Annotated in this window: 92 protein-coding genes, 4 pseudogenes and 1 CRISPR repeat array (2 of these 97 running past the window's edge); of the genes and pseudogenes, 42 read left to right on the top strand and 54 right to left on the bottom strand. The window is 64.9% G+C overall.

From position 1 onward, the window contains the following. On the bottom strand, positions 1–142 hold the start of the coding sequence (locus tag H9K76_RS21305; RefSeq protein ID WP_187597258.1) for a TauD/TfdA dioxygenase family protein. The gene continues 704 nt to the left of window position 1, outside the view; the window shows 142 of its 846 coding nt (coding positions 1–142); the start codon lies at positions 140–142; its stop codon lies beyond the left edge, outside the window. 171 nt (positions 143–313) lie between these two features. Between H9K76_RS21305 and H9K76_RS21300 the strand changes: the two genes are divergently transcribed. After that, complete coding sequence (locus H9K76_RS21300) at positions 314–1,117, top strand: IclR family transcriptional regulator domain-containing protein (protein ID WP_187597257.1); 804 nt, start codon at positions 314–316, stop codon at positions 1,115–1,117. A 118-nt stretch (positions 1,118–1,235) separates the two neighbouring features. Here H9K76_RS21300 and H9K76_RS21295 read toward each other — a convergent pair whose 3' ends face one another. Together H9K76_RS21295 and mnmA are read right to left on the bottom strand one after the other, a co-directional pair. Beyond that, complete coding sequence (locus tag H9K76_RS21295) at positions 1,236–2,897, bottom strand: L-lactate permease (protein ID WP_187597256.1); 1,662 nt, start codon at positions 2,895–2,897, stop codon at positions 1,236–1,238. A gap of 394 nt (positions 2,898–3,291) precedes the next feature. Next, positions 3,292–4,410 carry a tRNA 2-thiouridine(34) synthase MnmA gene (gene mnmA / locus H9K76_RS21290; RefSeq protein ID WP_187597255.1) on the bottom strand — a complete coding sequence of 373 codons (1,119 nt, stop codon included), beginning with the start codon at positions 4,408–4,410 and terminating at the stop codon, positions 3,292–3,294. A gap of 271 nt (positions 4,411–4,681) precedes the next feature. Here mnmA and H9K76_RS21285 point away from each other — a divergent pair, with 271 nt between their 5' ends. Both H9K76_RS21285 and H9K76_RS21280 read left to right on the top strand, forming a co-directional pair. After that, the gene (locus H9K76_RS21285) at positions 4,682–5,758 is read left to right on the top strand and encodes a porin (protein ID WP_246475186.1); all 1,077 of its coding nucleotides are present in this window, start codon (positions 4,682–4,684) and stop codon (positions 5,756–5,758) included. Between the two features lie 3 nt (positions 5,759–5,761). Then, positions 5,762–6,709 carry a LysR family transcriptional regulator gene (locus H9K76_RS21280; RefSeq protein ID WP_187597253.1) on the top strand — a complete coding sequence of 316 codons (948 nt, stop codon included), beginning with the start codon at positions 5,762–5,764 and terminating at the stop codon, positions 6,707–6,709. 2 nt (positions 6,710–6,711) lie between these two features. Here H9K76_RS21280 and H9K76_RS21275 read toward each other — a convergent pair whose 3' ends face one another. Then, positions 6,712–8,547, bottom strand: a complete 1,836-nt coding sequence (locus H9K76_RS21275; protein ID WP_187597252.1) for a CocE/NonD family hydrolase — start codon at positions 8,545–8,547, stop codon at positions 6,712–6,714. Between the two features lie 8 nt (positions 8,548–8,555). Then, positions 8,556–9,491 carry a Bug family tripartite tricarboxylate transporter substrate binding protein gene (locus H9K76_RS21270; protein ID WP_246475185.1) on the bottom strand — a complete coding sequence of 312 codons (936 nt, stop codon included), beginning with the start codon at positions 9,489–9,491 and terminating at the stop codon, positions 8,556–8,558. Positions 9,492–9,745: 254 nt separating this feature from the next. On the opposite strand from H9K76_RS21270, the gene H9K76_RS21265 reads away from it, so the two are divergent. The 3 genes from H9K76_RS21265 (at position 9,746) to tcuB (ending at position 13,565) form a co-directional block, all read left to right on the top strand. Beyond that, positions 9,746–10,711 carry a LysR family transcriptional regulator gene (locus H9K76_RS21265; RefSeq protein ID WP_187597250.1) on the top strand — a complete coding sequence of 322 codons (966 nt, stop codon included), beginning with the start codon at positions 9,746–9,748 and terminating at the stop codon, positions 10,709–10,711. Between the two features lie 204 nt (positions 10,712–10,915). Continuing rightward, positions 10,916–12,379 (top strand): FAD-dependent tricarballylate dehydrogenase TcuA, encoded by a 1,464-nt coding sequence (gene tcuA, locus H9K76_RS21260; protein ID WP_187597249.1) that lies wholly within the window; start codon positions 10,916–10,918, stop codon positions 12,377–12,379. A gap of 1 nt (position 12,380) precedes the next feature. Next, entirely contained in the window at positions 12,381–13,565 is a 1,185-nt protein-coding gene (tcuB, locus tag H9K76_RS21255) for a tricarballylate utilization 4Fe-4S protein TcuB (protein WP_187597248.1), read from the top strand. Between the two features lie 189 nt (positions 13,566–13,754). Here tcuB and H9K76_RS21250 read toward each other — a convergent pair whose 3' ends face one another. Beyond that, the gene (locus H9K76_RS21250) at positions 13,755–14,381 is read right to left on the bottom strand and encodes a LysE family translocator (protein WP_187597247.1); all 627 of its coding nucleotides are present in this window, start codon (positions 14,379–14,381) and stop codon (positions 13,755–13,757) included. A 66-nt stretch (positions 14,382–14,447) separates the two neighbouring features. Here H9K76_RS21250 and H9K76_RS21245 point away from each other — a divergent pair, with 66 nt between their 5' ends. Next, complete coding sequence (locus H9K76_RS21245; protein WP_187597246.1) at positions 14,448–15,428, top strand: LysR family transcriptional regulator; 981 nt, start codon at positions 14,448–14,450, stop codon at positions 15,426–15,428. Here the strand turns inward: H9K76_RS21245 and H9K76_RS21240 are convergent. The 9 genes from H9K76_RS21240 to H9K76_RS21200 form a co-directional block, all read right to left on the bottom strand. Then, complete coding sequence (locus H9K76_RS21240) at positions 15,412–15,897, bottom strand: NUDIX hydrolase (RefSeq protein ID WP_187597245.1); 486 nt, start codon at positions 15,895–15,897, stop codon at positions 15,412–15,414. The genes H9K76_RS21245 and H9K76_RS21240 overlap by 17 nt on opposite strands. A 145-nt stretch (positions 15,898–16,042) precedes the next feature. Next, positions 16,043–16,546, bottom strand: coding sequence for a GNAT family N-acetyltransferase (locus tag H9K76_RS21235; RefSeq protein WP_187600779.1), 504 nt, complete (start codon positions 16,544–16,546; stop codon positions 16,043–16,045). Positions 16,547–16,589: 43 nt separating this feature from the next. Beyond that, positions 16,590–17,294, bottom strand: coding sequence for a riboflavin synthase subunit alpha (locus tag H9K76_RS21230; protein ID WP_187600778.1), 705 nt, complete (start codon positions 17,292–17,294; stop codon positions 16,590–16,592). Positions 17,295–17,511: 217 nt separating this feature from the next. Continuing rightward, the gene (locus tag H9K76_RS21225) at positions 17,512–18,876 is read right to left on the bottom strand and encodes an esterase-like activity of phytase family protein (RefSeq protein WP_187597244.1); all 1,365 of its coding nucleotides are present in this window, start codon (positions 18,874–18,876) and stop codon (positions 17,512–17,514) included. 94 nt (positions 18,877–18,970) lie between these two features. Then, positions 18,971–20,683 carry an FAD-dependent oxidoreductase gene (locus tag H9K76_RS21220; protein WP_187597243.1) on the bottom strand — a complete coding sequence of 571 codons (1,713 nt, stop codon included), beginning with the start codon at positions 20,681–20,683 and terminating at the stop codon, positions 18,971–18,973. Then, positions 20,683–22,248, bottom strand: a complete 1,566-nt coding sequence (locus H9K76_RS21215) for a polyamine aminopropyltransferase (RefSeq protein WP_187597242.1) — start codon at positions 22,246–22,248, stop codon at positions 20,683–20,685. The genes H9K76_RS21220 and H9K76_RS21215 overlap by 1 nt, the downstream gene beginning before the upstream one ends. A gap of 157 nt (positions 22,249–22,405) precedes the next feature. Then, complete coding sequence (locus H9K76_RS21210) at positions 22,406–22,627, bottom strand: DUF350 domain-containing protein (protein WP_187597241.1); 222 nt, start codon at positions 22,625–22,627, stop codon at positions 22,406–22,408. 52 nt (positions 22,628–22,679) lie between these two features. After that, positions 22,680–24,182, bottom strand: coding sequence for a DUF4178 domain-containing protein (locus H9K76_RS21205; RefSeq protein ID WP_187597240.1), 1,503 nt, complete (start codon positions 24,180–24,182; stop codon positions 22,680–22,682). A 96-nt stretch (positions 24,183–24,278) separates the two neighbouring features. Continuing rightward, a complete protein-coding gene (locus H9K76_RS21200) occupies positions 24,279–25,337 on the bottom strand; it encodes an SPFH domain-containing protein (RefSeq protein WP_187597239.1) in 1,059 nt (352 codons plus the stop codon). A gap of 214 nt (positions 25,338–25,551) precedes the next feature. On the opposite strand from H9K76_RS21200, the gene H9K76_RS21195 reads away from it, so the two are divergent. Next, positions 25,552–25,797, top strand: coding sequence for a DUF2061 domain-containing protein (locus H9K76_RS21195; protein WP_187597238.1), 246 nt, complete (start codon positions 25,552–25,554; stop codon positions 25,795–25,797). 679 nt (positions 25,798–26,476) lie between these two features. Here the strand turns inward: H9K76_RS21195 and H9K76_RS21190 are convergent. From H9K76_RS21190 to H9K76_RS21180, 3 genes are all read right to left on the bottom strand, one after another. Then, complete coding sequence (locus H9K76_RS21190) at positions 26,477–27,070, bottom strand: TlpA family protein disulfide reductase (RefSeq protein WP_187597237.1); 594 nt, start codon at positions 27,068–27,070, stop codon at positions 26,477–26,479. 5 nt (positions 27,071–27,075) lie between these two features. Then, entirely contained in the window at positions 27,076–28,209 is a 1,134-nt protein-coding gene (locus H9K76_RS21185) for a transglutaminase-like domain-containing protein (protein ID WP_246475184.1), read from the bottom strand. 326 nt (positions 28,210–28,535) lie between these two features. Beyond that, entirely contained in the window at positions 28,536–29,516 is a 981-nt protein-coding gene (locus H9K76_RS21180; protein WP_187597236.1) for a LysR family transcriptional regulator, read from the bottom strand. A gap of 137 nt (positions 29,517–29,653) precedes the next feature. On the opposite strand from H9K76_RS21180, the gene aptA reads away from it, so the two are divergent. Then, positions 29,654–31,018: an omega-aminotransferase AptA gene (gene aptA, locus H9K76_RS21175; RefSeq protein WP_187597235.1), complete on the top strand. Its 1,365-nt coding sequence runs from the start codon at positions 29,654–29,656 to the stop codon at positions 31,016–31,018. Between the two features lie 230 nt (positions 31,019–31,248). Then, positions 31,249–32,766, top strand: coding sequence for a CoA-acylating methylmalonate-semialdehyde dehydrogenase (locus H9K76_RS21170; protein WP_187597234.1), 1,518 nt, complete (start codon positions 31,249–31,251; stop codon positions 32,764–32,766). 517 nt (positions 32,767–33,283) lie between these two features. Here H9K76_RS21170 and H9K76_RS21165 read toward each other — a convergent pair. Together H9K76_RS21165 and H9K76_RS21160 are read right to left on the bottom strand one after the other, a co-directional pair. Further along, on the bottom strand, positions 33,284–34,312 hold the full coding sequence (locus H9K76_RS21165) for a Bug family tripartite tricarboxylate transporter substrate binding protein (protein WP_187597233.1): 1,029 nt from the start codon (positions 34,310–34,312) through the stop codon (positions 33,284–33,286). 217 nt (positions 34,313–34,529) lie between these two features. Next, positions 34,530–35,444 (bottom strand): FadR/GntR family transcriptional regulator, encoded by a 915-nt coding sequence (locus tag H9K76_RS21160; protein ID WP_187597232.1) that lies wholly within the window; start codon positions 35,442–35,444, stop codon positions 34,530–34,532. Between the two features lie 241 nt (positions 35,445–35,685). Between H9K76_RS21160 and H9K76_RS21155 the strand changes: the two genes are divergently transcribed. From H9K76_RS21155 to H9K76_RS21105, 11 genes are all read left to right on the top strand, one after another. Then, positions 35,686–36,888 carry an ABC transporter substrate-binding protein gene (locus H9K76_RS21155; RefSeq protein WP_187597231.1) on the top strand — a complete coding sequence of 401 codons (1,203 nt, stop codon included), beginning with the start codon at positions 35,686–35,688 and terminating at the stop codon, positions 36,886–36,888. Between the two features lie 203 nt (positions 36,889–37,091). Next, positions 37,092–37,952 carry a branched-chain amino acid ABC transporter permease gene (locus tag H9K76_RS21150; RefSeq protein ID WP_187597230.1) on the top strand — a complete coding sequence of 287 codons (861 nt, stop codon included), beginning with the start codon at positions 37,092–37,094 and terminating at the stop codon, positions 37,950–37,952. 23 nt (positions 37,953–37,975) lie between these two features. After that, positions 37,976–39,007, top strand: coding sequence for a branched-chain amino acid ABC transporter permease (locus H9K76_RS21145; protein WP_187597229.1), 1,032 nt, complete (start codon positions 37,976–37,978; stop codon positions 39,005–39,007). Continuing rightward, a complete protein-coding gene (locus H9K76_RS21140) occupies positions 39,004–39,810 on the top strand; it encodes an ABC transporter ATP-binding protein (RefSeq protein WP_187597228.1) in 807 nt (268 codons plus the stop codon). Before H9K76_RS21145 ends, H9K76_RS21140 begins: the two co-directional genes overlap by 4 nt. After that, the gene (locus tag H9K76_RS21135) at positions 39,807–40,520 is read left to right on the top strand and encodes an ABC transporter ATP-binding protein (RefSeq protein WP_187597227.1); all 714 of its coding nucleotides are present in this window, start codon (positions 39,807–39,809) and stop codon (positions 40,518–40,520) included. The genes H9K76_RS21140 and H9K76_RS21135 overlap by 4 nt, the downstream gene beginning before the upstream one ends. A 29-nt stretch (positions 40,521–40,549) precedes the next feature. Beyond that, a complete protein-coding gene (locus H9K76_RS21130; RefSeq protein ID WP_187597226.1) occupies positions 40,550–42,040 on the top strand; it encodes a M81 family metallopeptidase in 1,491 nt (496 codons plus the stop codon). Between the two features lie 134 nt (positions 42,041–42,174). Next, a complete protein-coding gene (locus tag H9K76_RS21125; RefSeq protein ID WP_187597225.1) occupies positions 42,175–43,167 on the top strand; it encodes a BMP family protein in 993 nt (330 codons plus the stop codon). Further along, entirely contained in the window at positions 43,167–44,741 is a 1,575-nt protein-coding gene (locus H9K76_RS21120) for an ABC transporter ATP-binding protein (RefSeq protein ID WP_187597224.1), read from the top strand. The genes H9K76_RS21125 and H9K76_RS21120 overlap by 1 nt, the downstream gene beginning before the upstream one ends. Beyond that, positions 44,738–45,805, top strand: a complete 1,068-nt coding sequence (locus tag H9K76_RS21115; RefSeq protein ID WP_187597223.1) for an ABC transporter permease — start codon at positions 44,738–44,740, stop codon at positions 45,803–45,805. Before H9K76_RS21120 ends, H9K76_RS21115 begins: the two co-directional genes overlap by 4 nt. Beyond that, complete coding sequence (locus H9K76_RS21110) at positions 45,805–46,731, top strand: ABC transporter permease (protein ID WP_187597222.1); 927 nt, start codon at positions 45,805–45,807, stop codon at positions 46,729–46,731. The genes H9K76_RS21115 and H9K76_RS21110 overlap by 1 nt, the downstream gene beginning before the upstream one ends. 1 nt (position 46,732) lies before the next feature. Then, positions 46,733–48,010: an amidohydrolase family protein gene (locus tag H9K76_RS21105; protein WP_187597221.1), complete on the top strand. Its 1,278-nt coding sequence runs from the start codon at positions 46,733–46,735 to the stop codon at positions 48,008–48,010. 70 nt (positions 48,011–48,080) lie between these two features. Here H9K76_RS21105 and H9K76_RS21100 read toward each other — a convergent pair whose 3' ends face one another. The 4 genes from H9K76_RS21100 to H9K76_RS21085 all read right to left on the bottom strand — a co-directional run bounded on the left by H9K76_RS21100 (position 48,081) and on the right by H9K76_RS21085 (position 52,375). Then, entirely contained in the window at positions 48,081–48,860 is a 780-nt protein-coding gene (locus tag H9K76_RS21100) for an IclR family transcriptional regulator (protein ID WP_187597220.1), read from the bottom strand. Between the two features lie 94 nt (positions 48,861–48,954). Beyond that, positions 48,955–50,310, bottom strand: a complete 1,356-nt coding sequence (locus H9K76_RS21095; protein WP_187597219.1) for an MFS transporter — start codon at positions 50,308–50,310, stop codon at positions 48,955–48,957. A 133-nt stretch (positions 50,311–50,443) separates the two neighbouring features. Continuing rightward, positions 50,444–51,463 carry a 4-hydroxy-2-oxovalerate aldolase gene (gene dmpG / locus H9K76_RS21090; RefSeq protein ID WP_187597218.1) on the bottom strand — a complete coding sequence of 340 codons (1,020 nt, stop codon included), beginning with the start codon at positions 51,461–51,463 and terminating at the stop codon, positions 50,444–50,446. Positions 51,464–51,481: 18 nt separating this feature from the next. Next, a complete protein-coding gene (locus H9K76_RS21085) occupies positions 51,482–52,375 on the bottom strand; it encodes an acetaldehyde dehydrogenase (acetylating) (RefSeq protein ID WP_246475570.1) in 894 nt (297 codons plus the stop codon). A gap of 451 nt (positions 52,376–52,826) precedes the next feature. On the opposite strand from H9K76_RS21085, the gene H9K76_RS21080 reads away from it, so the two are divergent. The 3 genes and pseudogenes from H9K76_RS21080 (at position 52,827) to H9K76_RS21070 (ending at position 56,328) form a co-directional block, all read left to right on the top strand. After that, positions 52,827–55,136, top strand: a complete 2,310-nt coding sequence (locus H9K76_RS21080; RefSeq protein ID WP_187597216.1) for an NADP-dependent malic enzyme — start codon at positions 52,827–52,829, stop codon at positions 55,134–55,136. A gap of 253 nt (positions 55,137–55,389) precedes the next feature. Further along, positions 55,390–55,743, top strand: coding sequence for a guanyl-specific ribonuclease (locus H9K76_RS21075; protein WP_187600776.1), 354 nt, complete (start codon positions 55,390–55,392; stop codon positions 55,741–55,743). Between the two features lie 151 nt (positions 55,744–55,894). Then, positions 55,895–56,328 (top strand): annotated as a pseudogene (locus H9K76_RS21070) (barstar family protein). Between the two features lie 278 nt (positions 56,329–56,606). On the opposite strand, the gene rsmA reads toward H9K76_RS21070, so the two are convergent. The 3 genes and pseudogenes from rsmA to H9K76_RS21055 all read right to left on the bottom strand — a co-directional run bounded on the left by rsmA (position 56,607) and on the right by H9K76_RS21055 (position 61,348). Continuing rightward, on the bottom strand, positions 56,607–57,383 hold the full coding sequence (gene rsmA / locus H9K76_RS21065) for a 16S rRNA (adenine(1518)-N(6)/adenine(1519)-N(6))-dimethyltransferase RsmA (RefSeq protein WP_187597215.1): 777 nt from the start codon (positions 57,381–57,383) through the stop codon (positions 56,607–56,609). 36 nt (positions 57,384–57,419) lie between these two features. Beyond that, positions 57,420–58,847: a peptidylprolyl isomerase gene (locus H9K76_RS21060; RefSeq protein WP_187597214.1), complete on the bottom strand. Its 1,428-nt coding sequence runs from the start codon at positions 58,845–58,847 to the stop codon at positions 57,420–57,422. A 99-nt stretch (positions 58,848–58,946) separates the two neighbouring features. Continuing rightward, positions 58,947–61,348 (bottom strand): annotated as a pseudogene (locus H9K76_RS21055) (LPS-assembly protein LptD). A gap of 466 nt (positions 61,349–61,814) precedes the next feature. Here H9K76_RS21055 and H9K76_RS21050 point away from each other — a divergent pair. The 6 genes and pseudogenes from H9K76_RS21050 to H9K76_RS21025 all read left to right on the top strand — a co-directional run bounded on the left by H9K76_RS21050 (position 61,815) and on the right by H9K76_RS21025 (position 69,607). Further along, on the top strand, positions 61,815–62,930 hold the full coding sequence (locus H9K76_RS21050; RefSeq protein ID WP_187597213.1) for an aminoglycoside phosphotransferase family protein: 1,116 nt from the start codon (positions 61,815–61,817) through the stop codon (positions 62,928–62,930). A 13-nt stretch (positions 62,931–62,943) separates the two neighbouring features. Further along, positions 62,944–63,672, top strand: coding sequence for a 16S rRNA (uracil(1498)-N(3))-methyltransferase (locus H9K76_RS21045; RefSeq protein ID WP_187597212.1), 729 nt, complete (start codon positions 62,944–62,946; stop codon positions 63,670–63,672). Next, complete coding sequence (locus H9K76_RS21040) at positions 63,672–65,087, top strand: hypothetical protein (RefSeq protein WP_246475183.1); 1,416 nt, start codon at positions 63,672–63,674, stop codon at positions 65,085–65,087. Before H9K76_RS21045 ends, H9K76_RS21040 begins: the two co-directional genes overlap by 1 nt. Further along, positions 65,080–65,751 (top strand): annotated as a pseudogene (locus H9K76_RS21035) (hypothetical protein); the annotation flags it as partial. The gene H9K76_RS21040 and the pseudogene H9K76_RS21035, both read left to right, overlap by 8 nt. Before the next feature lie 251 nt (positions 65,752–66,002). Further along, a complete protein-coding gene (locus H9K76_RS21030; RefSeq protein WP_187597211.1) occupies positions 66,003–68,837 on the top strand; it encodes an ATP-binding protein in 2,835 nt (944 codons plus the stop codon). After that, positions 68,834–69,607: an SOS response-associated peptidase gene (locus H9K76_RS21025; protein WP_187597210.1), complete on the top strand. Its 774-nt coding sequence runs from the start codon at positions 68,834–68,836 to the stop codon at positions 69,605–69,607. The genes H9K76_RS21030 and H9K76_RS21025 overlap by 4 nt, the downstream gene beginning before the upstream one ends. Positions 69,608–69,623: 16 nt before the next feature. On the opposite strand, the gene H9K76_RS21020 is transcribed toward H9K76_RS21025, so the two are convergent. The 6 genes from H9K76_RS21020 to H9K76_RS20995 form a co-directional block, all read right to left on the bottom strand. Next, a complete protein-coding gene (locus H9K76_RS21020) occupies positions 69,624–70,091 on the bottom strand; it encodes a hypothetical protein (protein WP_187597209.1) in 468 nt (155 codons plus the stop codon). A gap of 157 nt (positions 70,092–70,248) precedes the next feature. Beyond that, positions 70,249–71,145 carry an alpha/beta hydrolase gene (locus tag H9K76_RS21015; protein WP_187597208.1) on the bottom strand — a complete coding sequence of 299 codons (897 nt, stop codon included), beginning with the start codon at positions 71,143–71,145 and terminating at the stop codon, positions 70,249–70,251. Positions 71,146–71,173: 28 nt separating this feature from the next. Beyond that, positions 71,174–72,685 carry a M20 family metallopeptidase gene (locus tag H9K76_RS21010; protein ID WP_187597207.1) on the bottom strand — a complete coding sequence of 504 codons (1,512 nt, stop codon included), beginning with the start codon at positions 72,683–72,685 and terminating at the stop codon, positions 71,174–71,176. A 181-nt stretch (positions 72,686–72,866) separates the two neighbouring features. Continuing rightward, a complete protein-coding gene (gene metW / locus H9K76_RS21005) occupies positions 72,867–73,454 on the bottom strand; it encodes a methionine biosynthesis protein MetW (protein ID WP_187597206.1) in 588 nt (195 codons plus the stop codon). Continuing rightward, entirely contained in the window at positions 73,451–74,581 is a 1,131-nt protein-coding gene (gene metX / locus H9K76_RS21000) for a homoserine O-succinyltransferase MetX (RefSeq protein WP_187597205.1), read from the bottom strand. The genes metW and metX overlap by 4 nt, the downstream gene beginning before the upstream one ends. Before the next feature lie 124 nt (positions 74,582–74,705). Further along, the gene (locus tag H9K76_RS20995; RefSeq protein WP_187597204.1) at positions 74,706–75,287 is read right to left on the bottom strand and encodes a TMEM165/GDT1 family protein; all 582 of its coding nucleotides are present in this window, start codon (positions 75,285–75,287) and stop codon (positions 74,706–74,708) included. 642 nt (positions 75,288–75,929) lie between these two features. Between H9K76_RS20995 and H9K76_RS20990 the strand changes: the two genes are divergently transcribed. Next, the gene (locus H9K76_RS20990; RefSeq protein ID WP_187597203.1) at positions 75,930–76,274 is read left to right on the top strand and encodes an RNA recognition motif domain-containing protein; all 345 of its coding nucleotides are present in this window, start codon (positions 75,930–75,932) and stop codon (positions 76,272–76,274) included. Positions 76,275–76,551: 277 nt separating this feature from the next. Continuing rightward, positions 76,552–77,019 (top strand): RNA recognition motif domain-containing protein, encoded by a 468-nt coding sequence (locus H9K76_RS20985; RefSeq protein ID WP_187597202.1) that lies wholly within the window; start codon positions 76,552–76,554, stop codon positions 77,017–77,019. Positions 77,020–77,158: 139 nt separating this feature from the next. Here H9K76_RS20985 and H9K76_RS20980 read toward each other — a convergent pair whose 3' ends face one another. The 4 genes from H9K76_RS20980 to H9K76_RS20965 are packed head-to-tail and all read right to left on the bottom strand — an operon-like array spanning position 77,159 to position 80,177. Next, positions 77,159–77,947 carry an SDR family oxidoreductase gene (locus H9K76_RS20980; RefSeq protein WP_187597201.1) on the bottom strand — a complete coding sequence of 263 codons (789 nt, stop codon included), beginning with the start codon at positions 77,945–77,947 and terminating at the stop codon, positions 77,159–77,161. 15 nt (positions 77,948–77,962) lie between these two features. Further along, positions 77,963–78,598 carry an LPS export ABC transporter periplasmic protein LptC gene (gene lptC, locus H9K76_RS20975; protein ID WP_187600774.1) on the bottom strand — a complete coding sequence of 212 codons (636 nt, stop codon included), beginning with the start codon at positions 78,596–78,598 and terminating at the stop codon, positions 77,963–77,965. Positions 78,599–78,600: 2 nt separating this feature from the next. After that, the gene (locus tag H9K76_RS20970; protein ID WP_187597200.1) at positions 78,601–79,173 is read right to left on the bottom strand and encodes a KdsC family phosphatase; all 573 of its coding nucleotides are present in this window, start codon (positions 79,171–79,173) and stop codon (positions 78,601–78,603) included. After that, positions 79,173–80,177, bottom strand: a complete 1,005-nt coding sequence (locus H9K76_RS20965; RefSeq protein WP_187597199.1) for a KpsF/GutQ family sugar-phosphate isomerase — start codon at positions 80,175–80,177, stop codon at positions 79,173–79,175. Before H9K76_RS20965 ends, H9K76_RS20970 begins: the two co-directional genes overlap by 1 nt. Positions 80,178–80,226: 49 nt before the next feature. Here H9K76_RS20965 and H9K76_RS20960 point away from each other — a divergent pair, with 49 nt between their 5' ends. Then, positions 80,227–82,218 (top strand): monovalent cation:proton antiporter family protein, encoded by a 1,992-nt coding sequence (locus tag H9K76_RS20960; RefSeq protein WP_187597198.1) that lies wholly within the window; start codon positions 80,227–80,229, stop codon positions 82,216–82,218. A 52-nt stretch (positions 82,219–82,270) separates the two neighbouring features. After that, on the top strand, positions 82,271–82,834 hold the full coding sequence (locus tag H9K76_RS20955) for an adenine phosphoribosyltransferase (protein WP_187597197.1): 564 nt from the start codon (positions 82,271–82,273) through the stop codon (positions 82,832–82,834). A 49-nt stretch (positions 82,835–82,883) separates the two neighbouring features. Here H9K76_RS20955 and H9K76_RS20950 read toward each other — a convergent pair whose 3' ends face one another. From H9K76_RS20950 to H9K76_RS20895, 12 genes and pseudogenes are all read right to left on the bottom strand, one after another. Beyond that, entirely contained in the window at positions 82,884–83,825 is a 942-nt protein-coding gene (locus H9K76_RS20950) for a hypothetical protein (RefSeq protein ID WP_187597196.1), read from the bottom strand. 135 nt (positions 83,826–83,960) lie between these two features. Further along, the gene (locus H9K76_RS20945; RefSeq protein WP_187597195.1) at positions 83,961–84,455 is read right to left on the bottom strand and encodes a Crp/Fnr family transcriptional regulator; all 495 of its coding nucleotides are present in this window, start codon (positions 84,453–84,455) and stop codon (positions 83,961–83,963) included. A gap of 334 nt (positions 84,456–84,789) precedes the next feature. After that, a complete protein-coding gene (gene mnmE / locus H9K76_RS20940) occupies positions 84,790–86,202 on the bottom strand; it encodes a tRNA uridine-5-carboxymethylaminomethyl(34) synthesis GTPase MnmE (protein ID WP_187597194.1) in 1,413 nt (470 codons plus the stop codon). Between the two features lie 99 nt (positions 86,203–86,301). Next, on the bottom strand, positions 86,302–87,039 hold the full coding sequence (locus tag H9K76_RS20935) for an aspartate/glutamate racemase family protein (RefSeq protein ID WP_187597193.1): 738 nt from the start codon (positions 87,037–87,039) through the stop codon (positions 86,302–86,304). 5 nt (positions 87,040–87,044) lie between these two features. Beyond that, on the bottom strand, positions 87,045–87,863 hold the full coding sequence (locus H9K76_RS20930; RefSeq protein ID WP_187597192.1) for a M55 family metallopeptidase: 819 nt from the start codon (positions 87,861–87,863) through the stop codon (positions 87,045–87,047). 26 nt (positions 87,864–87,889) lie between these two features. Beyond that, positions 87,890–88,941 (bottom strand): annotated as a pseudogene (locus H9K76_RS20925) (P1 family peptidase). Continuing rightward, positions 88,938–89,852, bottom strand: a complete 915-nt coding sequence (gsiD, locus tag H9K76_RS20920; protein WP_187597191.1) for a glutathione ABC transporter permease GsiD — start codon at positions 89,850–89,852, stop codon at positions 88,938–88,940. The pseudogene H9K76_RS20925 and the gene gsiD overlap by 4 nt, the downstream one beginning before the upstream one ends. A gap of 34 nt (positions 89,853–89,886) precedes the next feature. Continuing rightward, a complete protein-coding gene (gsiC, locus tag H9K76_RS20915) occupies positions 89,887–90,807 on the bottom strand; it encodes a glutathione ABC transporter permease GsiC (protein ID WP_187597190.1) in 921 nt (306 codons plus the stop codon). A 119-nt stretch (positions 90,808–90,926) separates the two neighbouring features. Further along, on the bottom strand, positions 90,927–92,480 hold the full coding sequence (gsiB, locus tag H9K76_RS20910) for a glutathione ABC transporter substrate-binding protein GsiB (RefSeq protein WP_187597189.1): 1,554 nt from the start codon (positions 92,478–92,480) through the stop codon (positions 90,927–90,929). A gap of 78 nt (positions 92,481–92,558) precedes the next feature. After that, positions 92,559–94,433 (bottom strand): dipeptide ABC transporter ATP-binding protein, encoded by a 1,875-nt coding sequence (locus H9K76_RS20905; protein WP_187597188.1) that lies wholly within the window; start codon positions 94,431–94,433, stop codon positions 92,559–92,561. 35 nt (positions 94,434–94,468) lie between these two features. After that, entirely contained in the window at positions 94,469–95,464 is a 996-nt protein-coding gene (locus H9K76_RS20900) for an isoaspartyl peptidase/L-asparaginase family protein (RefSeq protein ID WP_187597187.1), read from the bottom strand. Between the two features lie 10 nt (positions 95,465–95,474). Next, the gene (locus tag H9K76_RS20895) at positions 95,475–96,482 is read right to left on the bottom strand and encodes a MurR/RpiR family transcriptional regulator (RefSeq protein WP_187597186.1); all 1,008 of its coding nucleotides are present in this window, start codon (positions 96,480–96,482) and stop codon (positions 95,475–95,477) included. 322 nt (positions 96,483–96,804) lie between these two features. Here H9K76_RS20895 and cas1f point away from each other — a divergent pair, with 322 nt between their 5' ends. The 6 genes from cas1f (at position 96,805) to cas6f (ending at position 105,579) form a co-directional block, all read left to right on the top strand. After that, positions 96,805–97,806, top strand: a complete 1,002-nt coding sequence (cas1f, locus tag H9K76_RS20890; RefSeq protein ID WP_187597185.1) for a type I-F CRISPR-associated endonuclease Cas1f — start codon at positions 96,805–96,807, stop codon at positions 97,804–97,806. After that, the gene (cas3f, locus tag H9K76_RS20885; RefSeq protein ID WP_187597184.1) at positions 97,803–101,333 is read left to right on the top strand and encodes a type I-F CRISPR-associated helicase Cas3f; all 3,531 of its coding nucleotides are present in this window, start codon (positions 97,803–97,805) and stop codon (positions 101,331–101,333) included. Before cas1f ends, cas3f begins: the two co-directional genes overlap by 4 nt. Before the next feature lie 114 nt (positions 101,334–101,447). Then, positions 101,448–102,782, top strand: a complete 1,335-nt coding sequence (gene csy1 / locus H9K76_RS20880; protein ID WP_246475182.1) for a type I-F CRISPR-associated protein Csy1 — start codon at positions 101,448–101,450, stop codon at positions 102,780–102,782. Next, positions 102,779–103,864, top strand: coding sequence for a type I-F CRISPR-associated protein Csy2 (gene csy2, locus H9K76_RS20875; RefSeq protein WP_187597182.1), 1,086 nt, complete (start codon positions 102,779–102,781; stop codon positions 103,862–103,864). The genes csy1 and csy2 overlap by 4 nt, the downstream gene beginning before the upstream one ends. A gap of 84 nt (positions 103,865–103,948) precedes the next feature. Beyond that, entirely contained in the window at positions 103,949–104,986 is a 1,038-nt protein-coding gene (gene csy3 / locus H9K76_RS20870) for a type I-F CRISPR-associated protein Csy3 (protein ID WP_187597181.1), read from the top strand. Positions 104,987–105,003: 17 nt separating this feature from the next. Next, entirely contained in the window at positions 105,004–105,579 is a 576-nt protein-coding gene (gene cas6f, locus H9K76_RS20865; RefSeq protein ID WP_187597180.1) for a type I-F CRISPR-associated endoribonuclease Cas6/Csy4, read from the top strand. Between the two features lie 130 nt (positions 105,580–105,709). Next, positions 105,710–108,197: direct repeats of the CRISPR family, unit length 28 nt; unit sequence GTTTGCTGCCGCATAGGCAGCTCAGAAA. Positions 108,198–108,394: 197 nt separating this feature from the next. Here cas6f and H9K76_RS20860 read toward each other — a convergent pair. The 5 genes from H9K76_RS20860 to rpmH form a co-directional block, all read right to left on the bottom strand. Then, positions 108,395–109,981, bottom strand: a complete 1,587-nt coding sequence (locus tag H9K76_RS20860; RefSeq protein WP_187597179.1) for an ABC transporter substrate-binding protein — start codon at positions 109,979–109,981, stop codon at positions 108,395–108,397. Between the two features lie 189 nt (positions 109,982–110,170). After that, positions 110,171–111,874: a membrane protein insertase YidC gene (gene yidC / locus H9K76_RS20855; protein WP_187597178.1), complete on the bottom strand. Its 1,704-nt coding sequence runs from the start codon at positions 111,872–111,874 to the stop codon at positions 110,171–110,173. Then, positions 111,871–112,167 carry a membrane protein insertion efficiency factor YidD gene (gene yidD, locus H9K76_RS20850; RefSeq protein WP_187600773.1) on the bottom strand — a complete coding sequence of 99 codons (297 nt, stop codon included), beginning with the start codon at positions 112,165–112,167 and terminating at the stop codon, positions 111,871–111,873. The genes yidC and yidD overlap by 4 nt, the downstream gene beginning before the upstream one ends. After that, complete coding sequence (locus H9K76_RS20845) at positions 112,167–112,682, bottom strand: ribonuclease P protein component (protein ID WP_187597177.1); 516 nt, start codon at positions 112,680–112,682, stop codon at positions 112,167–112,169. The genes yidD and H9K76_RS20845 overlap by 1 nt, the downstream gene beginning before the upstream one ends. A 110-nt stretch (positions 112,683–112,792) precedes the next feature. Continuing rightward, positions 112,793–112,927 carry a 50S ribosomal protein L34 gene (rpmH, locus tag H9K76_RS20840; protein ID WP_005798102.1) on the bottom strand — a complete coding sequence of 45 codons (135 nt, stop codon included), beginning with the start codon at positions 112,925–112,927 and terminating at the stop codon, positions 112,793–112,795. Between the two features lie 330 nt (positions 112,928–113,257). On the opposite strand from rpmH, the gene dnaA reads away from it, so the two are divergent. Together dnaA and dnaN are read left to right on the top strand one after the other, a co-directional pair. After that, the gene (gene dnaA, locus H9K76_RS20835; RefSeq protein ID WP_187597176.1) at positions 113,258–114,682 is read left to right on the top strand and encodes a chromosomal replication initiator protein DnaA; all 1,425 of its coding nucleotides are present in this window, start codon (positions 113,258–113,260) and stop codon (positions 114,680–114,682) included. A gap of 154 nt (positions 114,683–114,836) precedes the next feature. After that, positions 114,837–115,038 carry the beginning of a DNA polymerase III subunit beta gene (gene dnaN / locus H9K76_RS20830; protein ID WP_187597175.1) on the top strand. 905 nt of this gene lie beyond the right edge of the window, so 202 of the gene's 1,107 nt are visible here — the first part of the coding sequence; its start codon is at positions 114,837–114,839; the stop codon falls past the right edge of the window.

Here is a 115,038-nt window from a genome sequence, read left to right as displayed (position 1 = left end):
GCGACTGGTTCTTGAAGCAGACGAGCTTGTTGTCCACGAAGACCTTGTGGATCTCGGCGAATTCGTCGTCGGTGAAGGCGCGCGCCAGGTCGATGTCGCTGACCGCAGCGCCGAAGCGCTCCGAGAGGGGGGAAATCTGCATGTCTCTTGCTCCTTGTTTAATTAGCGAACAGTTGTTCGCTAATTAATCTATATCAAAGTTTCGCTTCTGTCGAGCCCTTCACGATTTATCCTTGGAGCCCGCAGCCCCAAGCCGCCGGGGTCGCCTCGCCGCTTTCAGGATTCACAGGCCACACATTTCCGGATCAATCCAATGCAGAAGAAGAACGCACCGCCCGTGGCGGCAGAGCCCGAGGGGAAACGGGAGTTTCTGGACGCGCTGGCCAATGGGCTCCAGCTCATGGAGGCTTTCAACGAGGAGATGCGCAGTGTCACGATCCAGTCTGCCGCCGAGCTGCTCGGGGTCACGCGCCCGGCGTCCCGGCGCATCCTGCTCACGCTGGTCGAGCTTGGGTACATGCAGCAGAACGACCGCCAGTTCTCGCTGGCCCCCCGCTGCATCGAACTGGGATACCGCTATTTCCGCTCCCTGGGGCTGGCCGGTGCCGTGCGCCCCCACCTGCGCAGGCTCTCGCGCGAGCTGGGCGTGGGCGCGGCCCTGGGGATCCTGTCCGATGCCGACGTGCTGTTCGTCGAGCGGGTGGAGGCCGACCGCCCGATCAAGCTCGACCTGCGTGCGGGCGACCGCCTGCCCGCCTACGCGCACTCGCTCGGACGGGTGCTGCTCGCCCAGCTCCCGCCGGACCAGCTGGCCGCGCATCTGCCGCAGGGAACAATGCACCAGCTCGCGCAGCGCACCGTCACGGAACGCCAGGAGCTCGGCCAGGAACTCGAGCGCATCCGCGAGCGCGGCTGGAGCTTCGTGAACTCCGAGCTGGTCAACGGCCTGTTCGGCGTGGCGATCGCACTGCCCGGCTCGGGGGGGCAGAGCACCATCGGCCTCAATGTCACCTCGATCGGCGAGCCCTGGTCCGTCCGGGAAATCGAGGAGCGCATCGTGCCGGCCCTGCAGGAATGCGCGCAGGCCATGCGGCCGATCACCGACTCGCTGGCCTGAGCAGCGGGCAGAGGACTGCGCGCCGCAAACGACAAGGCCCGCTTGCGCGGGCCTTGTCGCCTCTGGATCGTCTCCAGGTCGTCACCGGGCCATCAGCCCGGCGCGGATCACTGCCGCGTCACTTCACCACCATCAGGGTGAACGGCCAGACATAGGCCTGCATCGTCACGTACAGGCCCACCAGGCAGGCCAGCGCGATGGAGTGGAAGAACACGTAGCGCAGGATGTCGCCTTCGCGGTTGAACCAGCGCGTGGCGGTGGAGGCCACCACGATCGACTGCGCGTCGATCATCTTGCCCATCACGCCGCCGGAGCTGTTGGCCGCGCCCATCAGGTTGGGCGACAGGCCCAGCTGGTCGGCCGCCACCTTCTGCATGCCGCCGAACAGCACGTTCGATGCCGTGTCGGAGCCGGTCAGCGCCACGCCCAGCCAGCCCATCAGCGTGCCGAAGAAGGGATAGAGCACGCCGGTGTTGGCAAACGCCAGGCCCAGGGTCGTGTCGGTGCCGGAGTAGCGCGTGAGCGTGCCCAGCGCGAGCATCAGCACGATGGTCAGCAGCGAGTAGCGCACCAGCCACATCGTCTTGAAGAAGGTGCGCACGATGGCGACCGGGTTGTACTTCATCAGGAAACCGCTGAGCACGGCGGACAGCAGGATGGCCGTGCCGGTGGCCGACAGCAGGTTCAGCACGTAGACGGCGCCTTCCTTGGTCGGCTGGGTCACGACGGGCGGCACCTTCTCGATCATGTTGTGCAGGCCCGTCATCGGGAACGATGGAGCAAACAGGCTGTTCAGCCAGGCCTTCACGGACGGCAGGCCCCAGATGAACACGAACACCGACAGGATCACCCACGGCATCCATGCGGCGATCAGCGCCTGCCTGCTGTGCTTGACCACGGGCTGGGGCGGCTTCACCTCGGAGGCGCTGACATCCTTGCCGCGCAGCGAGGCCGATGTCCAGATTTTCTTGGGCTGCCACACGCGCAGGAAGCCCACCAGGCAGATCATCGAGACGATGGCCGCGATGATGTCCACCAGCTCGGGGCCGATGTAGTTGGACACCAGGAACTGCGGAACCGCGAAGCTCACGCCCGCCACCAGGATGGCCGGCCAGATCTCCATCATGCCCTTGCGGCCCGCGAAGGCCCAGATCAGCCAGAACGGAACAAGCACCGAGAAGAACGGCAGCTGGCGGCCGATCATCGCGGTCACTTCCATCAGGTCGTAGCCGTGCACCTTGGCCAGTGTGATCACCGGCGTGCCCAGAGCGCCAAAGGCCACCGGGGCGGTATTGGCGATCAGCGACAGGCCCGAGGCGGCCAAGGGCGAGAAGCCCAGGCCGATCAGGATCGCGGCCGTCACGGCCACCGGCGTGCCGAAGCCCGCCGCGCCCTCGAAGAACGCACCGAAGCAGAACGCGATCAGCAGCAGCTGGATACGGCGGTCCTCGGTGATGCCCGAGAGCGAATCCTGCAGCACCTTGAAGCTGCCGTTCTGCTCGGTCAGCTGGTGCAGGAAGATGATGTTGAGCACGATCCAGCCGATCGGCAGCAACCCGGTGAAGCCACCGAACAGTGCGGCGCGGCCGGCCATGTCGGCCGGCATGCCATACGCGAAGACCGCCACGAGCAGCGCGGCGATCAGCCCCATGCCCGCTGCGATGTGCGCCTTGATGTGAAAGAAACCCAGTGCCGCCAGCATCACCACCACGGGTATTGCCGCGAGCAGGGTGGAAACCACCATGTTCCCGATCGGATCATAGACCTGCTGCCAAATCATCTGACATGCCCCTTATCTGCTGTGTTAATTAGCCTGCTGTTGTGAATCAACTGCCCGGAACCGCCAGCCCCGATGGAGGCCGCAATGAGTTTCGGACAACTTTTTTGACATGCGTGAGCGGGCAAACCCGCTCAAGAACTATCGGCATGGCATCAGCGATGCGCCCAAGTCCTATCCGCAAAACGGGCGCGAGTGTATTGGCGAGTCAAGCGCCGCAGCATCAGAGGGAACACCAAGAAGGCGCGAAAGCAACGCGCGCCCAGAGGGGCGCGCGTTGTTCGAAATCTTTTCAATTGACTTCAGATTTTTTCAAATCCACCATTCACCCACCTTGGCGCCCATGGCACAAAGGGGGAGTGAACGGGCTGCCGGCCGGTGACCGGATCAGTGCGGATCAGTGATCTGCCGTGATGATGCCGCCCCCCAGGCACACGTCGCCGTCATAGAGAACGGCGGACTGCCCGGGCGTCACGGCCCATTGCGCCTCGGGAAAGTGCAGGCTGAACGCCTGCCCGTCGGCCTTCACGACGTTGCAGTTCGCATCCGCCTGGCGATAGCGGGTCTTGGCCGCACAGGCGCCTGTGGCGGGCGCATGGCCGGCAATCCAGCTTGCATCCTGGGCCTTCAGATCATGCGACAGCAGCCACGGGTGGTCATGGCCCTGAACCACGCGCAGGGTGTTCTTCTCAAGGTCCTTGCGCGCCACGAACCAGGGCGCGTGGTCGCCGGCGCCGCGCTGCGCGCCCTTTTCCTTCACCCCGCCGATGCCCAGCCCCTGGCGCTGGCCCAGCGTGTAGAACGACAGGCCCACATGCCTGCCGAGCTTGCGGCCCCGGTCGTCGAGGATCAGGCCGGGCTCGTGCTGGATGTAGCGGTTCAGGAAATCGCGGAACGGGCGCTCGCCGATGAAGCAGATGCCGGTCGAATCCTTCTTCCTCGCGTTGGGCAGGCCGATCTCCTCGGCGATGCGGCGCACCTCGGTCTTGTGCAGCTCGCCCACCGGGAACATGGCCTTCGAGAGCTGCGCCTGGTTCAGGCGGTGCAGGAAATAGCTCTGGTCCTTGGACGGATCCAGGCCCTTGAGCAGCTCGAACAGCTGCGTTTCGCTGTTCTGGCGCACGCGCGCATAGTGGCCCGTGGCGATCTTCTCGGCCCCGAGACGCATGGCGTGGTCCAGGAACGCCTTGAACTTGATCTCCGCATTGCACAGCACGTCGGGGTTGGGCGTGCGGCCTGCCTGGTACTCGCGCAGGAATTCGGCGAACACGCGGTCCTTGTACTCGGCCGCGAAGTTCACATGCTCGATCTCGATGCCGATCACATCGGCCACGGCGGCCGCGTCGACGAAATCGATGTTGGACGAGCAGTATTCGCTGTCGTCGTCATCTTCCCAGTTCTTCATGAAGATTCCGACCACCTCATGCCCCTGCTTTTTCAGCAGATGGGCGGTGACGGCGGAATCCACGCCGCCCGACAGGCCGACGACGACACGATGTTTGGAAGAAGCGCTCATTGGGTGGATTGTATTTTTTTGCCATCCCGCCTGCCCCGCTCGTGGACGCAAACCCCTTCGCACGAGACGTTTCCCAGATCGTGAAAAGCACGGCCCCTGCCCTCATGAGAGGGGCTTGTGGCTGGCATCCTCCGCATCCGCGCGGTAAACTTGTCCCGGTCCGACAAGGACTTGCGCGTGAATGCTGATGATTTCGCTCAGGTGAGCGGCATCCATGCAAGGCCCGTGCTCCGTCCCGCGGCGCGGCCGCCCACCTCCATCGGAGTCGATTTTGAAGAAAGAACTTGGCGCGCTCTGTGCGTTGCTCTCCGCCGCGATGGCGCTGCCCGCATCGGCGCAACCCAAGGATTTCACGGTCTACGGCACCATGGACCTTGGCGTGCGCCACGCGTCGGGGCTCACGGACCGGCACATGCCCGCCAGCGGATCGCAGAACAGCCTCTCCAGCGGCCTCAACGATGCCAGCCGCTGGGGCGTGCGCGGCACCACGCCCCTCGGGGGCGGGCTGAATGCGGTGTTCGAGCTGGAGTCCGGCCTCAACGCCGACACCGGCATGCCGGCGCAGGGCACGCCGTTCTTCGACCGGGGCAGTTGGATCGGACTGCAGGACACATCGGGCAACACGCTCAAGGTGGGCCGCCAGGCATCGCTGCTCGCCGATGCGCTCGTCACCATCGACCCATTGCAGCGGCGCTTTCCCGATTTCAACCCCAACATGACGGTGGGCGCGCTCGCCCGGCATGGGCTGGGCACCCCATATGGCAACACCGGCATCGACGGCAACGCCTACTGGCTCAACAATGCGCTCAAGCTCACCAACCGCACCGGCCCGTACCAGTTCAGCGCGATGTACAGCGCCGGCGAACAGGCAGGCGACCACAAGCCGCTGTCCTCCGGCGGCCTGGGCCTCGCCTGGGAAGAAAACGGCACGGCTGCGGCCGGTGCGTACCAGACCTTCAGGGACGCCAGCGGCCGACAGCTCAAGGCCTGGAACCTGGGACTGTCCCACCGCGCGGGCAATGTCCGCCTCGCCGCAAGCGCGGCGCGCAGCCAGACCGGCGACGGCGAGGCCGCACGCACGCGGCAGCGCGTGGTTTCCGTGGGTGCCACGCTGTCCACCACCCAGCAAAGCGACTGGACGCTCGCCTACTACAAGGTCGACCGCGAACGCGCCTCGCTCGCCAACGACGGCTACGGCCGCTTCGTGGCGTTCTATGAGTACCGGCTGTCGATGCGCACCAGGCTGTACGCAGAATTCGACCTGACGAACTGGGACGACGGATACCAGGGCGCGGGCAACAAGAGCCGCGCGACCGGCTTCGGGCTGGGCATGCAATACCGGTTCTGACCCATGGAGCTGCGCCAACTCCGCTACTTCGTCCGTATCGTCGAGCTCGGCTCCATGGGGCGGGCAGCGCTCGACCTGGGCATGGTGCAGTCGGCGCTGAGCCAGCAGATCAGCCGCCTCGAGGGCGAACTGTCCACGCGCCTGCTGCAGCGCACGAGCAAGGGCACGGTACCCACCGAGGCCGGCCTGGCGTTCTTCCACGAGGCGCAACTCACGCTGCGCCATGCCGATCAGGCCATCCTCGCGGCGCAGCAGGCACGGCTGTCCGGCGCGGTCAGCGTCGGCCTGTCACCGACCAATGCATCGGTGCTCGGCCTGCCGTTGATGCGCGCCATGCGCGAGCGCTACCCCGACGTGCGGCTGCACATGGTCTCCGCACTGTCGGGCCACCTCTCGAGCCTGCTCAACGCACGCCAGCTCGACCTGGCCATCCTGTTCGACACCCAGGCCGCGCGCCGCTGGAGCGTGACGCCGCTGCTCGAGGAGCGCCTGTTCCTGATCCAGTCGCGCCGCAGGCCGCTCTGGCCCCTGGCCGAGCGGATCACGCTGCAGCAGCTGCAGGAAAAGCCGCTGATCCTGCCCTCGGGCAGCCACGGCCTGCGCAGCTCGATCGTCACGGCCTGCGCACAGGCCGGCTTCCAGCCCCAGCTGGCCATGGAGATCGATTCGCTCACCATGCTGATGGAAGCCGTGGACGCGGGCCTCGGCGCAACGGTGCAGCCCTGGTCGGCCGTGAACTCCTACGAGGACGCGGCCGAGCGCTTCTGGTGGTCCGAAATCGATGATGAGCACGTGCGCCGCCAGGCGCTGCTGTGCAGCCTGTCGGACGACGAGCTCTCCCCGGCCGCGCTGGCCGCACGCGTGGTGCTGACCGACTGCGCACGGCAACTGGTGCAGTCGGGCAAGTGGATGGGCGCCCGGCTGGTCGAGCGGGGCCCCGCCCCCGCCTGAACTCAATCGCCGCGCGAAACCACGGGCAATCGCAGCACGCAGCCCCGAGGCCCTCCCAGCTCGAACGAGAACCTGGGGGGGCGACCGTGCGGCACCTGCTGGAAATGCTCCGCGTCGGCCCCGCTCAGTGACAGCTTGAGACGGCTTCCGGCCTTCAACCGCCACCCCACGGGCAGCAGCGCGATCTGCACCTGCTCCATGACGAGCGGCGTCATCCGCCGGGCATGGCTGCGCGAGTACTCGCGGTAGGGCCACACCGCCTGATAGCGCGGCGGCGGCGCACTGGTCTGCCGATGGGCCAGGCGCAGGCAGCCATCGGTGATGAAACGCAGCTGGCCATCGCTTTCGAGCTCCGAGAGATACGCGAAGATCGCGCCATCGCTTTCACTGCTGCTGAGCGTCAGGTCGAGCCGGACGTGGCCACCCAGCTCGAGATCGTCGGGCAGCGGATCCGACACGAAGGACAGCATGTGCGCCTCGTTCCGCGCCCAGTCGCTGTAGTAGTCCACCGTCGCCTGCGCCGCAAGACGCTCGAAGCGCGTGTGCGTGCCGGTGGAGACCGTGAATTTCGTCTGGTGCTCGACCGTGGCGACGCGCTCCTGCGCCGTGAGATCGAGCCTGCCCGGACGAAGATGCCAGAGCCCGGGAGACGATACGGGCGGCCATTGCGGAGCGCTTCGCCATTCCTCCGCATGCGTGCAGAAATAGTGCACGGGGTCCTCGTTCTCGATGCCGGTCGGTCGGCCCGCCAGATGATGGTCGAAGAAGCGGAGCACCTCGGCAAGAATAGGAAAGTCCGGAGCGCTCCGGCCCGGCGTGCGCCAGGGCGAGCCGTTCGCCCTCGCTCCGTGATCCCAGGGTCCGAGCAGCAGGCGGTCAGACGCCCCCTTGAGGGTCAGGAAGCGCGAGATGGAGCCATGCACGAAGGCGCTGCCGTCATACCAGCCGGAGACCGAGTAGACCGCCACCTTTCCGGCCACCTCGTGCAGGTACCAGTAGGGGCTGCATGCCCCGCTGTGCAGCTCCGGATCGTGCAGGCAGCCTTCCTCGCGGAATGCCATCTCGGCGGCCATGTCGCGCAGCATGAAGCTGTCCTTGTGCTCTTCGATCGCCTCCTGGACAAGCACGCCCTGCGGATCGTCGTCCACCGGCGCGGGACCACAGTAGCGCGGATCGCTGAAATACGCGTAGGCCTTGAGTTCATCGCGCAAGTCCCAATCCAGAGCGCGAATGAGATCGTCATAGTTCGAGGTGACCGTCTTGCACATGATCCCGCCGGGAAACACATGGTCGGAATACGTGTCGGACACCGCGAAGAGCGGTGCCACAGCCTTGACCGCCGGGTGCCCCGTGCTCCCGAGAAAGCAGGATGCCGCACCCAGGTAGGAGATGCCGGTCGCGCCGATGGAGCCATTGCACCAGGGTTGCGACGCGATCCATTCGGCCAGCTCAAGGTAGTCGCCGCGCTCCTTGGGAGAGCGGAAGGCGTCCCGCCGCCCGAAGCTCGCGCCGCTGCCCCGCACGTCAAGCACCACAAGCGCATAGCCACGCGGCACGAAGAAGTCGCGATAGATGGCGATGTTGGGTGCGGGCTCCGCACCCTCGCTGCTCACCTTGAAGCGGCGGTAGTACGGAGTCATCACGGCGATCACCGGGAAGCGGTCGCCCGGAGCATCGCCATCCATGGGCAGGTACACATCCACCGCGAGCCTGCACCCGTCGCGCATCCGCAGATATTGCGAGCGCGGTGCGCCTACCGACCATTGCGCCTCGCGGCCCCTGCTGTATTCACCGGGAGATACGGCCCACGCCGCCCCGTTCGTATCCAGATCCGACATGTCTTCCCTCAGTCCAGCGTGATATTCAGCGTCTTGATCAGATCGCCCCAGATCTTCGACTCCTGCGTGGCGCGCAACTTGATCTGCTCGCTGCTTCCGGGGATGGGGAACAGGAACTGCTCGTTCAGCTTTTTCTTGTTCTGCTCGTCATCGAGGAAGGCCGACACGGCCAAGGCCAGCTTGCCGACCACGTCGGGCGGCATCCCCGCCGGACCCACAAGGGCATACCAGCCCGGAAGCGCCGGCATGCCCGGGGCCAGCTCCTTGATCAGTGGAATGCCGGACATCCGGCTCGCGCGCCGCTCCCCCGACTGCGCCAGCGCAAGGACGGTGCCCGCCTCATACTGAGGCAGGGCGGTGACGGTCGTCACGCACATCAGGTCCGTTTCCCCCGACACCACGGACAGCAGGGCGGGGCCCGAGCCCTTGTAGGGAATATGGCGCAGATCCAGCTTCAGGTCCCGCGCGATCTTCTCCATGTAGAGGTGCGTGGAGTTGCCGAGGCCACCGCTGGCAAAGGTGAGCTTGCCGGGCTCGCGCCGCGCCCTGTCGACAAAGTCCGCCCAATTGCCGATGCCGCTGCGCTTGCTGGCAATCACCATGAAGCTGGCGTCCGCCACGGGTGCAATGTAGGTAAAGTCGTTCAACGCGTCATACGGCACCTTCTTGTAGAGGTGCTGGTTGAAGCTTGCGATGGAGACACTGGTGAGAAAGACCGTATATCCGTCCGGCCGCTCCTTGGCCACGCTGGACGAAGCAAGGATGCCGTTGGCGCCGGGCTTGTTGTCCACGACCACCGCGCCATGGAGATGCCTGGCGAGAAACTCGCCGAGCTGTCGCCCCGTGGCATCCGCTCCGGAGCCCGGGCCCTGCGGGATGACCAATTTGATCGGCCGCGTGGGAAACTCCTGCGCAAAGACCGCCTTCGCAGGAATTCCTGCCATCGCCGCCAACGCAAGAACGCTGCGCCGCTGAATACCACCGTGATGCATAGGCTCCTCGTCAATCCTTGTTGACACAACAAAATGTCGAATGGGCATTCGGGCACCCGGAATCCAGCGGGACACCATGGACGAAATGCCTGTGGTGGGCCGGGTTCCGGGGCCGGGGGGTCAGCTGCAGCAGATGCTTTCATTATTTGCAGGATCGCTCGGCGTGGGCTACTGAAATTAATCGATACACACATTAGGAATCGCTCATGCGTGACTTGGCTGACGGCTTCTCCTGGGCCAGAAAACTCAAGGTCCGGCACCTCGAATCCCTGTTGATGCTCGAGAAGGCAGGCACCCTCACCGAGGCGGCGGCCCGGCTGCACCTGACCCAGTCGGCCATGTCGCATTGGCTGGCGGAAATGGAAAGCCTGGTGGGCGCGCCCATCGTGGTTCGCGGCCGGCAGCTGGAACTCACCCCCGCGGGACAGTTGATGAAGCGCCTGGCGATCAGTGTTCTGGGCGACGTCTCGCGCATCGGCCAGGAACTTCACGCCGCCGCGCAGGGCAAGGCCTCCCACCTGCACGTGGGCAGCGTATGGGCCGGCATGGCGACGCTCCTGCCATCGACCATTACCGAATTCCAGTTGCAGCACGAGGGGGTCTCGGTAACGGTCACCGAGGAGCCCTTCAACACGCTCCTGGAACGCCTCACCCGCCGGGAGCTGGACGTCGTCGTGGGCACCATCGATGCGCGTGCGCAGCACCTGCGGATCGATCACGCCGTGCTCTTCGAGGACGAGGTCTGCGTCGTGGCCGGGCGCGGCAGCCGGTTGTGGGGCCGGTCGGAGCCCCTGCGGCTCAGCGCATTGATCGACGAGAACTGGGTCGTGCCGCCCCATGGCACCTCCATGCGCAGCCAGCTCGACTCCGCCCTGGTCGATGCGGGGGTGCCCTGGTTGCAGCCCAAGGTCGAGACGGCCGCCATCACGACGCTTCTGGCCATGCTCAACCGTGGCAACTACATCGGTATCTGCTCGGAGGAAATGACACGCTACCAGGTCGCCCGGGGGACGCTTCAGCGCATCGAGATCGACCGCGTGATCAAGTTTGGCGCCGTAGGAGTGCTCTGGAACCGCGACGTCCACTCCGCCACGGTCAATGACTTCGTACAGATCGCCAAGGCCACCTGCACCGCCGAGCGGACCGGCTCATACCGCCATCACGAATCGTGATAAGCCCATGCCGCCTTCACCGTAGGCAGGCGGCGCGGATCTTTCTACAGTTGCTTCAAGCATCCCCGCTGCGCGGTCCGGAACGACAGGACCGCCCGCTGCGGAATCAAGACGAAGACACGATATATCCACGAGGTCCGCTGTGCCCACAGATCACACCGCCCTGCTTTCAAGCCTGCGGGTTCGCCCATGCGGACAACCATCATGACGACAGAATCCTTTGACACCGACGTGCTCGTCATCGGCGGCGGCAACGCCGCGCTGTGCGCGGCCATCATGGCCCGTGAAGGCGGTGCGCGCGTGCTGCTGCTCGAATCCGCGCCGCGCGAATGGCGGGGTGGCAACTCCGGCCACACGCGCAATCTGCGTTGCATGCATGACGCGCCGCAGGACGTGCTCGTGGAAGCCTATCCCGAAGAGGAGTTCTGGCAGGACCTGCTCAAGGTGACCGGAGGCCTTACCAACGAACATCTCGCGCGCATGGTGATCCGTGCATCGTCCACCTGCCGCACCTGGATGCGCAGGCATGGCGTGATCTTCCAGCCGCCGCTCTCCGGTGCGCTGCATGTCGCACGCACCAATGCGTTCTTCATGGGCGGCGGCAAGGCCCTCGTGAATGCCTACTACCGCAGCGCCGAGAACCTGGGCGTGGAAGTGCGCTACGACGCCCCCGTGGACAGGCTGGAGATCGAGGACGGCATCTTCAAGGCCGCGTGGGTGAAGGGCCGGCGCATTGCCGCCAGAAGCTGCGTGCTGGCCGCGGGGGGCTTCGAATCGAACCGCGAATGGCTGCGGGAGGCCTGGGGCCGGAATGAGCGTGGGGAGTTTCCCGCTGACAACTTCCTGATCCGCGGCACGGCGTTCAACCAGGGCGTGCTGCTCAGGCACATGCTCGAGGACCACCATGCCGACCGCATCGGCGACCCCACGCAGGCACACATGGTGGCCATCGACGCGCGTGCGCCGCTCTACGACGGCGGCATCTGCACACGCATCGACTGCGTCTCGCTCGGCGTGGTGGTCAACCGCGAGGCCCGGCGCTTCTATGACGAGGGAGAGGATTTCTGGCCCAAGCGCTATGCGATCTGGGGCCGCCTCGTGGCGATGCAGCCGCAGCAGATCGGCTACTCCATCATCGACTCCAAGGCCATCGGCCGCTTCATGCCGCCGGTGTTTCCGGGAGTACGCGCCAACACGCTGGAAGAGCTCGCCACCAGGCTGGAGCTCGACGTTCCCACCTTCATGCAGACCATGAACGAATACAACGCCGCCTGCCGGGTGGGGCGCTTCGACCACACCGCGCTCGACGATTGCCACACGGAAGGCGTCACGCCTGCGAAGACGCACTGGGCGCGCCCCATCGACACGGCGCCGTTCTACGGCTATGCGCTGCGCCCCGGCGTGACCTTCACCTACCTCGGCCTCAAGGTGGACGACACCGCCGCGGTGCGCTTCAACGACGAGCCCAGCCGCAACCTGTTCGTGGCGGGAGAGATGATGGCCGGCAACGTGCTCGGCAAGGGCTATACCGCGGGAGTCGGCATGTCGATCGGCACCGCATTCGGGCGCATCGCCGGGCGCAATGCCGCCTTGGCCGCGCAAGGCAAGCCCGCGGCGCGGGGCGCCGTGGCCGACGACACCACACAGCACATGAAAGAGGCAGCCTGAGATGCAAACGCTGCAAGCCCTGACCCGAGACGCCGCCGAGCTGGCACAAGGCCGACCCGTTGCCATGACGCCCGCAGAAGAAGAAGTGGCGCGCGCCATGCAGATCTGCAATGCCTGCCGCTACTGCGAAGGCTTTTGCGCGGTGTTTCCCGCCATGACGCGCCGCCTGGAGTTTCCCAAGGCGGACGTGAACTTCCTGGCCAACCTGTGCCACAACTGCGGCGCCTGCCTGCATGCCTGCCAGTACGCGCCGCCGCATGAGTTCGCCATCAACATCCCCAAAGCCATGGCCGAGGTGCGCGGCGACACCTATGCGGAGTACGCGTGGCCGCCATCGTTCGGAAAGCTCTACAGGAACAACGGACTCACGCTCGCTGCCGCGCTGGCGATCGGCCTGGCGCTGTTCCTTGTCACGGCCGTGGCCCTGCACGGCGGCATGGGAGCGCTCTGGAGCCACGACACCGCGGGCAATTTCTACAACCTGTTCCCGCACAACCTGCTGGTGGGCATGTTCGCGCCGGTATTCCTGTTCGTGGTGTTCGCCCTGTCCATGGCCACGCGAAATTTCTGGAAGCAGATCAAGCCTGCCACCAGCGGCATGGATGTGAGCGCCCCTGCCGCTGCCGAGGCCACGCACGATGTGCTTCGCATGAAGTACCTCGACGGCGGTGCGGGCCAGGGCTGCCCGAACGAGGACGATGCCTATACGCTGGCGCGCCGCCGCATGCACCACTTCACGTTCTACGGCTTCATGCTGTGCTTTGCGGCGACGGCGCTCGGCACGGTCTACCACTATGTCTTCGGCATGGCGGCGCCGTATGACCTGCCGAGCCTGCCCAAGGTTCTGGGCGCGGTCGGCGGTGCCAGCCTGATGCTGGGTACCGCGGGCCTGTGGCGGCTGAACCTCCGGCGCGCACCAGACCATGGCGACCTGAAGCAAAAGCCCATGGACCTGGGCTTCATCGCACTGCTGTTCTTCGTGGCAGCCAGCGGCATCGCTCTCTGGCTGGGCCGCAGCACGCCGGCCATGGCCCTGCTGCTGTGCCTGCACCTGGGTGCCGTGATGGCGCTGTTCCTCACGCTGCCCTATGGCAAGTTTGCGCACGGCGTTTTCCGCACCGCCGCGCTGCTGCGCCACGCAACGGAAAAGCGCCAGCCCCATCCGATCGGCCTGGGCTCCGACTGATCCGAGCGCATCGTGGTTGCGCCATCGCCATCGCCCTCAGTCGCGTGACGCGGCCAGAGCCAGGGATCCTCTGCACGAGTCGATCGACAAGCAGCTAGTGCGGATCGGGATGGGCTGCAAGGCGAAAACCGCAGGGATAGCCGTAGCTATCGCGAGGATTTTCAACGCCGCAGACCGCCCGAGACCGCGCTAGCATGCGTCGATCTGAATCGTGCAGAGGGTCCCGACCCCCAGGCTCACGAGCACCGCCCCGAACACCCGGTCGATCCAGTGGCGTACGGCCAGGAGCCGGGTGCGGATCGCGGGTGCGGAGAAGCAGCAGGCCACGATGGCAAACCACACCAGGTGCACGGCCGAGATGAACACGCCGTACGACAGTTGCTGCGCAAGCATCGTGCCGGGCTTCACCACCTGCATGAACAGGCTCACCACGAACACCGTGGTCTTGGGGTTGAGCGCATTGGTGAAAAAGCCCATGCGCCAGGCAGCCCAGCCGGACAGCGGCGTTGCGGGCGTCTCTGCCTGCGTAACCGTGGCCGGTTTGCTGCGCAGCATCTGAACGCCCAGGTAGATCAGGTAGAGCGCGCCCAGCAGCTTCACACCATTGAAGAGCAGCAACGACTGCTGCATCAGCAGGCCCACGCCCAGCAGCGTGTAGCCCACATGCACCCATACGCCCATGGCGATGCCCAGCGCGGTGAGCAGGCCGGCCCGGCGCGAAAGCAGCAGCGCGTTGCGGGTCACCATGGCGAAGTCCGGACCAGGACTCAGCACAGCGAGTAGGGTGATGGTGATCACAGCAAACCATTCGTTCATGACGCAATTTCCAGGGTATCAAAGCGAAAACTGGATGTTAGAAAGCCGAAGGCGCACAATCAAACGATGATTTCTGACGATATTGGTGAACTGAACTCACAGATTGCCTCACAGCGCCTGCCATCCCTGAACGCCCTGCGCTGCTTCGAGGCAGCTGCCAGGCTCGAGCATTTCGGACAGGCCGCCACGGAGCTGCACCTGACCCACGGCGCGATCAGCCGCGCCGTGCGCTCGCTGGAAGACGACCTGGGCATCGCGCTGTTCGAGCGCCGCAGCCGCCGCGTGTTTCTCACCGATGCGGGCCGCGAGCTCGCACAGGCCGTGCAGGAGGGGCTGGAGCGCATGCGCGGCGCATGCCATCGCCTGCGCATGCGCGCTGCCAATGAACAGCGCCTCACGCTGTCCTGCGAACCCACGCTGCTGATGCGCTGGCTGCTGCCGCGCTGGCCCGCGTTCCATCGCAGGCTGGCCAGGAGCCATCCCCGCGCGCACATTCACCTGGTCGCCGGTGGCGGACCCTTCTCGTTCGGCGACGGCATCGATCTCGCGATCCGCCGAGACGATTTCAGCTGGCCGGCCAGCACCCATTCGGACAGGCTCTTCGCGGAGCGGATCGGCCCCGTGTGTCGCGCCGACCAGGTCCGGCGCTGGTTCGGACCCCAACTGGAGTTGCGTGCCAGCACGCCGCTGCTGCACACGCGCACACGGCCTTCGGCATGGCGCACCTGGGCGCAGATCAGCGGGCGGGAGGTCCCTTCGGCGGCACGGCCCCAGATGTACGAGCATTTCTATTTCAGCCTGCAGGCAGCGATCGCAGGCCTGGGCGTGGCCATCGGCACGCAGGAACTGACCGCCGAGGACGTGCGCAGCGGGGTGCTGGCCGCGCCGCTGGGCTTCATCGAGGACGGATCGAGCTACTGCCTGCTCGCACCCGCGCCCCCTGCACCCGGCAGCGTGCATGAGCAGTTGCTGAAATGGTTGCAGGGCGTGTCCGCAGCCGCGGGCAAGGCGACGGGAGGCCGCCGCCCCGTCAAAGCGGGGACTTGAACACGCTGTCGTGGGTGAAGACCATGTCGAGCGGGTAACGCTTGCCGCTCAGGTAGTCCTCGATGTTGCGCACGACGAAGGGACTGCGGTGGCGCTCGGCCGTGGCCTTGATTTCGTCGAACGTCATCCATACGGCGCGCACGATGCCATCGTCCAGCGCACGCCATCCATGGTGCGCGGCAGCCTTGCCGCAGAACGTGAAACGCATGTAAGTGATGTCGTCACCTGTACGCGTGCGCACAAAGCGGTTCATGTAGACGCCTACCAGGGCCTCGGGAACGAAGTCGTAGCCTGTCTCCTCCAGCACCTCGCGCACGCAGGCCTGGACAGGCGATTCGCCAGGGTCCAGGTGGCCGGCGGGATTGTTCAGGCGCAGGCCATCGGCCGTGTCCTCTTCAATCAACAGGAAATGACCGTCTCGTTCGATGACGGCTGCTGCGGTGACGTTGGGCTTCCAGCGATTTGGCATGCGGCATTATGGCAAGTGTGTTTTACATAGCTTGATTGCATGTATGGAATCACACACTTGATAACAATAAATGCTTGCAAAACGCGGGAAATTGCGAGCAAACAATGAAGTCCGTGGGTGCAGTTTCGGCATGCGCACGGAAGGCTCAATCCCATCGTGCCAGCATGTAGACGGCATCGTCGCCGTAGGTGGCAAGGCGCGCGCGCTGTGTCGCATCGGCCAGCGCGTGCAGGGCATAGCCCTGCCGTTCCCAGTAGGCCTGCGAGCCTTGCACCGAGACCAATCCCGAATACGGCAGCCGCCCCGCCAGCGAAGACCGCGCCATCGCGCGCATCTCCTGAAGCAGGGTGTGTGCCAGGCCCTGACCCGCGTACCCGGGGTGCACCGCCATGTCGTGGAGATAGAGTGTGTCGGGAGCGAGCACCGGCTCGAAATCGCCATGCAGCGGAGTGACCTTGGCCGCCATGCTGCGATAGGCCGCAAGATAGGCGCAGACGCTACCCTCGTGCTCGATCACCAGCGAACAGTTCGCAGCGCTGCGCAGGCGGCGTGCAAACACCTCCGTGCTTTCGGCAAATCCTTCGCCATAGCAGGCGATCTGCACCTCCATCAGCCCCGGCAGGTCGGACGGCTGCAGGGCGCGGGTCATCCAGCGGGACACGACGCTTGATCTCCGTATCGCCTGGAGGGCGTCAGTGCGGAAGCCTCGGCGCCTGGACGAAATCCTCCAGCGACAGGCCCTTTTCCTTGAGCAACGCCTCCAGCACCGGCTGCAGGCGCCCCAGGCTCTCCTGCACGGTCTCGCGCACCGTGTCGACCACCACCTGCGTGCCGCGTTCGATCTCCACGTTGAGCCTGTCGCCCGCCTTCTTGTCGCCGAACACGGTGGCACGCAGCGTCTCGGGAATCAGCCAGACTTCGAACCAGCCCTCCTGGCGGTTCACCTCGGCCACCGTCAGGCTCGCGCCGTGGATGGCGATGTAGCCCTTGGCGAACACGTAGCGGCGAAAGCCCTCGGGCACGGCCACGCGCCACACGACGTTGTTCTCGAGGTGCCTCACTTCGGCCAGCGTGGCGGAAAAATCGATATGCCCCGACAGCGGATGCCCGCCGATCTCGGCACCATCCTTCGCCGCGCGCTCGACGTTCACGCGGTCTCCCACGCCGTAGCTGCCCAATGTGGTGACGTTCAGGCTCTGCAGCATCACGTCGAAATTCGCGCGCGTGGGAGAAACCAGCTCGGTCACCGTGAGGCATACGCCGTCGGTGGAGACGCTCGCGCCGATCTCCAGGTCCTTGCAGAAGCCGCCTGGGAACTCCAGCGTGAAAGTGCGCAGCCCTGCGCGATCTTCGATGGCGGCGATGCCCGCCGTGGCTTGAACGATGCCGGTGAACATGGATTGCTGTGCCGAGGCGCTGGCCGTCGTGCCGGCCCCACGCCCCGTATTTCGTGGAAACATTCAATTCTGCCATCCACGAATAAAGAACCGCGCGAGTATGGCTACTCGCGCGGCAAGGCTTGCACCACTCTACCTTTTGCGCGCGCCTCGCAGGCCGATCCGTTGCCGGCTCCCGAACGCGCGCTTCTCGTTGTTCAGCACGCAGGCCGCGCGATCACTTCGCGCGCAGGAAATCGCCCACTTCAAGCAGCACCAGTTCGTTGTCGTCCTGCTTGTTGGGGTCGCGGCTGGAACTGAACGGCAGGTTGTTGTCGTTGCCGACCACGATGTGGCTGGCATCGACCACATCCACGTTCTCGATCGTGAAGAACGGGAACTTGAGCACGCCGTCATGCAGCGGCTTCTTCGCGAGCTTGCCTGGGTCCTGGATGTTCAGCAGGTCGATGTGACCGATCTTGCGCAGTTCGCCGCCGGCGTTCGCATCCGTCAGCTCCACCTTGTAGACGCGCTTGAACTTCGCGATGTCGTCGAAGCAGTCCTTGCGCTTCTCGCCGGCCGGGCAGGCCTTGTCGGCCATGCCTTCGCCGTTGTCGCGCTCGATGATGAGGCCCGTGGTCTCGTCGATCATGTTGAAATCGCCGATGGCATGGTGATTGGCCTCGAGCACATACTTCCAGCTGCGGCCGGTCCATTGCTCGGCCTTCACGTCGAACTCGAGCACGCGCAGGAACTGCTTGCCGCCATCGACGCTTTCATAGGCCTTGGCCTCGTCGTTCCACATCGGCCCTTCGAGCAGCGCGTACAGCTTGCTGCCGTCGCGGGAGGATGCCATGCCTTCGAAGCCCTTGGAGCGCTTGACCTGGAAGGCGGCCATCTTCGCGTCGGGTGCACCGGGCGTCACGATGCCGGGCGCATCGGGCGAGCGCACCACCTTGCCGTCGACCTTGGTGTCGAACACCGCCTGCACCTTGCCATTCAGGTCGGCCTTGATCAGGTAAGGGCCGAACTCCTCGCCGATCCACAGCGATCCGCCCGCGAACTGGAAGCTCTCGGGGTCGAAGTCGGAGCCCGTCAGATAGCGTTGCTTCGTGCCTTCCTGCACGATGCGGAACGGCACCTTGTTGTCGGGGTCATGCAGGAAGACGGTCTTCAGGCGATCGAACTTTCCGCTCTTGAAATCCACCTTGTAGTGGTTCAGGTAGAGCATGAAGTCGGGCGAATTGGCCTTGGCGCCCGCACCGTTGTCCGTGAGCACCCAGAACGTGCCGTCGGCCATGCGCTTGATGCCGGAATGGCCCTGCAGCGGCTGGCCCTTGAAGGGCAGCGAGACCCCGGTCGGGCGGCCATTGGACAGGCCCTCGATGCTGCCCGCCTGGTCGACACGCTTCGCCGTCGTGAACTTGCCGCTCATCTGCAGATCGGCGGGTGCGTCCTTGGGCGCCGCAACGAACGACTGCGCTGGCAGCACGGCATGGCCCGCCAGCGTGGCGGAAAACGCCTGGTCGGCACGGGCCTGCGCCGCGATGGCTGCGCCCGCGAGAACGATGACGGCGGTAGCGATTTTCTGGAGTTGGTGCATTTTCGAAGGCTTCTCGATACGAAAACCCGCAACCATGCCGTGCCGGTGTGACAGGGGCATGAATCCGCCCCCGTCCCGGATGGCGATCCGCCAGTCAGCCCGCCGCGGCCAGTGCGCCGGCGGCAAAGCCGCGCGTGAAGGCTTCCTCGAAGACCGAGTAGCCCGACCAGTCCGCGTGTGCGAACAACAGACGCCCCTCTGACGGCGTGGGCGTGAGGGCCACGCGCTCGCCATTCAGCAGCGCGGCCTTGCGCCCTTCGCCATGCGCATGCGCCCCCAAGCGGCCAAGGAAAGCCTGGTCGCCGGGCACCGGGATCGACATGGCGTGGCCGTAACGCGTGATCTCGATGCGCGTGGCGCGCTGCGCCAAGTCGGGATGGGCACCCGAGAGCGAAGCGAGGATCGGGTCTGCCCAGTAGCGCCACGGCTGCTCGGACAGCAGCCGTCGGCCGTCCCGCAGGTCGCCAAGCGCCTGGTAGTAGCTCAGCACCGTGGGTGCCGGGCGTGGATCCAGGCGCTGGTGGCCCGCGTCGACATAGCCCAGGCCGCCTGTCACCGCATCGCCGAACAGCACGTTGTCCCAGGCGGGCGCCGCGCCTTCACGATCGGCCAGCGGTGCATCGATATGGATGTTCGCGACCAGCCAGGGTGCCCACTGCAGCCGCCCGGCGGCATCGCGCAGGAACTGCGGCGCATCCCGCACCACGCGGGCCGCCACGAACACCGGCAGAGCCACCACGCAGCGCTCCGCGATCCAGCGCTCGATGCGGTCCGACGCCGCGTTGTGCACATCCACCTCCACGCCATGGCGGGCCTGCGCGATGCGCAGCACGCTCCCGCCCACGCGCAACTGGCCGCCCCTGGCGAGCGGCACGGCCAACTGCCTGCTGAGCCAGCCGTTGCCCTCGGGCCAGGTCAGCACGGCATCGCGGTCCGCGTCATCGCCGCCGCCGTCCTCGCCCGGCGCGTGAAAGCCATGCCGGCTCGCAAAGTACGCAATCGCAGCCCACGCGGAGACACGGGAAAGGCCCGCGCCGTAGTCGTCGCGGCACGAATAGTCGAGATACCAGCGCAGTTGCGGATCGTCGAGCCCGTTGGCGGCAAGCCAGGCATCCATCGTCTGCGCGTCGAGCGCAAGATGCGACGCGGGCAGGCCGCGTCCATGCATCCACGTCTTCATCGCCGGCATGGTGAAGGGCGCGTCGCGCGAGGCCCGGGCCACCAGGGCGGAGAACTGCCGGTACTGCTGCAGCGTGCGCTGCGACACCCCCTGCAGCGGCAGCAGCCCCTCCTGCCAGTGACCGTTGAAGAACAGGCGCTCCTGCGGGCTATGGCAGAGGGCCATCTCGTCGTACTGCCAGCGTCCGGCCGCGCGCCTGCGCAGGCCGAGCTCCTCCAGGAAATCCTGCACCTCGCGCGCATCATCGCCGGGTACGGGCAGGTAGTGCGCTCCCATCGGGCAGGCAATGCCGTTCACGGCCGTCCCGCGGCTGTTGCCGCCTGCCTGGTCCTCGAGTTCGATCAGCGCGAAATCCTCCACGCCCGCGAGCCGCAGCGCACGCGCGGCGGAAAGTCCCGCAATGCCGCCGCCGGCGATCACCACCCGGGTACGACGCTCCACTGCGGGCGCAAGCGCCGACGCGTCGCCACGTTTGAGTCGATCACGCAGCGCGTGCCCACGGTCCATGCCGATGCCGGTGAAGCCGCCCTGCAGCTCCCGCGCGGAGGGCTCGCAGGCCGCAAGCAGGCCCGTGCCCGCGAGCGCCGCTGCGGCCTGAAGGATCTGGCGGCGGGAGACGCCCGGCATCAGTGCGCCACCTCGCCCCATTCCTGCTCATAGGTGTGCACCAGCACCTGGTTCGACAGGCGGTTCACCTGCGTGGGCACACGCGCCATGTCGACCGGGAAATCGAACATCAGCGGCAGCGATGCAGGAGACAGGAACCGGAGCCCCTCGGGAAGCTTCTCGGGCAGGCGCCACGGCCTGCGGCTCGCGATCACGAAGCCCCACTCCCCGAAACTCGGCACGTGCGCGTGGTAGGGCCTGGCGGAGAGGCCCACCGATTCGATGGTCTCCACCACGGTCCAGAAGCTCTTGCGCGCGATCAGCGGCGACGTGGTCTGGATGACCGCATAGCCGCTCGCCGCAAGGCGCTGATCGAGCAGCGCGTAGAAGCTGTTGGTGAACAGCTTGCCGATCGCAAAATTCGTCGGATCGGGAAAGTCCACGATGATCACGTCGAAGGTATCCGTTCCCTGCTGCAGCCACTGGAACGCATCGGTGTTGATGATCTTCACGCGCGGGTCTTCGAGCGCGTGCCGGTTCAGCCTGGTGAGCATCGGATGCTGGCTGAACAGGTCGGTCATCGCAGGATCGAGTTCCACGAGCGTGACCGATTCGACACCCGGGTACTTCAGGACTTCGCGCACCGCCATGCCGTCGCCGCCGCCGAGCACCGCCACGCGCCGGGGCGCACCGTGCGCGGCCATCACGGGATGCACCAGCGCCTCGTGATAGCGGTATTCATCACGCTCGGCAAACTGCAGGTTGCCGTTCAGGTACAGCCGGTATCCGGGTTTGCCGTGCGTGACCACGATGCGCTGATAGGACGTAGCGCTGGAGAGCACGATGCGGTCCTGGTAGAACTTGTCCTCGGCGAAGCGCGTGATGTGGTCGGCACCCAGCAGCCCCGCGAACAGTGCCAGCAGCACCAGCGCACACGCCACGGCATGGGACTTGAAGCGCCGCAATTCCTTGCGGAACAGCCACAGCGCCCACACTGCCACGGCCGCGTTCATGAAGCCGAACAACAGCCCCGTGCGCACCAGCCCGAGCTGCGGCACCAGCAGCAGCGGGAACGCCATCGACACCGCGAGCGCGCCCAGGTAATCGAACGTGAGCACCTGGGACACCAGGTCCTTGAGCTGCACATTGCGCTTGAGAATCCGCATCACCAGCGGAATCTCGAGACCGACGAGCGTGCCCACCAGCAGCACCATGCCATACAGGAGCACCCGGAACGCGCCCGGCGCATAAGCGTTGGACAGGAACAGGATCGCCGGCAGCGAGCCGCCGACGAGCGCCACCATCAGCTCGATGCGCAGAAAATGCGCGGGTAACTGGCGTTCAAAATAGCGCGACAGCCACGAGCCCACACCCATCGCGAACAGATAGGTGCCGATGATGGTGGAGAACTGCAGCACCGAATCGCCGAGCACATACGATGCCAGCGCACCCGCGGCCAGCTCGTACAGCAGCCCGCAGGCGGCAATGACGAACACGCTGGCAAGCAACGCGATGTCGATGGGGCGCGCGGTGCCCGCGGGAGCCTCGGGCTCGGGGATGATGAGGGGGTCGCTGTGGGAATTCATGGAGGTGGTGCCGTCACGCACGCTTTCTGGCCCCCTCGGCCTCTTGGCGGAGAGGGTGAGTGTGAGGGAACGGCTGAACGCGCCCGGCGCTTCACGCGGATGCGGTCATCGTCCTCACCCTGCCCTCCCCAGCCTGCGGGAGAGGGAGTGGACGCAGTCAATGAATCGCGGCGGCGACGATGATGCTGATGCCCAGGCACATGGCAGCGACGACCATAGCAAGCGCCTTGTTGTGCTTCTCGACGATCTCCGCCCACAGGTCATAGGGCGTGATCTTGTCAACGATCACGAAGCTCACCCAGAAGATCACCACGCCAATCAGTGCGTACAAGATCGAGCCCAGCAGTGCCGCCGGCTTCAGCCATTCCATAGCGTTCATTTCAAAATCTCCCTGAATTCAAACCAATCACACGCCCGCCACGTCGGCAGGCTCACTTGTGTCCACCACCCGAAGAGTACCCGCCATACGATCCGCCCGAGCTGCGATACCCGCTGCCGCCGGATGAGCTGGTGCAGGTGCTCAGGATAATGAGGATCACGAATATCACCACCAGGATCAGGATGACCGTGCCGCAGCCTATGCCCTTGGCGGACAGCACGGGCGCAGCGTCCTCGCGCTTGAACCGCGCGAGCTTGTCGGTCATCTTGAACGCGTTGGCGACGACGACGGCATCGATGCGCTCACCGTGGGACCAGGTCACCTCGCCCTTGGACTCCTCGCGGGAAAGCACGGCCTTGCCGCTCGAGCTCTCGAAGTCGCTGTTGAAGGTGGTCTGTCCGCGCACCACGGGCCAATAGAACTCGCCCACGACGTAGCTGGTCTCGGCCTTGTAGCTGTATTGCAGCTCGTAGTTCGTGCCGAGGTACTTGGTGCTGTTCGCCCCCCGGTTGTACTTCGGTGCCCCCGTGGTCGGGCGCACCAGGCTCCAGCCGTCGGTGGAATCCACGAGGAAGATGAAGCCGCGCTTGCGGTGGTAGAGCAGGTATTCGTCCCAGCCGAACCACTCGTCGTCGCCGGGCTCCACACCCATGCGGTGCTGGAAGCCCACCACCTGCCACTTCGCGCCCTCGAATTCGCCGATGCGGCCCAGCGCGATCATCGGCTCCACGGGCTCGTCCTGTGCCGCAAAGCGCATCTCGCCGCCCACACCCTGGCTCAGGTCGATGATGCTCTTGCAGGAGGGGCAGGTGCATGACTGCGTGCTGTCCAGCGCCACCGTGACCGGTGCGCCGCAATTGGGGCAGTTGAACTGGCGCGCGCGCTCGTCCTTGACGGAGGCTCCATCCTTGAGCCCCTTCATGTTCAGGGCTTCGAGCCGCACGGCGTAGCCGCGCTGGATCTGCGGCGGCGTGGTGCCATAGTCGATCGACAGCACCTCGCCATCGTCGCTGCGCAGCTCCACCACAGTGAACGGCTGGCCCAGTGGCGCCAGCCTGGGCAACTCGCCCTGCGCCGCCACGAGCGACGCCTGCAGGTTCGTGCTGACGCTGAACTGTTTGCCGCCCACGGCCGTGGTCATGCCCACACGGAAGCGATCCGCGGCGGGAACGTCGCGGCCGAGCGGCGCGCCACGGGTGAAGACGAAGTTGCCGTTGTCCTCGCTCAGCGTGGCCAGGCTGCCGTCGGGCAGGAATGCGTTCCACTCGTTCCAGCTGCCCTGCTCGCCCTTGTACTGCGCGCGCCCCACCAGCATGAAGGGGACGCTCTTGCCGTCGATCGGCATCGTGCCGGACGCACCGAGCTGCAGCGGCGAATAGTCGTCGAACACCTCGGCCATCTTGCCGATGCGCTTGAGCACCTCGCCATCGCGCACCACGGTGCTCTGGCAGTAGGGACAGACCGCGTAGATCGACTGCGCGCTCCTGAACTCCACAGGCGCGCCGCAACCCGGGCAGGGCGCGGAATAGGAACGCTGGGTCGCGCTATCTGCCATAGATCAGTTCATCTTGTTGGTACACGGCGCCGCTGCAGGCCTCCTCTCCAGAGCCTGCGGCGGTCGCCCTCGCGGAAGACACGGGCACGCGGAAGATCACACCAGCTTCTTGAGCAGCTCGGTCTTCTTCGCGTCGAATTCTTCCTGCGTGAGGATGCCCTTGGACTTGAGCTCGCCCAGCTTCTCGAGCGTGGCCATCACCTCCTCGGGCTTCATCGCGGCAGCCGCCGGTGCGCCCTGGGGTGCAGCAGCCTGGGGCGCTGCGGCAGCACCACCGCCTTGCAAGCCCTGCTGCAGGTTCTGCGCGAGCACCTGGCCCAGCGCCACGCCGGCGCCCAGGCCCATCGCATCGCCCGCGATACCGCCGCCCTGGCCCGCGCTCTCCGCGAACTTCGGGATCGATTGCGCGGTCTGGTACTGCATGAACTTGCCCATGTCGTTGCCGACCATGCCCATGCCGATCTTCTGGTCGAGGATCTTCTGCAGTTCCTCGGGCAGCGACACGTTCTGCACGGTCATGCCTTCGAGCTTCAGGCCGATCTTCTCGAGCGCCGGAGTCAGGTCCTTCGCAAGCGCATCGGCGAACATGATCTGGTTCGCCGCAAGGTCGAGGAACGGCACGCCGCTCGCGGCAATCGCCGTGCTGATGTGCTGCAGGATGACGCCGCGCAACTGGCCGTCGAGGTCATCGACCGTGTAGTTGTCGCGCGTGCCGGAGATCTCGGTGTGGAACAGCTTGGGATCGGCCACGCGGTAGGCGTAGTTGCCGAATGCGCGCAGGCGCACCATGCCGAAATCCTGGTCGCGGATGGTGATGGGCTGGGGCGTGCCCCACTTCTGGTCGATCTGCTGGCGCGTGCTGAAGAAGTAGACATCGCTCTTGAAGGGCGACTCGAACAGCTTGTCCCAGTTCTTCAGGTAGGTCAGGACCGGCAGCGTCTGCGTGGTCAGCTTGTACGTGCCGGGCATGAACACGTCGGCCACCTTGCCTTCGTTGACGAACATGGCCAGCTGCGACTCGCGCACGACGAGCGTGGCGCCATTCTGGATTTCCATGTCGCGCATGGGGAAGCGCCATGCCAACGTGCCATCGCTGTCCTCAGTCCATTGAATGATGTCAATAAACTGTTTCTTGATGAAGTCCATCAGTGCCATGAAAACGCTCCCGCTCCGTGAATGAAATCGTTGGGATGGTGGCTGAGCCACCGAACCTGCGCATCATAGCGACTCGCTACTGACGCTTCATCACAAACACACGTGGTTACGAGTCCTGCCCATGTGCTGCCTATCGCGGCGTTCAAGACTTTCGATTGGCCCTTGAAGATGAGAACAACTATCATTAAACCATCTTCAAAAGGAACTCCCGATCATGACCCGCCTGCTCGATGCCGCCCGCCACAACCGGCTCACATTGATGAAGACCGGCAGCTACTACCTCATCCACATCTGCGTCGCCGCGATGGTGGCCTATGCCGTCACCGGCAACCTGATCGCCTCGCTCACGCTCAGCCTGCTGGAGCCCACGGTGCAGGCGGTGGCCTTCTTCTTCCATGAAAAGGTGTGGGAGCGCTCGCTCAAGCGACGCGGCACCGCTGCTGCAATGCAGGGAGCCTGACATGCTGACACGCTGGTTCCAGGCCTTCTGGCGATGGTTGGTGACGGGATGGCAGGTGCGTGCGGAGGTGCATTGAGTTGGCACTCAAACTCCTAGGGGCGATGCTCCCTCCTTCCTCCTCCCCACGGCGCCAGAAGGTACGAGCCATCTGAGGTGTAGTGGTTGTTTTGAGGGTGGAGGCCGGGAGTGCCCCCGGCGGGGCAGTAACTTTTTGCGCGCGCAAAAAGTCACCAAAAAAGCGTCTTAATACCCACGGCAAAACTCGCTTTGCGCCTGCGGCGCGCCGCTCAGACAGCCGCCGTGAGTCAGATGAGGGGAGGAGCATTCGGCACATCGCTGCGCTCGTGCTTTCACATCTCGCGACTTCGCGAGATGTGCAGTGTCCCAATTCACCCCTGTGGTTCAAAAGTGGCGCTGTCGGCTCGCCCGAAGTCGGGCGAGCAGGCACGAGCGCAGCGATGTGCCGAGTGCACCTCTTCCAAACTGACTCGCGGTGGCTGTCTGAACGGAGCGCGCAGCGCGAAGTGAGTTTTACCGCGTGCCCCCGCATTGAAAGCGCATTTTTGGTGACTTTTTGGGCAAGACCAAAAAGTTACTGCCCCGCCGGGGGCAGTCCCGGCCTCTGCCACAAACCACCCAGCAGAAGAATCTCAAGACAAGATAAGCAAGAGCCGCCAACTCAGCCCCCCATCACCAATTGCAACTTCGCCTGCGCATCAGAGTCCGTCCAATCCATCTCCCCCACATGCCAGAACCGGATCTCCCCCTTGGCATCCAGCACGAAACTGGTCGGCAGCGCATACGCACTCCAGGCCTTCATCTGCGTCTGGCTCCGGTCCAGCAGCACACGCCCCTCGAACGGGACCTCCTTCAGGAACTGCAGCACGCGCGCAGGCATCTCGCCATGGTTCACGGCCACCACCTGCAGATGCTTGTCCCCGTACAGGTCCATCAGCATGTTGAACGACGGCATCTCGAGACGGCAGGGACCGCAGTACGAAGCCCAGAAGTTCAGGATCAGCGGCCGTCCGGTAAACGCCTTGAGCGTGACCTGCTGGCCGTCGAGCGTCTGTGCCAACAGCGCGGGCGTGGCGCCCTTTTTCCAGGGTCGCAGCTTGCCCCCGCTCGCCTCCTTCGCATCGGCAGGCTGCACGGCATGGCTGGGCCGGAGGGTGCCCGCCAGCCCGCAAGCCACGCAGGCCAGGGCGCCAAGGTGGCGCAAGTGGGCTCTGCGGTGCTGCTGCAGGTGCGGCGCGCTGTGCTTCTTCTCCATGGCGATCAGGCCAGCTTGCGCGAGGCGATGGTATAGCTGAAGTTCGCCGGATCGAGGCTGTCCAGGCGACCGTTGGCGGTCTCGCCCTGGGGATACATCAGGAAGCCCTCCACGCGCTCGGAGCCCGGCAGGCGCACGTCGGCGGCCGTGTTGTAGGCCATCCAGTTGCCTTCCCAGGCGCCGAACAGCAGGGCCTTGGCGGCACGCACCTTGGGCGCATCCTTGGGCAGCCCGCCCGGCTGCTCTTCGAGCATGACCTTGGCGACGTCGGCCGGATCGACCGGCACCCAGCCAAGGCCCTCGGCATGGAACTGCGCGCGGCAGTGCTGTGCCTTCGTGATGTCGCCGCTCTTGCCCAGGCTCTTGAAGCCGCGTGCGGAGTCCTCCACGCGCACGCCGTACACGTCGCGCGCTGGCACGCCCACGGCACGCGCCAGCGCCGTGAACAAGCCGTTCAGGTCGGCACATTTGCCCGACAGGTTGCCCGACGTGAGCGTGTAGCTCACGTCGCCCGTGCCGCAGCCGGCCACGGCGGGGTTGCGCGTGGCATTGGCGACGATCCATTCATAGATCGCGCGGGCCTTGCCGACCGCGTCCCTGGGATGGCCTGCGTCGGCCTGAATCCGGTCGGCCGTCTCCTTGACGATGCCATGCAGCGGCGCGAGCGAGGTCGGCTGCAGGTAGGGGCGCAGCGCCGCAGCGGGCAGCCTGCGTTCGTGGCCGCTGCCTCCCAGGTCGGCGGCAATGTCGCGCGTGGCGATGCGGCTGGTGATTTCCACCGTCTGCGCCGCGCTGGCGTCGGCCCATTCGACCATGACCATGCGCACGTCGCTTCCGGGCTGCGCGACGAGTTCGACCTTCTTCGCGCCCGGGGCGTTGAAGCTCAGGTCGAGCGTGTGCTGGTAGTTCTCGAGGTGCTTGACGGGCACGGGGATCCACACGCGTGCACGGGGTGTTTTCTCGGACACCTGCACCTTGGTGGTGATCTCGTACTGGCGCCAGCCCTTGAGGCTGTCTTCGGAGGGCGCGGATGCGGCCAGCGCGCCGCGGAACGAGCCGGCCGAGGCGGCCAGAGTGGACAGGGCGATGAAATGGCGGCGCTGCAGGGGCATCGTTGGCTTTCGCAAAGTGAGGTTCATGAAGATGAGGACTCCCTTGCGAGCACCTGCGGCATGTGTCGGAGGACGATGATGCGCCGCCCGTCGGACGAAAACCATGGAAATCTCGACACTGCAGGACCTGCAAGAGTGCCCGGATCGTATCACCTAGGGAGCCTCTGCATAACCTTCGCCAATAGGCTGGACGTGGATCGGGATGAGCCGCAAGGCGTCTTTTGAAGGCAATAGCCGTAGCTATTGACGAAAAAGACAACGCCGCGGATCGCCCGAGGCCACGTTCAGACGATGGCAGGGAGTTATGCAGAGGTTTCCTAGGCCTTTCCATGCGCAGGCGCTCGACCTTGCGCTCAGGCGTGTGCATCCACGAGGCACTTTCCGAACGCCGCCGCCGCGCGGCTGGGCTGCGGCGACTTGCGCACCAGACTCACGAAATCGCAGTAGTAGTTGAGCAGCTCGGGGTGCACGGCGCGCATCAGTCCCTGCGCCTCGAAATGCTGCGCATAGTGGTCGGGCAGGAATCCCAGATAGCGGCCCGAGAGGACCAGCGTGGCGATCGACTCCTGGTCGAAGCCCGTCGCCGCGCGCGAAAGCCGTGCCTGGTGCGTGAGCTCCATGTTGGGCGAGTGGTACCCCAGCCCGGCAAACGGATAGTCGCGCACCGCATCCCAGTCGAGCGCCCCATGGTCCGCCTCGAAGAGCGGATGGCGCGCGCCGCAATACAACTGCATGGTCTCGCCGAACAACCGGTGGTAGACCAGGCTGTGCGAGCTGCGGTGCGTGGGAATGATGCCCACCTGGAAGGTGCCGTCCATCACGCCACGCTCGATCGCGTTGATCGATCCCACGTGCAGCTGCAGGTGCACGTCGGGCGCCAGCGCATTGAACGCACCGATTGCCTCCCCGATGCGCGCCGCCGGATTGCTGGCCGTCTTGTCGAACACCGCCACCGCGAGCTGGCCGCCCATGCGCGCATGGATGTCGTCGATGCTGTCGCGAAAGCCCCGCACCGACGCCAGCAGGCGCAGCGTCTCCTCGTACACCCGCTGGCCTTCCGCCGTGAGCGCGAAGCCCGCACGGCCGCGCCGGCACAGCGTGAGGCCCAGGCGCATCTCCAGGTCCTTGACGTGGCGGCTCACGGTGCTGGTGCCGATGTTGAGCTCAAGCTCCGCAGCCGACATGCCGCCGCATTCCACCACCGCCTTGAAGACCTGCAGCAGGCGCAGGTCCATGTCGCTGAGCTGGCCCAGGACGGCGCGGTTGCGCGTGGCCAGCGGGGTCTGTTTCGTACGGGAAGCGGGCCTGGCGGAGGCTGTCTTTTTTACTTGCATAAATCCTCAAGTAAACAGTGATATTGCGCTATTTACCGGATTATCCGCCAACCCAACAATGCACCCATGCCGCATCCTGCCGGGGCGCGGAATTTCTTTCCCGATCAACGTCTTGCCCGAACCTTCTGGAGACACGCATGAGCTTCGCCACCATCGACAATCCCGCAAGCGCCGCCGGCGCCGTCCGCACCGATGCCGCCTGGCTCGACGCACACTGGATGCCCTTCACCGGCAACCGCAACTTCAAGGCCAATCCCCGCATGATCGTGGGTGCCGAAGGCGCATATCTGCGTGACGACAAGGGTCGCAAGGTCTTCGACGGCCTCTCGGGCCTGTGGTGCACGGGCCTCGGCCACGGCCGCCGCGAGATCGCCGAAGCCATCGGCAAGGCAGCCCTGCAGCTCGACTACGCGCCGGCCTTCCAGTTCGGCCACCCCGCCGCGTTCGAGCTGGCCAACAAGATCAAGGGCCTGACACCCCAGGGCCTGGACTATGTGTTCTTCACCGGCTCTGGCTCCGAGGCCGCGGACACCTCGCTCAAGATGGCACGCGCCTACTGGCGCCTGAAGGGCCAGGCCAGCAAGACCGTGCTGATCGGCCGCGAGAAGGGCTACCACGGCGTGAACTTCGGCGGCATCTCGGTGGGCGGCATCGGCGGCAACCGCAAGATGTACGGCCAGGGCATCGCTGCAGACCACATGCCCCACACCCAGCCACCCGCGGGCACCTTCCAGAAGGGCATGGCCGAAGAGGGCGGCCGTGCGCTCGCCGACAAGCTGCTGGACATCATCGCGCTGCATGATGCGAGCAACGTCGCCGCCGTGATCATCGAGCCGTTCGCAGGATCCGCCGGCGTGGTGATCCCGCCCAAGGGCTACCTCGAGCGCATCCGCGAGATCTGCACGCAGAACAACATCCTGATGATCTTCGACGAGGTCATCACCGGCTTCGGCCGCTGCGGCGCGATGACCGGCGCGGACGCCTTCGGCGTGGTGCCCGACATCATGAACTTCGCCAAGCAGGTCACCAACGGCGCCCAGCCCCTGGGCGGCTGCGTTGCCAGCAAGGACATCTACGACACGTTCATGGCAGCGGGCGGCCCCGAGTACATGCTGGAGTTCGCGCACGGCTACACCTACTCTGCCCATCCGATCGCCTGCGCCGCCGGCGTGGCAGCGCTCGACCTGCTGGAAAAGGAAGACGGCCCCGGCCGCGTGAAGGCACTGGCCCCCTACTTCGAGAGCGCCGTGCACAGCCTGAAGGGTACCCGGCACATCGCCGACATCCGCAACTACGGCCTCGCTGCCGGCTTCACGATCGAGCACGCTCCCGGCGAACCCGCCAAGCGCCCCTACGAGATCGCGATGAAGATGTGGGAACTGGGCTTCTACGTGCGCTACGGCGCCGACACGATCCAGCTCGCGCCCCCCTTCATCAGCGAGCGCGCGGAGATCGATCGCCTGATCAACGCGCTGGGCGAGACTATCCAAACGGTCGCCTGATGTAGCAAACTGCCCGTAACTCGTCTCCTGGTTTGCGTGTTCAAACCAGGGCTTGCGAAGCGCAGCGAGCCCACGAATCACCCACCACAATGACGAGATAGGCCCTCAGGCCAGGCGTGAAGCCGCAGACAGTACTCCTGTACGACAAGGCTTCCACAACAACGCATGAGGGCCTATATCGTCCCCCCCAAACGACTGACCTTTCACCTTTAAAGTAAAGCCACAAAAAAATGAACAACGACAAGAACGTCACTTCTACTGTGGGCCATCTTATCGACGGCAAGATCGTTGCAGACACCGCCCGCACGCAACCCGTCTTCAACCCGGCCACGGGCCAGTCGACCACCAACGTCGCCCTGGCCAGCAAGGCCACGGTCGAAGAGGCGATCGCCTCCGCGGAAAAGGCCTTCCCCGCATGGCGCAACACTCCGCCGCTCAAGCGCGCCCGCGTGATGAGCAAGCTGAAGGTGCTGCTCGAGGAAAACGCCGACAAGATCGCTGCGCTCATCACCGCCGAGCACGGCAAGGTGCTGGCCGATGCGCATGGCGAGCTGCAGCGCGGCATCGAGAACGTCGAGTATGCAAGCTACGCCCCCGAGCTGCTCAAGGGCGAGCACAGCCGCAACGTGGGTCCGAACATCGACAGCTGGAGCGAGTTCCAGGCGCTGGGCGTCACGGCCGGCATCACGCCGTTCAACTTCCCCGCCATGGTGCCGCTGTGGATGTGGCCCATGGCCGTCGCCTGCGGCAACACCTTCGTGCTCAAGCCCTCCGAACGCGACCCATCGAGCGCCCTGCTCATCGCCCAGCTGGCACTGGAAGCGGGCCTGCCACCGGGCGTGCTCAACGTGGTCAACGGCGACAAGGAAGCCGTTGATACGCTGCTGCAGGACCCGCGCGTGAAGGCCGTGAGCTTCGTGGGCTCCACGCCGATCGCCGAATACATCTACGCCGAAGGCTGCAAGAACGGCAAGCGCGTGCAGGCACTCGGCGGCGCGAAGAACCATGCCATCGTCATGCCCGACGCCGACATCTCCAACGCCGTCACCGCGCTCATGGGCGCGGCCTACGGCAGCTGCGGCGAGCGCTGCATGGCCGTGCCGCTGGTGGTCACCATCGGCGACGACACGGCCGACAAGGTCATCGAGGCCCTCAAGGTCGAGATCAGCAAGATGAAGGTCGGCCCCGGCACCGACAACAGCAACGACATGGGTCCGCTCGTGACCAAGCAGCACTTCGAGAAGGTGAAGGCCTACGTCGATGCCGGCGTGGCCGAAGGCGCCAAGCTGGTGGTCGACGGCCGCGGCGTGAAGGTGGCCGGCCATGAGGAAGGCTACTTCCTCGGCGCCTGCCTGTTCGACGACGTGAAGCCCGGCATGAAGATCTACCAGGAAGAAATCTTCGGCCCCGTGCTCGGCGTGGTGCGCGCCAAGAACCTGCAGGAAGCGATGAAGCTCATCGACGACCACGAGTACGGCAACGGCACCTGCATCTTCACACGCGATGGCGAAGCGGCCCGCTATTTCACCGACCACATCCAGGTCGGCATGGTGGGCGTGAACGTGCCCCTGCCCGTGCCGGTGGCCTATCACTCGTTCGGCGGCTGGAAGCGTTCGCTGTTCGGCGACCTGCATGCCTACGGCCCGGACGCCGTGCGCTTTTACACCAAGCGCAAGACCATCACGCAACGCTGGCCTTCGGCTGGCGTGCGCGAAGGGACGATGTTCAGCTTTCCTAGCAGTAGATAAGAGGCATCCCCCTGAGGCGCTTCGCGCCTTCCCCCTTCTCTCTACGCGACTACGTCGCTTCGGGAAGGGGGACGCAGCCAGTGCGGCGGGGCGGCCCTTGCACGGCTGCCCTCGCATGGGGCGCGCCGGTTTTGTGGGCTGTGTTCTAGTTTTGTGGCATCCCCCTGAGGCGCTTCGCGCCTTCCCCCTTCTCTCTACGCGACTGCGTCGCTTCGGGAAGGGGGACGCAGCCAGTGCGGCGGGGCGGCCCTTGCACGGCTGCCCTCGCATGGGGCGCGCCGGTTTTGTGGGCTGTGTTCTAGTTTTGTGGCATCCCCCTGAGGCGCTGCGCGCTTTCCCCCTTCTCTCGAATGCTGCGCAGTTCGGGAAGGGGGCGCAGCCTTTGCTCGGCTGCCCGCGCATGGGTCGCGTCGGTTTCGTAGGACGCGCTCGGGGCGGAGGTCGGGGACACTCCCGGCCTCGAACTCGAAATCCCACAGCAGGAGGAGATCAAAGTCCCCTCCCCGAAAAGGAACGATCAATCCAACGTGATATTCGCAGTCTTGATCACAGCCCGCCACTTGGCGATCTCATCCCCGAGAAAAGCCGTGGAAGCCTTGGGATCCAGCCCGGAAGGCAGTACCCCCGCCGAGTCGAACTTGGCCTTCACTTCCGCATCCGGCAGCGCCTTCGCAATCTCCTTGTACAGGCGATCGACCACCGGCTGAGGCGTTCCCGCAGGCACTGCCGCCATGAACCACGCGTCGGCCGTGAAGCCCTTGAGGCCCTGCTCGATGAAGGTGGGCACGTTCGGCATGGCGGGCAGGCGCTCGGTATGCGCCACCGCGAGCGCCTTGACGTTGCCCGCATTGAGCTGCGAGTTGATTGTCACGGCGGTCAGGAAGCCAAAGTCCGTTTCACCGGCCACGAGCGACACCACCGAAGGCGCGCTGCCCTTGTAAGGCACATGCGTGACCTTCACGTTGGCCTGCATCGCATACAGCTCCGCACCCAGGTGGTTGGGACCGCCCGTGCCGGACGACGGGAAATTCAGCTTGCCGGGCTGGGCCTTCGCCGCCGCGGTCAGGTCGGCTACCGACTTCAGCGGGCTCTTGCTGCCCACAGTAAGCACCAGCGGGCTGCGGCCGACGAGGCTCACCACGCTGAAGTCCTTGAGGGGGTTGTAGGGCAGCTTGGTGTACAGGCCGGGCGCCATCGCCATGCAACCCACGTCTCCAAGAATGATGGTGTAGCCGTCGGCGGGCTGCTTGGACACGTAGTCGCAGCCGATCGTGCCGTTCGCGCCGGGCTTGTTGTCCACGACCACCGAGGCGCCCATGTTTTCTCCCATCTTCTGCGCCAGCAGCCGGCCGATGATGTCCGTGGACCCGCCTGCGGCATACGGCACGATCAGGCGGATGGGTTTGTTCGGATAGTTGCCGGTATCGGCCTGCGCGGCCGTGGCGGCCATCAGCGAGGACAGCACGGCGAAGGAAGCCGTGGCCACGACACGCAGGGTGCCGCGATGAGAGGAGATGCGTGGGGCCGAAGCGAACGAATGGAACATGGGCGGGAGGACGGTTGGAGTGAATGGATGGATGGACGGATGGCTAGATAAAGACGGGGTGAGCGAATGAACGACTGGATCGCGGCCGAAGAATCCTGCACCACAGCGCGCTGTTGGCGGCGCGCGAGCATAGCAGTGCCCTTGGCTTGTCCTACATGTGCCGGGGGCTTAGCTCCCCGCAGGGAAGATCCATGGCCATGCCACGAGAAGTATCGTGTCAGCTGGCGGTCGACTTTGCCTTGGAAGACCTGGAGGTCGTCCTCGCGCTGCCCGCTGATTTCCTGGAGGTGGTTGGCTTTTTCTCCAGCACAGCCTGGGATGCGGTGGATACGGGCACGCGCGGACTGCGCAGCGAATCGGCATCCAGAATCAAACGGCCCTGGATGCGTCCCTTCATGCGCTTGACCGCGCGCGTCGCATCCTGCATGTGCCGGGTCATGAGGGCACGCACCTGCTCCGCGTCGCGCGCCCGGGCCGCGGCCACGATGTCGCGGTGGTAGTTGGCGTTTTCCTCGCCGAAGCGACGATGCTCGGTCTGGGGCGTGCGGTTGCCGAACACGATGAGCTGGCGGATCATCTCGTTGATCAGCTCGCACGTGAAGCGCAGGAAGGGATTCGGGTTGGCCGCGGCCAGGATGTCGTGGAAGTTCACGTCCTCGCGGCGCTGCATGATGAGGTCCGTCTGGCTCGACGCGGGATCGCAGCAGGTGATGCTGTGCTCAAGCGCCACGAAGTCCTCCTCCGTGAGATGCGCAACCGCCCCGGCGGCAAGCTCCGGCTCCAGCATCATGCGCACCGCGTAGATGTTGTCGATCGTGACTTCCTTGAAGAACAGGTAGTTCTGCAGGAACTGCAACGTGCGATCGAGCGGCACTTCCACGATGGTTCCCCCGCCCGACGGGCCCGTGGAAATGGTGATGAGCCCCTGCACCTCGAGCGACTTGAGCGCTTCGCGAATCGTTCCCTTGCTGACCTCGAACTGCGCCTGCAGTTCGCTCTCGCGCGGCAGCCGGTCACCGGGACTGAGATTCTTCTCGGTGATCATGCGCTTGATTTCCTGGGCTACCAGATCAGAGCGCTTGAGCTGCCGGAACTGCTTGATGGCCAGCGGTGAAGACTTCTTTGTTGCCATGTTGGACGTGATAGAGCGGACACCGTACGGGCACGGCATGCGTGCATTCACGGGCTTGGTGCAGTATGCACCGCGAACGTGATTTGTCACCATCGTCTAGGGTTTGTCCGCGTCATATTTGTTCTATTTGTCACTATAAATAGCACAGAGGAGCACAAGTGGCCCGATCCGATCTGGCACGCATCGTGCTCCCATAACAAAGCAGACCGCCATGGTCTCGATTCCACCCGGAGACACTTTCATGCAACGCCGCAATTTCCTTCAGCTGTCCGCACTCGGCGCATTGCCGGGCTCCCTGGGCCTGGCCCACAACGCCTGGGCGCAGGCCAAGGACGCCATCCAGTTCGGTTGCCCCGTGCCGATGTCCGGTGCCTTCGCCGCCAACGGCAAGTTCGCAGACATGGGCATGAAGCTCGCGATCGAGCAGTACGGCAAGGCGCTGGGCCGCCCGCTCGCCTATACGCTGCTCGACACCGAGGGCAAGCCCGCCACCGCGATCCGCAAGGTGCAGGACGCCTCGCAGCAGGGCGCGAAGTTCTTTGCCGGCGGCATCCTTTCCTCCGAATCGCTGGCCATGGGCAAGGAGGCAGAGAAGGCGGGCGGCATCTTCATCACCACCGCCGGCGCCGACGAGATCACCGGCAAGGACTGCAACAGCGCCACGTTCCGCTGGTCGGTTCCCACCTTCGGCGCGATCGAGCAGACCGTGCGGCCGCTGCTGGACGCCCACCCCAAGGCCAAGCGCGTGTACACCATCACGCCGCAATACGTGTTCGGCGATGGCCTGCTGACCGCGGCCAAGAACATCTTCAAGGAGCGCGGCATCGAGCACGTGGGCAACAGCTACCACTCGCTCACCGAGAAGGAGTTCAGCGGCTACCTCACCAACGCCGTGGCGGCCAAGCCCGATGTGCTGCTGATCCTGAACTTCGGCCAGCAATCGTCCGACACGCTGCGCCAGGCCGTGAGCTTCGGCATGAACAAGAACATGACCATCCTGATTGCCTGGGCGTCGGGCCTGGAGCAGTTCGAGTCGCTGGGCCCCGACCTGTGCGACGGCGTCTACTTCGGCGCGCAGTACTGGCACACGGTGGATGCGCCGCTGAACCTCGACCTCGTCAAGCGCACCAACGACAAGTTCAAGTTCAACCCGAACTACAGCCTGGCGGGCTCCTACATCATCACCAAGCTGATGATCGATGCCATCATCAAGGCCGGCACGGTGGACACCAAGGCCGTGATCGCGGCCATGGAAGGCATGAAGTACCAGGGCCTCACCGGCGAAGAGGAAATCCGCAAGGCCGACCACCAGGTGCTCAAGAACTACTACCTGCTCAAGGGCAAGGCCAAGTCCAAGATGAAGAACAAGGACGACTACGCCGACATCGTCAGCTCGGGCAAGTCCTTCCTGCCGGTCGACCAGACCGGGTGCAAGCTGGGTTGATCCTTGCGATGCCCTCGCCCCCAAGGGGGGAGGGCTGGGATGAGGCCGCTGCATGGTGCGGTCCGTGTGCCTGATCGAAGGCGGCCGCCATCCCTGCCCCAGCCCCGCCCTTCCCCTCTTGCGGATGGGGAGAGGATGCCGCCGGGACCCTGTACCCATTCATCCGACCAACCAGGCAAGCCATCAGGCGAGCACTTTCAAAAATGAGCATCTACCTGCTTCAGACGATCAACGGGATCGGCATCGGAATGCTGTACTTCCTGCTGGCCGTGGGCCTGTCGATCGTCTTCGGCCTGCTGCGCTTCGTGAACTTCGCGCACGGCACCTTCTATCTGCTGGGCGCCTACTTCTGCTACCAGATGGCGCAATGGGGCATGAGCTTCTGGCTGTCGCTGGTGGTGGTGCCCCTCGCCGTCGGTGCGGTCGGCTGGGTCACGGAAAAACTCATCCTGCGGCATGTGTATTCCAAGCCCCATGAATTCCACATCCTCATCACCGTCGGCTTCGCGCTGGTAATCCAGGAAGTGGTCATCATGATCTGGGGCCCGCTCGGCGACAGCGTGGCGGTTCCCGAGACGCTCAACGGCGTGGTGATGTGGGGCAGCTTCATCTATCCGAAGTACCGGCTCTTCGTGATCGGCTTCACCGCCGTGCTCGCGGTCATCATCTGGTGGGTGCTGGAAGGCACGCGCCTGGGAAGCGTGGTGCGCGCCGGCAGCGAGTCGACCGAAATGGTGTCGCTGCTCGGCATGAACGTGTTCGGCATCTTCAGCCTGGTGTTCGCGCTCGGCGTGGGCCTGGCCGCGCTGGCAGGCGTGCTCGCCGCGCCGATCCGCGGGGTGAGTCCGTTCATGGGTGTCGAGGCGCTCGGCGTGGCCTTCGTGGTCGTGGTGGTGGGCGGCCTCGGCAGCTTCAGCGGCGCGCTCGTGGGAGGCCTGCTGATCGGCATCGTGCAGAGCCTCATGAGCACCATCTGGCCGCCGGGAGCGAGCCTGATGATCTACGTGGCGATGGCGGCCGTGCTGCTGCTGCGTCCCAATGGCCTGCTGGGCCGCCAGGTTTGACGCATAACGAGGAACGCCACACCATGATCTCCTCCAAGAATTTCCAGTTCCTGACGGCAGCGGTGATCGTTGTCGCCATGCCGCTGTTCATGAAGTCGGGCTCGCTCGCGAGCGAAGTGCTGATCTATGCGCTCGCCGCGATGGCCTGCAACCTGCTGCTCGGCTACACCGGCCTGCTGTCCTTCGGCCAGGGCGTGTTCTTCGGCCTGGGCAGCTACACGCTCGGCATCGTGCTCACGAGATTGCCCATCTCCATGCCGCTCGCACTGCTCGGTGCGGTAGTGGTCGGCGGCATCGGCGCCGCCATCGTCGGCTGGGTGGCGATCCGCCAGCGTGGCACCTACTTCGTGATGCTTACGCTCGCGTTCGCGCAGATGTTCTATTTTCTGGCCTACAGCCTGCCCGACCTCACGGGCGGCGATAACGGGCTGATGGACATCCCCCGCAAGTCGATCTCCGTTGCCGGGCAGACGCTCATTCCGCTGGAAACACCGTGGCAGTTCTACGGCTTCGTAGCCGTGCTCTTTCTCATCGTCTACTGGATGCTGCGCACGGTCTGCGATTCGATCTTCGGCCGCACGCTGCTCGCGGTGCGCGACAACGAGGAGCGCGCCGCCGCCGTGGGCTACAACCTGCGGCTGCTCAAGTTGCAGGCATTCGTGATCTCTGGCGCGGTGACCGGCCTGGCCGGCGCACTGCATGCGCTGATGACGGGCATCGCCCCACTCTCGAATGCCGAATACCACACCAGCGAGATGATCCTGGTGATGACGGTGATCGGTGGCACGGGCAACCTGCTGGCCTCGCTGCTGGGTGCGGCCTTCTATGTGCTGCTCGGCGACTGGCTCTCCACGCTGTGGCCGCGCTGGCTGTTGATCCTCGGCGTGGTGCTGATGATCGTGAGCCTGGGCATGCAGGGGGGCCTCTGGGGCCTGTGCCAGAAGCTGGCGCAACTGGCACGCGGAAGCCGCCAGGCCAGGCAGGATGATGACAAGAGCGGTGCGCAGGGCACCGGCGCGAATGGAACCAATGGAACCAACGGAGGCCACGCATGAGTGCAAGCACAAGCACAAGCGCAATTGCAAATGCAGGCGGTCCCGTTCTGCTCGAGGCCGTGGGCGTGGAAAAGCGCTACGACAAGTTTGTGGCGCTCGGCGGCGTGAACATCAAGGTACGCGCTAATACCGTGCATTCGGTGATCGGCCCGAACGGCGCGGGCAAGACCACGCTGTTCCACATGCTCACCGGTACCAAGTCGGTGAGCGGAGGCAAGATCGTCTTCGACGGCCACGATGTCACGCGCGAGCCCGATCATGTGCGCGTGCGGCGCGGCATGGCGCGCTCGTTCCAGGTCACCAGCCTGTTCCTCACGCTGCCCGTGCGCGAGAACCTGCGGCTGGCAGCGCAGGGCGTGGCGCCCGCGCAGGCGCTCAACTGCTGGCGCCAGCCCACCGGCAGCCTGGCGCGCACCGACACCGTCGCGGGCGTGCTCGCGCGCATCGGCATGGAACGCTTTGCCGACACCCCGGCGGGCAATCTCTCGCACGGCCAGCAGCGGCGCCTCGAAGTGGGCATGGCGCTGGCCGCCCGGCCCAAGGCCATCTTCCTCGACGAGCCGACCTCGGGCATGGGCATCGACGACCTGGACGAGATGAAGCACCTGATCCAGAGCCTCAAGAGCGAGCACACCGTGGTGCTCATCGAGCACAACATGAACATCGTCATGGACATCTCCGACACCATCACCGTGATGCAGCAGGGCCGCGTGCTGGCCGAGGGCCTGCCTGACGATATCCGCAACGACGACCGCGTGCGCAAGGCCTACCTTGGCAACATGATCACCGGAGGCAAGGCATGAGCACCGCACCGATTCTCCAGGTGGACGGCATCCATGCGCACTATGGCAAGAGCCACGTGCTGCAGGGCGTCTCGCTGCACGTGAACGACGGCGAACTGGTCACGCTGCTCGGGCGCAATGGCGCGGGCAAGACCACCACGCTCAAGTGCATCGCGGGTGCGATGCAGCCCACGCAGGGGCAGATACGCTTCGCCGGCGATGTCACCAGCAGGCTCGCCACGCACCAGGTGGCGCAGCGCGGCATCTGCCTCGTGCCCGAACACCGCGGCATCTTCAAGCTGCTGACGGTGGAGGAGAACCTGATGCTCGGCCAGAAGAAGAGCTCGAAATGGCAGCTGGAAGACATCTACCGGATCTTTCCGCGCCTGAAGGAACGTCGCACCAACGGCGGCGGCCAGCTGTCCGGCGGCGAGCAGCAGATGCTGGCCATCGGCCGTGCATTGATGAATGCCCCCCGGCTGCTGATGCTCGACGAGCCCGTCGAGGGCCTGGCTCCCGTGATCGTGGAGGAGATCGTCGCGCAGCTCAAGGTGATCAAGGCGGCGGGCGTGTCGATCCTGCTGGTCGAGCAGAACCTGGAAGTCTGCACGCAGCTTGCCGACCGCCACTACATCATCGAACAGGGCGCCATCGCGCACGAGGCCACCAACAGCGACTTTCTCGCCGACGATGCCGCCCTGGACCGCTACCTCGGCGTCGGCATCGATTGACCCGCAGGGGTCTGGAGTTTGCAATCATCATGAGTTCCCAGAAGAAGCGATTCCTGATCGCACGACTGAACCACGAGACCAACACGTTCTCGCCGGTGCCGACGCCCATTGAGGCCTTCGCGCCCAACTATGGGGCCGACGCCTATCGCGCGAACAAGGGCATGCGCACCGCGATGGCGGCCTTCATCGAGCTGGCCGAGGCCGAAGGTGCGGAGCTGGTGACGCCGGTCTCGGCCATGGCGAATCCCAGCGGCCCGGTGCATGCCGCCGCGTACGACGAGCTCACACGGCGCATCGTCGAGGCCGTGCCTGGCTGCGATGCCATCCTTCTTGACCTGCACGGCGCAATGGTGGCCGAGAACAGCGACGATGGAGAGGGGGACCTGCTCGCACGCGTGCGCGCCGCAGCCCCGGGCGTGCCGCTGGGCGTGGCGCTCGACCTGCATGGCAACATCACCGAGAAGATCGTCCGCAACGCCGATGTGATCGTGGGTTTCAAGACCTATCCGCACATCGACATGTACGAAACGGGCGAGCATGCCGGCCGCCTGCTGCTGGAAATGTGGCGCGGGGACACTCAGTACGAGGTGATCTGGAAGCCGCTGGCGCTGATGAGCCACACGCTGCGCAGCACCACGCTGAGCGGCCCGATGAAGGATGCCTGCGAACAGGCCCGGGTCATGGAGACGCAGGGACTGCCCGCCGTCTCCGTGTTCGGCGGCTTCTCGCTGGCCGACATCCCCGCACCGTGCGTGAGCGTGGTGGCCACCGTCCGCAAGGGCGACGCGCCAGCGCAGCAGCCCGTCATCGACGCCTTCGCCAACAAGGCGATCTGGCAGCGCCGCGCCGAATTCATCTACGACAGCGAGCCGCTTGCCGAATCGCTCGCCAAGGCGCAGCAGCTGGCCACGCGGGCGGACGGCAAGCCCGTGCTGCTGCTCGACCATGGGGACAACTGCATGTCGGGAGGCACCTGCGACACCATGGATGTGCTGCAGACCGCACTGTCATTGGGCATGAAGGGCATCGCCGTCGGTCCGCTGTGCGATCCGGAGGCGGTCGCGCAGATGTTTGACGCCGGCGAGAACGCACAGGTCGAGATCGCGCTGGGCAACAAACGCTCGCTCGCACACCTGGGAATGGACAAGCGCCCCGTCACGCTGCGCGGCGTGGTACGCCGGCTGAGCGACGGCAAGTACGTGGTCTCCGGTCCCATCTACAACGGCATGGAATGCCAGATGGGGCGCACGGCGCTGCTCGATATCGGCGATGCGCAGATCGTCGTCACCGAGCAGACCCATGAGCCCTGGGACCTGGGCGTGTTCCATTGCGTTGGGGTCGATCCGACCAAGGCACGCTACTTGCTTCTCAAGTCACGCATGTACTGCAGACCCGTGTTCGTTCCCTTGTCAGCCGGCTTGGTGGAATGCGACAGCCCCGGAGTGACCACCTCGGACTATTCGCGGTTCGCATTCGATCGTGTGAGCCGTCCCGTGTACCCGCTGGATCGCGATGTATGAGGGTTTATCCTGAACATTGGGGTGATCGATCCCTAAAATTTGAGTCGAGCCGCCCTTGATGAGGAGAACGAGCTGAGATAATCAAGGGTTTGCCCCGATTTTTCATCTTTCGAGTCATTGAAAGGAAGTGCCCGATGAAGTCCCTCTCCCGCCGTGCCACCCTCGCTGCCGCAGCGCTTGCCGCCATTGCCAGCCTGGGCACCAGCCCCGTGTTCGCCGCCGACAAGCTCAAGGTGGCCGGCATCTACACCGTGCCGTTCGAGCAGCAATGGGTCAGCCGCATCCATCTGGCGCTGAAGGCCGCCGAGGCACGTGGGGAGATCGAATACAAGGCCACCGAGAACGTCGCCAACCCCGACTACGAACGCGTGATGCGCGAATATGCCAACGGCGGCTCGCAGCTCATCTTCGGTGAAGTGTTCGGCGTGGAGGCTGCGGCACGCAAGGTGGCCAAGGACTTCCCCAAGATCGCCTTCGTCGCGGGATCTTCGGGCAAGCCCGCGGGCAACAACTTCTCCGTGTTCGACAACTACATCCAGGAGCCGTCGTACCTGTCGGGCATGATCGCGGGCGGCATGACCAAGTCGGGCAAGATCGGACTGGTGGGCGGCTTCCCGATTCCCGAAGTGAACCGCCTGATGAACGCCTTCATGGACGGTGCGCGCGCGGTGAACCCCAAGGTGACGTTCAGCATCACCTTCATCAACAGCTGGTTCGATCCACCCAAGGCCAAGGAAGCCGCGTTCGCCATGGTGGACAAGGGTGCTGACATTCTCTACGCCGAGCGTTTCGGCGTGAGCGACGCCGCCAAGGAGCGCAAGGTGCTCGCGATCGGCAACGTGATCAACACGCAGGAGCAGTATCCCGACACCGTGGTCGCCTCGGCGCTGTGGAACATGCAGCCGACCGTGGACGAAGCCATCAAGCAGGTGAAGGCCGGCACGTTCAAGGCTGCCGACTTCGGCCCCTATTCCATGATGAAGCACAACGGCTCGTCGCTCGCGCCGCTGGGCACGTTCGAGGCGAAGGTGCCCGCGGATCTCAAGAAGAAGGTGGCTGACAAGCAGGCCGAGATCCTGGCCGGCAAGTTCACCGTGAAGGTCAACGACGCTCAGCCCAAGCCCTGATGCCGCAGGAAGGAACGGCCGGCGCAAACAACAGCCCGGCGCCGGTGCTGGAACTCAGCCGCATCACCAAGCGCTTCGGGTCCCTCACGGCCAACGATGACATCTCGCTCACGCTCGGCGCGGGCGAGGTGCTCGCGCTTCTGGGTGAGAACGGTGCGGGCAAATCCACGCTGATGGCGATTCTCTTCGGTCACTACGTGGCCGATGAGGGCAGCATCCGCGTGCAGGGCAACGCGCTGCCGCCCGGCAATCCGCGCGCGGCACTGGCCGCGGGCATCGGCATGGTGCACCAGCACTTCGCCCTGGCCGACAACCTGAGCGTGCTCGACAACATCCTGCTCGGAACGGAGTCGCTGTGGTCTCCGCTGTCGCAGCGCACGGGTGCACGCGAGAAGCTGCTGGCCGTCTCCAGGCAGTTCGGCCTGGTGATCGACCCCGATGCACGGGTGGGCAACCTGAGCGTGGGCGAGCGCCAGCGCGTGGAAATCCTGAAGGCCCTGTATCGCGGCGCGCGCATCCTGATCCTGGATGAGCCCACCGCCGTGCTGACACCGCAGGAGAGCGAGGCGCTGTTCGACACGCTTTCGCAGATGGTGGCCCAGGGCCTGTCGATCATCTTCATCAGCCACAAGCTGGGCGAGGTGCTGCGCGTGTCGCACCGCATCGCCGTGCTGCGCCACGGCAGGCTGGTCGCCCAGATGACGAGCCAGGGAGCCACCCAGGCCGACCTGGCATCCGCCATGGTGGGGCGCAGCGTGCAGGCCGGCGTGCGCCATCCAAGCACCGTGCAGGGCGACGTGGTCTGCGCGCTCGAGGGCGTGCATACATCCGCGGGGCCCGCGGGACGTGATGCGCTGCGCGGCGCGACGCTCGACATCCGTTCCGGCGAGATCGTGGCCGTGGCGGGCGTGTCCGGCAATGGCCAGGTGGCGCTTGCGGGCGTACTCAGCGGCATGGTGGGCATCACGCAGGGCCGTGCCATGCTGCAAGGGAAGGCACTGCCCTCCCTGCCCGCGCAACTGGTGGCGCAAGGCGTCGCGCGCATCCCCGAGGACCGCCACGGCACGGGTGTCGTGGGCGATCTGCCGGTATGGGAAAACGCGGTGTCGGAGTACCTGCACCAACCGGGCCGTACCCTGAAACTCCTCGGGTTCGTGAAACGCACCGCGGCGCGGCTCAAGGCACAGAAGATCAACGAGAACTTCGACGTACGCGGCGGCGGGCTCGATGCGCTGGCGCGCTCGCTCTCGGGCGGCAACATGCAGAAACTGGTGCTTGGCCGCGCGCTGAGCGCATCGGACACAGGGCGCCCCACGCTGATCGTCGCCCACCAGCCAACCTGGGGCCTGGACATCGGCGCGGTCACCTATGTGCAGCAACAGCTGCTCGCCGCGCGTGACGCGGGCGCAGCCGTGCTGCTGATTTCAGATGATTTGGATGAAGTGATGCTCATGGGCGACCGCATTGCCGTGATGCACGAAGGCCATCTCTCACCCGCGCGCCCTGCGGGCGACTGGACACGCCAGAGCATCGGCCTGGCGATGGCGGGCAGCGCAGAAGAGGTCCCGGCATGAGATTGGAAAAAAGACAGGCGCTGTCGCGTTCAGCGCTGCTGATGGCGCCGCTGTGCGCACTCGCCGCGACCCTGCTGGTTGCCGCGCTGCTGGTGATGTGGGCGGGCAAGCCCGTCGGGCAGACCTTCACGCTGCTGATCCAGGGCGGCTTCGGTTCGAAGTTCGCGTGGAGCGAGACGCTGACGCGTGCCATCCCGCTGATCCTCACGGGCCTTGCCGTCGCGGTGGCGTTTCGTGCGCGGCTCTTCAACATCGGTGCGGAGGGCCAGCTGTATGCGGGCGCCCTGGCCGCGGTGGCGGTGGGCGGCATGCACGGCGGCACGGGCTTCGATCTGCCGATGCCGCTGCTGTTCGTGCTGATGATGCTGGCCGCGGCCCTCGCGGGTGCGCTCATGCTGCTCGGCCCGGCCCTGCTCAAGGCACGCCTGGGCGTGGACGAGGTGGTCACCACCCTGCTGCTGAACTTCATCGTCGCGCTCGCGGTGTCGGCGCTGCTGGACGGTCCGATGAAGGATCCGATGGCGCTCGGCTGGCCGCAGACCGTGGCGCTGCAGTCGGACCTGGAACTCTCCCGGTTGCTCGAGGGCACGCGCCTGCACACCGGCCTGCTGTGGGGCATCGCGCTGGCCGTGATGCTGTGGTTGCTGCTCGAACGCACCGTTCTCGGCTTCGACATCCGTGCAACGGGCGCCAACCCGAAGGCTGCGAAGTTCGCGGGAGTGAGCACGCTGCGCACCATCGTCATGACGGCGCTGATCTCGGGCGGTGTCGCCGGCCTCGCGGGGGCGGTCGAAGTCGCCGGGCGCGCAAGCTACGTCACGCTCGACCTGTCGCCGGGCTTTGGCTACACCGGCATCGTGATCGCCATGCTGGCGGGCCTGCGGCCGCTCGGCGTGCTGGCCTCCGCCATCCTGGTGGCCGGCATCCAGGTCGGCGCGGACAGCATGAGCCGCACCGTGGGCGTGCCGACCTACATCGCCGACGTGATCGTCGCGGCCGCGCTCATCGCGGTGCTGATCGCATCGCTGATGACGCAATACCGCATTCAGTGGAGGGCCCGCTGATGCAGGAGCTCATGGATACATTGGCCAGCATGCCGTTCTGGATCGCCGTGCTGCGCGTGGCCACGCCGCTGATCCTCGGCACGCTCGGCGTGCTGATGTGCGAGCGGGCGGGCGTGCTCAACCTGGGCATCGAGGGCATCATGGTCGCAGGCGCGTTCGTGGGCTGGTTCACCGTCTACAGCGGCCACGGCCTGTGGGCGGGCGTGCTCGCCGCCATGCTGGCGGGCGGCCTGCTGGGCCTGCTGCATGCGCTGCTCACCGTGGGGCTCGCGCTGTCGCAGCATGTGTGCGGGCTGGGCATCACCATGCTCGCCACCGCGCTGTCGTATTACGCATACCGGGTGAAGTTCCCGAAGGTCGACACGCCGCCCACCATCGAGCCGTTCGCCGCCATGGACTGGCTGCCGATCCCGGTGCTGAACGCGCAGACGCCGTTGACACTGGTCGCGCTGCTGCTCGTGCCGGTACTCTATTGGATGCTGATGCGCACGCCGCTGGGCCTCGCGATCCGCATGGTGGGCGAGAGCCCCCAGGCCGCCGAGAGCCAGGGCATCAACGTGGTGTGGGTGCGCACCGGCGCCATCGTGCTGGGATCGGCCATCATGGGCCTGGCGGGTGCGTTCCTCACGCTGTCCGCCTTCAACGCGTTCTTCTTCAACATGATCAACGGACGCGGCTGGATCTGCGTGGCCCTCGTGGTGTTTGCATCGTGGCGTCCCGGCAAGGCCTTGCTCGGTGCGCTGCTGTTTGCCTTCTTCGATGCGCTCCAGCTGCGGCTGCAGCAGGGCGCAAGCGGCGGCCTCGTGCCGTATCAGGTCTACCTGATGCTGCCCTATGTGCTGTCGATCCTGGCGCTGGTGGTGATGGCGCGCCGCGCCAGCTATCCGCAGGCGCTGATGAAACCGTATCGCAAGGGAGAGCGTTGACATGCTGGATCTGATCGTGCGCCACTGCACATTGCCCGATGGTCGCCAGAACATCGACATCGGCGTGCAGGCGGGCCGCATCGTGGCCGTGGAAGCCGCACTGAAGGCGCAGGGCGCCGAGGAAATCGACACAGGTGGCCTGCTGGTCTCGCCACCGTTCGTGGACTCGCATTTCCACATGGACTCCACGCTGAGCTACGGCCTGCCGCGCGTGAACGAGAGCGGCACGCTCCTCGAAGGCATTGCGCTGTGGGGTGAACTCAAGCCCCTGCTCACGCAGGACGCCATCGTGGAGCGTGCCCTCGCGTACTGCGACTGGGCCGCCGCACGCGGCCTGCTCGCGATCCGCAGCCATGTGGACGTGTGCGACCCGCGCCTGCTGGCCACCGAAGCGCTGCTGCACGTGCGCGAGCGGGTCAGGCCCTACATCGACCTGCAACTCGTGGCCTTCCCGCAGGACGGCGTGCTGCGTGCCAAGGGTGCGCAGGAAAACCTGGTCCGCGCGCTCGACATGGGCGTGGACGTGGTCGGCGGCATTCCGCACTTCGAGCGCACGATGCATGACGGCGCCGAGAGCGTGCGCTGGCTGTGCGAACTCGCGGCCGAGCGCGGCCTGCGCGTGGACATGCATTGCGACGAAAGCGACGACCCCTTGAGCCGCCACATCGAAAGCCTCGCCTTTGAATCGCAGCGCCTGGGCCTTCAGGGCCGCGTGAACGGTTCGCACCTCACGTCGATGCACAGCATGGACAACTACTACGTCTCCAAGCTGCTGCCGCTGATGCGCGAAGCGGGCGTCTCGGCGATCGCCAACCCGCTCATCAACATCACGCTGCAGGGCCGCCACGACACCTATCCCAAGCGCCGCGGGATGACGCGCGTGCCCGAAATGCTGGCCGCCGGCATCGACGTGGCGTTCGGGCAGGATTGCTGCATGGACCCGTGGTACAGCCTCGGCAGCGGCGACATGCTGGAGGTGGCGCACATGGGCCTGCACGTGGGCCAGATGACCAGCCAGAACGCCATGCGCCAGTGCTTTGACGCCGTGACGGTCACGCCGGCGAAGATCCTGGGCCTCGAGGGCTACGGGCTGCAGGTCGGCTGCCATGCGGACATGGTGCTGCTGCAGGCCCGCTCGGCCTCCGAGGCGATTCGCTTGCGGTCCACGCGGTTGAAGGTGTGGAAGCGTGGTGTGGTGATTGCCTCCACGCCCGCGGCAGATGCGGCGTTGAACATCACGGGCAGGCCTGGGAGCGTTTCGCCGCTTGCCTTGCGTTGACCTTGCGCTGCTCCTCATACCCACGACAGGACCCGGGGACTGGGTTCAGGCTTCTTTCACGCTTGCCCAGTTACCCCGCCGCGCCCAACTGCACGGAAATCTTCCGTGCAACCTCCTGCACCAGCGGGATCACCTCGCGCATGCGCGCCTCGTCGGTGTAGGCATCCGTGCTGGTCACACTGATGGACGCCACGATCTCGCCGCTCGCATCGCGCACGGGAGCGCCCACGCAGCGGATGCCGTCGATGTTCTCGTCCATGTCGAAGGTGTAACCCTTGGCCGCATAGTTGGCCATGGCGGCCAGCCATTCGTCTTCCGAGAGGCGTCCCGCGACGCCCTTCTCGGCCTCCTGCTGGTAGCGCTTCTTCCAGGCCGAGCGGCCCTGGTCCAGGATCAACGCCTTGCCGACCGAGGTGCAGCAGACGGGCTTGCGCCCGCCGATGCGGGTGTTGACCTCGATGGGACGCTGGCCGCCGATCTTGTCCAGGTAGATGATGCCCTCGTCGCCGTCGAGCGCGGCGAGGTGGATGGTGTCCAGGGTCTGTGCGGCCAGTTGCTCGAGGAACGGCCGCGCCGTCACCATGATGGGCGACTCGCGGTAAGCGATGAAGCCCAACTCGACCAGCCGGCTGCCGAGGCGATACCCCTTGCGCGGCTCGAAATGCAGGTAGCGGATCTGCACCAGCGCCGACGCCAGCCGGTGCGTGGTGCTGAAGGTGATACCCGTTTTCTCGGAGATCTCCTTCACGGTGCGGCAGCCGTCGGCAACGGCGCTGACGACATCGAGGCCGCGGAAAAGGGTCTGGCTGGCCAGGGGTTTGGTGGTCTTGCTGGCGGTGTTGGCGTTCATGTCGGGCGAAGCATGCGGGGCAGTGCGGTGAAATTCAATGCGTGTCGTCCTTCACCGGCACACACGCTCGCATGCATGCCACACGCCATCGAGATCACGAGTCCAATGGTTGTCCGGTGCGGTCCTTGGTGAAGCTGATGGCGATCAGCGAGACCAGTGCGCACAGCGCGATGAAGACTGCAACCGGGACATAGCTGCCATGATAGCGAGCCAGCAGCGCCGTGGCGATCAGGGGCATGGGGCCGCCGACGAGTGCCGCACCCACCTGGTAGCCGAGCGAGATGCCGGTGTAGCGCACATTCGGCGGAAAGCTCTCGGCGAAGAACGTGCCCAGCACCGAGCCGTAGGTGGACCAGATGACCGAGAAGCCGAGCACCACGGCCAGGGTGGAGATCACCGCGGAGCCCTGATTGAGCAGCCAGAAGTAGGGACCCGCGTACAGCGCGATGACGATCGTGCCCCACACGAAGACCTTCTTGCGGCCGATGCGGTCGGACAGCGCACCGAAGTACAGCATCACGGGCACCGCGATCACGGCGGCGATCAGCACGATGTTGAGCGCCTCCACGCGCTTGTAGCCCAGGCCCACGAGGTAGGAAATGGTGAACGTCGCGAACAGGAAGAAGGTGGAGGTCTCGACGAACTTCGCGCCGATGGCGACGAGCACCGGACGCCAGTGCTGGGTGAGCGTCTCCATCAGAGGCAGCTTCTTGGTGGCCGCGGTGGCGGGGTTGGCCCTGGCCTGCTCGGCGACCTTGCGGAACGAGGGTGTTTCCTCGACCTTGTTGCGGATCCACATGCCGATCATCACCAGGACGATCGAGAGCACGAACGGAATGCGCCAGCCGTAGGACAGGAAGGCCTCTTCCGAGAACGCCATGCTCAGGCCGGAAGTGACCAGGTTGCCCAGCGCCAGGCCGAACAGCGCGCCGGTCTGCGGCACGGCGCCGAAGAAGCCGCGCTTGTTGGCGGGCGAGTATTCCACGGCCAGCAGCACGCCGCCGCCCCACTCCCCGCCCAGGGCAAGGCCCTGCAGCAGGCGCAGCAGCGTGAGCAGGATCGGCGACCAGATGCCGATGCTTTCATAAGTCGGCGTAAGGCCGATGAGCACCGTGGACAGGCCCATGATCGACAGCGTCATCACGAGCGTCTTCTTGCGGCCGACGCGGTCGCCGATGTGCGCGAACACGATGCCGCCGATCGGGCGGATCAGGAACGCAAGTGCGAACGAGGCGAGCGCCAGCAGCTGGCTGGTGACGGGATCGTCCGAGGGAAAGAACAGCTTGCCGAAAACGATGGACGACATGGTTCCGTAGAGGAAATAGTCGTACCACTCGATGGTGCTGCCGACGGCGCTGCCAAAGAGCGCGCGGCGGCGGTCTGCATCGCTGATGCCGGACTCGGGGGCTTGGCTTGTCTGGGCCTCGCGGCCCTGTTGTGTTGCAGCCATGGGATTCACTTGTCTCTTCAAAATCTGACCAGGCATCGGGAGATGCCATCGATGAAATGCGCGGCGCGGACCCCGCGCCATGCGGCCCGGGGCCCGGGTCTGTGTGTTGCCTGCCTGCCGCGCCCTGCGGGTCTCAGGCCCGCTGCTTGAGGATGTCCAGCGCCACGTCGACGATCATGTCTTCCTGGCCGCCCACCATGCGGCGCTTGCCGAGCTCGACGAGGATGTCGACGGTCTTGAGGTGGTACTTGGCCGCGGCGGCCTCGGAGTGGCGCAGGAACGAGCTGTAGACGCCGGCGTAGCCCAGCGCGAGCGTTTCACGGTCCACGCGCACGGGACGATCCTGCAGCGGACGCACGATGTCGTCGGCGGCATCCATCAGCTTGTACAGGTCGGTGCCATGGTTCCAGCCCATGCGGTCGATGGCGGCGATGAAGGCCTCGAGCGGCGCATTGCCCGCGCCCGCGCCCATGCCGGCAAGGCTGGCGTCCACGCGGTCGCAGCCTTCTTCGACGGCGACGATGGAGTTCGCCACACCCAGGCTCAGGTTGTGGTGCGCGTGCATGCCGGTCTGCGTCTCGGGCTTGAGGACATCCTTGAATGCGCGGAAACGATCGCGCACGTCGTTCATGCCGAGCGCGCCACCGGAATCCACCACGTAGCAGCAGGTCGCGCCGTAGCTCTCCATGAGCTTGGCTTGCTGCGCGAGCGCCGCCGGCGAGGTCATGTGGCTCATCATCAGGAAGCCCACGGCCTCCATGCCGAGCTTGCGGGCGTATTCGATGTGCTGTTTCGACACGTCGGCCTCGGTGCAGTGGGTTGCAACGCGCACCACGCGCACGCCCGCATCGTAGGCATTCTTCAGGTCGTGCACGGTGCCGATGCCGGGCAGCAGCAGCGTGGCGATCTTGGCGTGCTTGACCACGCTGGCCACGCCCTCGATCCATTCGAGATCGGTGTGCGCGCCAAAGCCGTAGTTGAAGCTCGAGCCCTGGAGGCCGTCGCCATGCGCTACCTCGATGGAGTCGACCTTTGCCTCGTCGAGCGCCCTGGCGATCTGCTTGGCGTTCTCCACGCTGTACTGGTGGCGGATGGCGTGGCTGCCGTCGCGCAGCGTCACGTCGGAGATGTAGATCTTCTTGTTCGGATTCATGGTGTTGTATCTCCTGCGTCAGGCGGCCACGGCTTCGGCGGCCAGCATGCGTGCGGCCATGTGTTCTGCGGTGCGCAGGCCGGCGCTGGTCATGATGTCCAGGTTGCCCGCATAGGCCGGCAGATAGTGCGCGGCGCCCTCCACCTCGAGGAAGATCGAGGTCTTGAGACCCGTGAGCGCATCGCCCACGCCCGGCAGGCGCACAGGCCTGTCGATGCGGTCGAACTGCACCTTCTGCTTGAGGCGGTAGCCGGGCACGTACGACTGCACGGCGGCGGCCATCTGCTCGACCGACTTCGCGATGGCATCCTCGTCGGCCAGCTCGCTCAGCGTGTAGACCGTGTCGCGCATGATCAGCGGCGGCTCGGCGGGGTTCAGCACGATGATGGCCTTGCCCTTGGTGGCGCCGCCCACGACCTCGATCGCCTTCGACGTGGTCTCGGTGAACTCGTCGATGTTGGCGCGCGTGCCCGGGCCGGCGCTCTTGCTCGAGATCGACGCGACGATCTCGCCGTAGTGCACCTTGGCCACGCGCGAGACGGCCGCCACCATCGGAATCGTGGCCTGGCCGCCGCAGGTGACCATGTTCACGTTCAACGCGTCCAGGTGATCCTCGCCGTTCACGACGGGAATGCAGTACGGGCCGATCGCGGCGGGGGTCAGGTCGACCATGCGGATGCCGGGCTTGAGCGCTCGCAGGAAGGCGTCGTTCTTCACGTGGGCGCCCGCGCTGGTGGCATCGAACACGAAGTCGATGTCCTGGAACACCGGCAGCCTCGCAAGGCCTTCCACACCTTCATGCGTGGTCGCGACCCCCATGCGCGCGGCGCGGGCGAGGCCGTCGGATGCGGGGTCGATGCCGACCATTGCACCCATCTCGATGTGCTGGCCATGGCGCAGGATCTTGATCATCAAGTCCGTACCGATGTTGCCGCTGCCAATGATCGCGGCCTTGAGTTTCCTTTGAGCGTTTGACACTTGACTCCTTCCATTGCGGGGCCCGGCCCCGTTGTTTTCTACGGAGCGCGAGTTTAGGGAAAATTTTTCAAACTTTCAATATATGAATGTATTTCTCAATATTTGAGAAATAATGAAAATCCAACGCACCGATATCGGCAGGGTCCAAGGGGGTATGGACCCAGTGGCCCGTGAAGCACCGGTTTGGTGCGCAGGCCGCGTCCGCTGGGGTTTTCCCGCTATCAAAGGCATTTGCCCATGCCGATTGGGCATCCGGGCATCACAACTGTTTCACTCCACAGCCAAATGACAGGCAAGCGGCCTACAATCGGCTCCCCTTACCCACGCTGACGGCGGTCAGGAATCAAAAGCTACGTGCGCCGTCAGCATTCGCTGGAGACTCTTGATGACCGAGAACACGGCCCCTACGCCTGTCGACAAACGCGCCCAGCTGCGCAAAGCAGCACTCGAGTACCACGAGTTTCCCAAGCCCGGCAAGGTCGCGATCGCTGCCACCAAGCCCATGGGCAACCAGCATGATCTGGCCCTGGCCTATTCGCCCGGCGTGGCCGCGCCCTGCGAGGAAATCGTCAAAGACCCCGCCGCCGCCTTCAAGTACACCAGCCGCGGCAACCTCGTGGCCGTGATCTCCAACGGCACGGCCGTGCTGGGCCTGGGCGACATCGGTGCGCTGGCCTCCAAGCCCGTGATGGAGGGCAAGGGCGTGCTGTTCAAGAAGTTCGCCGGCGTCGATGTGTTCGACATCGAGATCGACGAGAAGGACCCGCAGAAGCTGGTCGATGTGATCGCCGCGCTGGAGCCCACCTTCGGCGCCATCAACCTTGAGGACATCAAGGCTCCCGAATGCTTCTACGTCGAGCGCGAGCTGCGCAAGCGCATGAACATTCCCGTGTTCCATGACGACCAGCACGGCACGGCCATCACGGTGGCGGCCGCGATGGTCAACGCGCTCAAGGTGGCCGGCAAGAAGGTCGAGGACATCAAGCTCGTGGCTTCGGGCGCCGGCGCCGCGGCGCTGGCCTGCCTGAACCTGCTGCTGAAGATCGGCGTCAGGCGCGAGAACGTGTTCGTGACCGACATCGCGGGCGTGGTCTACGAGGGCCGCGCCGAGCTCATGGACCCCGACAAGGCGCTGTTTGCCCAGAAGACCGACCTGCGCACGCTGGGCCAGGTGATCGAGGGCGCCGACGCCTTCCTCGGCCTGTCGGCCGGCGGCGTGCTCAAGCCGGACATGGTGAAAAAGATGGCCGCCAAGCCGATCATCTTCGCGCTGGCCAATCCGAATCCGGAGATCATGCCCGAGGATGTGAAGGCCGTGCGCGACGACGCGATCATCGCCACGGGCCGCACCGACTATCCGAACCAGGTCAACAACGTCCTGTGCTTCCCCTACATCTTCCGCGGTGCGCTCGATTGCGGCGCCACCACCATCACCGACGAGATGGAAATCGCCGCCGTCTATGCCATCGCCGACCTGGCCCAGGCCGAGCAGAGCGAAGTGGTGGCGGCGGCCTATGCGGGCGAGCAGCTCGCGTTCGGCCCTGAATACCTCATTCCGAAGCCTTTCGACCCGCGCCTGATGATGAAGATCGCGCCGGCCGTCGCCAAGGCCGCGGCCGACAGCGGCGTGGCCCAGCGCCCGATCGCCGACATGGGCGCCTACAGCGACCATCTGCAGACCTTCGTCTACGCCTCGGGCACGACGATGAAGCCGATCTTCACCGCCGCCAAGGCCGCCGCCAAGAAGCGCGTCGCCTACTCCGAGGGCGAGGAAGAACGTGTGCTGCGCGCCGCACAGATCGTGGTGGACGAGAGGATTGCCCGCCCGACATTGATCGGCCGTCCGGCCATCATCGCCCAGCGCATAGAGAAGTTCGGCCTGCGCCTGAAGGAAGGCCAGGACTACGACGTCGTCAACGTCGAGGAAGACCATCGCTACCGCGACTTCTGGCAGACCTACCACCGCATGACCGAGCGCAAGGGCATCACCGCGCCCGTGGCCAAGATCGAAATGCGCCGCCGCCTGACGCTGATCGCCTCGATGCTGCTGCACAAGGGCGAGGTCGACGGCATGATCTGCGGTACCTGGGGCCTGACCGCACACCACCTGAACTACATCGACCAGGTGATCGGCAAGCGCGCGGGCTGCAACACCTATGCCTGCATGAACGGCCTGCTGCTGCCCGATCGCCAGGTGTTCCTGGTCGACACCCACGTGAACTACGACCCGACGGCCGAGCAGCTTGCCGAGATCACCGTGATGGCTGCCGAGGAAATGATGCGTTTCGGCATCAAGCCCAAGGCCGCTTTGTTGTCACATTCCAACTTTGGATCGAGCAACCAGCCAAGCGCAGTAAAAATGCGTGAAACCCTGGAAATTCTCAAGATTCAGGCACCCTGGCTCGAAGTGGATGGCGAGATGCATGGCGACGTGGCCCTCGATCCCAAGGCCCGCGCCGCGATCATGCCGCACAGCACCATGTCCGGTTCCGCCAATCTGTTGGTGATGCCCAACATCGACGCCGCCAACATTGCCTACAACCTGCTGAAGACCGCAGCGGGCGGCGGCATTGCCATCGGCCCCGTGCTGCTGGGCGCCGCGGAGCCTGTGCACATCCTCACGCCAAGCGCCACCGTGCGCCGGATCGTCAATATGACGGCCCTGACTGTCGCGGACGCCAATGCCGCCCGATAACGGCATGAGTCATAGCTAGTGCTAACTCTTGTTGTCTATTCCTGACCAAGGGACTGCCCATTTTTTGGGCAGTCCCTTGCTTTTTGGAGCTGGTTGAGTCAAACTATTGCCTCGAAATTACGGGTTTACCCGTAATTTCCGAAAGGTGTCGTTGATGTTGAAGGCTATCGCCGTCCCAAGGAACCACACGGGGTTCGGAGCTGGTTTGAAGACTGGTTTCAGAACGGGCATCGCAGGATTGGCATACGCCCTGATGGCCGCGTGTCTTGTTGCGACGCCGGTGTCTGTGTCCGCGCGTCAAAGCACGGATCATTCCGGATCCTCCACCATTGAAATGGCAGAACTGCCGCCGCAGGCGCGCACGACCTATGCCTTGATCAAGGAGGGTGGCCCCTTCGCACACGATAAGGACGGAGCGGTTTTTGGCAATTACGAGCGCCAGCTTCCCAGAGCGCGACGCGGCTACTACCGTGAATACACCGTCAAGACGCCTGGAGCCCGCAATCGGGGGGCTCGGCGCATCGTGTGTGGCGGCCCTGTGCGTACGCCGGACGCTTGCTACTACACCAACGATCACTACGCGAGTTTCCGTGAGATCAAGGAATAAGTGCTCACCCGCCTTTATCCTGCCCCTCTGCCGAACACAGATACTTGGCGATAGCACGTTATCGGCACACAATTCTGCGTTCCCCCGAATTGAATCGAATCGATCAATCATTCATCTTTTTGTGGATATCTAACAAGAAAGAGCAACGGAGATGGAAATGCCACTTCGTCATGATCAGGACAACAACAACACGCTGCTGCGCGGTGTGCGGCCGAATATCGTCCAGTCCATCCGTGCCTATCGCATCCAGGACCTGCAGACTGCAGCCCAGGCGATGGGGAACCACTTCCTGTACGCCAACCTGGCGCATGCCCAGTCCAAGCAGGACATCCTCGACCTGATCGCCCAGCAGTTCATGTTTCCGGCGCATTTCGGCAAGAATTTCGATGCGCTGTACGACTGCATGACCGATCCGCTGCACAAGTCCGGCCCCAGCCAGGCTTCATCGTGGTGCTCGAACAGATCCCCACGACGCCCAAGTTCGACAAGGAAGCCCGCGAGCAGCTGCTCGACATCTTCCGTGACGCCGCTGATTACTGGGCCGATCGCAAGATCGCCTTCCGCTGCTTCTATTCTTTTCTGTAGCCCGTTCTGCAACCTCAGGCCAAGTGGAACGGGCCAGCATGGCCGAAACAGCCGTCCGTCGGCGTTCTCATGCTATCGAAATAGTAATAGATACTCCCAGTGGCGAAAAAATGCCCACCGACAAGATCGTGGACGTCTCGCCACAGGCCCTGCGCATGAGCAGCCCGTTCAATGCCAGCTACTGGCTGGCAGCCGCCTGAGATGAACTGAAATCGCGTCAATTGCCCGCAATTGACGCGATTTTTGTTTCAGGGGTAGGAAAACCAGGGTAAGAAGCATCACCCTGCGGCAGGCTTCAACTCCAGCGCCAGCCGTACGTAATCCGCCACAGGCACCTCCTCCGCCCGCCGCTGCACGTCGAACTCGCCCCCATAGCCCCGCCCCTCAAGCCAGGCCCCCAAGGTATGCCGCAGCTTCTTGCGCCGCTGTGAGAACGCGACCTGGACCATCTCCTCCATCAGCTTCACGTCCACGGGCGCGGGGTCGGCCAGGGGCACCATGCGCACCACTGCGCTGTCCACGCGCGGCGGCGGGTCGAAGCTCGCGGGCGGCACGAACAGGAAGTTCTCCATCGCATAGCGCCACTGCAGCATCACCGACAGCCGGCTGTAGTCGCCCGACGAAGGCGCCGCCACCATGCGGTCGATCACTTCCTTCTGCAGCATGAAGTGCTGGTCCTGGATCACGTCGACATAGTCCAGCAGGTGAAACAGGATGGGCGTCGAGATGTTGTAGGGCAGGTTGCCCACCACGCGCACCTTGGGCACGTTCATGTCGCGCGCGACCTGTGCGAAATCGACGCGCAGCACATCGGACTCGATCACGGTCAGCTGGCCATGGCCGCGCAGGCGCTGCGCCAGGTCGCGGTCGAGCTCGACCACGGTGAGGTGCCCGAGCCGCTCGACGAGCGGCTGCGTCAGCGCCGCCAGGCCGGGGCCGATCTCCACCATGGGCTCGCCCGCAACCGGGGCGATGCCGCTGACGATGGCGTCGATGATGTGCGAATCGGAGAGGAAATGCTGGCCGAATCGCTTGCGCGGAATATGCTTGCTCATAAGGAAAAACGGCCGCTGTTGTCGCGGCCGGAAAAATCATTGTTGCGGTGGTTCGCGGTATTCCACATAGGCCCTGGACCGCGTTTCCTGCTGCCAGTTGGTGTAGGCCTCCTCGAGCTTCTTCTCGCGGACGACATCCCGCACCATCTCGCGTTGCTCGCGCTGCGTCAGCTTGACTTCGCGGCGCTCGAGCAGCTGGATCAGGTGCATGCCGAAACGCGACAGCACCGGGCCGCTGATCTGGCCGGGCTGCAGGGCATTGACCGCCTGCTCGAACTCGGGCACATAGCGCCCTGAGCCCGCCCAGCCGAGGTCGCCGCCCGCCTGGGCACTGCCGTCCTGCGAGTACTCGCGGGCCAGTGCCTCGAAAGTGGCGTTGCCGCTTTCGATACGCCGGCGATAGTCTTCCATGCGCTGTGCGGCCTGCTGTTCCGAGAGGTGCGCGCCGATACGCAGCAGGATGTGGCGCACATGCGACTGCACGGCCACCGAGGGCACGCCCGTGAGGCTGCGGTCCACCACCTTCAGGATGTGGAAGCCGGCTGGCGAGTGGATGGGGCCTACCACGCTGCCCACGGCAGCCTTCTGCGTGGAGGTGACGAAGAGTTCGGGATAGCGGTCGGCGGGGCGCAGCCCCATCAGGCCGCCCTGCGCCGCATCCGCGGCGTCGGAGGATTCACGGGCCGCGGCATAGAAGTCCTTGCCGCCACGGATGTCGTCCACCAGCTGCCGGGCCTTTGCACGCTTGGCCTCGACGGCGTCGCTGCTGGCGCCCTCAGGCACGGCGATGAGGATGTGGCCCAGGTTGATCTCGGCATTGGCGGCAGAGGGCGACGACGCGCCTGCACGGCCCGAGGCACTGCCCTGCTCGCGCAGGAACTGGTCGATATCGAGCTCGGACACCTTCACGCGGGCATCCACCTCGCGCTCGCGCAGGCGCTGCACCAGCATCTGGTTGCGCAGCTCGGAGCGGAACTGCTCCTTGGAGATGCCATCGGAGGCAAGGCGACGGTACATGTCGTCTTCCGCGATCTTGTTCTGCTGCGCCACCGACTTCGCTGCCTGGGAGACGGCATAGTCGTCGACCTTCATGCCCATTTCCTTGGCGTTCTGGATCATGATCTTTTCCATGATCAGGCGCTCGAGCATCTCCTTGGCCAGCACGCTCTCTGGGGGCAGTGCCACGCCCTGGGCCTGCATCTGGGCACGCGCACGCTCCATGCGGATCTGCACGTCATTGTTGGTGACCGGCTCGGAGTTGACCACGGCCACGATGAAATCGGCAGCACGCGTGGCGGGCCTCGCGCCCGGAGCCGGCAGCGTCACGCTGGGCCCCTGTGAAGAAAGGCGCGGCGCCTGCGGCACGCCAGCGGCGCGCAGGCCCTGTGCGACGGCAGCCTGCGGCACGGTGCCCGCGAGCGTTGCGACAGAGACGAGACTCAAGGTCAGTGCACGGATTTTCATGACTTCTTCAAAAATTAAGGGGCGACGCCCCACGGCCGACGCGAAGCTTGCCTGCTGGCATGCATCCGGGATCGCGGCTCATGGTTGTACATCACTTCATCAGTCGTATTGCGTGAATCGGCTGGGCGCTGTCACGTCCTGGCGCAGCATCTGGTAGCGCGGAACGTTGCGCTGCAGGCTCTGCAAGGGGTTGGAGCCCAGCGACAGGCGCGAGAATCCAAGGAACTCCACCTGGAACATCACCCGGGTGTTGGACGATACCAGCGTATTCTGCAGGCGCTCCAGCACCACGCGGCCAACCCAGCAGCACGCCTCGTACTCGAGACCCACCACGGTATCGACGAACTTGTTGTCCTTCAGGCTGTAGTTCAGGCGTCCCACCGTATACCAGCGGCCGCCCTCGCTCGTTGGTCGCTCGCTCTTGTCGCCCCAGAGGGCGTTGAGAGGCCACTGCCAGCCCACGTCAAGCTGCTCGCTGGGCTCGGTGATGAAGTCGGTGACCTTCTGCAGGCGGTAGGCCGCGCTGACGGTACGGTACTTGCCCGGAGAGTAGCGCGCGCCCACAGTGCTGCGCATCGAGCGGCCGGTCTTCTGGTTGTACTGCACCGTGGAATCCAGCGCCCATTCTGGCGTCCAGTTGATGCCGGCGCCAAAGAGCACGTCCGACAGGCGTTCGCTGATCGTACTCACGCCGGGCATGTTCACGCGCTGGTCGGCAAAGCGCAGGCGCTGCGCCACTCCCAGGCGAACGGCCTCGGCGCCGGTGTCGGCATCGAGCAGGCGCGTCGTCACACCGGCGGTCAGCAGGTTGTTGTCCGCGATGCGGTCATTGCCCCGAAGCTGTTTTCCGTGTAGATGGACGCAAAATTGAAGTCGTTGGGCGCCGTATCGTAGATCGGGATCATGCTTTGATCCCGATAGGGCGTGTACGTGTAGAAGGCGCGCGGCTCCAGCGTCTGCAGGAAATTGCGGCCAAAAAATTGCGTTTCGCGCTCGAACACCAGGCCGCTGTCCAGGCTGAACGTGGGCAGCGTGCGCGACGCGGTCGTGCTGCCGTTGCCCAGCGCATAGTCGAACTGGTAGTTCGTGGTGTTCAGCATCACCTTGGGGATCACGAACCCCGCGGGTGCCAGGAACGGGCGGCTGATCTGCGCCGCTGCGAACGACCGCTGGGCATTGGGCTGCCTGGTCAAGCTTCGATCCGCATGGAAGCTGGTGTAGTCCGCATCCACGCTGGCATCGAACCCGCCCGGCAGGTCCTGGGGCGCATAGCGGTAGTGCAGCTGCGGCATGCGGTCGTAGGGCGGCACGATCGGCGCCGACGTATCCTGCAGGGTCTGCCACTTCAGGGTGCGCAACTGCACGGAATGATCGTTCTTGGCCCAGTTCAGCGAGGCGTCGCCCGAGAGCAGGCGCTGCGATAGCTGCGTGTACATGCCGGCCGGGCTGCTGCGCTGGGTGAAATCGCGCCAGTAGTTGTCGTCGCTGACCCGCTTGATGTCGATGTTCAGGCCCAGCCCGCCCACAGGCGAGTCGATCAGCCCGGTATGCTTGAGGCTGTAGGCCCAGCGGTCGCGGTCGCGCAGCTGGTCGCTGGGCATGTAGACGGCCGATGCCGTGCCCTGGTAGCTTGGCTCCAGGTAGCGGAACTCACCCGCCAGGGCCGCGCCACGACGTGACATCAGCATCGGCGTGATGGTGGCGTCGCGGTTGGGAGCGATGTTCCAGTAATACGGCTGCTCGTACTCCATGCCGCTGACCGTGTCGAGGCCGATCGTGGGCGGCAGGAAGCCCGATTTGCGCTTGTCCGACAGCGGGAAGGTGATACGCGGCACCGGCAGGATGGGGACACCCTTGAACTCCAGCACGCCGTTCTCGGCGGTTCCCACGTCTTCGGCACGGTCCAGGGTGATCTTGCGGGCGCGCAGGATCCAGTCCGGGCGCCAGCTGTCCTCGTTGGTGCGCTCGCAGGTCGTGTAGGTGCTGTTGTAGACCACCGAATGGTCGTTGTCGATGAAGTCGACGCGCGAGGCCTCGCCATGGCCGCCGGTTTCAAGAAAACGATAGCGCGCATCGCTGAAGAAACCGGAGAAGGCATCGACCTGCAAATCGAGCAGCGTGCCTTCGTACACATTGCCCGCGCGGTTGATGTGCACATTGCCCTCGGCGGTGGCACGGTCCTCGGGCACGTCGTATTCCATGCGATCGGCACGGATCACCGTGTCGCCGCGTCGCAGCTCGGCATGGCCGTCGATGACCGCCTTGATGTCCGGCTGTCCGGTGACCTGATCGCCCGACACGAAGACCGGCTGCTGCCCGCGCACCTCGGAGGGAAGATTCTCCTGCAGCATGGGCGACGGCTTCAGCGCCGGTGCAGGCAGCGCGGCAACTGCCGGGGCCTGTGCCGATGCGGGTTCCGCAGCTGCCACACCGGCCGGCTCGGAGGCGAGGCTGGAAGCAGGCTTGAGCGACTGCGCCGGCGCCGTCTCGGCCGGAGGCATCTCCTGCACCCGGGAAGCTTGCGGCGGCGACATCGGTTTCTCCGGTGGGGCCAAGGGTGCCGATGGCTCGGGTGGCGCCGCCTGCACGCCGGCAGGCGCGGGAGCAGCGGGTGCTGCCTCGCTGGTGCCGGTATCCACGAAGGCCTCGGTCACGGTCGAGCCGTCCGCCGCCTTCCATTGCATCGAGGACGCGGCCTCGTCGGCCAGCGCCAGGCCGGGGGCCGCGCCACACAGGGTCGCGGCCATCAGGCGCACGAGCAGCCGCTGCTCGAACCGCTGCTGCGCGCCGGTTGCGGGCGCAGCACAGCGCGCCAGCTGGCGGTCGTTTCCAGGGGCTCGTTGTTTGTCAGTGTTCAAGTCGTCGGGCAAGGCAAGTCAGTCCATGGTGTCAGAAGACGGGCATTCGAGGGCGCACGCACCGCTTCGTCGGCATCCGGCGGGCCGGGTTTGTAGAATCGGATTATCCATGAGCCAACCCATCCAACCCATCCAAGCGGGCACTCCAGCCCCCGCCGCAGCCGTTTCCTGGTCGGATCCGGCACGCGAGAAGCTGTTCGATCAATGGCTGGCGTCGCAGGCTCCCACGCACGGGCTGCTCGTCGATTCCGTGAGCACGGCCTCGGCGGATGCCAGCTTTCGCCGCTATCTGCGCGTCAAGAGCGCCAGCGGCGCGAGCTACATCATTATGGACGCTCCTCCGGACAAGGAGGATTGCCGCCCTTTCGTTCACGTGCAGAAGCTGCTGGAAGGTGCCGGCGTTCTCGCACCCCAGGTCCTGGCATGGGACGAGCCGCATGGCTTCATGTTGCTCACTGACTTCGGCGACCAGACCCTGATCGGCCTGCTCGACCCGCACAAGCCCGAAGCGGCCCACGGCTGGTATCTGCAGGCGGTGGATACGCTCATCGACTGGCAGAAGGCCTCGCGTCCCGGCGTGCTGCCCGAATACAACGACGCCCTGCTGCGCCGCGAGCTGAACCTGTTTCCCGACTGGTACCTCGGCCGGCACCGCGAGTTCACCCCGAACGACAAGCAGCAGACCCTGCTGCAGCGCACGTTCGACACCATCATCGCCACCAACCTCGAGGCGCCCGGCGTGTTCGTGCACCGCGACTACATGACGCGCAACATGATGGTCACGCCCGGCGGCAAGCTGGCGGTGCTCGACTTCCAGGACGCCGTCCATGGCCCGGTGACCTACGACATCGCGAGCCTGCTGCGCGATGCGTTCATCAGTTGGGAAGAGGATTTCGTCATCGACATTACTGTCCGTTACTGGGAAAAGGCCCGGCGTGCGGGCATTCTCGGAACGGGCAGCGCCAGCGGCTGGGGCGCCGATTTCGGCGACTTCTACCGCGCCGTGGACTGGATGGGGCTGCAGCGCCACCTGAAGGTGGCGGGCATCTTCGCCCGGCTGACGCTGCGCGACGGAAAGCCGAAATACCTGGCCGACACCCCCCGCTTCATCGCCTACATCCGCCAGACCGCCAGCCGCTACCGCGAACTGACCCCGCTGCTGCGCCTGGTCGACGAGGTGGAAGGCACGCAGCCGGCGTTCGGCTTTGCCTACGGCCGGATGTGACACGGGGAAAAGCATGCCGCGTTTCTACTGTTCACTGCCGCTGGCCACCGGCGCAGACATCACCCTGCCGCCCGCGGCCGCACGCCACGTGCAGGTGCTGCGCCTGCAGCCCGGCGACGGGGTCACCCTCTTCGATGGCCGTGGCGGCGAATATGCGGCCACCGTCACCCGCATGGGTCGCAGCGATGTGGCGGTGCATGTCGATGCGCACGCCCCCCTCGAGCGTGAAGCGCCCGTGGCCGTGCACCTGATCTCCGGCATGCCGGCCAATGAGCGCATGGACTGGCTGGTCGAGAAGGCCACCGAGCTGGGCGCCGCCGGCATCCAGCCGCTTGCCGCCGCACGCAGCGTGATCAAGCTATCGGGCGAGCGTGCCGACAAGCGCAAGGAGCGGTGGCAGGCGATTGCCGTGTCCGCCTGCGAGCAGTGCGGGCGCAACCGGCTGCCCGAGGTGCACTCGCCGCTGTCCCTGGCCGAGTGGCTGAGGAACCCGCCCGCCCAGGCGCTGGCGGGCGACGCGGTGCGCCTGGTGCTGTCGCTGCGCGAAGGCAACCGGCCGCTGCGCGAGCTTGCGGCCGGAGCGCGGAAGGTGTGGATCCTGCATGGCCCCGAGGGCGGCCTCACGCAGGAAGAAGAAGATGCAGCGCTTGCCGCCGGATTTGCGCCCGCCAGCCTGGGCGAGCGCGTGCTGCGCGCCGAGACCGCCGCGATCGCAGCGCTGTCGCAGTTGGTATTTGCTTGATGCGCGCGGTTCCTGAAGGAGCGGGCCTCGCGCCCGCCGAGTTCGATTTGCATTCCCCGGAAGCCACCGGAGCCCAGGTCGCCACCGTGGTCGATTTCTTCCGCGACGCGGATGCGGCCAGCGACTCTCCGCTGCTGTGGAGCCTTACCCACCAGCCCCAGATCACGCATGCGCTCAGCGGCCTGTTCCACGGCAATGCGGCGCTCGTGCAGTTGCGCGTGTGGGTCTTTCTCCAGCTGGCGAGCCAGGGCGACGCGCAACTGCCACGCGAGACCATCGATGAGATGTTCCACGCGCTGCGCCCCGAGGCGCTGGAAACCGTGCTCAAGCGCTTTCGCGACGTGGGCCTGCTGGTGTGGGACGAAAGCCTGCGCATCTACACCCTGCCGCCGATCGCACAGCGCGTGGCGGCCATGCTCGCGCCGCTGGCCAGCGAGACCGTCCCCGACGCGGACGACGACAGCGCGGAACTGGCGGCACTGCTCGGCCAGGTGGTGGGCGCGAACCAGCTGGGCGCCGTCGATGCCGGCCAGGTCAGGCTGCTGCATGCACAGCTTGCGCGGCTGCACGGCGAGTTCGCCGATGCGATCGCCAGCGGCTCGGAGTTCCGCCTGCGCGAGGCGCGCAAGCGCTACGACCGCGCCGCCACGCTGATCGACCGTGCATCGGAGACCATCACCGCCATCATCTCGAACTCGCACGGCCATGTCGTGCTCGAGCGCGCGGCCCGGGGCATGGGCCAGGCACAGTCGAAGCTGCTGGCCATGGCCAGCCAGTTCAATCGCGCACTGCAGCAGATGGACCGCCAGCGCGTGACGCTGGGCACCACGGGCATCACGAGCACCGACGTGAAACGCTGGCTGCAATCGGCGCCGGGGCTGCACAGGCTGATCGACGGTGCGATCGGCTGCACCACGTCGCTGGCCACGCTGGCCCAGCACGAACTGCTGGACGTGGTGGAGGCCGAGTTCGAACGCGACCGCCCCGCCCCGCTGCAGGACGAGGCCCTGCCCGCATCGCAGGAGGCCCCCGAGGGCTCGCTCAAGGCGGTCGCACTGCCCGTGGAACTCACGGATCTCAACACCCTGCTCGCGGGCTGGGTGGGCGACGGCGAGGAAGCGGGTGTGCACGCCGTGGCCGACGCGCTGCTGGGCAGCAACCCCGCCGACACGCGCTATGCGCAGGTGGCGTATCGCGCGCAGCTCATGCCGCTGCTGGGCGACCCGCAGGCCGAAGTGCTTCCGGGAGCCACCGGAGCCTTCGCGCGCCAGCCCTGGCGCGTGCAGTGGCTTGCCACACAGAAACGCATCAGGCACCCGCAAGTCGAATTGCTGAGCCAGGGCACGCTGGTGCCCGTGGGCGCGCTCCCCACGGAGCCCTCCGAGCCCGCAAAGGAAACACATACCCATGGATGACGCCGCATTGTTGATTGCCGAGCTGCTTGCTCGCCGCTGGTTGCCGCGCAGCCACCCACGCGTCAAGCGCGCGCTGGTGGATGCCGAGCTGTTCGCGCAGGTCGAGCAGCGCCTGGCCCAATCGGGCCTGCGCTTCATGGACAGCATCTACGCCGAACATGTCAGCATCGCCCTGCTGCCCGCCGCGCAGAACAGCGTGCTGGGCGAGGCCGGCCTGAACACCAACAACAACATCGACCTGCCGCGCGACGCGCAGGCACTGCTCGTGGTGCTGTGGGCGCTGATCGTGCTGCCCAAGCGCGAACGCCAGACCAGCCGCATGGAAGAGCCGGAGGTCGGCCAGAACGACATGTTCCCCGGCGCGAAGCCCCTGCCCGTGGCGCGGCTGGTGAGCCCGGTGATCTCGTACAAGGCCCTGCTCGAGGACTACGGCCCGCAGCTGGGCAAGAAACTGCGGCTGGATGCCAATCTCAAGCTGCTGGAGCGCCACGGCTTCATCACGCGCAAGCAGGACGAGATCGGCGAGGGCCCGCTGCTCGACGTGCTGCTCGACTACGACGTGCTCGCGCCGCGCATTCTGGACGGCGCGCTCGCCGACGTGCTGGCGCGCGAGAAGGCCCAGCGTGAAAGCGAGGATGCGGCAGCGGCGAACGTTGCAGCCCCCGTGCCCGTGTCCCCCACGCCCGCGGGAGTCGATATGGAAGCGGTGCAGGCGGCCGCGCCAGCCGCCGTGCCTGTTGCATCCCACAGGCCCGTCGCCCTCCCGGCCGATCCCGCGACCGACCAGTCCTATGTGCAGTCGGTGACCGAGCCCCCGGTCGGCCCCGACGTGGAGGAAACCATCGAGGCCGCCATCGACGACTTCGAAGACGAGCGCGCCGCCACGCCGCTCAGCCCCGGGGAGCGCTGACCACCATGTTCCATCTGCAGACTCTGGAGCTCGTTCACTGGGACTACTGCCAGCGCGTATCGCTGCCCCTGGACGCATCCATCATCACCATCGCGGGCCCCAACGGCTCGGGCAAGACCACGCTGCTGGACGCCATGCGCACGCTGCTCGGCCTGCGCTGCTCGTCCCCCCGCGACTACAAGACCTATGCGCGCCATGCGGGCGCGCAGACCGCCTGGCTGCGCGCCGTGGTGGACAACCGGCCCCAGGGCCGCCAGACATCGAGCCGGCCGTTCGCACGTCGCCTGATCTACAGCGACCAGGTCACCCTCGCCTGCCGCATCGACCGCAACGGCGGCGACTGGCAGCGCCGCTACTGCCTGGTCGAGGGCGACGCAAGCATCGAACAGCTGCGCGACACGCCCGAGAAGGACCTGGGCTTCATGGGCGTCGAGAACTGGGGGCGCGTGCTCGCGGGCGCGGGCCTGTCGCCCGCGATTGCACGCGTGCTCTCGCTCGAACAGGGCCAGACCGACCGCCTGTGCGAATTCAGCCCGCGCGAACTGCTGCGCCTGGTATTCGATGTGTTCGGCGACCAGGAGGTGCTGGACGCCTACGAAAAGGCACGCGGCCACCAGCAGGAGCTCGCGCGCGAGATGGCGCAGGCCGAGCACGAACTCGACCACAGCCGCGCCCAGCTCACCGAGCTGGCCAACCGCGTGAACAACTACAAGACCTGGCGCCTGCGCCTGGCCGAACGCGAGCGCCTCGCGACCGAGGTCGTGCCCGTGCTGGCATGGTGGAGCGAACGCGAATCCCTGGTGAAGCAATCCCGCGATCTGCGCCGGCAGAAGACGCAGCATCGCTCTGCACTCACCGAGATCGCCGTGCAGAACAAGCGCCTGCTGCACCTGCTCGAAGAAGGCGCGGGTTCGGAACAGAAGGCCGAGCAGCTGCGGCTGGAACGCGACCAGGCCCGCGCGGCATTCGACGCCGCGCAGCGCCACGAGGCACCGCTCGAGAAGATCGTGCAGCGCGAACAGGAATTGCTGGCGCTGGTCGACAAGGGCAGCAATGCGGATGAGCTGCAGGCGCACATGAAAGAGCTCCAGGCCCGGGAGGCCGAGCTGCTCGATCAGCGCGGCACGCTGCAGCAGCGCCGCAAGGCGGCGCAGGAGGCCCTGGCCGCGCTCGAAGGCCAGACGCTGCCGCCCATGCCGCCCGAGGTGCTGAAGTTCCGCTGCTCGCTGAACAGTGCGGGCATTGCGCACCAGTTCGTGGCCGAGGCCGTCGAGGTGCTCGACGAGAAATGGCGGCACGCGATCGAAGGCGTGCTGCGCGGACACCGTTGGGTGGTGCTGCTCGAACAGGAGAAGGACCTCACCGAGGCCTACGAGCTGGGCGAACGCGAGCGCTATCGCCACTACATCGTCGAGCCCGGCCAGACCGCGCACCGGGGCGATGCCGGCACGCTGCTCGAGCACGTGAAGTTCACGGCCCCCGTGCCGCGCTGGCTCGTGCAGCAGCTGCAGCAGCTGCGCTGCGTGGCCGATCCGCACGAAGGCAAGCGCATGGGCGGCACCTGGATCACGCCCCGGGCCTACATGCATGACGGGCGCGGCGCGCGCTCGATGTGGGTGGAGGCGCACGAGCACCAGTTCGGCGCAGCAGCCGTGCAGGCCCGCCGCGCTGCCGCGCAGAAGGAGCTCGCCCGCATCGACGCCCAGCTCGCGCCGGTGCATGACGAGGTCATGGCGATCAAGCGCCAGATCACCGACACGCGCCGCGCACTCGAGGGCCACAGCGCCGCCGAGGAACTGGCGCGCCGCAGCGACGAATTCGCCGAGGCCCGCGCTGCGCTGCCCGCCGCCAAGCAGGCGCGCATCGCGGCCGGCACGCGCTGGCAGCAACTGGAGGCGGACACCACCCGCGCCCACGATCGCCACCGTGCATTCACCGAGGAGCACAAGCGCCTGGAGGCGCAGCTGCTGCGCGCACGCGGTGACTCCGAACGCGCGGCACAGGACTGGAACGCGCGCCGCAGGCAACAGCAGTCGCAGGTGGCGCAAAGCCAGTCGCAACGCTCGCAGTTCCCCGCGAAATGGATCACGTCCGGCACCATCCGGTCGCTGGTCGACGAATACATGAACGAGGTGCAGGCCAAGCTGCGCCTGCACACGGTGGAGCAGGAACTCGATCAGAGCAGTTGGGAGACCGACGACACCGTCGAGGAACGCCACCGCCGCATGGACATGACCGTGCGCGAACAGGCCGCCAACCTCGACGACCACAAGGTCAAGAATGTGCAGGCCGGCACAGCAGTGCACAACGCACGCGAGAGCTACATCGAAGTGCTGCGCACCACGGTGCGCCGCTACCGCAAGAACATCCAGGAACTGGGCGCGCTCGCCGGAGTGGAAGTCGCAGCCGACCTGCCGCTGCTCGAAAACGAAGACACCGTGCTCGCGCAGGCGGGCCTCAAGGTGAACTTCGCGTTCGACGGCAAGGGCACGATCGGCCTGAACGACGGCGAGGCCTCGGGCGGCCAGCAGGTGATCAAGTCACTGATCCTGCTGGTCGGCCTGCTCAAGGACGAGGAAAGCGGCTCGGGCGGCTTCGTGTTCATCGACGAGCCATTCGCCCACCTCGACGTGCGCAACATCCAGCTCGTGGGGCACTTCCTGCGTTCCACACGCGCGCAATATGTGCTCACCACGCCGATCACGCACAACCTCGAGGTGTTCGAGCCCGCCGAGATCACGCTCGTGACCAGCAAGAAACCCAAGGGCGGGCGCTGGGCGCCACCGATTGCGGTGGCCAAGCGGCGCGGCGTTCCGGAACTGGGAGAATTGCCGGCATGAGCACCCAATTCGAAGCCCTGAAGGATCCCGACCTCTATCCCTCCGCATTCCGCGTGGAGGCGCCCGCCGAGCTCGGGGAGCGGCAGATCACGCCGCGCAAGCCCTCCTTCCTCATCGCCCGCACGCTGGCCGCTGCAACGGATGCCGAACGCGCGGCGGAAGCAGCGCAGGCGGCTGCCGCCCCGGCCGCCGATGAGGAGACAGGGGCCGGGGCCGTACCCCACGCCAAGCCGCGCCTGCTTGCGCCCGCACAGTTCGGGCTGGTGCCGCAATGGGTCAAGTCCGCTTCGGATGGGCGCCTGCGTGCACCGAAGCTCGCGCATGTGAAGTCGGATCTGGCCTCCACGGGAACGGCCTTCCGCGATGCGTGGCTGAACAACCAGCGCTGCATCGTGCCGATGATGGCCTTCATCGTGGACGACCACCGCGGCGGCAAGCCGCTGCCCACGCGCATCGCGCGCGTGGATGGGCTGCCAATGGGCGTTGCGGGCATCTGGGCGCGCTGGCGAGACCCCGAGGATGGCTCCGAGCTGCTGAGCTTTGCCCTCATCACCGTGAACGCCAATGCCCATGCGCTGATGAATCGCTATGCGGCACCGGGCGCGGAAAAGTTCATGCCGGCCATCCTCAATGAAGGTGCCTACGACGCCTGGCTGGGAGCCAGGGCATCGCAGGCCAAGGAGTTCCTGCGTCCCTATCCCGCGCAGAAGCTGCTGGCCAACCCGGTCGAGAAGAAGGGACGCAAGCCCCGTCCCGAGCCCTGGATGTAACCCGGCAAACCACCACTCAGTGCGAGTTCGCGCCAGCCGGCGGGTGCACCAGCACCACGCCCTGTGTCCCGGCACGCACGGGCAGCCCGCCATGCTGCGCGGCATGGCGCTCGGCCTCGTCGAACGTGGGGAACCAGTGGTTGGGATAGCCCGCGTGCGACGCCAGCACGTCGAGCTGTGCAAGCTCCTGCGCGCTCATGGTGGCGACGCAGCCGCGGTACTCCTCCCAGCTCCCGTGCCCGGCCTCGATGGCCAGCATGCGAAGCACATGCTTGCGCTGCACGATGTCACGGCGGCGGTGGAGCTGCGGCAGGCTCACCTCGCGCAGCGCGCCGCACTGGAGGATCCTGCGCAACACGGGCAGCGACATCGCGAGCGAGTCGCTCGTAGCCTGGCGGTGCAGCTTCTTGGCGGCACGCAGCAATGCGGCGAGCGCGCGGCTTTCGGGCGTGGCGGTAGTGGGGGAAACGTGTTCGGTATGCATACCAACTCCTTGTGGATCTGGCCGTTCTCGCTGGGGCCGGGAGGGTATGCAAGGCGCCGAGGACCTCTGTGGTCGGCGGCGCGGCTTGCAGCAACAAAGATGAAAAGGTGCGTGCGCTTTTGCGAGAAGGGCGTCCTTTCCGCCCGAGCCTTCGATTCTATGCGATCACCGGAATCGGTGCCGAGACCTCATGAGGGTGGCGTGCATCCAGCCAGTGGCGCAGCGCGCCAAGCACCGGCTCGGCCAGCGCGGGCGTCTCGTTGAAGAGCTCGTGGTACAGCGTCTCGAACTCGCGTGCCCTCACCACGTTTTTCGGGGCGGCGGCCGCAAAGCCGCGGCTGCCTGCCGGCGACACCAGGTGGTCGTCGCCCGCCCACAGAAGCAGCGTGGGCGTCGACCAGCGCGCGGCCTTCTGCAAGGTTTCGGCGCCAGCATCGGCAATGAAGCGCGCCAACCGTGCAGCCACCTTGCGGTGGCACAGCGGATCGCTTCTGTAGGCCTCGATCACCGATGCATCGTGCGAGAGATATTGCAGTTTCAGGCCGTTGTCCACGCGCAGATTGGGAACGATGCGCGGCAAGGTGCCCAGCAGCATCTTCTGGAAGCCGGAGAGCCCCGGATCGAGCGCAGGCGACGACAGCACCAGCGCGTCGACCTTCGCCCGCTCGCGCGCCACCGCATTTGCCGCCACCAGCCCTCCCAGGCTGTGTCCGAGCAGGATCAGGGGCACGCCGATCTCCGTGCGCGTGATGGTGTCGTTGAGCACCAGGGCCAGGTCGTCGACCAGGCGTGCCTCGTGGTCGAGGCCGCCGCGCGGCCCGTCGGACCGGCCATGGCCGTAGTGGTCATAGCCGCGCACGACGAAGCCCCAGGAGACCAGTTGCCGCGCCAGGGCCTCATAGCGCCCCGAATGCTCGCCCAGGCCATGCACCAGCACCACCACGCCGCGTGGCGGCACCAACGCCGGAGGTGCCCAGTCGCGCACGGCGATGCGCGCACCGCGGCTCTGCAGGAACCAGACCGAGGACGAGGCCACGGAAGATGCTTCGCTCATGTCGTGCCCTGGAGAAGACGGGACGCCATCAGGCGCTGGCCGATGACGAACCTGTTGCCGATGCCACGGGCATGCTCGCGATCACCTGCGCCACGGCCGCTGTCAGCTTCTTGGCGTAGGGTACGTGCAGGAACTCGTTCGGGCCGTGCGCATTGCTCTTGGGACCGAGCACGCCGCAGACCATCATCTGTGCCGTTGGGAATCCCTTGCTGAGCATGTTCATGAGCGGAATCGTTCCTCCCTGGCCGATATAGCCGCAGTCCGCGCCGAAATGCGCGTTGCTGGCCGCGTTCAGCGCACGCTCGAACCAGGGATCGATGCCTGGCGCATTCCAGCCGCTGGCCGCGCCGTCGGGCTTGAAGGTGACCTTGGCCTGGTAAGGCGCGTTGTCCTCGAGCAGCGTCTTGAGCTCGTTCAGGCACGCCGCCGCATCGACGAGCGGCGGCAGGCGCAGGCTCAGCTTGAACGCACTGTAGGGACGCAGCACGTTGCCCGCGTCCTTGAGCGCCGGAAAACCTTCGGCGCCGGTCACGCTCAGCGTGGGCTCCCAGGTACGCCGCAGCAGCGCCTGCAGCGGGTCGGTGGTCGTGGGCAGCGCGAAGGTGGTCGCGCCACCGCAGTCATAGTGCGCCCAGGGGAATCGCTTGTAGAGCTCGTCGCCCAGGATCTGCGCCGTGGCGCGCGCCTGCTGGATGCGATCGCCCGGCACCTCGCAGTGAAAGCTCTGCGGCAGCAGGCGGCCCGTCTTGCTGTCCTCCAGCCGGTCCAGCACCATGCGCATGATGCGGAACGACGACGGCACCAGTCCGGACGAATCGCCCGAGTGCACGCCTTCGGTGAGGATTTCCACCTTCAGCGTGCCGCTGGCCATGCCGCGCAGGCTGGTGGTGAGCCAGAGCTGGTCGTAGTTGCCCGCGCCGGAATCCAGGCAGATCACCAGCCCCACGTCACCGAGGCGGGCCTTGAGCAGATCGACGTAGGGCAGCAGGTCGCCCGAGCCGCTTTCCTCGCAGGTTTCCACGAGGCCCACGATGCGCGGGTGCAGCACCTTCTGGCGCTTGAGCTCCTGCACGGCGGCGATGCTCGCATAGATGGCGTAGCCGTCATCCGCGCCGCCGCGCCCGTAGAGCTTGCCGTCCTCGTACTTCGGAGTCCAGGGCCCCAGGTCGCTGCGCCAGCCTTCGAATTCGGGCTGCTTGTCAAGGTGACCGTACATCAGCACGGTCTGGGCAGAAGCGGCGTTCGAACCGGGCAGGGTGCCGTCCACCTCGAAGAAGATGACGGGCGTGCGTCCCGGCAGGCGCACGACCTCGAGCTTGAGGCCCTCGACCTTCTGCGCCTCGACCCAGGCCGCGGCGTTGCGCACGACGGTATCGATGAAGCCGAGCTGCTCCCAGTCGGGAGCGAAGCCGGGCGACTTGGCGGGAATGGCGATGTAGTCGGTGAGCTGGCGGACAATGTCTGCGTCCCATTGCTCGCTGATGCGGGAAAGCGCCTCTGCGGGTTGCAGCAGATGTTCGGCGGGAGTGCGGGCGTTCATGGCGAAATTCCTTGGACTGAATGTTCATCCATTGGCGCATTGCCCCCACCGCAGGGCGCGGGGGCGGCAATGGCCAAAACGCCATTGTCCCGCAGAGTGGCACATCGCGCCATCTACGCGCCATCACCGTGGACCGCGCGGGCCCGCCGCTGCGCCGATGCCTCGCTGCGTCCCGTCGTCGTTACTGCCTCTCCAGGCAGAACACCGCCGTGCTGGCGAAGAAATTGGGCAGGGTGCGCACCACATTGCCCACCTCGTCGAGCCCGAAGGCGTCCACCACCCCCAGCCGGTTCTTGCGAGCGAGCACCTCGAAGTCCTTGAACGTGCCGACGCGGATGTTGGGCGTGTCATACCACTGGTAAGGCAGGCGGCTCGTCACCGGCATGCGCCCGCGCATGACCGACAGGCGGTTGGGCCAGTGTGCGAAGTTCGGGAACGCGATCACGCCGCTCTTGCCCACGCGCGCGGTCTCGCGCAGCATGGTTTCGGCATTGCGCAGGTGCTGCAGGGTGTTGATCTGAAGGACCACGTCGAAGGTGTCGTCCTCGAAGATGGCCAGGCCTTCGTCGAGATTGAGCTGCACCACGTTCACGCCGCGCTTGACGCAGGCGAGCACGTTGGCATCGTCGATCTCCACGCCATAGCCCGTACAGCCGTTTTCGCGTTGCAGGTAGGACAGCAGTGCGCCGTCGCCGCAGCCCAGGTCGAGCACGCGCGCGCCCTGCGGCACGAGCTTGGCAATGGCTTGCATGGTGGCTTTGTCGGTCATGCGGAGAGCTCCTTGGCGGCGTTGTCGAAGTACGAGGCCATCACGGACAGGTAGCGCGGATCGTCAAGCAGGAAGGCGTCGTGGCCGTGCGGGGCATCGATCTCCGCGTAACTCACGTCGCGCCTGTTGTCGAGCAGGCCCTTGACGATCTCCCGGCTGCGTTGGGGCGAGAAGCGCCAGTCGGTGGTGAAGCTGACCAGCAGGAATTTCGCGCGTGCCCGGGCCAGCGCCAGCGTGAGGTTGCCGCCGTGCGGCCGGGCCGGGTCGAAGTAGTCGAGCGCACGCGTGATCAGCAGGTAGGTGTTGGCGTCGAAGTACTCGCTGAACTTCTCGCCCTGGTGGCGCAGGTAGCTCTCGATCTGGAACTCGATGTCCTGGGTGCTGTACTTGAGATCGATGCCGCCGCGCAGCTCGCGGCCGAACTTCTCGTTCATCACGTCGTCGCTCAGATAGGTGATGTGGCCGATCATTCGCGCGATGCGCAGGCCGCGCTTGGGGATGACGTTATGGGCATAGAAGTCGCCGCCGTGGAAGTCCGGATCGGTGACGATGGCACGGCGGGCCACTTCGTTGAATGCAATGTTCTCCGCAGTGAGATTGGGCGCGCTGGCGACTACCACCGCATGGCGCATGCGGTCGGGATGCTGCAGCGTCCAGGACAGCGCCTGCATGCCGCCAAGGCTTCCGCCCAGCACCACGGACAGCTGCGCGATTCCCAGGCGATCCAGCAGCCGCGCCTGCGCGTTCACCCAGTCCTCGACGGTGACGACGGGAAAGCTCGATCCGTAGACTTCCCCGGTGTCGGGATGGGTGTGCATCGGCCCGGTCGAGCCAAAGCACGAACCCAGGTTGTTCACCCCGATCACGAAGAACTTGTTGGTGTCCACCGGCTTGCCCGGGCCGATCATGTTGTCCCACCAGCCCTCGCTCTTCGGCTGGTCGGCATAGACGCCGGCGACATGGTGCGATGCGTTGAGCGCGTGGCAGACGAGCACCGCGTTGGATCTGTTCGCGTTCAGCGTGCCGTACGTTTCGTAGGCCAGCGTGTAGTCGCGGATCGAGGCACCGCTCGTGAGCGGCAGCGCCTCCTCGAAATGCATGAATTGGGGTGTGGCGATGAAGGACATGAAAAAACCCGGCATCGCTAAAAACGAGGCCGGGTCGATTGCGTGTCGCGTGTCGTCGGACGGGTCTTTAGCTGGATTTATAAAGCGCCCGCAAGCTGAAGCAAATCGGCGCGTGAAGGCCGCATTATGCCAAAAGCTGCTTCACCGGGGTGTAAAGCGCGATCAGGCCCAGCACCAGGAAGATCACGGCGGAGATCACATGCACCGTGCGGATCGGCACCTTCTTGACGATCTTGTCGCCCAGCCACACCACGGGTGCGTTCGCCAGCATCATGCCGAGGGTCGTACCGGCCACCACCCAGGCGTAATAGGCGCTGTACTTGGCCGCGAGCATCACGGTGGCGATCTGCGTCTTGTCGCCCATTTCCGCGAGGAAGAAGGCAACCAGCGTGGTGCCGAAAACGCCCCACTTGGAATGGCCGCCCACTTCGTCCTCGTCGATCTTGTCGGGGATCAGCATCCAGACGGCCATGGCGATGAAGGAAATGCCCAGGATCCAGTGCAGCGCACTTTCACCGAGGTACTGGGTGATCCAGGCGCCCACCGCGCCGGCCAGCGCATGGTTGACGATGGTGGCGACAAAGATGCCCAGCACGATCGGCAGCGGCTTGCGAAAGCGCGCCGCGAGCACGAGCGAGAGAAGTTGGGTCTTGTCCCCCATCTCGGCGAGCGCGACGATGGAGGTGGAGATCAGGAAGGCTTCCATGGCGGGGTGTATCGGCCGGAGACACCAGTACAAAACACATTGACCACGCACCGGCTCCGGCCCAATGGTTGTTGGATCGGTACGTAGTCAATGGTCTCGTCCAGCGTGGTGCGAACTGCGGTTCACCCCTGCCTCATGCACCATAGGCCGTGAGGGCCCAAGTCTGTTGATGCATGCCTTTTTGCGCGGTGGCAAAAACGGACTACTCCCCAAAGACAGGCGCGATTGTAGCGTGGCCCGCGCCGCGATACGCAAAGTCGTACCTGGCCGGAGTTGTCAAAGACGACCAGAGATCGACATATTCCAATACTTCACTAAAAACCTCGATCATCATGACCTTTGGTAGCAAGGGAGTGCCCTTGCTCCAGGGCTTCGACCGCCGCTCTTCTCACGATGTAGAAGCCCATGTGGTCGATTACCCCTAAAAACAGCGCACACTGGGGTAAATCCCCAGCGAAAGTGTTGCACCCGCGCCAACGCTTGCTTTTTTCTTCCAAGTGATGCTTGATAATTGTTTCAGCAATCTGTGTTACAGCGTGCTGTTTGCGGTGATAGTCGATTTCGCATCATTGAAGTCGTTATGGGTTTGTTGGCTGCGTCGGGCTCCATCGCTTTTTTTGAAATTTCTTAGAGCCTCGTTTTATGAGCAACAAACTGTACGTCGGCAACCTGCCTTACACCTTCCGTGACGGCGACCTGGAACAAACTTTCGGCCAGTTCGGCAGCGTCCAAAGCGCCAAGGTCATGATGGAGCGCGACACCGGCCGTTCCAAGGGCTTCGGCTTTGTGGAAATGGGCAGCGAAGCAGAAGCCCAGGCCGCCATCGAAGGCGCCCATGGCCAGAACTTCGGCGGCCGTGACCTGGTGGTGAACATCGCCCGTCCGATGGAGCCCCGCCCACCCCGCAGCGGTGGCTTCGGTGGCGACCGTGGCGGCTTCCGTGGCAATGGTGGCAACGGCGGCGGCTACAACCGCTCCAGCTATTAATTGTCTGGCCCGTGACGGACTGATTACATTTTCGGTCAACTCAGATAATCAAAATCCCACGTGAGGTGCCAGGAGGCCTGGTTTTTAGGATTCCCCCCTCACATGATCTTGCATTTTTTTCGAAGTTGTGGCGCATAATGTTTTGGCTGGGGTATTTTTCACGCCAAAGTTGCGGTGGTCCGTCAAATTTGTGCAGCTTGAGCTTGCACATGTGCGATTAGCCGACTGCGGTTTCGAGTCTCCATCACTTTTTTCTTAGTTCTTGAGGAGTCCCTTGATGGGCAACAAACTGTATGTCGGCAATCTGCCGTACTCGGTGCGCGACAACGATCTGGAACAGGCCTTTGGTCAGTTCGGCGTCGTGACCAGTGCCAAGGTCATGATGGAGCGCGACACGGGTCGTTCCAAAGGCTTTGGTTTCGTGGAAATGGCCAGCGATGCAGAAGCGCAAGCAGCCATCAATGGCATGAACGGCCAGCCCATGGGCGGCCGCAGCATCGTCGTGAACGAAGCACGTCCCATGGAGCCGCGTCCTCCCCGTAGCGGTGGCGGCGGTTTCGGTGGCGGCGGTGGTGGTGGCTACGGCGGCGGTGGCCGCAGTGGTGGCGGCGGCTACGGTGGTGGCGGCGGTGGTCGTGGTGGCGAAGGCGGTTTCCGCAGCCCCTACGGCGCTGGCTCGCGCAACGGTGGCGGCGGTGGCCGCAACGGTGGCGGCGGCTACGGCGGCGGCAACAACGGCTATTGATGATGTTTTTTGCGCTTCGGGCAGCCTGGTTGCCCGGTGCGTGAAATCCGTCACGGAAAAAGCTCCTTCGGGAGCTTTTCTCGTTTCTGGACCACGGCCGGCGGCCGGCATGCCGCGCCGAAACTCCCGGGAGCTTTGCCTACGCGTCGGCGGACGACGCCCGGTGCTTGCGCGGCCGCCCCTGCAGGATGCGGTCGAACAGCGCATTCGGCATGGCACGCAGCAGCTTGGCGACGATGCCCATCTGCCACGGAATCACCCGATAGCTGCACCGCGCCGCAATCACGTCGAAGGCCTTGTCGGCAAACGCCTCCGGGCGCATGAGAAACGGCATGGAATAGCGGTTCTTGCGCGTGAGCGGGGTATCCACATAGCCCGGGCTGATCGTCACCACGGACACGCCGCTTGGCCTCAATTCGCCGCGCAGGCTCTCGCAATAGCTGATCACGGCCGCCTTGCTTGAACAATACGCCCCATGCCCCGGCAAGCCCCGGATGCCCGCGACGCTGGCGATGCCCACCAGGATGCCCGAGCCGCGCTCCCGCATCGGCGTGATGAAGGGCTGGAAGGTCGCGGCAAGGCCGATGTTGTTCACGGCATAGACGCGCGCCATGAGGTCGATGTCCTCGCGCTCCGCGGTGTCCACCCCCAGGCTGACGCCGGCGTTGGCGATCACCACGAACGGCAGCCCCTGGTTGGCAAGGCATGCCTGGGCGGCAGCCACGATGCTATCGGTCTGCCCCACATCCGCGCCATACACCCGGCAGCGTTCGTCGCCAAGACCGTGCGCGTCGGCCCAGGCCTGCATCTCGTCCACACGCCGGGCCACCAGCGCAAGCCGGTAGCCTGCCTGCGCATACCGCAGCGCAAGGGCCTGCCCGATGCCGCTCGATGCTCCCGTGATGAAAACCAATGGCGACAGGGTCATGGTGGAGAGGGGGCCTCAGCCCCGCTTGCGTTGGGCTGCGGCAGGCGACGGGCTCAGCGTGCCCTTGACGTTGCCGCGCATGTTGAGGATCTGGGTCATGTTGTCGAAGTCCATGGCATCGCCAACGAACTTGTCCGCGCCGCGCGAGAGCGTGACGGGCTGATTGGACTTCACCCGCTCCTCGTTGGGCCACACGTGCAGGAACTCGCCGCGGAACTGCATCTGCGGCACCGGCTTGGCGCCGGCCTTGCGGAACTCCTCGCGCGTGACGATCGCATTGCCGAAGAGCTGCACCTCGGAACCGTCGGCATTGGACAGCGCCTTGTTGGCGGTCGCCCGCGTCACGCGGCTTTCCAGGTTGATCGAGCGCATGCGTGCCTGCTCGACCTCCAGCGTCTCGGTGTCCATGAAATGCTTGAGCGTGTCCCCCTTGAGCTCGCTCTGCAGGCGGCCCTTCGCATCAAACGTCTTGATCGAGAAGTCGCGCATGAAATAGTCGGGCTCGTGGGAGACGGCGCGTTGCTGCGGCGGCTCGGCAGGCTTGGGGGCATTGCGCACCAGCCAGTAGGTGCCCAGCGCCAGCAGCCCCATCAGCAGGATGGGAAGGTAGATGGAGAAGATCTCCCAGACACGGCGCGTGCGCTCTTTGATGATCATGCGTATTCAGCCAGAATCTTTGCGTAGTGACCGCTTGCGACCAGCAGCAGGTCGCACAGTTCGCGAGCCGCACCGTGGCCCGCCGCCGCCTGCGTGACGTAGTGTGCGTGGGCCTTCATTTCGATCTGCGCGTTCAGCGGCGCGCACGCAAAGGCCGCGCGGCGCATCACCGGCAGGTCGGGCCAGTCGTCGCCCATGGCGGCGGCCTGGCTCCAGTCCAGTCCCAGTTCGGCCAGGATGGCCTCGGCCGCGGGGCGCTTGTCTTCCGTACCGAAGCGCGCATGCACCACGCCCAGGGCCTTCAGGCGCAGGCGCAATGCGGGCGAGTCGCGCCCCGTCACCACGGCGGGCGTGATGCCCGCGCGCTGCAGCAGCTTGAGGCCATGGCCGTCGAGCGTGTTGAAGCGCTTGATCGTCTCGCCCTGCTCCGAGAAATACAGGCCGCCGTCGGTGAGCACGCCATCCACGTCGAAGAAGACGACGCGCACCGGCTGTGCGCGCAGCAGCAGTTCGGGATCGATCCGCAGCGCGGGTTGCAGCGGTGCGGCTGCGGCTTGGGAGTTGTTCATCAAATGACCTTCGCGCGCATCAGATCGCCAATATGCACCATGCCGAGCAGCTGGTTCTCTTCGTCCGTCACCAGCACGCTCGTGATGGAGTGCTGCTCCATGAGCGCTGCCGCATCGGCCGCAAGCGCACCCGGGCGGATCGTGCGCGGGCGCGTGTGCATGACTTCACCCGCCTTGGCGCCCAGCAGCTCGGCCCCCGACTCGATGCGGCGGCGCAGGTCGCCGTCGGTAAAGATGCCGAGCAGGTGCCCCTCGCCATCCACCACCGTCGAAGCGCCCAGCGACTTGGCGCTCATCTCGCGCATCAGCTCGCTGAACGAGGCACCTGCCTCCACGCGCGGCAGCTCGTCGCCCGAGCGCATGACATCGCGCACCAGCGTGAGCAGCTTGCGCCCGAGCGCGCCACCGGGGTGCGAGCGCGCGAAGTCCTCGGCACGGAAGCCGCGCGCATCGAGCAGCGCCACGGCCAGCGCGTCGCCCAGCGCCATCTGCGCGGTCGTGCTGGTGGTGGGTGCCAGGTTGAGCGGACAGGCCTCGCGCTCGACGCCGCTGTCCAGCACCACGTCGGCGTGACGTGCCAGGGTGGATTCCATGCCTCCCGTCATCGCGATCAGTGGAACGCCCTGGCGCTTGAGCACCGGCAGGAGCACGGTGAGCTCGTTGGCTTCGCCGCTGTTGGAGATGCCCAGCACCAGGTCGACCGGCGTGACCATGCCCAGGTCGCCATGGCTGGCCTCGGCCGGATGCACGAAGAAGGCCGGTGTGCCGGTGGAGGCCAGCGTGGCGGCGATCTTGCGGCCGACATGCCCGCTCTTGCCCATGCCCATGACCACGACACGGCCACGGATGGCAAGGATTTTGGAAACCGCGTTGACGAAAGGTTCTCCCACACGATCGGACAGGGCCACCAGGGCCTGGGCCTCGTCCCGAAGCGTTTCCCGCGCGAGTGTCAGTGCGCGCGCCGGATCGAACGGATGGGTGGGCGTGGATAAAGAGGTAGACATTCGGGAATTTTATAGGGCGCACCCGACCTTGGCTCGTTTAGCATCGGTCATGTCCTCACTTGCCCTCACCCTGCTGTATCTGCTTGCCGCCGTGCTGGCCGTCGTCGTCTGCCGCACGCTCAAGCAGCCGCCGATGCTGGGCTATCTCGCGGCGGGCGTGCTGATCGGGCCGCATGCGCTGGCGCTGGCCAGCAATTCGGAGGGCGTGCGGCACCTGGGAGAGTTCGGCGTGGTGTTCCTGATGTTCGCCATCGGGCTCGAATTCAGCCTGCCCAAGCTGCGCGCGATGCGCAAGTTCGTGTTCGGGCTGGGGTTCGCGCAGGTCGTGCTGTGCATGCTGCTGTCCTTCGCCGGCATGATGCTGCTGTCGCGCTTCTTCGGCCGCGTGTGGGACATGAGCTGGCAGACGGCCGTGGCGCTGTCGGGCACCTTCGTGATGAGCAGCACCGCCATCGTCGTGAAGATGATGGCCGAGCGCGCCGAACTGGAATCCGAGCATGGCCGCCGCGTGCTCGGCATCCTGCTGTTCCAGGATCTGGCCGTGGTGCCGCTTCTGATCCTGATTCCCGCGCTTGCCTCCGACCCCGACAAGCTGGTCTGGTCGCTGCCTTTCGAGATGCTCAAGGCCGCTGCGCTGATCACCATCCTGCTGACCGGTGGCCAGCGCGTGATGCGCTGGTGGTTCACGCTGGTCGCGCGCCGGCACAGCGAGGAGCTGTTCATGCTCAACCTGCTGCTGTTCGCGCTGGGCCTCGCCTGGCTCACCGAACTGGCAGGCCTGTCGCTCGCGCTGGGCGCCTTCATCGCAGGCGTGCTGGTCTCCGAGACCGAATACAAGCACCAGGTGGAGACCGACATCCGCCCGTTCCACGACGTGCTGCTGGGCCTGTTCTTCATCACCATCGGCATGCAGCTCGACTGGCATATCCTGCTCGAGCGCTGGGCCCTGGTGCTGCTGCTCCTGATCGCGCCGATGGTGGCCAAGGCGCTGGTGATCTTCGCGATCGCGCGCTACATGAAGTCGCCCGCGGGCGTGTCGCTGCGCACCGGCATCTACCTCGCGCAGGCGGGTGAATTCGGCTTCGTGCTGCTGTCGCTCAGTGCCTCGCAGGGGCTGGTTCAGCCTGCGCTGATGAACCCGATCCTCGCGGCGATGGTGGTATCCATGCTGCTCACGCCGCTGCTCATCCAGTACAGCAACCGCATCGTCATGCGGCTGGCCGCGAGCGACTGGCTGCACCAGTCGCTGCAGATGACGCAGATCGCCCGGCAGGCCATCAACACCGACCACCACGTGCTCATCTGCGGCTATGGCCGTTCGGGCCAGAACCTCGCCCGCCTGCTGACGCTGGAGAACATTCCCTACCTGGCGCTCGACCTCGACCCCGACCGCGTGCGCCAGGCCGCCGCGGGGGGCGAATCGGTGGTGTATGGCGACGCCACGCGCCTGCAGGCGCTGATGGCGGCAGGCCTCGGCCGCGCGAGCGCGGTCGTCATCACGCACCTGGACACGCATGCGACGCTCAAGACGCTTGCCAACACCCGCAAGCATGCCCCCGATGTGCCGGTGATCGTGCGCACCGTGGACGACGCCAATCTCGACAAGCTGCAGCAGGCCGGAGCCAGCGAGGTCGTGCCCGAGGCCATCGAGGGCTCGCTGATGCTGGCCAGCCATGCCCTGGCGCTGGTGGGCGTGCCCATGCGCCGCGTGATCCGCCTCGTGCGCGAGCAGCGCGAAGGCCGCTACCAATTGCTGCGCGACTACTTCCACGGCGCGGACGACGATACGCCCGCAGAGCTCGACCAGGAGCGGCTCAAGTCCTTCACCCTGCCGCCCGGCGCCGCGGCCTGCGGCCACGCGCTGGGCGAGTTGGCACTGGCTGGGCGCGACGTGCAATTCGTCGCGGTGCGCCGGTCCAGCGGCGCGGTGAGCGCCGACGCCGACGATCCGACCCTGCTTGCCGAAGGCGATACACTGGTGCTGCGCGGCCTGCCCAAGGCCCTTGCGCTGACCGAAGACCTGCTGCTGCGCGGCAGGTGAGCCGCCGGCACGCGCCGGCCCTCCCCAAGACTTTCCAGATACCAGAACCACCATGCAGCAGCCCGAGCAACTGAGCGTCAACGAATACCTGCGCCAACACATCCGCACGGTTGCGGACTGGCCGGCCCCCGGCGTGCAGTTCCGCGACATCACGCCGCTGCTGCAGGACCCCAAGGTGTTCCGCGTGCTCGTCGATGCCTTCGTGCATCGCTACATGGACAAGGACCTGCGCCCCGACGTGGTGGCCGGCCTCGATGCGCGCGGCTTCATCATCGGCGCGGTGATCGCCTATGAGCTCAACGTCGGCTTCGTGCCGATCCGCAAGAAGGGCAAGCTGCCCTTCACCACGGTCGAGGAGACTTACGAGCTCGAATATGGCAGCGCCACCGTCGAGCTGCACTCCGACGCCGTCAAGCCCGGCGATCGCGTCCTGCTGATCGACGACCTGATCGCCACGGGCGGCACGATGATGGCCGGCAAGAAGCTGCTCGAACGTCTGGGCGCCACGGTCACCGAAGGCGCCGTCATCGTCGACCTGCCCGAGCTCGGCGGCTCACAGCGCCTGCGCGACGCGGGCCTGAAGATCTTCAACCTGGTGGATTTCGACGGCCACTGACAGGCACCGCGGCACGGGTGCCGCGCCCAGCAGGGCACGGCCGGTGGAATCAGAGATCCCCGTACTGCGTGGCGCTCAGGTCCGAGCTCGCGGAGTCCTGCGCCGGCATTTCCGTATCCGCAAACCCCGAGGGTTGCAGCAGCGGAGAGCGTGACATCGGGCCGCTGCGCACCATCGTCCCGGGGCGGTCCGATGCCGACACGGGGCGGGCGCCGCTGCTGGCACCACTGCCGCTGAGGGCGCGCTTGAATGCCGCCACCTCATCGTCCTCGATCGGATCGAAATGGCCATTGCCGCCATTGATGACTGGATGATGATTGCCGATCAACGGCGCCTGCGCACTGTTGCCGCCACCGAGGGGCGGGAGCGGCGAGAGGGGCGCACGGCTGCTGTGCAGGGGTGCCGCGCCCGAATTCAGCGGCGCGGCGCCGGAATGGCGCAACGGTGCGGGCGCCGAAGCCCGTGCTTCATAGGCCCCCACGGGCATGATCGGGGCGCGCAGCGTCTGTGGGGCACCCGAGCGCGTGGCGGGAGCGGCCTGCCTGTCGGCCGCGCGGCGCATGTGCACGCCGACTCCGGCGTTGTCATGCACCCGCCAGTAGACGGCGGTGACCAGAATGTCGAAGCGCGACTTCGCGCTCTGCGTGATGAGGGTTTCGATCTCGGTGAGCCGCGCCGTGCTGGCGCCGTACTCGCGCGCCAGGTCGATCATCACGACGAACTGCTGACCCAGCTGGTCGAGCGAAAGCACCTTGAATTTGTAGCCTGCCGACAACACGCCGGCGCGCACCATCGCATCGCGCACCACCATGTAGAGCGATTCGCGACGCTCCGTGCGGATATTCTTGCGCCCAAGCTGATCCGCGGCCTCCTGCGAACGCTGGGTCAACGGGTGCGCTGCGCCCGCACTCTGCTGCGTCGCATTGAGCGGCGCCTTGCGCGCCGTGGTCCCATGGGCGGGACGTCGAGAAAACCAACTGAGAAAGGACATGGCGCACCTGAAGTGAAGTGCACTGAAACACACGCAAAGAAGTGTACAGCGCTACCTATCAGCGGATGCTAATAGTCAGACGAGAACTGCGCCAGTGTTTTTTTTTGATGATGTGGGTCAAAAAGTTGACATTTCTCAGGTAGATGCCACCCGACGCTTGCGGTTTCCGAGCCGCTTCGAGAGGACGGCGCCCACAGCCATCACCAGATGGAGTGCGACTGCCGGTTGACGATTCGACAGCTCGGTGAACCGCATGGCAGGCAGGCTCCAGAGCTTGCACGGCGCGCCCGCCTGCACCGTCGCAGAGCGTGGAAGATGCGAGAAGAACGCCCCCTCGCCCACAACGGAGCCAGGACCTACGATCGCGAGACGCAGGCGCTGCTTCTCGTCCTCGAAGTGCACGCTCAGCGTACCGCTTTCCAGCAGATACAGCGTGCGGTCGGTCGTACCCTGTGCGAACAGCACCTGCCCAGCAGGCAACGACACGGGCAGCAGATAGGCCGACAGCAGATCCCACTGCTCGGCCGTGAGCAGGTTGTTGAGACTGTCTTCCGCGGTGGCATGGCTGATGGCCTGCACCAATCCATGCAGATCCACCTTTCCATCCGCTCTATTGACTACGGTATTCATGGCGTGGAAGGTAATGCGGTTACAGGGTTTGAACAAGGACACATACGTGTTATTACAATTCATCAGCACGAATGCTTGCAGCGAATCACGAGTGGCCTGTTGATGGGATTAAAGCAGAACTGCACAAGAATTCAATCAGCGTGAGAGCCGGCACGGCTTCAAGCTATGGTGCTGCCAGATCGTCGCGCTGCCGCTGCTACCAACGATGTTCATTCCGGTCAATGCCCACCCAAGAAGCCCGCGCTCACATCAGAAACACATCCAGGCATGGAAGGGTCATGCAAGAGAGGGGCTTCGTGCAGGCGACTCCCAAGCAGGCACCGGCGCGCGGCGTCTACTTCCCGATGCAGAACGAAGAAAAAATCACCCCCAGCAAATCATCGGACGTGAATTCGCCCGTGATCGAGTTGAGTGCGTTCTGTGCCAGCCGCAGCTCTTCCGCCAGCAGGTCGAGTGCAGGGCTGTCCGAATGGATCTGGGCCGCGGACTCCATGAGGTGGGAGTCCACCTCGGACAGGGCCGCGACGTGGCGTGCCCGGGCGATGTAGACGCCTTCGGGCGCCGACTGCCATCCGGCCATCTCCAGAAGCTGGCGGCGCAGCGCCGCCAGGCCGTCGCCGGTGCGCGCGGACAGCTGCACCTGGGCCACGCGGCCGGGCTGCAGCGTGGCGTACGCTGCGGCCGCTTCCGGGGTGGCCGCGTCGGTCTTGTTCCACACGTCGATCACGGGCACCTGCTCGTGCAGCTGGTCGGCCAGCGCGCTCGCGATCCGTGCGTCGGCGGCCGCGTAGTCGGGCTCGTGCCAGCGGGTGAGGTCGTGCAGGAACAGCACGGCATCGGCGGCCTTGATTTCCTCCCAGGCGCGCGCGATGCCGATCTTCTCGACCTCGTCGTCGCTCTCGCGCAGGCCCGCCGTGTCGATCACGTGCAGCGGCACGCCCTCGATCTGGATGGTCTGCTGCACCTTGTCGCGCGTGGTGCCTGCAATCGGCGTGACGATGGCCAGCTCGGCACCGGCCAGCGCGTTGAGCAGCGAGCTCTTGCCTGCGTTCGGCTGCCCCGCGATCACCACCTTGATGCCTTCGCGCAGCAGCGCGCCCTGCTGCGCACGCTGCATCACGCGCGCCAGTTGCAGCTGCAGCCGCTCCAGCTGCCCGGCGGCATCGGCCTTCTTCAGGAAGTCGATTTCCTCTTCGGGGAAGTCCAGTGTCGCTTCCACGAGCATGCGCAGGTGGATCAGCGCATCGCGCAGCGTGTGGATTTCCTTGGAGAACGCACCCGAGAGCGAGCGCCCCGCGCTGCGTGCAGCCGCCTCCGTGCTGGCGTCGATCAGGTCGGCAATCGCCTCGGCCTGCGCCAGGTCGATCTTGTTGTTGAGGAACGCACGCTCCGTGAATTCGCCGGGTTCCGCGAGGCGCAGGCGCGGCAGCGCCGTGCGCGCGAGCTCCAGGCAGCGCGCCACCAGCAGCTGCAGCACCACCGGCCCGCCATGCGCCTGCAGTTCCAGCACATCCTCGCCGGTATAGCTGTGCGGTCCCGGGAAGAACAGGGCCAGGCCATGGTCGATCGCCTGCCCGTCCTTGTCCGCGAAAGGCAGGTAATGCGCCTCGCGGGGATTCGGCTTGCGCCCGAGGAGCTGCTCGACGAAACCGCCCAGCCCCCTGCCCGACACCCGGACGATGCCCACGGCCCCGCGCCCGGGTGCGGTGGCGATGGCGACGACGGGATCTTGGTGACGGGCGAGCATGGACGGGGACTTTCGCGGTGAAGGGGAGAGGCGGCAGGCAACGGACAGGCGTCGATTATCCGCGCTTGGTGCTCTCGCCGCGTAAAGGCGCTCTCCTGACTACGGCTGCCCGTAGGCCCTTGCGGCAAGTGCTGCGGCGAGGATCGCCGAGGGATCGACCAGCGTCCAGTCACGTGCCTCCGGGGCCTGCGGCAGGGCCAACGGGATCTCGGTGCATGCCATCACCAGCGCAATGTCGCCGTGCGTCGCGCGCAGTTGCTGGGCGACCTGGGTGAAGCGCTGCTCGGCGAGCCGCATGTCGCCGGCCTTCACGCCGTCGTAGATGCCCTGCATGAGCCAGATGCGGGCCTCGTCGCCGGGCAGCACGCATTCGATGCCCTGCGCGGCGAAGGCCTCGTCGTACAGGCCGGTGTCGTAGGTGCCCTGCGTTGCCAGCAGGGCCACGCGCGGGTGGCCCAGGCGCCGGATCTCGGCGGCGGTTTCGCTCGCGATGTGCAGCAGTTCGACCTGCGGCACACGCTCCTGCAGCGCGGCATGCCAGGCGTGCGCCGTATTGCAGGGAATCGCGACGGCCACGGCGCCCAGCGCGGTGAGCTGGTTCAGGCCGCGGAGCATCGCCTCGAGCGGCTGCGGTGCGGCCGGGTCGGTGAGCGCGCGCGTGCGGTCCGGGATGGGCAGTTGCGCCATCCAGTGCTCGGGATAGGCCTGGTCCAGCACGGGCTGACCGTGCTCGCGCAGCCAGGCTTCGCAGGCGCCCACGAAGAGGCGCACGAAATCGACACCCGCCGCGGGGCCCATGCCGGCGAGGATGCCTACGGTCCGGGGAGAAGGATTCATCGTGCTCACCTCAGCATGCTGGACATGGCGGAGAAGCAATTGAGCATGCGCACCGCCGACTCGATTTCAGGTGCGGTGAATCGCACCGCGCAGCCGTCCACACGCTCGAGCGTCGGCCACTGGCAGAACAGGTCGGCCAGCGCCGGAGACTGCGTGACCAGGTCCACGGTGACCGGTCCGCCGATCACGAACGGCTTCACGCCTCCTGCCCGCTGCACCGCGGATGCAACGCCCTTGCGGATGGCTGCGCGCGCCTGCTCGGGCGAGAGGCTGATGCCGCTGGTCTGGCCGGTTGCACGCTTGACCTGCACGAACTCGGCTCCGGGAAACAGGCCACGGGTTTCCTCGATGAAGACGTCATCGCCGGACGCCGCGATCACCGGCGCGCCATAGGTTCCTGCCAGCGCGCCATAGATGCCGGCCTCGCCGAGCTCCACGCCGTTCAGGCTGATGCGCGCAAAGGCGAAACTGTTGATCGTGTGCGCCAGGATGCCGCGCCCCTGCGCACGCGAGTGGTAGCCGACGAAGCACACGCCGTGAAGCCCCAGCTCCACACCCGCAACCATGCTGAGGTACCGCGGCTTGCCCTGCACGGCCAGTGCGCGCGCATCGAGCAGATCGGGCGGCATGTTGCGAAAGCCTCCGTGCGAGTCGTTCACGTAGACCTCGGTTGCGCCCGCATCGAATGCCCCGGCAATCGCGGCATTCGCTTCCTCGGCCATCAGACGGCGCGCGCGCTCGTACTCGGGGTTGCCCGCGCGCACCTGCTCGGGGTGGTAGACCCCCGCCACGCCTTCGATATCAACGGAAATCAGAATCTTCATATGTCGGTCCGGGTTCGGGTGCCGGTTCAGGCACCCATTGTGTCCAGCATCTCGCGCAGCGATGCGCGATGGTTTCCATCGCGGCCGGTGACCGGCCCGGCATGCCACAACGCGTGCACGATGGCCTGCTCGACGCTGTCGGCCGCAGCCTGGAACAGGCCGTCCAGCAGCGCCTCGTTCACCATCGCCACGGCGGGCATCGGTGCATCGGGCAGATGCGGCAAGGTATACGCCGTGGAGAACGCGAGCGCAATGTCGCCGCTGCCGTGACCATACACCGAGCCCGTGCGCGCGAGACCCGCCGCCGCGCGCCAGGCCAGGCGCTGCAGCTGGCGCGCATCGAGTGGTGCATCGGTGGCGATCACCATGATGATCGAGCCCTTTTCGGCGCGCTGCGGCGGCTCTTCCGCCACGGCCATCGCGGCGAGCCTCTGCCCGAGCGGCTCGCCGCCCCACAGAAGATTGGCCTGCACGCCGAAGTTGGAGAGCACCAGCGCGCCCACGGTATGTGCCGCGCCATTGGCAAGCTGCGCCCTGCGCGACGCGGTGCCTATGCCCCCTTGAGCTGGAAGCTCGACATGCCGCGCCCCGCGCCCACCGCGCCCTGCTCCACCTGCAGGCCCGCAGCCTGCAGCGCAGCCTCGTAGTGCTGCGCGGTGATCGCCATGCGCTGGATGTCGTTGAGATAGCCGTCGTTGCATTCGAGCACCAGCGGATTCACCGTGGGCAGCGAGCGGCCCGTCTCGGGATTGCCGCGGATGCAGTGCGCGACCTGCGCCTCGGCCAGCGCGCCGACCGAGAAGGTGTTCGTGAGCGCGATCGGCGTCTCCAGCTGGCCCAGCTCGGAGAGCTGCATCAGCCCCACGCTCTTGCCAAAGCCGTTGATCACGGCCGTGGCCGCGGGTACCTTGTGCTGGAACGGGTCCCGTCCGTGCGGACGGATCACCGTCACGCCGGTCTGCACCGCGCCTTCGGCCAAGGTGACGCTGCCCACGGTCACGCCGGCAACGTCGGTGATCGCGTCACGCTCGCCGCTGCGCAGCTGGCCGACGCGGGGAGGCTGGCTGCGCGAGATCATGTCTGGCGGTCGATCTTGGGGTCGAGCGCGTCGCGCAGGCCGTCGCCCAGCAGGTTGAATGCCAGCACGGTCAGGAAGATCGCGAGGCTGGGGAACAGCGCGACGTGCGGCGCGTTCACCATGTCGGCACGTGCCTCGTTGAGCATCGCGCCCCATTCGGGTGTCGGCGGTTGCGCGCCCATGCCCAGGAAGGACAGGCTGGCGGCCGTGATGATCGACGTGCCCACGCGCATCGTGAAGTACACGACGATGCCCGAGATCGTTCCCGGAAGAATGTGGCGCATGATGATGGTCCAGTCGTTCGCGCCGATGCTCTGCGCCGACTCGATGTAGGTCATTCGCTTGAGCACGAGCGTGTTGCCGCGCACCAGGCGGGCGAACGCGGGCACGCTGAACACCGCCACCGCGACGATCACGTTGATCATGCTGCTGCCGAGGATCGCCACGACACCCAACGCGAGCAGGATGCCGGGGAAGGCGAACAGCACGTCGGAGATGCGCATCACGATGCGGTCCCACCAGCCTTCGTAGTAGCCCGCGAGCAGGCCGAGCGCCGTGCCGATGATGCAGCCGATGAAGACCGAGAAGAAGCCCGCCGCCAGCGAAATGCGGGCCCCCATGAGGATGCGGCTGAAGATGTCGCGGCCCAGCGGATCCACGCCGAACCAGTGCATGGCCGACGGGCCCTCGTTCAGGCGGTCGTAGTCAAAGAAGTTCTCCGCATCGAAGGGCGAGATGTAGGGTGCGAGCACCGCAATGGCAACCAGCAGCACCACGAACACGAGCGCCGCGACCGCGACATGCTGCTTCTTGAACTTGCGCCAGAACTCGCGCCAGGGGGTGCGCACGCTCGCATCCTGCGCGGAGGCTGCCGCAGCGGCAGGAGTGGGGGAAATGGAGGGGGTGGTCATGCTTGTCGGTATCCCGTTCGGTCTGGCTGCGTTCTTACTTGTAGCGGATGGTGGGGTTGATGTAGCCATAGAGCATGTCCACCACCAGATTGATGAGGATGAACTCCAGCGAGAACATCAGCACCAGCGTCTGGATGAGGGGGTAGTCGCGCGTGTTCACCGCGTCCACCAGCAGGCGGCCCACGCCGGGCCAGTTGAAGACCGCCTCCACGACGATCGAGCCGCCCAGCAGGAAGCCGAACTGCAGGCCCATCATGGTGACCACGGGAATCATCGCGTTGCGCAGGCAGTGCTTGAGGATCACGACGCGCTCGTTCAGGCCCTTGGCGCGCGCGGTGCGCACGAAGTCCTCGCTCACCACTTCCACGAACGAGGCGCGGGTGAAGCGCGCCATCACGGCGGCCACGGCCGCACCCAGCGTGATGGAGGGCAGGATGTAGTGCTTCCACGTGTCGGCGCCCACCGTGGGCAGCCAGCCCAGGTCCACCGAGAAGATCTGCATCAGCAGCATGCCGAGCGCGAAAGCGGGAAACGAAATGCCGGAGACCGCGATCGCCATGCCCAGGCGATCCGGCCATTGGTTGCGGTAGACGGCCGAGATGATGCCGATGCCCATGCCGAAGATCACCGACCAGACCATGCTGGTGAAGGTCAGCAGCAGCGTGGGCATGAAGCGCTCGCCGATCTCCGCCGACACCGGACGGTGCGTGCTCATCGACGTGCCGAAGTCGCCCTGCAGCATGCGTCCGAAGAACTGCACGAACTGCGTGGGCAGCGGTTGGTCCAGGCCCAGTTCCTTGCGCACCATCTGCACCGTGGCTTCATCGGCGTCCGGTCCGGCGGCCAGCCGCGCGGGGTCGCCGGGCAGCATGTGGACGAACATGAACACCAGTATCGCGACGATCAGCAGCGTGGGCAGCAGGCCGACCAATCGTTTGAGGAAGTAATTCAGCATGGAGGCAATGCTGCAGGCGCAGCAGGAAAACGTGGGAACAATCTCGAAAACGTCCCGCGCCGTCGTCACCAGGGCAGGGACGACGCGCGCGGGAGGGGTGCGTGGCAGGCCACGCCGGCTTACTTCACCGCAATTTCATCGACGTTGAGGTTCGCATCAGGCATCACATAGACGCCGGACAGGCGCTTGGCGTGGCCCGAAAGGTTCACCTCGGTGACCAGCGGAATGCGCGGCAGGTCCTTCATGAGCTGTTCCTGCACCGACTTGTAGAGTTCCGCGCGCTCGTTGGAGTCGGTGGTCACCAGCGCCTTGGCGATGCCGCTGTCCACCACTTCGTTGCTGTAGTACGCCACGTTCTGCAGCTTGGGAGCCCAGGCTTCCGTCGCGAACAGCGGACGCAGCGCCCAGTCGGCTTCACCCGTCGACGACGACCAGCCGATGTAGTACATGCGCACGCCGGCGGTCTTCGGATCGGGCCATGCATCCACCATTTCGGAGCGCTGGCCCGGCTCCAGGATCTGCACCTTCAGCTTGATGCCGACCTGTGCGAGCTGCTGCTGCACGAACTGCGCCACCTTCTGGCTGGTGGTGTTGTTGTAGCCGCTCCAGATCACCGACTCAAAGCCGTTGGGGTAGCCGGCTTCCTTCAGCAGTTCCTTGGCCTTGTTCACGTTGTAGGGGATCGGCTCCATCTTCACCGCGTACTGGATGCCCTGCGGCACGATGCCCTGCGCGGGGATCGCATAGCCGCCGAACGCCACCTTGGCCAGCGCCTCCTTGTTGATCGCATAGGCGATCGCCTGGCGTACCTTGGCGTTGTCATAAGGCTTCTGCAGCATGTTCAGGCTCAGGAAGCGCACGATGATGGAAGGCGTGTTCACCACTTCCACCTTGTCGTTCTTCTTCAGGTTGGCGGCCTGCTCGTAGGGCAGCGGGAACGCGAAGTCGGCCTCGCCCGTCTGCAGCATCGCGGAGCGGGTGTTGTTCTCGGGAACCGGCTTCCAGGTGATCTGGTCCACCTTGGGATAGCCCTTCTTCCAGTAGCCGCCGAACTTCTTGCCGATGATGGCCTCGGTCGGCTTCCACTCCACGAACTCGAACGGGCCGGTGCCCACGGGGTGGAACGCGATGTCCTTGCTGCCCCACTTCTTGAGCGCGGCGGGCGAGATCATCGCGGCGGATGCGTGCGCGAGCGAGTTGATGAACGGGCCGAACGGTTCCTTGAGCGTGATGCGCACGGTCGATGCGTCGACCGCTTCCACCTTGGAGATGCGGTTGAACTGCGTGATGCGCAGCAGGCGGTTGGCGGGGTCCATCACGCGCTCGAGATTGACCTTCACGGCCTCGGCGTTGAAGTCGCTGCCGTCGTGGAACTTCACGCCCTTCCTGAGCTTGAAGGTGTAGACGAGGCCGTCCTTGGAGACGTCATAGCTCTCGGCCAGCACGTTCTTCACCTTGAGGTCCTTGTCGAACTGGAACAGGCCTTCGTAGAACGTCTTGGTCACGGCCGTGGTCATGGTCGTGTTGGTGTTGTACGGATCCAGCGTTTCGGGCGGATAGGCAATCGCCAGCACGGGGTTGCTTGCGGCGGCCAGTGCGGCGCCGGATGCGGCAAATGCGGCGAGGGCCAGCAGGCTCTGCGCGATGCGTCGGGTGGAAGCGGTGTTCGTCATGAGGACCTCCGGTTGGGAAAAAGGGTGTGGTTGATTCGGATGGCGCCAGGAAGGCGTCGATGGGCGGGCGCCTGCGCGTCAGGCCGTGGCGGGAGCCACGAAGTGATCGGGACCGACCTGCACCAGGGGCGGCACGACGGGCTCGTCACCCACGGCACGGATCGGGCTGGGGATCTCGCCTTCCTGCAGTGCGCGCTTGAGGAAACGGCGCGAAGGGTCGGCGATCGGCACTGCTGCCATCAGCTTCCTGGTGTAGGGGTGCTGCGGGTTCTCGAAGATCGCGCGGCGCGGACCGATCTCGACGATGCGGCCGAGGAACATCACGGCCACGCGGTGGCTGATGCGCTCCACGACGGCCATGTCGTGCGAGATGAACAGGAAGGCCACGCCCAGCTCGCGCTGCAGGTCGAGCATGAGGTTGACGATCTGCGCCTGGATGGACACGTCGAGCGCCGAGACCGATTCGTCCGCCACCACGACCTTGGGATTGAGCGCCAGTGCGCGCGCGATCGCGATGCGCTGGCGCTGGCCACCGGAGAATTCGTGCGGGTAGCGCTGTGCATACTCGCGCGGCAGGCCCACCTTCTCGAGCAGCCAGTCCACGCGCTTCTGCGCCTCCTCGCGCGTGCCCACCTTGTGCACGAGCAGCGGCTCCATGATCGAGAAGCCCACGGTGAGGCGCGGATCCAGCGATGCGAACGGATCCTGGAAGATGAACTGGATGTCGCGGCGCAGCGACTGCACCTCGCTGCGCGGCAGGTCGAGGATGTTGCGCCCGCCGAACTCGATGGCACCGCTCTGGCTCTCCACCAGGCGCAGCAGCGAACGGCCCGTGGTCGACTTGCCGCAACCCGACTCGCCCACCAGTGCCAGCGTCTCGCCAGGGTAGAGGTCGAAGCTCACATGCTCCACCGCATGCACGCGGCGGGTCACCTTGTTGAACAGGCCGGAGCGCAGGTCGAAGCGCGTGACCAGGTCCTTCACGCGCAGGATGGGCTGCGCGCCCGCGGGACGCGTATCGAGCGGCGTGGACTCGACGGCGGGCATGCTCCCGTCCACCCGCAGCAGCTCGAACTGGCGCGGCAGGTCCGTGCCCTGCATCGCGCCCAACTTGGGCACGGCGGACAGCAGGGCGCGCGTGTAGCTGTGCTGCGGTGCCGCGAAGATCTGGTCGGAGCCACCCTCTTCCACCTTGTCGCCGCGGTACATCACCAGCACGCGGTCGGCCACTTCGGCCACCACGCCCATGTCATGCGTGATGAAGATGACGCCCATGTGCATCTCTTCCTGCAGCTGGCGGATGAGCTGCAGGATCTGCGCCTGGATCGTCACGTCCAGCGCCGTGGTCGGCTCGTCGGCGATCAGCAGCTGCGGCTTGCACGAGAGCGCCATCGCGATCATCACGCGCTGGCGCATGCCGCCCGAGAGCTGGTGCGGAAAGCGGTCCAGCACGTTCTTCGCCTCGGGGATGCGCACCAGTTCCAGCATGCGCAGCGCCTCGGCGCGCGCGGCGGCGCGGTCCTTGCCCTGGTGCACGCGGATGGATTCTGCGATCTGGTCACCGGCGGTGAACACCGGGTTCAGCGAGGTCATGGGCTCCTGGAAGATCATCGCCACATCCGCGCCGCGCACGTCGCGCATCTGGGCCTGCGATGCACTTGCCACGTCGAGCACCTGGCCGCTGCGACGGCGCAGCAGCGCCGAGCCGTGGGTGATCTTGCCGCCGCCATGTTCGACGAGGCGCATCAGCGCGAGCGACGTCACCGACTTGCCGGAGCCGGATTCGCCCACGATGGCCAGCGTCTCGCCGCGGTCCACGTGGAAGGAGAGGTTGCGCACCGCTTCCACCGTGCGCTCGGACGTGGCGAAGCGGATCGTCATGTCGTTCACCGCGAGCACCTGTTGCTCGGGCAGGATGAGCTGCGGCGTGTCGGAGGATGAAGTCGTGTTCATGCGAGATACCAAAATAGAAAAACCCGGCGCCGCGTTCAGCGGTAGATGAAGGTCTCGGGCGCGACGCCCGCGCGCGCAACACCGCGGTACATGCCCTCGGTGTTGAAGGGCAGGCAGACATTGCCGAAGCGGTCCACCGCGATCAGGCCGCCCGTACCGCCGATGGCCGGCAGCGCCTCGTGCACCACGGCGTTGGCCGCCGCTTCCAGCGAGCGGCCGCCATAGGCCATGCGCGCGCAGACGTCGTAAGCCGCCGCCACGCGGATGAAGCTCTCGCCATGGCCGGTGCAGGACACGGCGGCCGTGCGGTCATCGGCATAGGTGCCCGCACCGATCAGCGGGGTGTCCCCGACGCGGCCCGGGCGCTTGTTGGTGAGGCCGCCCGTGGACGTCGCAGCGGCCAGGTGGCCGTGCACGTCCAGCGCGACGGCGCCCACCGTGCCCATCTTGCGGTTTTCATGCAGCGGACGGGACTGCAGCGCGGCCAGTGCGGCCGCACCATCATGGTCGAGCACGGCGCCCGCGCTGCTGGCCTGCGCGGCCAGCAACTGCGCATGGCGCGCCTCGGTGAAGAAGTAGCCGGGCTCGACCATCGCCAGCCCCGCGCCGCGCGCGAGCTGCTCGGCGCCTTCGCCGATCATCAGCACATGCCTGCCGTCCTGCATCACCGCGCGTGCGGCCTGCACGGGATTGCGGACATGCGAGACGCCCGCCACGGCGCCTGCCGCAAGCGTTGTGCCGTCCATCACGGCGGCGTCAAGTTCATGGGTGCCGTCGGCGGTGAACACCGCGCCGTGGCCGGCATTGAAGAGCGGGCAGTTTTCCAGCTCGGTCACTGCAACGGTCACGGCCTCCATGGCCGAGCCGCCCTGTTCGAGCACGGCCTGCCCGGCGCGCAGCACGGATTGCAGCGCCGCGTGATAGGCGCGCTCCTGGTCGGCGTGGATGTTGGCGCGGCTCAAGGTGCCCGCGCCGCCGTGAATGGCGATCACGGGCGCCGCCGATGCGGCGCGCTGATTCGATGTGCTCATGGATGGACCGTCACTCGGAGGGGGATGTCTTGGACCTGGCTCGGGCAGCCTCGGCCCGGGCGGTTTTGGATGATGGGGCGGACTTCGGGGGCGTCTTCTGCTCCGGCGTGCGCAGGTTGAGGCGCGAGTTGTCCGCGCCATGGAGCCATGGCAGCACGGCCTCCGTCAGTTGCGCCGCGCCTTGCACCGACTCGTTGGCCTGCAGCGCCACGGCGCTGGCCAGCGCCTCGATCAACGCCAGGATTGCGGCCTCGGAATTCGCCGCATAGTAGTTCTCTGTCTGCGCGTAGAGGCAGCAGTCCGCAAGCTGCGCGACAGGCGACTGCGGCCCGTCGGTCAGCGCCAGCACGCGCACGCCGCGTTCGCGGGCCCGCTGCGTCAGCAGGATGGTGTCGGTGATGTAGCGTGGAAAGCAGACCGCGATGACCAGGTCGGTCGGCTTCATGCGCGGCAGCAGGCGCGCGCCGTGCGACGAACCAGCCACGCTGGCCAGCAGATGCACGTTGTCGCAGTGCGCCTCGAGGCAGCGGTGCAGCAGCCCGCAGAGCCAGCCGCTCGACCCGAAGCCCACCACGTAGATGCGCTGCGCGCCGAGGATCTCATGCACCGCCGCCTCGCAGGCCGCGGGCTCGAGCATCTCCAGCGTGGCCGCCACGTTGCGCTGGCTCTCCTCCATCGCCGCGACGAAGGCGTCATGGATCGAACCGGGCTTCTCGAGCCGCGCGCGCATCTTCTCGACGGGCGCCAGCATGGCCTCGAAACCCCGCACCAGTTCCGCGCGCAGCATCGGATACCCATCCAGCCCGATCGCCCGCGCAAAGCGGTTGGCCGTGGCGATCGACACTCCCACCTGCTCCGCCAGCTCATCGATCGGCATGGTCGCCGCCTGCAGCGGATGCGCCAGCACATAGTCTGCCATCTGCTGATGCGAACGCGTCAAACCCGGTCGGGCACGCGCAATGCGCGCGTCGATGGCAAGCGACTGATTTTGAGCATCAACGTGATGGTGGGCGGACATGCGAAGAAAAATGCGATGAATGATCGAAAAATGATCATTTTTCTGAGAAAAAATTCTCAATTGGCTATCTTATTGAAAATTTTCAGATCATTCCATCCTGTGAAGATACTTATCCGTCAGGGAAAATACTAGGTTCGACCAGCATCCCTAACCACAAAGCCTGCAATTGCAGGCTATATGGAACGCCTCGCGAGGTGGACAGGCCCTCGTTAGACGGCTCCTTGTGGCTTCAATTGCCTAGTCACTGAAATCGATATCGAAATCCGGTGTTTGTGTTAGCTTGTAACATCGATGTAGCGACCACTTCACAGCATCTAGCAACATGGATGACATTGCCAGCAGTGATCTCAAGGCCATCCTGCATTCCGCACGAGCGAACATCTACTACTTGGAGCACTGTCGCGTGCTGGTCAACGGTGGCCGCGTTGAATACGTCACTGACGCTGGCAAACGTAGTCTCTACTGGAACATACCTATCGCGAATACAACGAGCATCCTGCTGGGCACGGGAACGTCTATCACGCAGGCTGCGATGCGCGAATTGGCCAAGGCCGGGGTCCTGGTTGGTTTCTGCGGTGGTGGTGGCACACCCCTCTTCAGCGCGAATGAAGTAGACGTAGAGGTCGCCTGGCTGTCACCACAGAACGAGTACCGCCCTACGGAGTACCTTCAGTCCTGGGTTCGGTTCTGGTTCGACGATGAGTTGCGCCTCGTGGCCGCCAAGCATTTGCAGGCACTCCGTCTGGATCGACTGCTCGACGAATGGAATACGCGTGCCTTGCGAGACGCTGGTTTCTTGGTCGATATGAACAGGCTGAAAGCTCTGGCCGATCAATTCCGCTCGCAGTTGGCCAACGCGGCCGATGTGGCAGCGCTGCTGACGGATGAGGCCCGTTTGACGAAAGCACTGTTCAAGCTGGCCGTAGACGCCACCGGCTATGGCAACTTCACCCGTGCCAAGCGCGGCACAGGTACCGACTTGGCTAATCGGTTTCTCGATCACGGCAATTATCTGGCCTACGGGCTCGGAGCCACCGCTACGTGGGTTCTCGGGCTCCCCCATGGTCTAGCGGTGCTGCATGGGAAAACCCGGCGTGGCGGTCTTGTGTTCGACGCGGCAGACCTCGTCAAGGATGCAGCGATTCTGCCGCAGGCTTTTATCAGCGCCATGCGTGGTGATGACGAACAACAGTTTCGCCGTCAGTGCATTGAGACACTCACGCGCAGCACATCACTGGACTTCATCATTGACAGCCTGAAGCAGATCGCCGTCAGCACCGCACAACTGGCAATGTCAACAAAGCCGCCGGACGCCAACACATGAACGTGCTGTTCGTCTCCCAATGCACCAAGCGAGCACTGACCGAGACTCGGCGCATCCTCGACCAATTTGCCGAGCGCCGAGGAGAGCGAACCTGGCAGACGAGTATCACGCAGGCAGGCCTGGACGCCGTACGCAAGCTATTGCGAAAGACCGCTCGCAAAAACACGGCCGTGGCATGCCATTGGATACGTGGACGCGATCACAGCGAATTGCTGTGGGTGGTGGGAGATGGCAAGCAATTCAATGACCTGGGTGCCGTTCCTACCAACACGACTGCACGCAACATTCGCCGAGCAGAGGACGAGCGCACATGGCATTCTCTGCCCACGATCACGGCCTTGTCGGCATTGGCGGCACTCTTGCATGACTTGGGAAAGGCCACCCAATCCTTCCAGGAAAGGCTTTCCACGCCCAACCTGCGCGAGCGCAACCACTATCGACACGAATGGGTCTCTGTGCGACTATTCCAAGCCTTCGTCGGCGACTCTGCCGACGACAGCGAATGGCTCGGGAGGCTTGCGCATGCCGCCGATGACGGCGTCGAGCCGAAGACGTTTGAAACGTTTTGGCTTGATCGCCGAGGCGGTCGCTTGATTTGCGACGGCCTTGATGTGGCGGAAACCGCCGACCCCTTTCATCCTCTCAATCCTTTCCGCAGGCTCCCGCCGCTTGCACAGGCTGTCGCCTGGCTTGTGCTTACACACCATCGTCTCCCCTGTAAGCCGGTACGCTATGAACGCGGCAACCACGACCACGCTGAAACCGCAGACGGCACCAAGCAGAAATGGCGACGATTCGGTGCCCAACCTGGCTTCATTCGCCACGAAGAATTGGAGGGTCTGCTGGCACAAATTCATGCCGACTGGAACGAGCCACGCAATACGCGACCACGATCCCAAATCACGCCTTACTGGACTTTTCCTCACGGACTGCCAGTGGCCCGGCTCGCTTGGCGCAAACAAGCCGCGCGTTACGCCAATCGACTGCTGCAACTGGTGCCCACCTCCGTACAGGCTGAGCGCGTTCTGCATGACCCCTTCACCATGCACGTCTCGCGACTGTGCCTGATGCTCGCCGACCACCACTACTCACGTTTAGGACTCGAAAAAAACGGACAACCGGTGGTGTCACGCAAGCCTTACGTGCAAACCGATGCCCGGCTCGCGGCCAACACCGTGGTTTCAGACTCCGGGACGCGCGTGTTGAACCAGTCCCTCGACGAGCATCTACTCGGCGTTCAGGCCCATGCAAGCCTGATCACCCATTCGCTTCCCAGCTTGGCGCAGAGTCTTCCCGCGCTGCGCCACCATCGCGGGCTCCGAAAGCGCACCGGCAATCCACGCTTCCAATGGCAGGACAAGGCCACCGACCTCGCCACCAGCGTGCGCGAAAGAGCTGCAAGCCAAGGTTGCTTCGTAATCAACATGGCCTCCACAGGCTGCGGCAAGACCTTGGGCAATGCTCGGATTATGAATGCGCTGGCAGATCCGGCACTGGGTATGCGATGCGCGTTTGCCATCGGTCTTCGCACGCTGACCTTGCAAACCGGACGCAGCTTTCAGAACGATCTGGGGCTTGGTGATGACCAACTCGCAATCAAAGTAGGCGGAGCCGCGAGCCACGCCCTATTCGAATACTGGGAGCAACACGCGGAGTCTAGCGGCTCCGCCTCCACTCAAAGCCTGCTGGACGAAGGCGGGCAGGTACTTTTCGAAGGCCATGATCAGCATCCTTTGCTGGAGCGATTGAGCGATGATCCGCAAGTGCGCTCCCTGCTGGCCGCTCCTTTGTTGGTCTGCACAGTGGACCACCTCACTCCGGCAACGGAAAGCCTGCGCGGTGGCCGTCAGATTACCCCCATGCTGCGGCTCATGACTGGTGATCTGGTGCTCGACGAGCCCGACGACTTCGACCTCACGGACCTTCCCGCCCTCACCCGGCTCGTGCATTGGGCGGGATTACTCGGCTCGCGTGTGCTGCTCTCCTCGGCCACGCTTCCCCCTTCATTAGTGGAGGGCCTGTTCCAGGCTTACCGGGCAGGCCGCGCGACATTCCAACGCCATCGCAGCGCACGCCCTGATGAGCCTCTCGCCATCTGCTGCCTGTGGATCGACGAGTTCAATCAGACAGCCGCCGACTGTTACACCGCGTTGGAGTTTCGCGATGCCCATGGCAACTTCGTAAACCAGCGCACGGATCGGCTGGCCAAGGCCGAGATCCGCAGGCTGGCCCAGATTCAGCCGCTTCCCGGAACCTGGTCCGCGCTGAATACCCTCCAACGTCGGCATGAATTCGCCCGTCTCGCCTTGCAAACTGCCTGGGAGCTGCACAGCAATCCCATCCATCATGGATGTGATCCCACCAGCGGCAAGCGCATCAGCTTTGGCCTCATCCGCATGGCCAATATCGAGCCGTTGTTCGACGTGGCGTTGGCGATGCTCACACTGGGGGCTCCCGGCCCGAATGTGCAGATTCACCTGTGCGTCTATCACTCGCAGTTTCCGCTGCTATCTCGCTCCGTCATTGAGCACCAACTGGATGAGCTGCTCAATCGGCGGCCCTTAGAAGACGGAAGCGACCCTGTTTTTTGCCGACCAGCGGTGCGTGCGCTGATCGATAGCCATACGCAGCAGGATCAGATGTTCATCGTGCTGGGCTCACCAGTGACCGAAGTCGGCCGTGATCATGACTATGACTGGGCCGTGGTCGAGCCGTCCTCCATGCGGTCGCTCATCCAGCTCGCAGGCCGCGTGCGCAGGCATCGGCCGGGGGCGGTGGAGCAACCGAACATTCGCATACTCGACAGCAATCTGCGGACCTTCGAGCACAACGACAAAGCTGCGTATTGCAGGCCCGGCTTCGAGGCCGACCCTCTTGCCGGGAACAGTCAGGATGCCGCGCGTCACTTTCATCTGGACTCGCACCAAATGGCGGCGCTGTTATCACGCGAACTGCCAGGCGGCACGCCATGGCCCATGGACTCCCGCCCACGCATCGCTTCCGCCACGAAAGCCTTTAACCCGCGCCTGCATCTCGCGGATCTGGAACATGCGCGCTTGCATGACACCATGCTGCCCCGCGCTCCAGAGAAAAGGCAGCTAACGCCGGTGTCGCGCGCGGCAAGCCTGCACTGGACTCATCCCGAGCCTCTTTGGCTGACCGGCGTACTGCCGCAACTGCAACGCTTTCGCCACGACCCCAAGCCACGCGTCGACGTAGCCATGCTGCCCGATGATGACGAAGCGCGGTTACTGCTGCACCGTGTCACGGATGGTGATCGCAAGGGCCATCAGCTGTATGTATGCATCCACGAGATGTATCTGAGCCCCCTGCCGATACAACAGGCGGCGACGGGCAGCGTGAGCGCCTGGATGCAGCTGGACCTGCTTCAGGAGCTGGCCCTCCTAGCCGACCACCTGGGCATTTCAGTCCAGCGTTGCGCTGAGCGTTTTGCTACGGCCAGCTTGGCGGACTCCACGCATGGGTGGCATTGGCATGAGGTATTGGGCTTCACAAGAAAACATTGAATCGTTCATCAACCTGTCAAACTCAGGAAAGGGAATCATTTCATGTCCATACAACCTCCGTTAGGAGGATCGGCAAGATTCAGGGCTGTGATCGACTGTTTTATCCAAGACCGGATGCAAGCCAAGCTCGACAAGCTCAAGCCCGACGATCCCGAATACGACGAGGTGCGTGCCAGTTTTGCCAGAGACATCTGGCTTGCGAGCGCAGCCAAGCGTGTCGAACAGATCCAGGCCGTCACCCACTCCCTGAAACCCATTCACCCCGACGCACGGGGAACCAACCTGTATGTAGAGCCATCGAAATTGCCCGCACTCGAAGAGTTGGGCAGCCACGCATTGGGCGAGGTTTTCGACATCGATGTTGTCGGAAATGCGGCAGCGCTGGATGTGTACAAGCTACTCAAGCTCCGCAGCGATGGCCGCAGCCTGCTGACGGCTCTGCTCGCCAACGATAGCGAGGCGTTGAGTGCTCTGCATGACAACCCCCAAACGGCTGCTGCCTGGCGAGATGCACTGGTCTCGCTCACCCAGTCCCAATCCGGTGCTGCCAGCAGCCATCCGCTTGCCAAGCAGCTCTACTGGCTGACCGGGGAGGATCCCTGCGACGATGCGAGCTATGAGCTGCTCGCCCCTCTCTTCGCAACCTCGCTCGCCCACGCGATCTTCAAGGAGATCCACGAGGATCGTTTTGGCGAAACCAACAAGGCAGCGCGCCTGGCCCGCAGGGAGGGCAAGGCCCATGAGGGCGTATTCCATGACTACCCCGGGCTTGCCGTGCAGAAGATGGGCGGGACCAAGCCCCAAAATATCTCGCAACTCAACAGTGATCGCAGCGGCGTCAACTACTTGCTGTCGTGCCTTCCACCCATGTGGGACGCCCCCGGCGGCCAACTACCGGTGAGGTCCGAATCCGTCTTCGAAAAACTCTTTGCGGCGCGCCCGGAAGTCAAGAGCCATGTCCGGAAGCTTCGAACTTTCCTCGAATCCGACCCTGCACCCAATCAAGCCACACGCGATCGGCGTGACACGCTTCTGGATGGGCTACTGGACGAGCTGGTTGCCATGGCGGGCGAATTGCAGGAGTGCCCCGCAGGCTGGACGCGGGACAACGACCGCTTTGCCACGTTGGCGATGGACGAAAAGCTCTGGCTTGATCCATTGCGCTCCCAACTTCCCGAAGAATCGGACTTTGCGCGCCAATGGATGTGGATGGATTGGCCCGAAGCCGTCGGGAAACGCTTCGCCCGCTGGCTGAATGCGCAGTTGGGCCACAAACTGCCGGTCGGCGATGTCGAGGCACTTCAATGGAAAAAAGAGTTGCTGACCGACGAGGACGGCTTTGTGCAGCAACTGCGCGAGCTGCGCGCAACACTCCAAGCTACATCGCTTGCCGTAGCCCAGACTACGAGCGTCGGTGACAGTTTGAGCGAACAAGGAGGGGCGACATGAACCATTCGCCTCACAGCCCCCAAGCCATCTTGGTCATGCCTCAATTACGAGTGCAGAACGCCAATGCCATCGGTAGCCCGCTCACCCATGGCTTTCCGTCCATCACCGCCTTCACAGGGTTCATGTGGGCGCTCGAACGCAAGCTCTCCCTGGCAGGAGTTCCACTGCATCTACAGGGAGTGGGAGTGATCTGCCACCGCCATCAGGAACAGGCAACGCAGGGATTCGTGCGCAGCTTTAATCTCACGCGCAACCCTGTCAACAAGGACGGCGGCACAGCGGCCATCGTGGAGGAAGGCCGCACGCACCTGCGCATCACGCTGGTGTTCTCGATCTCGGAAAAGAGAGTGCCTGGTGCGCCCGCCAGACTCGTCCAGGACAACGCTGCACAATTGAAAGATTGGGCTGCACACGCTGGCGATCTGGCGGCGCAAATGCGCATCGCCGGGGGAACGCTCATTCCAACCGATCCGGTGCCCGGCAAACGCACCAAGCCCTGGATCGACATCGTCGCACCCGAAGCCGGGGAAGCCGCGCAGCAGTTCCGCCGCTGGCGCCGCCAATGGTTGCCCGGCTTTGCCCTGGTGGGGCGCGATGCCCTGCTCGCTCAACGCCTTGCGCACTTGAACAAGCAGGCGCCAGGCACAGGATTGTTGCAAGCTTGGCTGCATGCTTCTCGCTTCAACTTCGAACCAGAGACACCTGCTGAGGGCTCCAAGGGCACGCCCGATGGAAAACTGCGCTGGAGTGATCCACTGCGCCCGCGAGGCAGTGGTTGGGTGGTGCCCATTCCCGTGGGCTATGTTGCGCTCTCAGAAAGGCAAGCGGAAGGCTCGGTAGGCAATGCGCGGAACCAAGGCACACCTCTGCGATTCGTGGAATCGGTGCATTCACTGGGGGAATGGGTGGGCCCGCACCGCCTCGACCATCTGGCCCAACTGCTGTGGCATCCGGAATCCGACCTGGCCACCGGCCTGTTTCGTTGTCGCAGCGGATATTCACCGACGGCTGACACCGTTTCTCTTTCGGACGAACCTCCAGCCGAGAGTAGTGAGGACGCTGACACCTACGTCATGGACTAACCCCAATGCCTCTCACTGGCCCTGCTTCCATGACCTTATGTCCGGAAGCCCTCACCGCTCCCATATCAAAGGATTGAATACATCATGTCGAACACCTCTCTCAAGACCGCATCCGTTCTGGCTTTCGAGCGCAAACTGGATCCTTCCGATGCCACATTCCATGCAGGCCAATGGGCAGCACGTGACAGTGCCGCGAGCTGGGAACCGGTAAGGATCAGCACCAAATCCGTCCGCGGTACCATCAGCAACCGGCTCAAGGCCAAGGATCAGGATCCCGCCAGGCTCGATGCATCCATCGAGAAGCCCAATCTGCAGACGGTCGACGTCGCCGCTCTGCCCGCCACACTGGACACACTCAAGGTGCAATTCACACTGCGAGTGCTCGCCGGTACCGGCACGCCATCCGCCTGCAACAGCGCGGAGTACCAGGCCAAGCTGCAGCAGACCGTTCAGGGCTACGTGCAACAACAGGGCTTTGCGGAACTGGGGCTGCGTTATGCCGCCAATCTGGCCAATGCCCGCTTTCTCTGGCGCAATCGACATGGGGCCGAAGAGGTCCAGGTACAGATAGCACGCCTTCGCAACGGCTTGGCCGAAACGACATGGATGTTCGACTCCCTTGCGCAGGGCATTCGCACGTTTGACGCAGGAAATACGGATCTCCAGGCATTGGGCGCATTGATCGCCGATGGGCTTGCCGGGCGGACCGACCCTGCCACTAATCGCCCTGTTCATGTCCTGCTCCAGGTCACGGCATTTGTGCGCATGGGCATGGGTCAGGAGGTATTTCCCTCGCAGGAATTGATTCTGGAGCGTGGCGACAAAAGCAAGACGCTTTATCAAGTGGATGGTGTTGCCTCCATCCACTCGCAAAAGATCGGCAATGCCATCCGTACCATTGACACTTGGTACGAGAATGCGCAGAAACTCGGCCCCATCGCTGTCGAGCCCTATGGCTCCGTTACCACACAGGGGAAAGCCTATCGTCAACCCAAGCAAAAACTGGATTTCTACACACTGTTGGACGATTGGCTGCTGAAAGACAAGGTACCAGCCATCGAGCAGCAGCATTTCGTGATGGCCGTCCTGATTCGTGGCGGCGTTTTCGGCGACGCCAACTGATGCCAGGGAGGTTGGCCATGACCACGCATTACCTCGATATCCATCTTCTGCGCGACCCCGAGTTCGGCCAGCCACAGCTCCTGGGTGCCCTGATTTCCAAGCTGCATCGTGCTCTGGTCCAGCAGGAAAACACGCTGATCGGCATCAGCTTTCCCGAACATATTGATGCTCCAGCCAGCCGTCGCACCCTGGGCAGCTTGCTGCGCCTGCACGGGCACCCAGCAGCACTGGGTGAACTGATGTCCATGAACTGGCTCAGGGGGATGCGCGACCACGTCGAATACGGGCCCATCGCTCAAGCACCGGCCGACGCACAACACCGAGTCGTGCAGCGGCGACAGTTCAAGACCAACGCCGCCCGCCTACGCCGCCGTCGCATGCATCGACATGGAGAAACCATCGACGAGGCCCAAACCGCCATCCCCGACACCGTGGAGCAGCGCCCCCATCTGCCCTATGTTCAACTGCGCAGCAGCAGCACGGGACAGCCATTCTGCCTATTTATTGAGCACGGCCTGCCGACACAGGAAGCCCATCAAGGCAACTTCAACACCTATGGCCTAAGTGCGAGTGCCACGATTCCGTGGTTCTGACCCTTTTTTCCAGCTCGCCAGCCAAATCCTTGAAAATCAACGACTTGGCTGCATCACTGACAAAAGGGGATGCGCTGCTTGAAATGCAATTCATCTTTAAAAATCAAATAGTTAGTGATTTTTTGAGCTAGTTTGCTGCCGCATAGGCAGCTCAGAAAGCACGCAATGCGCCAACCGCAGGGGACGCCGAGTTTGCTGCCGCATAGGCAGCTCAGAAAACCTCGATCGGATCCTCTTTCGCTCTGTCTGGGTTTGCTGCCGCATAGGCAGCTCAGAAAGTGCTGATCAAGCATCCCCAAGCCACGTTTCTGTTTGCTGCCGCATAGGCAGCTCAGAAATCGTAAGGACCCCAGTAGGGCTCATAGAACCAGTTTGCTGCCGCATAGGCAGCTCAGAAAAGTCGTGGCGATCACGCGGCCAGAGCCGGAGCGTTTGCTGCCGCATAGGCAGCTCAGAAATGCTGGTCTGGCGGGAACTTCGGGTCCGGCTTGTTTGCTGCCGCATAGGCAGCTCAGAAAAGGACGCGCCGTTGATGTGGCTGCACTGCCTTGTTTGCTGCCGCATAGGCAGCTCAGAAATTGCGGAGGAATGGAGAAGAACGGCGTGCCGGGTTTGCTGCCGCATAGGCAGCTCAGAAAACCACAATGCAGCCATGGGCCGGGGTGAGCGCGTTTGCTGCCGCATAGGCAGCTCAGAAAATCTTGACGCCCAAGTCCTTTGCCTCGTTCGAGTTTGCTGCCGCATAGGCAGCTCAGAAAACCACCGCTTGCAGCCTGCATCGCCGCGCCACGTTTGCTGCCGCATAGGCAGCTCAGAAAAACTGGTCGGCCCACGTTTTGCGGCGCACGGCGTTTGCTGCCGCATAGGCAGCTCAGAAAGACGAGGTAGCCGAGGCGTTTCGTGTGCTCAAGTTTGCTGCCGCATAGGCAGCTCAGAAAGAGTTCGATCAGGCGACAGCAGATGAGCCAGAGTTTGCTGCCGCATAGGCAGCTCAGAAATGCTGGGCGCGCTGTGCCAGCTTGCTGCCTGTGTTTGCTGCCGCATAGGCAGCTCAGAAAGGCAGGCTCGGCAGGCGCTGCTCATGGCTGGCGTTTGCTGCCGCATAGGCAGCTCAGAAACATGAGCGCTGTGGATGCCGTAAACAAGCAGTGTTTGCTGCCGCATAGGCAGCTCAGAAAGGGTGCTGCGGCGCGATGAGCTCAAGATCCTGGTTTGCTGCCGCATAGGCAGCTCAGAAACGGTCGAAGCCGTTGATCTGCGCACCGAGGCCGTTTGCTGCCGCATAGGCAGCTCAGAAAATACGCGGATTGACGATGTCCAGCGCACTCGTGTTTGCTGCCGCATAGGCAGCTCAGAAATGCCGCGCTGAAAGGTTGGCACGGACAGGAACGTTTGCTGCCGCATAGGCAGCTCAGAAAGCCGTGCTGCCCGCCCTTCTCACCGCCATCTGGTTTGCTGCCGCATAGGCAGCTCAGAAAGGGAGGACGGACTCGACGAACACCTGGGAGCAGTTTGCTGCCGCATAGGCAGCTCAGAAAGTGGCGCCGAGGAGTATGCGGACTCTCATTCCGTTTGCTGCCGCATAGGCAGCTCAGAAAATCAGCAACATGGGGCACGCGCATGGATCGGAGTTTGCTGCCGCATAGGCAGCTCAGAAATCGACCGGCGCCAGCTTGAGCAGCTTGCTCGCGTTTGCTGCCGCATAGGCAGCTCAGAAAAATCGCCGCTTCAGTAGCGGGCAGTGCCGTCGGTTTGCTGCCGCATAGGCAGCTCAGAAACGCCCGAAGGTGCGCAAGCTGCGCGCCGTTGCGTTTGCTGCCGCATAGGCAGCTCAGAAAAGGACGTGCAAGAACACTTCCCTGCCGCGGTGGTTTGCTGCCGCATAGGCAGCTCAGAAAACGAACGACCCCAATATCGGCGTTTTTTCAGAGTTTGCTGCCGCATAGGCAGCTCAGAAAGTGCATAACGGCCAGTTAGACCGATTTGACGCGTTTGCTGCCGCATAGGCAGCTCAGAAAGCCGTCCCCAGCGCGATGATCTGCTCAGCATTGTTTGCTGCCGCATAGGCAGTTCAGAAAGTGAAGGTTTGCTCACCACTGTTCGACTTCCCGTTTGCTGCCGCATAGGCAGCTCAGAAATCAATGGAGGCGATCAGCCAAAAACAGAGACCGTTTGCTGCCGCATAGGCAGCTCAGAAAGTGGGGTTCTGTTCGCCTTGGCACGACTTCGGTTTGCTGCCGCATAGGCAGCTCAGAAAAATGGAGCGAGCGGCAACAAGAACAACAAACTGTTTGCTGCCGCATAGGCAGCTCAGAAAGCTCACCGCGAGGCCGGCAGACGAAGGACTTTGTTTGCTGCCGCATAGGCAGCTCAGAAAATGGTCGAATCAAAGATATGAATCATGTTGAATGTTTGCTGCCGCATAGGCAGCTCAGAAAAACCCATGGCGGCATGTTGAGTAGGGTGGGGTGTTTGCTGCCGCATAGGCAGCTCAGAAAGAAACGCTCGATCACATCGTTTGGGATGGTGAGTTTGCTGCCGCATAGGCAGCTCAGAAACCGCACATGCATGGAAACAAGCAGATGCCCCTGTTTGCTGCCGCATAGGCAGCTCAGAGGCTGGAGTAGCAAGGCACACACATGGTGGTGACGAACCCTCATGCAGTTGTGCTTCACTTCGTTCGTTGTGATCAACCAACGGTAGGACTTGCGCCCACAGGAGTGCATCTATGCAAAAAAGGCGCGGTACATGACCGCGCCTTGCTTGTGGATCATGGGCGGAGGCTGTGCTCCGCCCCTGTCAGTCCGTCATCCCGTCAGTTCAGCGTCGTCCAGTTCAGCATCAGGCGGTCGTCCGCGCGGTGCTGCGTGGTCACGCCCTTGCGCATGGCCCAGGGGCGGATCTGGTGGTGGACCGGGAGGTAGTAGTACTCGTCCTTGACCAGCTTGAGCGCGTCGTTGATCAGCGCATCGCGCTTCGGTGCGTCCATCTCGACCTTGATCTGGTTGATCATGCCGTCGAGCTTCGCGTCGCTGAAGCGGCCGGCGTTGTAGGTGCCCACGCCCTTGCCGTCCTTGGTGGCCATGAGTGCGTCGAGCGAGTACAGCGAGTCGAACGTGGCGACGCCCCAGCCGAACAGGTAGGCATTGACCTCGGCATTCATCACGCGGGTGACGAACTGGGCCATCGGTGCGGTCTTGAGGTTGGTCTTCACGCCGATGCGCGTCCACATCGCGGTCACGGCCTGGCAGATGGCTTCGTCGTTGACGTAGCGATCGTTCGGGCATTCCAGCGTGAGCGAGAAGCCGTTCGGGTAGCCCGCGTCGGCCAGCAGCTTCTTGGCGGCGTCGACGTCGTACTTCGAGGCGCGCGCATCAAGCTCCTTGGACCAGCCATGCACCATGGGCGCAACCATGGTGCCGGCGTTGACCGACAGGCCGCGCATGGTGCGGTCATGGATGCCGGCAATGTCGATGGCCTGGTACATGGCCTGGCGCACGCGCTTGTCCTTGAGCGGGTTCTTGCCGGGTGTGCCAGCGCCCGGCAGTTCGTCGCGGAACTGGTCGAGGCCCAGGTAGATGGTGCGGTTTTCCGCGCCTTCGAGGATCTTGATGTCGGGGCTGGCCTTCATGCGCGCCAGGTCCTGTGGCGGCGGGTCGATCACGACGTCGACCTGTCCGGAGATCAGCGCCGCGGTACGCGTGGCGGCCGACTTGATGGGAGTGAACACCACCTCATCGATATTGCCCCGGGGCTTGTCCCACCAGTTGGCGTTCTTCTTGAGCGTGAGCTTCACGTCGGGCTGCCAGCTGACCAGCTGGAACGGGCCGGTGCCGTTGGCGTTGCGCGAGGCGTAGTTTTCTTCCTTGCTCGCGTAGTCCTGCGACTTGACGGAGTTGTTCTTCTCGGCCCAGGCCTTGTTCATGATGCGAGCCTCGGTCAGGTCGCGCAGCAGCGTGGGGTTCGGGCCCTTGAGGATCAGGTCGACGGTGAAGTCGTCGACCTTCTTTGCTTCCTGGATGCTCGCGACGGCAGCGATCATGTTCGATGGCTTGGTGCCCGCGCGGGTCAGGGAGAACACCACGTCGTCGGCGGTGAAAGGCGCACCATCATGGAACTTGACGCCCTTGCGCAGTTCGAAGCGCACCTGGGTTGGGGACACCTGGGTCCACTTGGTCGCGAGCGCGGGAACGGTCTGGTACTTGTCGTCATAGCGCACCAGGCTTTCGTACACCTGCTGCATGTAGGCGTGCGTGGTCTGGTGATTCTGCGCCATCGGGTCGGTGGTGAGAATGTCGTTGGCACCTGCCGTGCGCAGCGTGACCGCGCTGGCCGTTGCGGCCATGGTGAACAGCATGGCCGCGACCAATGCGCCTCGCTTGAAGCTCGCTCCTCGATTCATATCCCTGACTCCTGACTGAGTGGGTGACTGTCGTCACGTCCGTGAATTGGATGATGTCCCCACTTGCAAGAGTCGTGCCCTGCACGCGAGGAACAAAGGAACTCGCATGCTACCGAAAACGACAACGGCCGCGTAGCGGCCGTTGGGTGATTTAGCTAGGGATAAACGCGAAAGCGTCTCCGCGGAGCGTCACTTGAACTTGGGCAAGTTGAACTGCGGCGGCACACCCATGCGCGTGTTGATGATCCACTGCTGCGCGATGGACAGGATGTTGTTCGTCAGCCAGTACAGCACGAGGCCGGCCGGGAAGAAGAAGAACATCACCGAGAACATCAGCGGCATGATCCACATCAGCTTGGCCTGCATCGGATCCGGCGGTGCGGGGTTCAGCGCGGTCTGCAGCAGCGAGGACAGGGTCATCAGCAGCGGCAGGATGAAGAACGGATCGGGCACCGAAAGGTCGTGGATCCAGCCGATCCATGGCGCATTGCGGATTTCCACGCTCGATTGCAGCACCCAATAAAGTGCCATGAACACGGGAATCTGCACCAGGATGGGCAGGCAGCCGCCCATCGGATTGACCTTTTCCTCGCGGTAGATGCGCATCATCTCCTGCTGCATCTGCTGCGGCTTGTCCTTCAGGCGCTCGCGCATTTCCTGGATGCGCGGGTTGATGGCCTTCATCTTGGCCATCGAGGCATAGGCCTTGGCGTTCAGCCAGTAGAAGGCGACCTTCAGCAGCAGCACCAGCGCCACGATCGACCAACCCCAGTTACCGATGAAACCGTGCAGCTTGGACAGCAGCCAGTACAGCGGCTTGGCCAGGATGGTCAGCCAGCCATAGTCCTTGACCAGTTCCAGGCCGGGGGCCTGGGCTTCCAGCATCGGCTCGATCTGCGGGCCGGCGAAAAGGCGCGCGGAGACCGACTTGGTCTGGCCCGGCTCGACCGTGCCCACGGGCGTCATCATGCCGACGGCGTAGAGGTTGTTGCCGACCTTGTTCACGAAGTTTTCACGCTGCGTGTCATCGGCCAGCAGCCAGGCGCTCGCGAAGTAGTGCTGCACCATCGCCACATAGCCGGCGTTGGAGGTCTTCTCCACGCTGACCTTGTTGTTCTCGATGTCCTTGAAGGTGACCTTCTGGTACTTCTTCTCGGCCGTGTACACGGCAGGGCCGGTGAACGTCGAGTAGAAGGGCGTCTGGTCGCCCGACTCGGAGCCGTCGCGCACCAGCTGCATGTACAGGCGCGGGTTCACGGCGGCGCCGCTGTTGTTCACCACATCGTGCTGCACGGCCACGTCGTAGGCGCCGCGCTTGATGGTGTAGGTCTTGACCAGCTTCACGCCGCCGACTTCGGCGGATTCGAAGCGCAGCTGCACGGAGTCCTGGCCGTCCTTGAGCTCGCGGGCGCCGGGTTGCACGGTCATCGCGGTCTTGTGGGTCGGGAAGGTGCCGCCGATCAGGCCGGTCTGGCCGAGATACTTGTGCGTCGCCGAGTCGTCGAACAGCACCACGGGCTTGGGCGGCTCGGACTTGTCGAAGTACTTGAGCAGCTCGGCATGCTTGAGCGTGCCGCCCTCGCTGTCGAAGGTCAGGCGCAGCACGTCGGTGGTGATGACCACGTCCTGGCGCGGTGCGGCATTGGCCACAGGCGCGGCCGCGTCGGCACCCGGCACGGCCGATGCACCGGCAGCGCCCGAGGCGGCAGCCGTCGTCGCCGTCGGCACGGTGGCATCGGCGGAAGCCGCCGCATTGGCGGCCTTGGCGGCCTGCTGCTCAGGCACGGGGAAGAAGGTGGCCTTGTGGCCGTTATGTACTTGCCACTTGTCCCACAGGAGAACCAGCGAGAAGGCAAATATCACCCACAGTATGGTGCGGCGAATGTCGTTCATGAAGTCTTCGTAGAAGAGGAAGCGGATGAAGAGGAGGAATCCAGGTGCCGTGAAAACAGCCGCATTGCGCGCGGCGGATCCTGCGGTACTGGATCGTGCCCTCCGTCACACCAGGGATGACAGCGCGCCAGGCGTCGCAGCGTCAAGTAGCTGCCGGCCGCCGCGCCATGTTTTTCCAAAGCCCCGAGAGCATAAACCGAACAGGTCGGTTCAAAGCGGCAAGCCGAGCCGAGCCAAGGGCTAAGCAGCAGCCGGTAGCCACGCACCAGCCCCATGAGCATGTTGCGCACGATCATGATGGGACGCCCGCCTTGGCGGGTGCGCCGGAAGATGGCCTGGACTGGCGGCGCACGGCATGGGCGAAGAGCTGTTCGAGCTCCGCGCGCACGGCGGCCTTCAGCGCATCGGATGTGGCGCTTGGAAACTGCTTGCGGTCGAAGGTGGTACGCAGACGCACCACATGCGCGGCCAGCGGCAGTTGCGACTCGAACGCCGCACCGGCCACATAGATCTGCCGTTTGATGGCATTGCGCGTGACGGCACGCCGCGCCCAGCGCTTGGGAACCATGGCTCCCAGCCAGGGGCCCGCGGGCTCGTTGGCGGCCACGACAAACAGGGCCTGCGCATCGTGCTGCTCGCGCGGCACGCTGCCAGACCCATTCTGTGTGTTCGTTTCGGCTGGAATCCTGGGGGAGTCACCGTCCGGCGGCACCAGGCCCAGCCTGTGCAGGACGAAGTGCTGTGTGCGGGAAACGGTTCCACCCGCCATGGCAGCCTGAAACTGAGGGCGGGTTTTCAACCGGTGCATAAGCGCCAAAGCAACGCCCTGCGCGGATGGAGGAGGCTTGCAACCGGGGCCTTCAACTCAGCCAGCCGCAAAGGGCTGCCGAGCCTGCGGGCCCGTCAGTCAGCAAGACCTCAGACAGCCAGACGCTTGCGGCCCTTGGCGCGGCGAGCGTTGATGACGGCGCGGCCGCCACGGGTCTTCATGCGAACCAGGAAGCCGTGGGTACGTGCGCGGCGGGTCTTGGAAGGCTGGTAAGTACGTTTCATGATTCAAATTCCTTGATAGTTCAGTTACAGGCCCGGCTTCGATCGGCCGAAAAGCCCGCCAGACAATCCCGGTTGCCTTCAACAATTAAAGGCCCGCCCGGGCTGGATCACCCTGAACAGGTTCAGGGAAACCCGCGATTATTGCAGGCTTGGCGCATCCTTGCAATCCCCGGGAATTGTCGGCCTATTGCCCGCCCGCCCCTCTGGCGCCCTGGGGGAACGGGGGCAGGCTGCGTATAGATATGCGGAAAAATTGTGGATAACTCCTCCCGGAAGGTACAATGGGGGCCCTTCAATGTTCCTCCTATCCACAACTAGAATTCCCCTGAAATGATCGAGGAACCTTCCCATCCTTCCCATGACGAGCCCGGCTCGGATGCTGGGCAAGGTCTGTGGCAAGCCTGCGTGGAGCAGCTTGCACAGGAGCTGCCCGAGCTGCAGTTCAACACCTGGATCAAGCCTTTGGTGGCCCAGGTGGAGCCCGACCTGTCCAAGGTCACCCTGTTCGTGGCCAACCGCTTCAAGCTGGACTGGATCCGCGCGCAATACGCAGGCCGCATTTCGGCCATTCTCGAAGGCCTGTATGGCCAATCCATCCCGCTGGAGTTAGCACTCGCTCAGCGTGAAAGCGTGGTGCGCAAGTACATTCCGCCGCAACCCGCAGCACAGCCCGAGCCCGCCGCCGCGCCCGAATCCGCCCCGGCAGCCGCCGAGGAAAACGGCTCGGGCCCATTCCGCTCGCGCCTGAACCCGGCCCTCACCTTCGATTCGCTGGTGGAAGGTACGGCCAACCGCATGGCGCGCTCGGCGGCCATGCACGTGGCGGCGTCGCCCGGCCACCTGTACAACCCGCTGTTCATCTACGGCGGCGTCGGCCTCGGCAAGACCCACCTGGTGCATGCCGTGGGCAACAAGCTGCTGGCCGACAAGCCGGACGCCAAAGTTCTCTACATCCATGCCGAGCAGTTCGTCTCGGATGTGGTCAAGGCATACCAGCGCCGCACCTTCGACGACTTCAAGGCGCGCTACCACTCGCTGGACCTGCTGCTGATCGACGACGTGCAGTTCTTCGCGAACAAGGATCGCACGCAGGAAGAATTCTTCAACGCGTTCGAGGCGCTGCTCGCCAAGAAGAGCCATATCGTGATGACGTCGGACACCTACCCCAAGGGTCTGGCCAACATCCACGAACGCCTGGTTTCGCGCTTCGATTCGGGCCTCACCGTGGCGATCGAGCCGCCCGAGCTCGAGATGCGCGTCGCCATCCTGATCAACAAGGCGCGCGCCGAGAACGCCGACATGCCCGAGGAAGTGGCCTTCTTCGTCGCCAAGAACGTGCGCTCCAACGTGCGCGAGCTCGAAGGCGCCCTGCGCAAGATCCTCGCGTACTCGCGCTTCAACCAGAAGGAAGTCTCCATCCAGCTGGCGCGCGAGGCGCTGCGCGACCTGCTGTCGATCCAGAATCGCCAGATCTCGGTGGAAAATATCCAGAAGACGGTGGCCGACTACTACAAGATCAAGGTGGCCGACATGTACAGCAAGAAGCGCCCCGCGAGCATCGCCCGCCCGCGCCAGATTGCGATGTACCTGGCCAAGGAATTGACGCAGAAAAGCCTGCCGGAAATCGGGGAATTGTTCGGTGGCCGCGACCACACCACGGTGCTGCATGCCGTGCGCAAGATCGCGGGCGAGCGCCAGCAATTGACAGAGCTCAATCAGCAACTGCACGTGCTGGAGCAAACCCTCAAGGGGTAACCATCCCGATGTTGATCTGCCATCGAAATTGTTTCATATCACAGGCAAAATGCCATGTCGGGCGGGCCGGCCAAGCTCTTGAGAGGGAGCAAAGCCCTGCGTGCAGCCGCCCCTCACAGCTTTTACCTTTCAAAAACCAACCAAGGTTGAAGACATGATTGTCCTGAAGGCAACACAAGACAAGGTCCTCGCAGTACTGCAATCGGTGTCCGGCATCGTCGAACGCCGCCACACCCTGCCCATCCTGGCCAATGTGCTGATCCGCAAGACAGGCAATGCCCTGCAGCTCACCACCAGCGATCTGGAAATCCAGATCCGCACCACGGCGGAGCTCGGCGGCGATACCGGCGAGTTCA

It is taken from the genome of Diaphorobacter ruginosibacter (assembly GCF_014395975.1).
Classification (GTDB): domain Bacteria; phylum Pseudomonadota; class Gammaproteobacteria; order Burkholderiales; family Burkholderiaceae_C; genus Diaphorobacter_A; species Diaphorobacter_A ruginosibacter.
Note: the sequence above shows the minus strand (reverse complement) of the source record. Positions and strands in the feature narration are given on the sequence as shown.

What these genes read in the sequence shown, in the direction of transcription:
- H9K76_RS21300 (WP_187597257.1), top strand. Translation starts at nt 314, where the DNA reads ATGCAGAAGAAGAACGCACCGCCCGTGGCGGCAGAGCCCGAGGGGAAA.
- H9K76_RS21295 (WP_187597256.1), bottom strand. Translation starts at nt 2,897, where the DNA reads ATGATTTGGCAGCAGGTCTATGATCCGATCGGGAACATGGTGGTTTCC.
- mnmA (WP_187597255.1), bottom strand. Translation starts at nt 4,410, where the DNA reads ATGAGCGCTTCTTCCAAACATCGTGTCGTCGTCGGCCTGTCGGGCGGC.
- H9K76_RS21280 (WP_187597253.1), top strand. Translation starts at nt 5,762, where the DNA reads ATGGAGCTGCGCCAACTCCGCTACTTCGTCCGTATCGTCGAGCTCGGC.
- H9K76_RS21275 (WP_187597252.1), bottom strand. Translation starts at nt 8,547, where the DNA reads ATGTCGGATCTGGATACGAACGGGGCGGCGTGGGCCGTATCTCCCGGT.
- H9K76_RS21270 (WP_246475185.1), bottom strand. Translation starts at nt 9,491, where the DNA reads ATGGCAGGAATTCCTGCGAAGGCGGTCTTTGCGCAGGAGTTTCCCACG.
- H9K76_RS21265 (WP_187597250.1), top strand. Translation starts at nt 9,746, where the DNA reads ATGCGTGACTTGGCTGACGGCTTCTCCTGGGCCAGAAAACTCAAGGTC.
- tcuA (WP_187597249.1), top strand. Translation starts at nt 10,916, where the DNA reads ATGACGACAGAATCCTTTGACACCGACGTGCTCGTCATCGGCGGCGGC.
- tcuB (WP_187597248.1), top strand. Translation starts at nt 12,381, where the DNA reads ATGCAAACGCTGCAAGCCCTGACCCGAGACGCCGCCGAGCTGGCACAA.
- H9K76_RS21250 (WP_187597247.1), bottom strand. Translation starts at nt 14,381, where the DNA reads ATGAACGAATGGTTTGCTGTGATCACCATCACCCTACTCGCTGTGCTG.
- H9K76_RS21245 (WP_187597246.1), top strand. Translation starts at nt 14,448, where the DNA reads ATGATTTCTGACGATATTGGTGAACTGAACTCACAGATTGCCTCACAG.
- H9K76_RS21240 (WP_187597245.1), bottom strand. Translation starts at nt 15,897, where the DNA reads ATGCCAAATCGCTGGAAGCCCAACGTCACCGCAGCAGCCGTCATCGAA.
- H9K76_RS21235 (WP_187600779.1), bottom strand. Translation starts at nt 16,546, where the DNA reads ATGACCCGCGCCCTGCAGCCGTCCGACCTGCCGGGGCTGATGGAGGTG.
- H9K76_RS21230 (WP_187600778.1), bottom strand. Translation starts at nt 17,294, where the DNA reads ATGTTCACCGGCATCGTTCAAGCCACGGCGGGCATCGCCGCCATCGAA.
- H9K76_RS21225 (WP_187597244.1), bottom strand. Translation starts at nt 18,876, where the DNA reads ATGCACCAACTCCAGAAAATCGCTACCGCCGTCATCGTTCTCGCGGGC.
- H9K76_RS21220 (WP_187597243.1), bottom strand. Translation starts at nt 20,683, where the DNA reads ATGCCGGGCGTCTCCCGCCGCCAGATCCTTCAGGCCGCAGCGGCGCTC.
- H9K76_RS21215 (WP_187597242.1), bottom strand. Translation starts at nt 22,248, where the DNA reads ATGAATTCCCACAGCGACCCCCTCATCATCCCCGAGCCCGAGGCTCCC.
- H9K76_RS21210 (WP_187597241.1), bottom strand. Translation starts at nt 22,627, where the DNA reads ATGAACGCTATGGAATGGCTGAAGCCGGCGGCACTGCTGGGCTCGATC.
- H9K76_RS21205 (WP_187597240.1), bottom strand. Translation starts at nt 24,182, where the DNA reads ATGGCAGATAGCGCGACCCAGCGTTCCTATTCCGCGCCCTGCCCGGGT.
- H9K76_RS21200 (WP_187597239.1), bottom strand. Translation starts at nt 25,337, where the DNA reads ATGGCACTGATGGACTTCATCAAGAAACAGTTTATTGACATCATTCAA.
- H9K76_RS21195 (WP_187597238.1), top strand. Translation starts at nt 25,552, where the DNA reads ATGACCCGCCTGCTCGATGCCGCCCGCCACAACCGGCTCACATTGATG.
- H9K76_RS21190 (WP_187597237.1), bottom strand. Translation starts at nt 27,070, where the DNA reads ATGGAGAAGAAGCACAGCGCGCCGCACCTGCAGCAGCACCGCAGAGCC.
- H9K76_RS21185 (WP_246475184.1), bottom strand. Translation starts at nt 28,209, where the DNA reads ATGAACCTCACTTTGCGAAAGCCAACGATGCCCCTGCAGCGCCGCCAT.
- H9K76_RS21180 (WP_187597236.1), bottom strand. Translation starts at nt 29,516, where the DNA reads ATGCAAGTAAAAAAGACAGCCTCCGCCAGGCCCGCTTCCCGTACGAAA.
- aptA (WP_187597235.1), top strand. Translation starts at nt 29,654, where the DNA reads ATGAGCTTCGCCACCATCGACAATCCCGCAAGCGCCGCCGGCGCCGTC.
- H9K76_RS21170 (WP_187597234.1), top strand. Translation starts at nt 31,249, where the DNA reads ATGAACAACGACAAGAACGTCACTTCTACTGTGGGCCATCTTATCGAC.
- H9K76_RS21165 (WP_187597233.1), bottom strand. Translation starts at nt 34,312, where the DNA reads ATGTTCCATTCGTTCGCTTCGGCCCCACGCATCTCCTCTCATCGCGGC.
- H9K76_RS21160 (WP_187597232.1), bottom strand. Translation starts at nt 35,444, where the DNA reads ATGGCAACAAAGAAGTCTTCACCGCTGGCCATCAAGCAGTTCCGGCAG.
- H9K76_RS21155 (WP_187597231.1), top strand. Translation starts at nt 35,686, where the DNA reads ATGCAACGCCGCAATTTCCTTCAGCTGTCCGCACTCGGCGCATTGCCG.
- H9K76_RS21150 (WP_187597230.1), top strand. Translation starts at nt 37,092, where the DNA reads ATGAGCATCTACCTGCTTCAGACGATCAACGGGATCGGCATCGGAATG.
- H9K76_RS21145 (WP_187597229.1), top strand. Translation starts at nt 37,976, where the DNA reads ATGATCTCCTCCAAGAATTTCCAGTTCCTGACGGCAGCGGTGATCGTT.
- H9K76_RS21140 (WP_187597228.1), top strand. Translation starts at nt 39,004, where the DNA reads ATGAGTGCAAGCACAAGCACAAGCGCAATTGCAAATGCAGGCGGTCCC.
- H9K76_RS21135 (WP_187597227.1), top strand. Translation starts at nt 39,807, where the DNA reads ATGAGCACCGCACCGATTCTCCAGGTGGACGGCATCCATGCGCACTAT.
- H9K76_RS21130 (WP_187597226.1), top strand. Translation starts at nt 40,550, where the DNA reads ATGAGTTCCCAGAAGAAGCGATTCCTGATCGCACGACTGAACCACGAG.
- H9K76_RS21125 (WP_187597225.1), top strand. Translation starts at nt 42,175, where the DNA reads ATGAAGTCCCTCTCCCGCCGTGCCACCCTCGCTGCCGCAGCGCTTGCC.
- H9K76_RS21120 (WP_187597224.1), top strand. Translation starts at nt 43,167, where the DNA reads ATGCCGCAGGAAGGAACGGCCGGCGCAAACAACAGCCCGGCGCCGGTG.
- H9K76_RS21115 (WP_187597223.1), top strand. Translation starts at nt 44,738, where the DNA reads ATGAGATTGGAAAAAAGACAGGCGCTGTCGCGTTCAGCGCTGCTGATG.
- H9K76_RS21110 (WP_187597222.1), top strand. Translation starts at nt 45,805, where the DNA reads ATGCAGGAGCTCATGGATACATTGGCCAGCATGCCGTTCTGGATCGCC.
- H9K76_RS21105 (WP_187597221.1), top strand. Translation starts at nt 46,733, where the DNA reads ATGCTGGATCTGATCGTGCGCCACTGCACATTGCCCGATGGTCGCCAG.
- H9K76_RS21100 (WP_187597220.1), bottom strand. Translation starts at nt 48,860, where the DNA reads ATGAACGCCAACACCGCCAGCAAGACCACCAAACCCCTGGCCAGCCAG.
- H9K76_RS21095 (WP_187597219.1), bottom strand. Translation starts at nt 50,310, where the DNA reads ATGGCTGCAACACAACAGGGCCGCGAGGCCCAGACAAGCCAAGCCCCC.
- dmpG (WP_187597218.1), bottom strand. Translation starts at nt 51,463, where the DNA reads ATGAATCCGAACAAGAAGATCTACATCTCCGACGTGACGCTGCGCGAC.
- H9K76_RS21085 (WP_246475570.1), bottom strand. Translation starts at nt 52,375, where the DNA reads ATGATCAAGATCCTGCGCCATGGCCAGCACATCGAGATGGGTGCAATG.
- H9K76_RS21080 (WP_187597216.1), top strand. Translation starts at nt 52,827, where the DNA reads ATGACCGAGAACACGGCCCCTACGCCTGTCGACAAACGCGCCCAGCTG.
- H9K76_RS21075 (WP_187600776.1), top strand. Translation starts at nt 55,390, where the DNA reads ATGGCCGCGTGTCTTGTTGCGACGCCGGTGTCTGTGTCCGCGCGTCAA.
- rsmA (WP_187597215.1), bottom strand. Translation starts at nt 57,383, where the DNA reads ATGAGCAAGCATATTCCGCGCAAGCGATTCGGCCAGCATTTCCTCTCC.
- H9K76_RS21060 (WP_187597214.1), bottom strand. Translation starts at nt 58,847, where the DNA reads ATGAAAATCCGTGCACTGACCTTGAGTCTCGTCTCTGTCGCAACGCTC.
- H9K76_RS21050 (WP_187597213.1), top strand. Translation starts at nt 61,815, where the DNA reads ATGAGCCAACCCATCCAACCCATCCAAGCGGGCACTCCAGCCCCCGCC.
- H9K76_RS21045 (WP_187597212.1), top strand. Translation starts at nt 62,944, where the DNA reads ATGCCGCGTTTCTACTGTTCACTGCCGCTGGCCACCGGCGCAGACATC.
- H9K76_RS21040 (WP_246475183.1), top strand. Translation starts at nt 63,672, where the DNA reads ATGCGCGCGGTTCCTGAAGGAGCGGGCCTCGCGCCCGCCGAGTTCGAT.
- H9K76_RS21030 (WP_187597211.1), top strand. Translation starts at nt 66,003, where the DNA reads ATGTTCCATCTGCAGACTCTGGAGCTCGTTCACTGGGACTACTGCCAG.
- H9K76_RS21025 (WP_187597210.1), top strand. Translation starts at nt 68,834, where the DNA reads ATGAGCACCCAATTCGAAGCCCTGAAGGATCCCGACCTCTATCCCTCC.
- H9K76_RS21020 (WP_187597209.1), bottom strand. Translation starts at nt 70,091, where the DNA reads ATGCATACCGAACACGTTTCCCCCACTACCGCCACGCCCGAAAGCCGC.
- H9K76_RS21015 (WP_187597208.1), bottom strand. Translation starts at nt 71,145, where the DNA reads ATGAGCGAAGCATCTTCCGTGGCCTCGTCCTCGGTCTGGTTCCTGCAG.
- H9K76_RS21010 (WP_187597207.1), bottom strand. Translation starts at nt 72,685, where the DNA reads ATGAACGCCCGCACTCCCGCCGAACATCTGCTGCAACCCGCAGAGGCG.
- metW (WP_187597206.1), bottom strand. Translation starts at nt 73,454, where the DNA reads ATGACCGACAAAGCCACCATGCAAGCCATTGCCAAGCTCGTGCCGCAG.
- metX (WP_187597205.1), bottom strand. Translation starts at nt 74,581, where the DNA reads ATGTCCTTCATCGCCACACCCCAATTCATGCATTTCGAGGAGGCGCTG.
- H9K76_RS20995 (WP_187597204.1), bottom strand. Translation starts at nt 75,287, where the DNA reads ATGGAAGCCTTCCTGATCTCCACCTCCATCGTCGCGCTCGCCGAGATG.
- H9K76_RS20990 (WP_187597203.1), top strand. Translation starts at nt 75,930, where the DNA reads ATGAGCAACAAACTGTACGTCGGCAACCTGCCTTACACCTTCCGTGAC.
- H9K76_RS20985 (WP_187597202.1), top strand. Translation starts at nt 76,552, where the DNA reads ATGGGCAACAAACTGTATGTCGGCAATCTGCCGTACTCGGTGCGCGAC.
- H9K76_RS20980 (WP_187597201.1), bottom strand. Translation starts at nt 77,947, where the DNA reads ATGACCCTGTCGCCATTGGTTTTCATCACGGGAGCATCGAGCGGCATC.
- H9K76_RS20970 (WP_187597200.1), bottom strand. Translation starts at nt 79,173, where the DNA reads ATGAACAACTCCCAAGCCGCAGCCGCACCGCTGCAACCCGCGCTGCGG.
- H9K76_RS20965 (WP_187597199.1), bottom strand. Translation starts at nt 80,177, where the DNA reads ATGTCTACCTCTTTATCCACGCCCACCCATCCGTTCGATCCGGCGCGC.
- H9K76_RS20960 (WP_187597198.1), top strand. Translation starts at nt 80,227, where the DNA reads ATGTCCTCACTTGCCCTCACCCTGCTGTATCTGCTTGCCGCCGTGCTG.
- H9K76_RS20955 (WP_187597197.1), top strand. Translation starts at nt 82,271, where the DNA reads ATGCAGCAGCCCGAGCAACTGAGCGTCAACGAATACCTGCGCCAACAC.
- H9K76_RS20950 (WP_187597196.1), bottom strand. Translation starts at nt 83,825, where the DNA reads ATGTCCTTTCTCAGTTGGTTTTCTCGACGTCCCGCCCATGGGACCACG.
- H9K76_RS20945 (WP_187597195.1), bottom strand. Translation starts at nt 84,455, where the DNA reads ATGAATACCGTAGTCAATAGAGCGGATGGAAAGGTGGATCTGCATGGA.
- mnmE (WP_187597194.1), bottom strand. Translation starts at nt 86,202, where the DNA reads ATGCTCGCCCGTCACCAAGATCCCGTCGTCGCCATCGCCACCGCACCC.
- H9K76_RS20935 (WP_187597193.1), bottom strand. Translation starts at nt 87,039, where the DNA reads ATGAATCCTTCTCCCCGGACCGTAGGCATCCTCGCCGGCATGGGCCCC.
- H9K76_RS20930 (WP_187597192.1), bottom strand. Translation starts at nt 87,863, where the DNA reads ATGAAGATTCTGATTTCCGTTGATATCGAAGGCGTGGCGGGGGTCTAC.
- gsiD (WP_187597191.1), bottom strand. Translation starts at nt 89,852, where the DNA reads ATGACCACCCCCTCCATTTCCCCCACTCCTGCCGCTGCGGCAGCCTCC.
- gsiC (WP_187597190.1), bottom strand. Translation starts at nt 90,807, where the DNA reads ATGCTGAATTACTTCCTCAAACGATTGGTCGGCCTGCTGCCCACGCTG.
- gsiB (WP_187597189.1), bottom strand. Translation starts at nt 92,480, where the DNA reads ATGACGAACACCGCTTCCACCCGACGCATCGCGCAGAGCCTGCTGGCC.
- H9K76_RS20905 (WP_187597188.1), bottom strand. Translation starts at nt 94,433, where the DNA reads ATGAACACGACTTCATCCTCCGACACGCCGCAGCTCATCCTGCCCGAG.
- H9K76_RS20900 (WP_187597187.1), bottom strand. Translation starts at nt 95,464, where the DNA reads ATGAGCACATCGAATCAGCGCGCCGCATCGGCGGCGCCCGTGATCGCC.
- H9K76_RS20895 (WP_187597186.1), bottom strand. Translation starts at nt 96,482, where the DNA reads ATGTCCGCCCACCATCACGTTGATGCTCAAAATCAGTCGCTTGCCATC.
- cas1f (WP_187597185.1), top strand. Translation starts at nt 96,805, where the DNA reads ATGGATGACATTGCCAGCAGTGATCTCAAGGCCATCCTGCATTCCGCA.
- cas3f (WP_187597184.1), top strand. Translation starts at nt 97,803, where the DNA reads ATGAACGTGCTGTTCGTCTCCCAATGCACCAAGCGAGCACTGACCGAG.
- csy1 (WP_246475182.1), top strand. Translation starts at nt 101,448, where the DNA reads ATGCAAGCCAAGCTCGACAAGCTCAAGCCCGACGATCCCGAATACGAC.
- csy2 (WP_187597182.1), top strand. Translation starts at nt 102,779, where the DNA reads ATGAACCATTCGCCTCACAGCCCCCAAGCCATCTTGGTCATGCCTCAA.
- csy3 (WP_187597181.1), top strand. Translation starts at nt 103,949, where the DNA reads ATGTCGAACACCTCTCTCAAGACCGCATCCGTTCTGGCTTTCGAGCGC.
- cas6f (WP_187597180.1), top strand. Translation starts at nt 105,004, where the DNA reads ATGACCACGCATTACCTCGATATCCATCTTCTGCGCGACCCCGAGTTC.
- H9K76_RS20860 (WP_187597179.1), bottom strand. Translation starts at nt 109,981, where the DNA reads ATGAATCGAGGAGCGAGCTTCAAGCGAGGCGCATTGGTCGCGGCCATG.
- yidC (WP_187597178.1), bottom strand. Translation starts at nt 111,874, where the DNA reads ATGAACGACATTCGCCGCACCATACTGTGGGTGATATTTGCCTTCTCG.
- H9K76_RS20845 (WP_187597177.1), bottom strand. Translation starts at nt 112,682, where the DNA reads ATGCACCGGTTGAAAACCCGCCCTCAGTTTCAGGCTGCCATGGCGGGT.
- rpmH (WP_005798102.1), bottom strand. Translation starts at nt 112,927, where the DNA reads ATGAAACGTACTTACCAGCCTTCCAAGACCCGCCGCGCACGTACCCAC.
- dnaA (WP_187597176.1), top strand. Translation starts at nt 113,258, where the DNA reads ATGATCGAGGAACCTTCCCATCCTTCCCATGACGAGCCCGGCTCGGAT.